An 80,931-nucleotide genomic window follows, 5' to 3' on the forward strand; every position below is an offset into this window, starting at 1 on the left:
GACCGCCGGCGGCGGCGCGTTCGTCCGCCAGCCCAACCGGTTCACCGGTCGGGTCACCCCCCACTCCACCTCCCCGGAGGGCGGCGGCCCCGACGACCAGGGCCGCTGGCCGCTGGAGGCGGGCCGTTACCGGCTGGTCTGGTGCCGCGCCTGCCCGTGGGCGCACCGGGCCCGGATCGTGCGCGGCCTGCTCGGGCTGGACGAGGTGATCTCGCTGGGCACGGTCGACCCGATCCGGGACGAGCGGGGCTGGCGGTTCAGCCTCGACCAGGACGGCTTCGACCCGGTGCTCGGCATCGGGTTCCTCAGCGACGCGTACCTGGCCACCGACCCCGACTACACCGGCCGGGTGACCGTGCCGGCGCTGGTCGACACGCTGACCGGGCGGGTGGTCACCAACGACTACCCGCAGCTCACCCTCGACTTCTCGACCGAGTGGCGGCGGTTCCACAAGCCGGGCGCGCCGGACCTCTACCCGGTCGAGCTGCGGCCGGAGCTGGACGCGCTGATGGCGGAGATCCACCGCGACGTCAACAACGGCGTCTACCGGTGCGGCTTCGCCGCCTCCCAGGAGGCCTACGACGAGGCGTACACGGCGCTGTTCGCCCGGCTGGACGCGCTGTCGGAACGGCTGTCCGGGCGGCGCTACCTCGTGGGCGAGCAGATCACCGAGGCCGACGTGCGGCTGTTCACCACGCTGGTCCGCTTCGACGTGGCGTACCACGGGCACTTCAAGTGCAACCGGCAGAAGCTCACCGAGATGCCGGTGCTCTGGGCGTACGCGCGGGACCTGTTCCAGACGCCGGGCTTCGGCGAGACGGTGGACTTCGACCACATCAAGCGGCACTACTACGCCACCCACGAGATGATCAACCCGACCCGGATCGTGCCGCTGGGTCCGGACCTGTCCGGCTGGACCACGCCGCACGGGCGTGGTTGAGCCCGGCGTCCTCCGGGCCGCCGCCGCGTCCGCGGCCGCCGGCTGCGTCGTGGCCGGGGTGGTCGCCGTCACGGTCGCCGTGGTCGCCGGTCCGGGCCCGGGGCTGACCGGGTACGTCAGCGAGGCCGGCGTCACCGACAGCGCGTACGCCGGGGCGTACCGGATCGGGGTCTTCGCCCTGGCGGCGGCGCTGCTGCTGCTCGCGGCGGCGCTGCCCCCGGCGCTGCGCACGGCGGCGGCGCTGCTCGTGGCCGCCGCGGCCGGGACGGCGCTCTCCGGTGCGGTGACCTGCTCCACCGGCTGCCCGCTGCCGCCGTTCGAGGCCGCCACGGTGGCCGATCTGGTGCACGGCGGCGCGAGCATCGCGGCCACCGCCGCGGTGGTCTTCGCGATGCTGGTGCTGCTGCTCTCCCCCGCAGCGGGCCGGTCGCTGCGCCGGGTGGCCGGGATCGGCGCGGCCCTGGCGCTGCCGCTGTCCGCGGCGATCGGGCTGGCCATGCTGACCGTCGGGCGCGGCGGCCTGGTCGGCGTGCTGGAACGGCTAATGCTGACGGTGGCCGCCGCCTGGGGCCTGGCCACCTGCGCCGTGCTCGGGCTGGGCCGGCGACAGCCACCGTCCACCGCCAGGCCGGCCCCGACGGTCAGGGCTTGACGGCGAGCACGGGCCGGTCGGCGTCGAGCAGGATGCGCTGCGCGGCACTGCCCATGATCAGCTTGCCGACCGGCGAGCGGCGGCGCAGGCCGATCACGATCACCGAGGCGTCGACCGCCTCGGCGACGCGCACGACCTCGTCGGCGAGGTCCCCGGCGTGCGCGTCCTGGCGGAGCTCGACGGCGACGCCGGCCGCCGCGCCCCGCTCGACCAGGGCGCGGACCGCGTCCGCGGCGGCCATCTCCGCGCTGACCGGCGCACCCTCCCTCGGCGTGTTGAGGACCACCAGCCGCTCCCGGCGGCGTGTGGCCTCCGCGAGGCCCGCGGCGAAGGCGGCGTCCCCTTCGGGCGTGGGGACGTACGCGACGAGAACGGTCACACGAGCTCCTTGGTGTCGTGGGGTGCGGAGTCGGGGCGGGACGTGGACCGCCGGCGGCCGAGGGCGGCCCGGACCGGCGGGAGCAGGGCGACGAGCAGGAACAGGGCGAGCAGGGTGCCCGAGATCGGCCGGGTGACGAAGCCGGTCGCATCCCCGTCGAAGATCAGCAGTGAGCGGCGCAGCGAGTCCTCCAGCAGCGAGCCCAGCACGAAGGCCAGCACCAGCGGGCCCGGGTCGAAGCCGAACTTCTTCATCAGGTACCCGAGGGCGCCGAAGACGATCACCAGCCCGATGTCGAAGACGTCGTTGTTGACCGTGTAGACGCCGACCAGTGTGATCAGGACCGTGATGGGCGCGAGGATCGTGGCCCGAACCCGCAGGATCTTCACGAACAGGCCGACCAGCGGGATGCTCATGATCAGCAACAGGATGTTGCCGATGTACATCGAGTTGACCACGCCCCAGAACAGCTCGGGCTCCTGGCTGACCAGCTGGGGGCCGGGGCTGACCCCCTGGATCAGCAGCGCCCCGAAGATGACCGCCATGGTCGCGTTGGCGGGGATGCCGAGGGTGAGCAGCGGGATGAAGGAGGACGTCGCGGCCGCGTTGTTCGCCGTCTCCGGGGCGGCGACCCCCTCGACGGCGCCCTTGCCGAACCGCTCCGGGTTCCTGGACCGCCGCTTCTCGAGCGCGTAGGCGGCCAGCGAGGCCAGGGTCGCACCGCCGCCGGGCAGGATGCCCAGGAGGAAGCCCAGGACGGAACCGCGTCCGATGGCCCCCGACGACTCGCGGAGGTCCGCGCGCGACGGCCACACGTTGGCGACCTTCGTCGGCGCGTGCACCGCCCGGTGGCGCTCCTCCAGGTTGTAGAGGATCTCGCCGAGGCCGAAGAGACCCATCGCGATCGGCACGAAGTCCAGGCCGTCGGCCAGCGACAGGTTCTCGAAGGTGAACCGCTCCGCGCCGGTGAAGCTGTCCCGGCCGACCGTGGCCAGCAGCAGGCCGACGCAGGCGGCGATCACGGCCTTGAGCCGTCCGCCGCTGCTCACGGTGGCCACCAGCAGGATGCCGAGCAGGGCCAGGGCCGTGTACTCGGGTGGACCGAAGTCCAGCGCGAAGCCGGCCACCACGGGCGCGACCAGCGTCAAGGCGATGATCGAGACGGTGCCGCCGATGAAGGAACCGACGGCGGCGACGCCGAGGGCGGTACCGGCCCGGCCCTGCCGGGCCAGCGCGTGGCCGTCGAAGACGGTCACCACCGAGGACGCCTCGCCGGGCAGCCGGAGGAGGACCGAGGTGATGGTGCCGCCGTACTGGGCGCCGTAGAAGATGCCGGCGAGCATGATGATCGCGGTCACCGGCTCGATGCCGAAGGTGACCGGCAGCAGGATCGCGATGGTGGCCGCGGGACCGAGGCCGGGCAGGACGCCGACCAGCATGCCGATGACGACGCCGATCAGGCAGTACAGCAGGTTCGTCGGTTCGAGTACGACGCCGAAGCCGTCGAGCACGGGCGCGAAGTCCACGGGCCCTCCTAGAAGAGGTGCGGGATGGGAACGGAGAGGGCCGCGACGAAGACGAGGTAGAACCCGACCACCACGCCGAGGCTCGCCAGGACGGACGTCCGCCAGCCCTCCCGGCCGAGGAACCGCAGCCAGACGAAGGCGAGCAGGGCGGCGGGGATCTCGAAACCGATGGTCCCGATGACCGCGACGAACACGACCATGGTGGCCAGGCCGCCGAGGACCAGCCAGCTCGCCCTGGAGAAGCGTTCCGCGTCCGTCGTCCGCCGGCCGGCGGCGAGGAGGCCGAGGCCGAGCACGACCAGCGCGGCGCTCACCAGCAGCGGCCAGGTGCCGGAGTCGGGGCTGTGCGCCGTCCCGAGTCCGAGGCGGGCGGAGCCGACCAACGCGGCGACACCGAGTGCGACGACGGCGGCAGCGACGAGGACGTTGCTCAGCGGCCCGGCCGCGGGCGGCCGGCCCTCATGCTCGGCCTCCTCGACCCGGTGGATCGCCTCGTCGAGGCTGAGCTCTTCGAGGGGACGTTCCTCGTCCGTCTCCGCCCGGGCGGCCCCGGCGGCCGGGTGGCCACCGGGGCTTCCCTGGGTCGGCACGCCGCCGTGGGCAGCGGTCACTTCGCTCCGCCGAGGTTGATGGAGTACTTCTCGATCACCCCGCGGTACTTGTCCAGGTTTCCGGTCCACTGCTTGCGCAGTTCCTCGCCGTCGGCCTCGTTCGGGGTGAGCTGGTTGTCCTCGTTGAACTTCTTGTACGCGTCGGCCTGGAACGCCTTCTGGAAGGCCTGACGGAGTCGGTCGACGACCTCCTTCGGCGTGCCCTTCGGCGCGAAGATCGCCCGCGACTGCTGCACCGGCACGTCGTGGCCCGCCTCCACGGCGGTCGGGGTGTCGGGCAGGTACGACGGCCGCTTCTCGGCGAAGGTGACGATCGGGGTCAGCTTGCCGGCCTGGATCTGCTCGATCGCCTCGCCCAGCTGGATCGAGCCGACGTCCACCTGGCCACCGAGGACCGCGGTCAGCGTGGGCGACCCGCCGTCGAACGGAACGGCCTTGGCGTTGATGTTGGCCTGCCTGAACAACAGCTCCTGCGAGAGCTGGCTGCCCGTGCCGACACCCGTGGTGCCGAAGGTGATCTGCCGCCCGGCCTTGGCCAGGTCGTCGACGGTCTTGAAGCCGGACTTCGGCGCTGTCACGAGTACGTAGTCGTCCTGGCTGATGCCGGTGACGATCTCGTAGTCCGCGATGTCCGGCGCCTGGCCCTTGGCGACGGCCAGCGGCGTGATGTACGCCAGGCTGCCGTTGTAGACCATCAGGGTGTGCCCGTCGGCCTTCTTGCCGGCCAGCTCCTTGGCGGCGAGGGCGCCGTTCGCGCCGGGCTTGTTCTCCACCGTGACGGGCACACCGAGGTCGGTCTTGACCTGGTCGGCCAGCGCCCGGGCGATGAGGTCGGTGCTGCCGCCCGGGTCCTGCCCGACGAGAATCGTGATCGGGGAGTCACCCGGGAACCTCGCCTCGTCGCTGGATCCGCCGCCGACGTTGCCGCCGCAGGCGGCGAGCGAGAGGGCCAGGGCCATCCCGGCACCCGCCGTCGCCCACTGGCGCACGCGGTTGATGCTCATGTTGTTCTCCTCTTAGCAGAGCCATGTTTCAGCCGTGGGCGCTGTGAGTGGGGTCACGGACGCCTGGATGACGGCAGCGTAAGAACCTCGGCTCATGCCTGTCCAAATCCAATGGAGCATCAATTGATACCTTCTTGACATGGCGTTCACGCTGGAGCAACTTCGCGGTTTCGTGGCCGTCGCCGACGAGCTGCACTTCGGCCGCGCCGCCGCCCGGCTGCAGATGACGCAGCCTCCCCTGAGCCGGCAGATCCAGAAGCTGGAACGGGTGGTGGGTGCCCAACTCCTGGAGCGGGACAACCGCCGGGTCACCCTCACGGCAGCGGGCGCGGCGTTCCTGGTCGAGGCCCGCCGCCTGCTCATTCTCGCCGACTCGGCACCTGAGCTGGCCCGGCGGGTGTCGTCCGGGGCCAGCGGTGTGGTCCGGATCGGGTTCACGGCCGCGTCGGCGTACGGGGTCCTCGGAGAGCTGCTGAACGGCCTGAGCCGAGAGCTGCCCGACGTCGCCGTCGACCTGACCGAGATGGTGACCCGCGAGCAGGTGGCCGGCCTACTCAAGGAGGAGGTCGACCTCGGGCTGGCCCGACCGCCCTTCGACGAGGAGGCCTTCGGCTCGCGGCTGCTGCACCGGGAGGCGCTGCTCGTCGCCGCGCCCGCGGGTCACCGGCTGCTCGAACTGGGCCGGCCGGCGGTGGCTGCGGACCTGGCGGGCGAGCCCGTCGTCATGCACTCGCCGACCAAGGCCAAGTACTTCTACGACCTGGTCGCGGGCGTCGTACCGATCGCCGCCGAGAACACCGTGCACACCGTGAGCCAGGTGCTCACCATGCTCTGGCTCGTGGCAGCAGGTCGTGGTGTCGCGTTCGTCCCCGCGTCCGCCGCACGCCTGCCCATCGACGGGGTGGGGTTCGTCCGGCTGGAGACGCCCACACCCGAGCCGGTCGAGCTTCACCTGTTGTGGGCCAGGAGTTCGAAGAACCCGGCCCTGTGGCGGGCGCTGGCCGCGCTGGAACGGCGGGCCGCCTCCTGATACCTGGCGGGCATCGTTCGATGCGGAACTGCTCTTGGACATGCATCGTGGCCGGTTCTTACCGTGATCGTGACCACCGTCCGCACCGCCGGCTGACTCCGGCGCGGACCCGGACCCCAAGGACACGATCACCGTGACGCTGCTGCCCCCGGACGTTCTCGCTGACCGGCTGAAGTCGGGCCTGCTCTCCTTCCCGGTCACCCACTTCGACGCCGACCTGCAGTTCGACGAGGCCCGGTACCGGGAGCACCTCGCGTGGCAGGCGAGCTTCGACGTGGCCGGCCTGTTCGCCGCAGGCGGCACCGGCGAGGGGTTCTCGCTGACCTCGGCCGAGATGGACCGCGTCGTCCGGGCCGCCGTCGACGAGGTGGCCGGGAAGGTTCCCGTCATCGCGCCGGCCACCGGCGGCACCGCCGTCGCCGTCGCCCAGGCCCAGGCCGCCCAGGCCGCCGGCGCCGACGGTCTGCTGCTGTTCCCGCCGTACCTCACCGAGGCCAGCCAGCAGGGCCTGGTCGAGCACGTCAGCGCCGTGTGCCGCGCGACCGAACTCGGCGTCATCGTCTACAGCCGCGCAAACGCGGTGCTCACCGACGCCACCGTGGCCGAGATCGCCGACCGCAACCCCAACCTGATCGGGCTCAAGGACGGGATCGGCGACATCGAGCAGATGACCCGGACCTACGCCCGGGTCGGCGACCGGCTGATCTACGTGGGTGGGCTGCCGACCGCCGAGACGTTCGCGCTGCCGCTGCTCCAGCTCGGGGTGAGCACGTACTCCTCCGCGCTGTACAACTTCCTGCCCGAGTTCGCGCTCCGGTTCTACGCCGCCGTACGCGCTCAGGACCGCCCGGCGGTCTACCAGATGCTCACCGACTTCGTGATCCCGTACCTGGACATCCGGGACCGGGCCAAGGGGTACGCGGTCTCCATCGTCAAGGCCGGCCTGACCGCGGCCGGCCGCGACGGCGGGCGGGTCCGGCCCCCGCTGGTGGACCTGACCGAGACCGAGCTCGCCGAGCTGACCACCCTGGTCGAGAAGGTCTCCCTCACCCAGCTCCCGGCTCCGAGAGGACGGCGATGACCGGCCGCACCCCGACCGTTGCCCGCGTCGAGGCGGTGCCCGTCGCCGGGTACGACAGCATGCTGCTCAACCTCAGCGGCGCGCACGGGCCCTTCTTCACCCGCAACATCGCCGTCGTCACCGACAGTGAGGGACGGGTCGGCGTCGGCGAGGTGCCGGGCGGCGAGGCGATCCGCCGGACCATCTCCGACGCCGGCGAGCTGCTCGTCGGGCAGCCGGTCGCCCGGTTCGGCCGGCTGCTGCACGCCGTGGCCGAGCGGTTCGCCGACCGCGACGCCGGCGGGCGCGGGCTGCAGACCTTCGACCTGCGCACGACGGTCCACGCGGTGACCGCGCTGGAGTCGGCGCTGCTGGACCTGTTGGGTCAGCACCTGGGCGTGCCGGTGGCGGAGCTCCTCGGCGACGGGCAGCAGCGCGACACCGTGCCGATGCTCGGTTACCTCTTCTACATCGGTGACCGCCGCCGCACCGACCTGCCCTACGTGGCGGAGGCCGCACCGGCCGACGACTGGGAACGGCTGCGCCGTGAACCGGCACTGACCCCCGACGCGATCGTGGCGCTCGCCGAGGCGGCACAGGCGCGCTACGGGTTCACCGACTTCAAGCTCAAGGGCGGTGTGCTGGCCGGCGAGCAGGAGATCGCCGCGGTCCGCGCCCTGGCCGAGCGGTTCCCGCAGGCCCGCATCACGCTCGACCCGAACGGCGGCTGGCTGCTGGCCGAGGCCGTCGAGCTCTGCCGCGACCTGCACGGGGTGCTCGCCTACGCGGAGGACCCGGTGGGCGCCGAGGGCGGGTTCTCCGGACGCGAGGTCATGGCGGAGTTCCGGCGGGCCACGGGGCTGCCGACCGCCACCAACATGATCGCGACGGACTGGCGGCAGATGGCCCACGCGGTCCGGTCGAACGCGGTCGACATCCCCCTCGCCGATCCGCACTTCTGGACGATGCGCGGCTCGGTCCGGGTCGCCCAGCTGTGCCACGACTTCGGCCTCACCTGGGGTTCGCACTCCAACAACCACTTCGACATCTCGCTGGCGATGTTCACCCATGTGGGCGCGGCCGCGCCCGGCGAGATCACCGCCCTCGACACGCACTGGATCTGGCAGGACGGGCAGGCGCTCACCCGTGCGCCGCTGTCGATCCGGGACGGGCGGATCGCCGTCCCCACCGCGCCCGGACTGGGCGTCGAGCTGGACCACGACGCCCTGGCCGCGGCGCACGAGCTGTACCTGGAGCACGGCCTCGGCGCCCGGGACGACGCCGTGGCGATGCGGTACCTCGTGCCCGGCTGGGCGTTCGACCCCAAGCGACCCTGCCTGGTCCGCTGACCCGCCGTTCTCTGACGAAGGAGAGACATGACCACCGCCCCCGCAGTCCTCGACCGGATCGAGTCGGTGACCCTGTCGTCCATCACCCTCCCGCTGCCCACCGGGATCAGCGACGCGAAGGTGCTCACCGGCCGACAGCGGCCGATGACGGAGGTCGCGTTCCTCTTCGCCGAGATCCGTACCGAGGCCGGTCTCGAGGGCGTCGGCTTCAGCTACTCCAAGCGGGCCGGCGGGCCGGCGCAGTTCGCGCACGCCCGGGAGGTCGCCCCGGACCTGATCGGCGAGGACCCGAGCGACATCGGCCGGCTGTGGACGAAGCTCGTCTGGTCCGGCGCGTCGGTGGGGCGCAGCGGCGCGTCCACCCAGGCGCTCGCCGCGATCGACGTCGCGCTCTGGGACCTCAAGGCCAAGCGCGCCGGGCTGCCGCTGGCGAAGCTACTGGGCGCGCACCGCGACTCGGTCCGTTGCTACAACACCTCGGGCGGCTTCCTGCACGAGTCGATCGGACAGGTGCTGGAGAACGCCACCCGCACCCTCGAATCGGGCGTCGGCGGCATCAAGATCAAGGTCGGTCAGCCGGACTCGGCGGAGGACCTGCGCCGGGTGCGCAAGGTGCGGGAGCACCTCGGTGACGGCGTCCCGTTCATGGTGGACGCCAACCAGCAGTGGGACCGGCCGACCGCCATGCGGGTGGGCCGGGCGCTGGAGGAGTTCGGCCTGGTCTGGATCGAGGAGCCGCTGGACGCGTACGACGCGGAGGGGCACGCCCAGCTCGCCCGGTCGCTGGACACCGCGGTCGCGACGGGAGAGATGCTGACCAGCGTCGCGGAGCACTACGAGCTGATCCGGGCCGGCGCGGTGGACATCCTGCAGCCGGACGCCCCCCGGATCGGCGGCATCACCCAGTTCCTCAAGCTCGCCACCCTGGCCGACCACAGCAACCTGCAACTGGCGCCGCACTTCGCGATGGAGATCCACGTGCACCTGGCGGCCGCCTACCCGCACGAGCCGTGGGTGGAGCACTTCGACTGGCTGTACCCGCTGTTCAACGAGCGCCTGGAGACCCGCGGCGGGCGCATGTACATCTCGGACCGCCCCGGTCTCGGCATCACCCTGAGCGATCAGGCCCGCGCCTGGACCGTCGACCGCGTCCACGTCGACGCGTCCCGCTGAACGACAACATGGAGGTACCCCGCATGTCCGACGTCGTGAGCATCGACCCCCGGACCGGCCAGGCGGTCGAGGTCGTCGCCCGGGAGACGACCACCGAGGAGGTGGACCGGCTCTGCTCGGCGGCGAAGGCCGCCGCCGCCGGACTGGAGGCGCTGGGCCGCGACGGGCGGGCGGCACTGCTGCGCGCCCTGGCCGACGCGCTGGAGGACCGACGGGAGGACGTCGTCGCCGTCGCCGACCGGGAGACGGCGCTCGGACCGGTGCGGCTGAACGGTGAGCTGACCCGCACCTGCTATCAGCTGCGCCTGTTCGCCGAGGTCCTGGACGAGGGCAGCTACGTCGAGGCGGCGATCGACCACGCCGGGGACACTCCGATGGGTCCCCGCCCCGACCTGCGCCGGATGCTCGTCCCGATCGGCCCGGTCGCGGTATTCGGCGCCAGCAACTTCCCGCTGGCCTTCTCCGTGCCCGGCGGCGACACCGCCTCGGCGCTCGCGGCCGGCTGCCCGGTCGTCGTCAAGGCGCACGGGTCCCACCCCGCGACGTCGCAGCTCGTGTTCGACATCCTGGCGGCGGCGGCGGAGAAGGCCGGCGCCCCGGCCGGCACGCTGGGCGTCGTCCACGGCGTCCAGGCCGGCGCCGACCTCGTCGCCCAGCCGGCGATCCGCGCCGTCGGTTTCACCGGCTCGATCACCGGCGGACGGGCGCTGCTGCAGATCATCGAACAGCGTCCGGACCCCGTGCCGTTCTTCGGTGAGCTCAGCAGCCTCAATCCGGTCGTCGTGACGCCGCAGGCCGCCGCCGAGCGCGGCGCGACGATCGGGACCGAGCTCGTCGGCTCCTTCACCCTCGGCGGCGGACAGTTCTGCACCAAGCCCGGGCTGGTGTTCGTGCCGGCCGGCGCCGACGGCGACGGGGTGGTCGAGGCGATGGCCGCGGCGGTCCGGGAGGCCGGAGCGCCGGTGCTGCTCAACGAGGGCATCGCCACCGCATACGGGCGCACCGCCGGTGGGCTCGCCGACGCCGACGGCGTCGACGTGCTGGCCCGCGGCACGCAGCCAGCGGGAGCCGGCTTCCAGGCCGCGCCGCTGCTCCTCACCACGGCGGCCGCCGACCTGCCCCACGAGGTCACCGAGGAGTGCTTCGGGCCCGTGTCGGTCGTGGCCCGCTACGAGGGCACGGCCGAGCTGTTCGGGGCGCTGGCGGAGATGCCCTCGTCGCTGACCGCGACCGTGCTGCGCGGGCAGGGCGAGACGGAGCTGCCGCTGGCGGTCTCCGCGAAGCTGCGTCCGCGGGCCGGTCGGATGATCTACGACGCCTACCCCACGGGCGTGGCCGTCTCCTGGGCCCAGCACCACGGTGGGCCGTGGCCGTCGACCAACTCCCAGCACACCTCGGTGGGCACCACCGCGATCCGGCGCTTCCTGCGTCCGGTCACCTGGCAGGGGGCACCCGCCGACCTGCTCCCGCCCGAGCTGACCGACGACTACCGCGGCATCCCGCGGCGCATCGACGGCGTCCTGGAGCTGCCGCGATGACCATGCGGTGCACGCCACCGCGGCGGCCCGCGGACACCGCGCCCGCCGCCGTGGCGTGAACCGCGCGGCGGCAGGCACGGCCCGGTGAACGGGGTCATCGGCGGCTTCGCCGCCCTGGTCGCGGTGATCGCCGTCGGCTGGATCGTCGGCAGGACGGGCGCGCTGGGCGCCGACGCCAGTGGCGTGCTGTCGCGGCTGTCCTACTTCGTGGCGACGCCGGCCCTGCTGCTGCTCACGCTCGCGAGGGCGGATCCGGCGGCGCTCCTGTCGGCGGCCCTCGTGGCGACCGCCGGCAGCGCGGTGCTCAGCGCGCTGCTGTACGTGGCGCTGGCCCGGTGGCGCTGGCGCCTGCCGCCGGCCGAGCTGACGGTCGGCGGCCTCACCTCGTCGTACGTCAACGCGGGCAACCTGGGCGTCCCCATCGCGGTGTACGCCCTCGGCGACGCGTCCTTCGTGGCCCCGGTGCTGCTGTTCCAGGTGCTGGTCATGGCACCGGTCGGGCTGGCCGTGCTGGCCGGCTCGCGCACCGCGGGCGACGCCCCGCCCCGCTGGCGGCTGCTCACCCAGCCGCTCCGCACGCCGGTCGTGGTGGGCTGCGGTCTGGGCGTGCTCGTCGCGGCCACCGGCGTGGACCTGCCACCGCTGGTACGGGAGCCGGTCGAGCTCACCGCCGCGCTCGCGGTACCCGCGGCGTTGCTGGCGTACGGCATGAGCCTGCACGGCGCACCACGCCCGGCGTCCGGCGACGGCGCCCGCCGAGTGTGGCTGGCCGTGGCCCTCAAGACCCTCGTCCAGCCGGCGCTGGCCTACGTACTCGGTCGCTGGGTCGCCGGGCTCTCGGGGGTGGCGCTGCTCGCGGTCACCGTCACCTCGGCCCTGCCGACCGCGCAGAACGTGTTCGTCTACGCCGCGTCCTACGACCGGAGCACCCTGCTGGCGCGGGACGTCATCCTGCTCACCACCGTCCTGTCCGCTCCCGTGCTCATCGGCATCGCCGTGCTGCTCGGCTGACGCGATGTCGCGGGGGTATCCACCCATGCCCGGGCGGACTTGGACAGGCATCGTCGTGGCTCCTAGCGTGACACCGTGATCATGTCGAGAAGCGGCAGGACCGGGACACCGCGTCGACGACGCGCGACGGCAGTGACTGCCCGGTGACCGCGGACCTCGTCGGCCGGCTGCGGCAGATCGTCGGGCCCGCCGGCCTGATCAGCGACCCGGGCGGGATGGCCGGCCACCTCACCGACTGGCGCAACGCGTACTCGGGAACCGCCGCGGCCGTCGTGCGGCCGGGCGACACCGGGGAGGTGGCCGCGGTCGTGGCCCTGTGCCGCGACGCGGGCGTCGCGGTGGTCCCGCAGGGCGGCAACACGGGGCTCTGTGGCGGCGCCGTCCCGGACTCCTCGGGCCGTCAGGTGGTGCTCTCCCTCACCCGCATGCGGCGCATCCGGGACCTGGACGTCGCCAACCAGACCATCACCGTAGAGGCCGGCGCGGTCCTGCAGTCGGTGCAGGAAGCCGCGGCGGCCGCCGGCCGGCTCTTTCCGCTCTCCCTCGGCGCGGAGGGAAGCTGCACGATCGGCGGCAACCTCGCGACCAACGCCGGCGGCACCGGGGTGCTCCGCTACGGGACGATGCGCGACCTGACCCTCGGGCTGGAGGTCGTGCTTCCCGACGGACGGATCTGGAACGGGCTCCGCGGGCTGCGGAAGGACAACACCGGCTACGACCTCAAGCAGCTGTTCATCGGCGCGGAGGGCACCCTCGGCGTCATCACCGCCGCCGTGCTGAAGCTCTTTCCCGCCGTCCGCAGCCGCGCGACGGCGTGGGTGGCCCTGCCGGGTCCGCAGGGCGCGGTGGACCTGATCGGGGTCCTCCGGGAGATCGCGGGCGACCGGCTGACCGGCTTGGAGATCATGTCCCGGCAGAGCGTGGAGTTCGTGCTGCGCCACTCGTCGGGCGCGCGGGACCCGTTCGGCGACCAGCACCCCTGGTACGCGCTCGTGGAGCTGAGCGACACGCTCCCCCGCGCCGGCCTCGACGAGGTGATCGAGGCGGCGCTGGGCGAGGCGTTCGACCGGGGTGCGGTGCGGGACGCCGTGATCGCCTCCGGCTCGGCGCAGGCCACCGCCCTGTGGGCGCTGCGCGAAGGGATCTCCGAGGCGCAGAACCACGAGGGCCCCAGCCTCAAGCACGACGTCACGGTGCCGGTGAGTCGCATCCCGGCGTTCGTGGAACGCACCGACCGGGCCCTGCGGGAGGCCGTCCCGGGCATCCGGATCGTGACGTACGGACACGTCGGCGACGGCAATCTCCACTACAACCTCAGCAAGCCGGTGGGCAGCGATGACGAGGAGTTCCTGGCGCGGGCCGAAACGCTCGCCCGGCTTGTCTACGACTCGACACACGCGTTCCGCGGCAGCATCAGCGCCGAGCACGGACTCGGGCAGTCGAAGCGGGAGATCATCGCCGACTACACGGACAGCCACGGGCTGGACCTGATGCGAGGGCTCAAGCAGCTGTTCGATCCGCGGGGGCTGATGAATCCCGGCAAGGTGCTGCCGGGCTTGTAAGGAGCGTCACCTCGCTCGGTCCTTCCGCCACCGGCCGGCCGGGAGTAGCTTCGGCAGGCGATGACCAACGTCTGGCACCTCACCGTGCGCCTGTATGTCGACCTCCGACTGCAGGCCAGCGGCGTCTGTCCGGCGCAGCCCCGTTCCTGACGCTGCCCTGACCGACCCTCTCCAGACCTTGGACACATCCCCATGGCTTCCGCCCTGCGCAAGATCCCCTTTTCCGTGCAGATCCTGCTCGGCCTCGTCCTCGGCGTGGCGCTCGGCTTCCTCGCCCGCGCCAACGACCTCGCCTGGCTGACCAGCACCCTCGACACCGTCGGCGGCCTCTTCGTCCAGCTGCTCAAGCTGGCCGTGCCGCCGCTGGTCTTCACCGCCATCGTGGTCAGCGTGGTCAGCCTGCGCGGCGTGGCCAACGCCGCCCGGCTGGCGCTCAAGACGCTGCTCTGGTTCGGCATCACCGCCCTGATCTCGGTCGGCATCGGCATCGGCCTCGGCCTGCTCACCGACCCGGGCAAGGGCGTCACCCTCGACCTGGCCGGCGCCGCCGCCCCGAAGAGGACCGGCTCCTGGACCGACTTCCTCACCGGGATCGTGCCCACCAACCCGGTCGGCGCGTTCGTCGAGGGCAACGTCCTCCAGATCGTCTTCCTCGCCCTGGTGATCGGCGCTGCCGCGCTGCTCATCGGCGAGGCCGCCGAGCCGTTCGTGAACCTCAACCGCTCGGTGCTGGCCATCGTGCAGAAGGCGCTCTGGTGGGTCATCCGGCTCGCCCCGATCGGCACCCTCGGCCTCATCGGCAACGCCGTCGCCTCGTACGGCTGGGACCTGCTGGCCCCGCTCGCGAAGTTCACCACCGCCGTCTACGTCGGCTGCGCCCTCGTGCTGTTCGTGGTCTACCCGGTGGTGCTGATCGCCGCCGGCCGGCTCAACCCGCTGCGCTTCTTCGCCGGCGCCTGGCCCGCCATCGAGCTGGCCTTCGTGTCCCGCTCGTCGGTGGGCACCATGCCGGTGACCCAGCGCTCGGTCGAGCGCCTCGGCGTCCCCCGCGAGTACGCCTCCTTCGCCGTGCCGTTCGGCGCCACCACGAAGATGGACGGCTGCGCCGCCATCTACCCGGCCCTCGCCGCGATCTTCGTGGCGCAGGTCTTCGGGGTGCACCTGGGCGTCACCGACTACCTGCTGATCGCCTTCGTCTCGGTGGTCGGCTCGGCCGCCACCGCCGGCCTGACCGGCGCGATCGTCATGCTCACCCTGACCCTCAGCACGCTGGGCCTGCCGCTGGCCGGCGCCGGCCTGCTGCTGGCCATCGACCCGATCCTCGACATGATCCGCACCGCCACCAACGTGGCCGGCCAGGCCCTGGTGCCGACCGTCGTGGCCGCGCGCGAGGGCACCCTGGACCGGACCGCGTACGACTCGGCCGGCAAGCGCGAGCTGGTCGACGCCCCGGAGAGTGAGCAGCTCACCCCGGTAGCCGCCTGAGCACACCGTTTCCGGGGGGAGGGCTTCGGCCCTCCCCCCGCCGCGTTGAAGGATGACCCTATGAGTGCCCTGTTCACCCCGCTCACCCTGCGCGGCGTCACCCTGCCCAACCGGGTGGCGCTCGCCCCAATGTGCCAGTACAGCGCCGGGCCGGACGGCCTGCCCACCGACTGGCACCGCGTCCACCTCGGCTCCCGCGCGGTCGGCGGCGCCGGACTGATCCTCACCGAGGCGACCGCCGTGGTCCCCGAGGGGCGGATCAGCCCGCAGGACACCGGGCTCTGGTCCGAGGCGCACGTCGAGGCGTGGCGGCCCATCACCGCGTTCATCAGCGCCCAGGGTTCGGTGCCCGCCGTGCAGCTCGCGCACGCCGGGTTCAAGGCGTCCACCTACCGGCCGTGGGCCGAGCACAAGGGCGGCGTGCCGGACGCCGAGGGCGGCTGGACCCCGGTCAGCCCCGGCGCCGAGCCGTTCCTGCCGGACTACCGCACCCCCACGGCGCTCGACGAGGCCGGCATCGCCGGGGTGGTCGAGGCGTTCGCCACCGCCGCCCGCCGGGCCCTCGACGCCGGTTTCGCCGCCGTGGAGGTCCACGCCGCGCACGGCTACCTGCTGCACGAGTTCCTCTCCCCGCTCACCAACCACCGCACCGACGGCTACGGTGGCGACCGCGCCGGCCGGATGCGCCTGACCCTGGAGGTGGCCCGGGCGGTCCGCGCGGCGGTCGGCGAGGCCGTGCCGGTGCTCACCCGGATCTCCGCCACCGACTGGGTGGACGGCGGCTGGACCGTCGAGGACAGCGTGGTGCTCGCGGGCGAGCTGGCCGCCGCCGGCGTGGACCTGGTGGACGCCTCCTCCGGCGGCGCCGCCACCCGGGCGAGCATCCCGATCGGCCCCGGCTACCAGGTGCCCCTCGCCGCCCGGATCCGCCGCGACGCGGGCGTGCCGACCGGCGCCGTCGGCCTGATCGTCGAGCCCGAGCAGGCCGAGCAGATCGTCGCCGCCGGGGAGGCCGACCTGGTCCTCCTGGGCCGCGAACTCCTCCGCGACCCGTACTGGCCCCACCGCGCGGCCGCGAAGCTGACCCAGACCCCCACCTGGCCGAACCAGTACACCCGCGCCTTCTGACGCGAGCGCCGAGATCTTGGCGACTTTCCGTTCCCCACGAACGGAAGGTCGCCAAGATCCGCGCTGCGGGGGCGAGGTCGTGCCGGCCCCGCGTTCAGCCTGCCAGGTGGCCCCAGCGGGATTCCAGGTCCTGCCACGGCCCCTGGGCCGCCACCGTGCCGTCGACCAGCACCACCACGTGGTCCGCGCGCACCAGCGCCGCCCGCTTCGCGGTCGAGCCGACCACGGTCACCCCGTGCTCGCGCAGCGCCGCCCAGAGGGCCAGCTCCGTCGTCACGTCCAGCGCGGACGAGACGTCGTCGGCGACCAGCAGTTCGGTACGCGGCGCGAGCGCCCGGGCCAGCGCCAGCCGCTGGAGCTGCCCGCCGGAGAGCCGGGTGCCCTTGTGCCCGATGAGCAGCCCGAGCCCCCCGCCGGCGACCGCCAGGTCATGGTCCAGCTGGGCGGTCGACACCGCGCCGGCCGCGTCCACCTGGTGCCCGAGCGCGATGTTGTCGGCCACCGTGCCGGAGAGCACCCGGGGCAACTGCCCCACGTAGCCGACCTGGTTGGGGCGGAGGAACAGCTCCGGCTCGGTGACCGGCTCGCCGTTCCAGCTCAGCGTGCCGGTGTGGTGCACGATCCCGGCGAGGGCCCGCAGCAGCGAGGACTTTCCCGCGCCGACCGGCCCGACCACCAGCACCAACTGCCCACGGTCGACGGTCAGGTCGACGTCGCGGACGGCGAGGGTGCCGTCGGAGTGCAGCGCGCCGAAGCTGGTCAGCTCCAGCCGGCGCAGCGGGTGCCGGGGCGGCGGTTCCGGCGCCGGGGCGGTGCCGGCGGCCAGGTCCAGCCCCGGCACGGTCGCCGAGTAGGTGGCCACCCCGCTCATCGACACGGTGCGCCTGGTCCACACGCGGGCCGACGGGTAGTGCGAGACCAGCGACGCGGTGGTCCAGGCGAACCAGCGGGCGGCGCCGAGGGTGGAGACCGCGACCAGGGTCGCCCCGGCGGAGAGCCCGCCGGCCAGGTAGAGCGCCCACGCCCCGATCGGCAGCAGGCCGCTGGCGATCGACGGGGTGGAGCGGGCCCACACCTGCATGGCGATCTCCCGCCGCTGCCGGTCGCTGCGCACGGTGTCCAGCTTCGCGAGGTGGTGCAGCACCGGGCGGGTGGCGCCGGCGAGCTTCACCGTGCGGGCCGCGGAGAGCGAGGAGACCAGGGCGGTGGCGAAGGCGGCGCGGGCCTTGACCGTGCCGCCGGCCGTGCGTTCCAGCCGCGGCCCGAACAGGGTCGCCGCCAGCCCGGAGACCACCATGGTCCCGACGAAGAACAGCGCCGGTACGACGCTGCCGGTCACCAGGGTCATGGTGATCACGATGGCCAGCGAGATGAACTGGTCCATCAGGTTGTCGGCGAGCTGCACCACCCGGTCGGTGTCGCCGCCCTGGGCCACCACCTCGGCGGGGGTGTGCCCGCTGACCCGGCGCGCCCCGGTCTGCCCGTGCACGAGCCGTGCGCTGATCCGCAGCAGCTGCCGGATCCACCACTGCGGGAACCAGAGGTTCGTCAGGTACGGCAGCGGCAGCACCAGCAGCAGCGCGGCGACGATGCCCAGCGCCGGCAGCCACGGGTCGCCCCCGCCGACCACCTCGGCCCAGAGCCACGGCAGCACCGAGCCGTCCAGCCCGAGCAGGGTCATCACGATGAACAGGCTGACGGAGACCAGCCCGTACCGCGGGTCGTTGGTGCCGAGCCGCAGGATCTCCCGCAGGGTCCGCGCGGGCGGTGGGGCGGGCAGCGGTGGTGGCTCGGCGCGCGGCACCGCGACCGGGCGCGGCGCGGTGGCCGGGACCGTCGTCTCCGCCGGCTCGTCGGGCCACCCGTCGGGGCCGTCCAGCAGTTCCACCCCGCCCCGGCGGGCGCCCGCGCCCGCATAGGCGCTGGCGTGGCTGGTGGCCAGCAGCTCGGCGAAGCGGGCCGACTCGCGCATCGGGCCGGCCTCCAGCACCGCGCCGTCGGCCATCACCACGACCTCGTCGCAGCGGCGCACCGAGGAGAGCCGGTGCGCGATGACGATGCCGATCCGGTCGGTGAGCAGCCGCTCGGTGGCCTGGCGTACCCGGTTCTCGGTGACCGGGTCGAGCCGCGCGGTGGCCTCGTCGAGGATCACCACGTGCGGGTCGCGGACCAGGATGCGGGCGAACGCGACGAGCTGCTCCTGCCCGGCGGAGAGCACGTGCCCGCCTTCGCCGAGCCGGGTGTGCACCCCGTCGGGGAGTTCGGCGATCCAGCCGGTCAGCCCGAGTTCCGCGAGCGCCCGGGTGGCGTCGTCGAGCAGGTCCGGGTCGAAGAGCGCGACGTTCTCGGCGAGGGTGCCGGCCAGGATCTCGGTGCGCTGCGGCACCACGGCGATCCACCGGCGCAGCGCCTCGATGTCCAGGTCGACCACGTCGGTGTCGCCCAGGAAGACGGTGCCGGCCGGCACGTCCACGGCCCGGGTGAGCACCTTGGCCAGCGTCGACTTGCCGGATCCGGTCCGGCCCACCAGGGCGTAGGACCGGCCGCGGGCGAAGGTGAGCGTCACGTCGCGCAGCGCCGGGCCGCGGTCCTCGCCCGTGGCGGGGTAGCGGAAGGTGAGCCCGCGCACGGTCAGGTCCCCGTCGACGGGGGCGGCGCCGCCGGTCGGCTCCTGCCGGGAGTCGGCGAGCAGTTGCACTCGCGCCCATGCGCCGAGCGCCTGTTGCAGGTGCGGCACCCAGCGGGCGATGTGCTCGACCGTCGCGCCGAAGGCCAGGGCCAGCAGCCAGATCGCGGTGAGCCGGGCGGCGTCCACCCGGCCGGTGGCCAGCGCCCACGCCCCGGCCAGGACCACGGCGGCGATGCCGACCCGGACGCCGCCGGCGGCCAGCGCGGTGACCCGGGCGGACAGCCGGAAGACCCGGCCGCCCCGGGCGATCACCTCGGCGGCCCGCCGGGCGTAGAGGCGCAGCACGTACGGCCGGGCCAGGCTGGTGCGCACGTCGTCCTGGCCGTGCACCGCCTCCTCCATGACGGCGGCCAGGTCGGACCAGGCCTCCTCCTCGACCATCCGGGCCGGCGCGATCCGGGCGGTGGGGCGGCGCAGCGCCACGCCGAGCAGGGCGGTCAGCAGGATCATGCCGACGCCGGCCGGCCACCAGACGATCAGGGCGCTGACCGTGGCGAGCAGGCAGACGGCGACGCCCTGCACGAGCCGTACGCCGGTGTTCCGCATCTCGGCGGCGACCTGGTAGACGTCGTTGTCGATCCGGTCGAGCAGCTCGCCGACCGGGGTGGTCTCCAGGGTGGGCAGGTCCTGCCCGAGCGCGACCCGGCAGAGGCGGCGGCGGACGTCGGCGGACCAGTCGGCGGTGAGGCCGGCCATCAGCAGGCCGATGAGCAGGTCGGTGACGACGGCGGCGACCAGCGCCACGGCCAGCACGGTGAACCAGCCGGGCGAGCGGTGCACCAGCACCGGCCCGGCCAGCGCCGAGGCGGCGGCCTGGCCGCCGGCGCCGAGCAGGATGAGCAGCAGGACGACCGTCATCCGGCGTGGCGCGGTGGCCCACAGGTCGCGGAGCAGGCGCATGGACGGTCCTCCGGACTCGGGTCGGTGGGGGCGGTGCCCCCAGCCTCACCCGGCCGGCCTGGCCGTTCAAACGATTTACGGGCGCGGTGTCACGTCTGGGCGACCCGGCGGACGATGCCGAGCAGCGCCTCCTGCACGTCCTCGATGGGCCGCTCGGGCTGGAAGACCAGCCAGTCCACGGCCACCACCAGCCCGACGCCGAACAGCGCCGAGCTGGCCGTGCGCACGTCCAGGTCGGCGGGGAGATCGCCGCTGGCCACGCCGGCGCGCACGGTCTCCGCGATCACCTCGATGGCCTCGCCGCGCAGCAGCCGCAGGGTCTGCTGCCACTCCCGGTTGGTCCGCCACATCTCGGAGAGCAGGAGCTGGGCGAAGGCCCGATAGCGGCGGATGTAGTCCAGCTCGGCGCGGACCAGCGCGGCGAGCGCCTCGCGCGGCGGCAGCCCGGCGACGGCGGCCCGGAACTCGGCGGTGAGCAGGCCGATGCCGTGGCGCAGCAACTCCTCGAAGAGGACGGTCTTGGACTCGAAGTTGTAGTAGACGGTCCCCTTCGCCACCCCGGCCCGAGTCGCGATGTCGTCGACCGTGGTGGCCGAGAAGCCCTGCTCGGCGATGAGTTCCACCGCCGCCACGAAGAGTCGTTGGCGGGTGTCCTCCCGCCGGCGGGTCCGTCCGTCCGTCACCCGCCCATCCTCACATGGTCAGCTCGGGGTGCAGTTTGGCCGGGGTGAGCCGGCGGGACCGGCGGGCCGCGCCGACGGTGAGCGCCAGGGCGCCCGCACCGAACGCGAGCAGCACCAGCGCCCCGGTGACCACCGGCCCGGCCGGCCCGCCGTTGATCGTGTGCCGCAGGCCGCCCACCACGTACGTCATGGGGAGCCACGGGTGGATGACCTGGAAGAAGCCGGGCGAGGTCTGCACCGGGTAGGTGCCGCCGGAGGAGGTGAGCTGGAGCATGAGCAGGGCCAGCGCGGCGAGCCGGCCGGCCGGGCCGAGCGCGACGCCGAGCAGTTGCATGATCGCGGTGAACGCCAGCGAGGTGAGCGCGAGCAGCCCGAAGGTCGCCGCCCCGTGCCGCGGGTCGAGGCCCAGCGCCAGGGTGACCACCGTGTAGAGCACCGCGACCTGGGCCAGCCCGATCGCCGCGGCGGGCAGCCAGCCGGCGAGCACGACCCGCCAGCCGGGCGCGCCGGACATCACGTGCCGCCGGTTCACCGGCCGCAGCAGCATGTACGTGATCATCGCGCCGACCCAGAGCGCCAGCGCCAGGAAGTACGGGGCGAAGCCCACCCCGTACGAACCGGCCGGGTTGTGCGAGTGGCGGATCAGCCCCACCGGGTCGCCGAGGATGTCGGCGCGGCTGCCCGCGTCGTCGTACCCGGGCAGCTTCTTCTCCCCGGCGGCGAGCCCGTCGGCGAGGTCGCCGGCGCCGCCCTCCAGCTTGGTCAGCCCGTCGGCGAGCCGGTTGCTGCCGGTGCTGAGCTGGGCGAGACCGCCGTCGAGCTGCCGGGCGCCGGTGGCGAGCCGGTAGAGCCCGCCGCGGAGCTGGTCGGCGCCGTCGGCGGCGTCGCCGAGCCCGTCGCGCAGCTGGGCGCTGCCCTGGGCCAGGGTGGTGAGCCCGCCGGCGAGCTGGTCCACCTTGGCGCGGGCCGAGGCCACGTCGTCCGCCAGGTGCGGCGCGGCGGCGGCCACCTCCCGGGCGGTCTGCGCGACCTCCGTCATCTGCTTCCGCAGCGCGGCGAGGTCGGTCCTGTCGAGCGCGGCGACCATGGCCCGGGCGGCCTTGACCGCCTGGTCGGCGGCGTTGCGCGCGGCGACCAGGTTCGGGTCCTCGGCCAGTTCCGGGTGCTCCTTCACCAGCGCGTCGAGCCGGTCGCGCACCTTCTCCGCCTGGCCGACCACCTCGTCGGCCCTGGCCGGCAGCGCGTCGAGGCCGTCGGCGAGCGCCTGCGCGCCCTCGGCGACCAGGGTGGCGGCCCGCTGGATGTCGCCGGCGTTCCTACGGAGCAGCGGCTCATATCTGTCCGCGGCGGCGTCGACCTGTTTCGCGGCGGCCCGGGTCTCGGTGGCCGCGCGGTTCGCGCCGTCGGCGATCTGCGCCGCCCCGGTGTAGAGCTGGTCCAGGCCGGTGGCGAGCTTGGCCGCGCCCTGCGCGGAGGTGTTCAGCCCGCCGGCGAGCTGCCCGGCGCCGTCCTCGGCGGTGCCCAGCCCGTCGACGATCCGGCCGGCGCCCTGCTGCGAGGTGTCGAGCCCGTCGTGGATCTTCCCGGCGCCGTCGGCGGCCCGGCCGGTCTCGGCCTTGGCGTCGGTGAAGCCGATGAGCATCTTGTCGAAGTACGACGCGGCGGTGCCCTCGGCGGCGGCGGCCCGGATCTCGCTGAACGCGGAGCGCGCGAGCAGCCCGGAGAGGTAGTTGGTGGCGTCGTCGTTGACCACCTTCAGCTCGCCGCGGCGGGCCGGCCGGTCCGGCTCGGGGCTGGCCGCCAGGGTGCTGGAGAAGTCCGCCGGGATGGAGAAGACCAGGTGGTAGCGGCCGTCGCGGAGCCCCTCGGTGGCGTCGGCCTGGTCGGTCACCGTCCAGCCGAAGACCTTCCGGTCGAGCAGCTCGTCGGTGAGGTCGCGGCCGGCGTGCACCTCGCTGCCGTCGCTCGCCTTCGCGGGCCGGTCGGCGTTGACCAGCGCGACCGGGATCCGGTCGAGGTTCCCGTACGGGTCCCAGAAGGCGTAGAGGTAGAGGGCCCCGTAGAGCAGCGGGATGACGGTGAGGACGGCGAGCGCGGCGCGCGGCAGCCGGCCCCGGGTCATCCGGCGCAGCTCGAACAACGCGAGTCGTACGACACTCATGCGGTCACCTCGGGGGTCAGGGCCGGGCTGGGCAGGGTCGGGTCGCCGATCCGGTGGACGACCGCGGTCACGCCGGGCTCGACGGCGCGGGCGCTGGCGACCACGGCGTACCCCTGGTCGGCGAGGCGGGCCAGCGCGGCCCAGATCCACGCCCGCTCGGGCGCGTCGGCGCCGGCGTCCACGTCGTCGGCCACGATCAGGCTCGGGCCGCTCAGGCTGGCCAGCACCAGCCCGAGCACCTGCCGCTCCAGGGGGGTGAGGTCGCGGCCGTACCGGTCGGGGTCGAGCGGGGCGTCGGTGAGGCCGGCGCCGGCGATCGCGGCGGCGAGGGCGTCGCGGCGGTAGGCCCGCCGGGCGCGGACGGCGGCGACCGGGACGAGCTGCCGGCGGCGGCGCGGCACCGGCCCGAGCAGCAGCAGCCGTTCCTGGATGTGCTCGGCGACGGTCAGCGTCGGGTCGGGCTCGTGCACCCCGGCGACCTGCCCGAGCGCGGCCGGGCCCCGGCGCCGCAGCTCGCCGTGGGTGTGCGGGAAGCGCCCGGCCAGGGCGAGCAGCAGCGAGGTACGCCCGCTGCCCCGCGGGCCGGTGACGGCGTGCAGCTCGCCGGCCTCGGCTGTGAGGTCGACCTCGCGGTAGACCCAGCCGCGGCGGGTGCGCAGCCCCAGCCCGCTGGCTTCCACGATCTTCATCGCACCGTTCCCGACATCTAGACTGACTGGTCAGTACAAAAACATGCTCAGCATAGCGCCGACTGTCCGGTTCGGCGCAAGGTGGAGCGGCGTGATCCGGGCCATGGCCCGGGTGGTCCGCTAGAACAGCACGGTGGCGAGCGTGCCGACCGGGCGGAAGCCGCAGCGCTCGTAGACCCGGCGGGCGGGCAGGTTGAAGTCGTTGACGTAGAGGCTCACCGAGGGGGCGACGCGCTCCAGCGCGTCCCGCACCACGGCCGCCATGGCCGCGGTCGCGATGCCCCGGCCCCGCCACTCCGGCGCGACCCACACCCCCTGCACCTGCGCGGTGCGCCGGGTGACCACGGCCAACTCGGCCTTGAAGACCACCGTGCCGTCCACGAACCGGGCGTAGGCCCGGCCCGCGCGGACCAGGTCGCTCACCCGCCGCCGGTAGCCGCGCCCGCCGTCCTCGGCGAGCGGCGACACCCCGACCTCCTCGGTGTACATGGCCACCGCCGCCGGGAAGAGCCGGTCGACCTCACCGCCGCGCACCGGGCGCACCTCCGGGTCGGGCGCCACGGCGGGCAGCGCGTCCGTGGCCAGCAGGGGCTGGTTGGGGCGTACGTCCCGGGCCGGCCCCCAGTGGGCGGAGAGGCGGTCCCACAGCCCGAGCACGGCGTCGGCCCGGCCCACGATCGAGGAGCAGAGCCGCTCCTCGGTGCTCAACTGGTCGGCGAAGGCAGCCACCGCCGACTCCGAGGCGAGCACCGGGGTGAGGTTGCCGCCGAGCCAGCAGATGGACTCCAGGTTGCGGCGCGGACCGTAGCCCAGGATGCGCCCCTCGGCCCGCCACCAGGCCAGCCCGCGCGCCGCCACCCGCTCGGCGACCTGGGCGCCCGCGTACGGGTCGAGGTCGAGCAACCGCTCGACGGCACGGCGCTCCGACTCCCCGAGTTGGCGTACCGGCACCGTGAGCACGAATACCAGCCTGCCAGATGCACCCGGGCCCGCGCGGGTCGACCTGAGGACGCCGGACGATCGGCGGTGAGTGGCGGCTCAGCCGACCGGAACGGCGGCCGGCTCCGGCACGGCGGGCCGGGTCCGGGCGGCCCAGCGCACCACCGGCGGCACCAGCGCGCCGAGCACCAGGAACAGCCCGCCGAGCAGCAGCCACCCCGGTACGCCCCAGCCGACCGCCAGGGTGGTCACCACCACCGGGGCGACCATCGAGCCGAGCTGCATGCCCATCCCGTAGGCGCCCTGGTACTGGCCCTGCGCGTGGGCGGGGGCGAGCCCGAAGGAGATGCCCCAGCCGGCCGCCGCGTGCCACAGCTCCCCCACCACGTGCACCAGCGCGCCGCCCAGCAGCAGCGGCACCGCCACCCCGACCGGCACGCCCCCGCCGGCCGCGAAGAGCGCGCAGGCGACCGCGATCACCGCGCCGGCCCGGCGGGCCGCCCGACCGGCCCCGGCGAGGTCCTCGGTGCCCCGCGAGGCGCGGACCTGGAAGAGCACCACCACCACGGTGTTGACCAGCAGGCAGGCGGAGATCAGCCAGCGCGGCGCGGTGGTGTGCCCGGCGATCCAGAGCGGCAGGGCGATGTTGATCAGGCTGAAGTGCATCGACATGAGCCCGTCGAGCACCGTGAAGGCGAGGAACGGCCGGTCCCGCAGGGCGATCAGCCGCGGCCCGTGGGTCGGCGCCGGCACCGGCGGCACGGGTGGCAGCCGGAGCAGCACGGCGGCGGCCACCAGGTAGGTCGCGCAGTCGAGCAGGATCAGTGACACGTACGCGGTCCGGGTGTCGGCGGCCAGGCCGAAGCCGGCCAGCACGGTGCCGACCGAGATCCCGACGTTGGTGACCGCGCGCAGGTAGGCCCGGGTGCGTACCCGCTGGTCCGGTGGCACCGCGCCGGCGATCAGCGCGCCCCGGGCGCCCCGGGTCGCCGAGTCGGCGACCGCCATGAGCACCCCGACCACCAGGAACCCCGCGAAGGAGCGGACGGCCACCAGAGCGGCCGTGAACCCGGCGGAGGCGAGCAGCGCCGTGATCTGGAGACCGCGCGGGCCGAGCCGGTCGGCCAGGTAGCCCATCGGCGTGCTGGTCACGAGGCTCACGAGCGCCGTGAGGGTGAGGCCGATGCCGACCTGGCCCACGGTCAGCCCGACCGAGCGGGTGAGGAAGAGCGCGCTGACGGTGAGCCAGGTGCCCCGACCGACGGTGTTGATCAGGCTGGACAGGGCGAGGGTCCGGGACGGACCCGGTTCGGGAAGCAGGCGCACACCGGAGACCATAGCAAGACGTACGTACGGTTTGTGGACCCGTCCCAGATTTTGGCTTGTCGACGATGCATTGCCGATATATCGTCGATGCATCAGTGATAGGACGACGGAAGGAGAGCCCGATGGGTTTCCACCGACGGATGCACGCCGTGCACGACGAGATGCGGATGCGGGGCTTCGGCTTCCCGCCCGTACCCCCGGGACCGCCGCCGTTCCCGCCCGGGCCGCACGGCCACGGGCACGGCCGGGGCGGACGGGGCCGCGGGCGCGGGCGCCGGCCCAACGTGCGCGGCGCCGTGCTGGCCCTGCTCACCGAGCGGCCGATGCACGGCTACGAGATGATCCAGGAGATCGACTCCCGGACCGGCGGGGCCTGGCGGCCCAGCCCCGGCTCGATCTACCCGACCCTGCAACTGCTGGAGGACGAGGGCGTCATCGCGGCTGCCGCCGACTCCGACGGCGGGCGGAAGCGGTTCGCCCTCACCGAGCAGGGGCAGGCCGAGGCCGCCGAGGCGGCGCAGACCCCGCCCTGGGGCGAGTTCGCCGAGCAGACCGTGAACAGCTGGCACGACATCCGCGACGCCGGCGCGCAGGCCATGAACGCCCTGCGGCAGGTGATGATGACCGGCACCGACGACCAGCGGGCGCGCGCCGCCCAGGTGCTCGACGAGACCCGGCGCAAGCTGTACGCGATCCTCGCCGAATCCGAGTGAGCCGCCGCACACGGTTCGCCGGCCGGGGTGGTCACCGGACCGCCACCCCGGCCGGCGCCGCCGTCAGCCGCGCCGGCGGGCCGTGACCAGCAGGTACTCCCACCGCATCACCCCGGCCTCGGTGTGCCGCCGGGCCAGGTCCGCGAGGTCGCCGTCGAGCGCCGCGACCCGCTCGGGATCCGCGGCGTTCGCCCGGTACACCGCGATCGTCGGCCCGTAGTGCGCCTTGAAGTAGTCGCGGAAGTCCTCGGGAGCGGCGAACCGGTCCACGGTGACCACCGCACGGTGCAGCACGAGATCGGTCACCCGGTCACCGAGCAGGGCCCGGACGTGCTCCTCGTCGCCCCAGAGCGGCGGCGGCTGCGCGCCGGGCGGCGGCGGGGGCGCGTACGGCTTCATGGTGGCGAACAACTGCCCGATGAAGCCCTCGGGAGTCCAGTTGACCAGGCCGATCGTGCCGCCCGGCCGGCAGACCCGGACCAGTTCGTCGGCGGCCGCCCGGTGCCGGGGCGCGAACATCACTCCCACACAGGACAGCACCCGGTCGAACTCCCCGTCGGCGTACGGGAGCGCCTCGGCGTCGGCCTCCTGCCACTCCAGTCGCGCGCCACGCTCCGCGGCCAGCGCCCGCCCGATCTCCAGCAGCTCGGGGGTCAGGTCGCTGGCCACCACCTCGGCCCCGGCCAGCGCCGCCGGAAGGGCCGCGTTGCCCGTGCCGGCGGCCACATCCAGCACCCGGTCCCCCGGCCCCACCCCGGCCGCCTCGACCAGGGCCACCCCCAGCTCCGGGATGACCTCCGCGGCGACCGTGGCGTAGCTGCCGAGGGCCCACATCCGCCGGTGCCCGGCCTTCACGGCCCGGTCCTGCTCCATCTCGTCGATCATTTTCCGCTCCTCGTCTCGTCCTGAGGGGGACGGTAGGCAGCGGAGGAGCGGCCACCCAGTACGAGATGTGTACCGCTCCCGACAGGTTCCTGGTCCCGCGGTCGGCCCCGGCGTAGCGTCCCGGCCATGGGGGCCTCCTACCACCAGTTCTGCCCCGTCGCGAAGGCCATGGAGCTGCTCGACGAGCGCTGGACGCTGCTCGTCGTCCGGGAACTGGTGAGCGGGTCGGAGCGCTTCAACGACCTGCGCCGGGGCCTGCCGCGGATGTCGCCCACCCTGCTGTCCCGGCGGCTGCACCAGCTCGTCCGCGCCGGAGTGGTCGAGCGGCACGTCGACGGCGCCGACGTGCGCTACGTCCCGACCCAGGCCGGGCGCGAGCTGCGGCCGGTGCTCGAGGCGCTCGGCGCGTGGGGGGTGCGCTGGATCGGTGAGCTGGGCGACGCCGACCTGGACCCGAAGCTCCTGCTGTGGGACATGCACCGGCACGTCGACCACGACGCCGTCCCGGCGGGGCGTACCGTCGTGCACTTCCGCTTCCGGGACGTGCCCGCGACGCTGCGCGACTGGTGGCTGGTCATCGCCACCGGGGAGGCCGACGTCTGCGACGTGGACCCCGGGCACGAGGTGGCCGTGCGGGTGGACGCGAGCCTGCGCGCCCTGGTCCAGGTGTGGCTGGGCGACCTGGACTGGCCGGCGGCCCTGCGCGGCGGCGCCGTGGAGGTGGTCGGGCCGGAGGCGCTCCGCCGCGCCCTGCCCCGGTGGTTCACCCTCTCCGAGTTCGCCGCCGTGCCCCGGCCGGTCGCACGGGCCTGAAACGGCGCGTGCGACCGCCCCCGGACGGGGACGGCCGCACGTCGCCGGTGGATCGGCGGGTCAGTGCACGGTGACCGTGGCGCCGCCCGGTACCAGGCCGCGCAGCTCCTCGGGGATCTCGGCGCCCATCTCGTCGGCGATTCGCAGCGCCTCCTCGATCAGGGTCTCCACGATCTGGCCCTCGGGCACGGTCTTGACCACCTGGCCCTTGACGAAGATCTGGCCCTTGCCGTTGCCGGAGGCGACACCGAGGTCGGCCTCGCGGGCCTCACCCGGGCCGTTCACCACGCAGCCCATGACGGCCACGCGCAGCGGCACCGGCAGCCCCTCCAGGCCGGCGGTGACCTCCTCGGCCAGCTTGTAGACGTCGACCTGGGCGCGGCCGCAGGACGGGCAGGAGACGATCTCCAGGCCCCGCTCGCGCAGGCCCAGCGACTCCAGGATCTGGTTGCCGACCTTGATCTCCTCGACCGGCGGGGCGGAGAGCGAGACCCGGATCGTGTCGCCGATCCCCTCGGCCAGCAGCGCGCCGAACGCCACCGCCGACTTGATGGTGCCCTGGAACGCCGGGCCGGCCTCGGTCACACCCAGGTGCAGCGGGTAGTCGCACTGCTCGGCGAGCTGCCGGTACGCCCGGATCATCACCACCGGGTCGTTGTGCTTGACCGAGATCTTGATGTCCCGGAAGCCGTGCTCCTCGAACAGCGAGCACTCCCAGAGCGCCGACTCGACCAGCGCCTCGGCGGTGGCCTTGCCGTACTTGGCCAGGAGGCGCTTGTCCAGCGAGCCGGCGTTCACGCCGATGCGGATCGGCACACCCGCGTCGCCGGCCGCCCGCGCGATCTCCTTGACCTTGTCGTCGAACTGCCGGATGTTGCCCGGGTTCACCCGGACCGCGGCGCAGCCGGCGTCGATCGCCGCGAAGACGTACTTCGGCTGGAAGTGGATGTCGGCGATCACCGGGATCTGCGACTTCCGGGCGATCGCGGGCAGCGCCTCGACGTCGTCCTGGGAGGGCACCGCCACCCGGACGATCTGGCAGCCGGACGCGGTCAGCTCGGCGATCTGCTGGAGGGTGGCGTTCACGTCGGCGGTCAGGGTGGTGGTCATGGACTGCACCGAGACCGGCGCGCCCCCACCGACCGGCACCGAACCGACCATGATCTGGCGGCTGGCCCGGCGCGGGGCGAGCGGCGGCGGCGGTACGGGCGGCATACCGAGACTGACAGCGGTCACTTCAGGCACTCACCTTGAGAAGAGCGTGATCGGGTTGACGACGTCCGCGGTGACGGTCAGCAGCGTGAACGCGCCACCGATGAGGATCACCGCGTACGTGAGGGGCATGAGTTTGAGGTAGTCGACGCGGCCCGGGTCGGCCCGGCCGATCCGCGCGTAGAGCCAGGAGCGGGCCCGCTCGAACCAGGCGATGGCGATGTGGCCGCCGTCCAGCGGCAGCAGCGGCAGCAGGTTGAACACGCCGATGAAGAAGTTCAGCGAGACGAAGAGCATGAAGAACACCAGCCAGGCGTTGTTCTCCACGGCCTCGCCGCCGAGCCGGCTGGCGCCGACCACGCTGATCGGGGTGTCCACGTCCCGCTCGCCGCCGGTGACCGCGGTCCACAGGGCGGGGACCTTCTGCGGGATCCGCTGCATGGCGTGCAGGGTCTGCACCGCCATGTTGCCGGTGAAGTCGGCGGTCGCGCCGAACGCGGCGACCGGACCGTACTCGACGCGGGTGGGGGTGGTCGGCCGGAGCGCGACGCCGAGGGCGGACACCGCCGACGTGGCGCCCTTCGGGTCGCCCAGCGGCGGGCGCTGCACGGCGGCCAGGTCGACCGTGGCGGTGGCCGGCTTGCCGTCGCGGACGTACGCGACGGCGGCCGCGCCGGGCTTCGTGGCCCGGACCACGTCCAGCATGTCGCCCCAGGTGGAGACCGGCCGGCCGTTCACAGCCGTGATGCGGTCGCCGTCCTGGAGCTGGGCCTTCTCGGCCGGGCTGGCCGGGTCACCGGTCTGGCAGGCGCGGGCGGCGTTCTCCACCACCACGCACGGGGCCAGGGCGATCACGGCCGGCTCGGCCTTGAAGCCCTCTTCGGTGTTGGGGAACTCCGGGTTGGGCAGGCCGGCGGAGACCGCGAGGATCCAGAGGGTGACGAGGGCCAGGGCGAAATGGGTGATGGAGCCGGCGGACATCACGATCGTCCGCTTCCACACCGGGTAGCGCCACATGGCGCGCTTCTCGTCCCCCGGCTCGACGTCGTCGTCCTGCGGGGTCATCCCGACGATCTTGCAGAAGCCGCCGAGCGGGATGCCCTTGACGCCGTACTCGGTCTCGCCCCGCTTGAACGACCAGAGCGTCGGCCCGAAGCCGACGAAGTAGCGGGTGACCTTCATCCCGAACGCCTTGGCGGTGAGCATGTGCCCCGCCTCGTGCAGGCTCACCGAGATGAGGATCGCCAGGGCGAACAGCGCCACCCCGAGCAGGTAACTCATCAGGCTCCTTCCAGCGACCCGGCGATGATCGCCTGGGCGTGCCCCCGTGCCCACGACTCGGCGGCGAGCACGTCCTCGACGGTACCTGGTTCGTCGAAGTCCGGAGCGTCCTCCAACACCCGTTCGAGGGTGTCGACGATGCCGAGGAAGGGCAGCCGGCCGGCCACGAAGGCCGCCACGCACTCCTCGTTCGCCGCGTTGTAGATCGCCGGCCGGCAGCGCCCCGCCGTGCCGGCCGCCTTGGCGAGCGCGACCGCCGGGAACGCGGCGTCGTCGAGCGGGAAGAACTCCCAGCTGTGGGCCTTCGTCCAGTCGACCGCGGCGGCGGCGCCGGGCACCCGGTCCGGCCAGCCGAGGCCGAGCGCGATGGGCAGCCGCATGTCCGGCGGGCTGGCCTGGGCCAGGGTGGAGCCGTCGGTGAACTCGACCATCGAGTGGATCACCGACTGCGGGTGGACCATCACCTCGATGTCGGCGTAGGGCACGTCGAACAGCTCATGCGCCTCGATCACCTCCAGGGCCTTGTTGACCATGGTGGCGGAGTTGATCGTCACCACCGGCCCCATGTTCCAGGTCGGGTGTGCCAGCGCCTGCTCCGGTGTGACCTCGGTCAGCTCGTCGCGCCGGCGGCCCCGGAACGGCCCGCCGCTGGCGGTCACCACGAGCCGGCACACCTCGCCGCGGGTGCCGCCGCGCAGGCACTGCGCCAGCGCCGAGTGCTCCGAGTCGACCGGGACGATCTGCCCCGGCCGCGCCACCGCGGCCTTGACCAGCGGGCCGCCGGCCACCAGCGACTCCTTGTTGGCCAGCGCGAGGGTACGCCCGGCGCGCAGCGCGGCCAGGGTCGGCGCGAGCCCGAGCGAGCCGACCACCCCGTTGAGCACCACGTCGCAGGGCCACCCGGCCAGCTCGGTCATCGCGTCCGGCCCGGCCACGATCTTGGGCAGCTTGAAGTCGCCGGTGGCCCAGCCGCGCCGGCTCGCCTCGGCGTAGAACGCGAGCTGGAGATCCTGGGCGGCGGACGCCCGGGCCACCCCGACCGCGTCCACGCCCAACTCCAGGGCCTGCGCGGCGAGCAGCTCCACGTTGCCGCCGCCGGCCCCGAGGGCCACCACCCGGAACCGGTCCGGGTTGCGCCGGACGATGTCGATGGCCTGGGTGCCGATCGAACCGGTCGAGCCGAGCAGGACGAGGGCACGGGGAGACGTCACCCGCCCATTCTCCCCCAGCCCTCCTGAGCGCCCGCTGGGAGCCTCACTCCCCCGCGCCCGGCCCCTCCTCGTCCAGCAGATCCGCCGGGTCGACGCTGAACTCGAACGGCTGCCGCATCACGAAGGTGGCCGGCCGCGGACCGGCCACCGCCGGAGGTCCGCAGCACCCGAACGGCAACGCGAGGTGTCGTCGGCGCAGTGAATCTTGGCGCGCTCGGTCGAGGTGATCACACGCCGGATCGTCATGCGTGCCGGGGCGTCCCACGGGGAACGAGGTGGCGATGGGTGCGGGATGGCAGCGGGCGAAGCGGATCACCGGCGTGGCGTTCCGGCCGGTACGCGGGCGGGACCTCTCGCTGCACGCCGCCGCGATCACGTTCTACGGGGCGATCGCCGTGGTGCCCGTGGCGCTGCTGGCGATCTGGCTGACCGGGCTGCTGGCCGGGGACGACCGGGTGCGCCGGCTCACCTCGTACGCCATCGACACGCTGCCCACGCACATCGGCGCCGACCGCGCGGTGGCCGCGCTCGTCGAGGCCGGGTTGGGGCTGACCCCGCTGCTGGCGCTGGCGTCGCTGCTGCCGGCGTCGCTCTACGGTGAGGGCCTGCGCCGGGCGTTCGTGTCGGTCGCCACCCCGCCCGGCCAGGCCGGGACCCTGGTCGGCTGGCGGGGGCGGCTGCTGCTGCTCCCGCTGCTCGCCCCGGCCCCGGCGCTGCTGCTGTCGGTGCTGCTGGCGCTGCCGCTCACCACCCACCTGGTGAAGCAGGGCGGCTGGGTGGGTGCGCTGGGTGTGGTGCTCTCCTTCCTGGCCACCTGGCTGGTGCTCACCCCGGTCCTGGTCTGGGTGTTCCGGGTGGTCGGGCCGGCCGCCCCGGACTGGCTCGCCACGCTGGGCCTGGGCTCGTTCACCGCGGCGAACCTGTCCGGGTTTCTGCACGGCTTCGTGCTGTTCTGCTCGCTGCCGCTGGACCTGGGAGCGCCGTTCGGGGGGTTCGACGAGATCGGTGGCGGGGTCGCCGTGCTGCTCTGGCTCTACCTGTTCCACGTGATCGTGCTGGCCGGCTACTCGGCCACCCTGGCGCTCTCCCGCTGGCGGGCGACCCGGGCGGCCGCCCGCGCGTGACCGCGGACCCCCGGTTTCGCGCACGCTCCGCCGACCCCTCCCGGACCGGGTCCCGCGCCGCTAGGCTGCCCGGGCATGAGCGAAGCGAGTGAACTGCCGTCCCGCGCCGACGTCGTCGTGGTCGGCTCCGGGCACAACGGTCTGGTCTCGGCGATCCTGCTGGCCCGCGCCGGCCTGGACGTGCTGGTGCTGGAGGCCGCCGACGTGATCGGCGGGGCCACCCGCACCGAGAACCCGTTCCCCAAGGTGCCCGAGCTGCGACACTCCACCGGGTCGTACCTGCTCGGGCTGATGCCGCCGGAGCTGCTCGCCACCCTCGACGTGACGATCCCGGTGCTGCGCCGCGACCCGCACTACTTCCTGCCCACCCCGGGCGGGCTCGGCTCGCCGTACCTGCTCTTCGGCAGCGACACGGCGAGCACCCGGCGGCAGCTCGCCGAGTTCTTCTCGCCCGCCGACGTGGCCGCCGACGACGCGCTCCAGGCCGAGCTGGCCCAGCTCCGCGAGGACCTGGCGCCGGCCTGGCTGGCCGAGCCGCTGCCGGTGGAGGAGACCGCCGAACGGTACGTCCGGCCCGCCCTCCGGCAGGCCTTCGTCGACCTCGTCCGCGGCTCGGTGGCCGACTACCTGGCGCGCTTCGACTTCCGCTCCGAACTGCTGGTCAGCATGTACGCGGTCACCGACGGCCTCTCCGGGCTCAACGCCGGGCCGGACGACCCGGGCACCGGGCACAACTTCCTGGTGCACAACATGTGCCGGCTGCCCGGCTCGGACGGCACCTGGATGATCGCCCAGGGCGGGATGGGCACCGTCTCCCGGACCTTCGCGGACGCCGCCCGGGCGGCCGGCGCCCGCATCGTCACCGGCGCGCCGGTCACCGCCGTCACCCTCGACGGTGGCGCGGCGGGCGGGGTGGTGCTGGCCGACGGGCGGGAGGTGGCCGCCTCCGTGGTGCTCGGCGCCTGCGACCCGTACCGGTTGATGGAGCTGCTGCCCGACGGCGCGCTCCCGGCCGAGCTGGGCGCGCGGATGGCGGCGGTCCGCCGGCCCGGCACCACGCTCAAGCTCAACCTGGCGCTCACCGGCCTGCCCCGCTTCTCCTGCCTGCCGGCGGACGCGCCGAGCCCGTTCGGGTCCACCATCCACCTGCTCCCCGGCTCGGCCTCACTGGTCGGCGGCGGCGGCGAGGCCCCGATGGCCGCGCTGCGCGGCATGTGGGCGGACGTGCAGGCCGGGCGGCTGCCCGAGGAGCCGACCATCGAGTGGTACCTGCACACCACGGTCGACCCGTCGCTCTCCGACGGCGCCGGGCACCACTCGTCGGCGCTCTTCGTCCAGTCGGTCCCCTACGAGCTGGCCGGCACCACCTGGGACGCCGCGCTGCCCGGCTACGTCGACCGGCTCATCGACATCTGCGAGCGGTACGCGCCGGGCACCCGCGACCTGATCGCCGACGCCGTGCCGCTGCCCCCGCCGGGCATCGAGGCCCACTTCGGCATCACCGGTGGGCACATCCACCACGTCGACAACACCGTCTCGTTCACCGACCGGATGCCCTACGCCACCGGGGTCGACGGCGTCTACGCGGGCAGCGCCGGCTGCCACCCGGCCGGCAGCGTCATCGGCGCGGCCGGGCACAACGCCGCCCAGCGGATCCTCAGCGACCTCGGCCGCTGACCTCGCCGCCGGCCCCGACGGCGCGGGGCAGGTCGCCGGGGCGGCGGACGAGCGAGAGGCCGACAAGCAGCAGCAGGTAGAGGAGCAGGCTGAGGATCGGGTCGACGAAGACGAAGGCGAAGGCGATCGTGTAGAGCAGCGGGCGCACCACCAGCCGCCGCGAGACCGCGCGGGCCAGTTGCGGGTCCAGGTCGGGGTGAAGCAGCCGGTGCCGCCGCGCCCACCACCAGCTCAGGTTGAAGAAGAGCGACTCGCCCAGCACGGTGCCGAGGTAGAGGGCGGCGGTCAGCCGCTGCTCGGTCTCACTGCCGCGCAGGTTGTCCGACAGCAGGTCGGCGGTGAACGGGATCGCGGCCACGAAGAGCAGCACGAGCAGGTTGAACATGAGCAGCACCTGGTCGACCCGGACCACGTACCGCCACATGTTGTGATGGCCGAGCCAGATCTGGCCGGCGATCCCGAAGGTGATCACGTAGGCCAGGTAGGTCGGCCAGGCCTGGACGAGGGCGTCGGGGAGCTCCTGCCCCGGCTCCCGGGCCGGGCCGTTCTGGAGCAGTTCGACGGCCATCACCGTCAGCACGACCGCGAAGACACCGTCGCTGAACGTCTCCACCCGAGAGGCGTCCCGGGTCATCTCCCGGTCACGCCGGTAGCGGTAGTCCCTGTCCCTCGCGTCCGCGTCCGTCACGCCGCCCCCTTCCCGACCTGATGGTCACCCGGCGGGGGCGGCGCGCGGGGGGAAACTCAGCTGACGGCCTCGCCCGCGGGGGCCGGGGTGTCGGCGTCCGCCCGGTGGGCGCGGATCTTGTGCCCGACGCTGGTGAGGCAGCGGCCGCTCGCCATGTCGAACTTCCACCCGTGCAGCTGACAGGTGAGCTGGTCGCCCTCCACGATGCCGAACCGGCTGAGGTCCGCCTTCAGGTGCGGGCAGCGGCGCTGCACCACCCAGCCGTCGAGGGTGATGTCCTCGGCGTCGACAGCCCGCTCGTGCTCGTCGTACCAGCCCTCGGCGTACTGGAGGCGCTCCTCCGAGAGGCACTTGAAGAACGCGTAGACGAACTCGTTGTACTGGCCGATCCGGGCCGCCGAGAACCGGCAGGACAGGAAGAGCGAGTTGACCCAGTCCACCTCGCCGATGTGCAGCAGGTGCTCGACCAACGCCCGCTCGGTGCGGAACCGGTAGCGGACCTTCTCGTCCGCGTACGGCCGCACCTCCTTGCCCGGGAAGTCCACCACGATCGACTCAATCGACTCCCCGTCGTAGCCCACGAGGTCGAAGCGGACCGGACCGCCGACACCCTTGGCCAGGTAGATCGACTCGTCCAGCAGCGGCTCGATGCGGCGCTTCATCTCGCCGAGCACGTCCACCTCGGGGTGCCGCCAGGACGCCTTCTCGGCCTCGATGATCGGGCGCTTGCGCTCCCGCATCTCCTCCAGGTGGGCGCGCTTGTTCGCGAAGAACTCCTCGACCGGCACGGGGTGGGTGGTGGTCGCGCCCTCCGTGGTGACCTCCGCGACGCTGCCCGGCAACAGGACGATGCCGTTGGTCCCGCCGACCTTCGCGTACTCGGACAGGAACACCGACTGGTCGGGGAAGATGTTCCCCTCGTCGCCGAAGATGTCGTTGAACTGGAACAGCTCGTCGTCGAGGAAGCAGGGCGGGCCGGCGATCGGGAAGACGTGGTCGGCCTTCAGGTCGTCGATGTAGCGCCAGGTGCGGTCGAACTGCCGCTCGCGCTTCTGCTTGCCGAACGCCGTCTTCGCCGCCTGGGGCAGCTCGTAGACCATCGGGTACCAGATCGCGCCGGAGAACTGGAGCAGGTGGGCGTGCACGTGGCCCAGCTCGGCGAAGACCGTCAGGTCGGTGGGGCGGGCGTCGTTCTGGTTGAGCAGCCGGACCCCGTCGTACTCGACCCAGAGCGAGGAGTCGCCGATCGGGCCGTCGGTCGGGCTGGTCAACGCCTGGATCATGATCTTCAGGCCGCCGGGCAGCTCCACGACCTGCTCGTTCGGGGCCTTGAGGAACTTGGTGAAGCCCAGCTCCCGCAGCTCGTCCTCCATCTCCGAGGTGGGGAACTCGGGGAGCAGGACGGTGGCGTCCTTCGAGATGTGGTCGCGCAGGTGCTTCGCGTCGAAGTGGTCCCGGTGCAGGTGCGACACGTAGAGGTAGTCGCACTGGCCGAGGGCCGCCCAGTCGAGCTGGGAGTTGTCCGGGAAGGGGAACCAGGAGGCGAAGTAGGCGGGGTTGACCCACGGGTCGCACAGGATGCTGCCCGCGGCCGTGTCGATCCGCATGCTGGCATGGCCCGTACCGGTCACTCGCACCGCAGTCCCCCTCAAAAAGGCATCAGGCGTACGTCAAGACGCTACCGGAGGCAGTGTGGTCGCCGTCCCGCGACGCCGGTAGTGGCCTTCCGCCCCGCCGGGGGCAGGTCCGACGGCCCGGGAGACCTCAGCCCTCGATGGCTCCGGTCCAGCTCCGCCGCCGGGGCGCCGCCGCGCACCAGGCGTTCAGCAGCCCGGCGATGCGGTCCACCGGCGCCGCGACGTGCACCCGCTGCCCGCCGCCGACCTCGTGGTCGCGGTCCTGGTGCACGGATCCCTCACTGCAGCAGGCACACAGGGTCCGTACGCCACTGGCCGGCTCCGCCGCGTACCCGTGCTGGTCGAAGGACGCGGCCAGCGCGCGGACGTCCTCCGGCGTGCCGGCGACCACCTCGACGGTGGTGGTCGGCAGCTCCGAGGCCCGGAACAGCAGCAGCTCGTCGAAGACGGGGTACGCCCGGCCGTCGACCGTCCGCTCGCCGTTGGGCGCCCCGTCGTGCACCACGACCTCGCCGAACCGCCGGCCGGACCCTGGCGTCGGCACGTTCAGGACGCGGGCCCGGGTGGGGCAGAGCCGCCGGGCCCACACCACCTCGCCACCGCTCAGGCGGATCGGGGTGGTGCCGAAGTCGGCCTCGATCTCGCCCTCGCCGTCCGGGACGTTCAGCCCGTACCCCGACCAGGCGTCCCGGGCCGTCGCCCAGTCCTCCATGATCGTGGCCGCGATGCCCAGGTTCCAGAACGCCGGGTCCTCGCTGCCGCGCGCCGACCGGGCGGCCGCCTCCCGCCCCAGGTCGTACGCCTTCGCCCAGTTCCGCAGGAACTTGTACGCGAGCGCGGCGTTGTACCACCACGACTCGGCCGCCGGGATGTCCGGGTACCGGCGGGCCAGGCGCTCCCACAGCTCCCCGGCGACCGGCCAGTCCTCGGCGTCCCACGCCTGCTTGGCCCGCTTGTACAGCTCGCGGTCGTCCTCGCGGGTCATGTGTCCCCCATCAGGTCGGACCCCGCACCGGGGCCGCCACGGGGCGTGCCAGACTAGCCGGAGATCCGATCGCGAGGGAAGGACCGACAGTGGCTGGAAGTGAGCCGGTAACCGCACCCGATCAGCACCGGCCGGGGCACCGCAAGTCCGGGCGGATCGGCGCGGTGCTCTCGGCCGTGGCCTTGGTACTGATGGCGTTCTGCGGCAACGAACAGGGCCGGGTCGAGGACATCTGGCTGTACGGGATCGCCGCGCTGCTGCTGGCCATCGTCATCGGCGACGCGGTGCTGCGCCGCAACGGCCTACGGTCCTGACCCGCACGCGCTCGACCGGTACGCGCAAGGGCCCGCCCCCGATCGGGGACGGGCCCTTGGTCGTCGTGCGGTGGCTCAGCGGCCGAGCAGGATGTCCTGCACGTCCTTGAGCGCGGCGTCGACCTCGGCCTCGAAGTAGCCGCCGGGCACCAGCCCGAAGCGCAGGGTGTCCAGGTCCTTCGGGTTCACCGGCATCGGGTTGCGGCCCTGCATGCCGCCGAGCAGCGTCTCGAAGAACCGGTCGACCTGGTCCGGGTCGTACCCGCTGCCGAACCGGCGCACCTGGAAGCTGCGGCGGATCTGGTCCACCCGGTAGAGGTCGCTGCCGGGCGGGCCGGCCATCGGCGGGCCCACCATCGGCGGGCCACCGACCGGCGGACCGGCCATCGGCGGGCCGGGCATCCCGGGGCCGCCACCGTAGCCTTGCTCCGGGCCGCCGCCGTAGCCCTGCTCCGGGCCACCGTAGCCCTGGTCCGGGCCGTAGCCCTGCTGCGGCAGCTGCGGCGGGCCGGCCGGGCCACGGCCGCGCGGGTCACGCAGATCCCGCTCGGGCATCCGGAACTCGGCGGTCATGTCGGCCTGGCCGTGCCGGCCGGCCTCGAAGCCGTCGAAGCGCTCGTCCTGGCCGTAGCCGCCCGGGCCGGGGGGCAGGCCGCGCGACGGCGGGCCGCCGTGCCCCATCGGGGCGCCCGGACCCATCGGGCCGGGACCACCCGGGCCGCGGGGCGCGTCGTAGCCGCCGCGCGGGCCGTCATAGCCGCCGGCGAAGGCGCCGGTCGGCTCGTCGTAGCGGTTGCCGTAGCGGTCCGCGGGCGGGCCGGCCTGCGCGGGCATCGACCGGGGCGGCATCGGGGGCTGCGGCACCGGAGAGAGGCCACGGTCGTCGCGCATCGGCGGGCCCAGGCGGTCGGCCATCCGGGGATCGCCACCCCGCCCGCCGGGAGCGCCACCGCGCTCCTCCAGCTCGGCGAGCTGCCGCTCGACCCGGTCCAGATGCAGGTCGACCTGCCACTCGTCGTAGCCGTTGAAGCGGACCCGGAAGACGACGTCGTGGACCTCCTGGGAGGCCACGGGCGCACCGACCGGCTGGCCGGCGAGTGTCGCCTCCACCCGGTCCAGGAAGGCGTCCACCTCGTCGACCTTGTATCCCCGGCGGAGCGCCTTACGCCGGAAACGCTGACCCTGACTCGCCACTATGTCTCCTGGTCTCTACCGCTACGCCGTCACGCCGTTGCGGCGCGTGGGTCGCTGTCCCTGTCCTCGGCGGCGGCGAGCTGCCCACACGCCCCGTCGATCTCGCGACCCCGGGTGTCCCGCACCGTGGTGGACACCCCGGCGTCGCGCAACCGCCGGACGAACTCCCGCTCGACCGGCTTCGGGCTGGCGTCCCAGCGGCTGCCCGGAGTCGGGTTGAGCGGGATCAGGTTCACGTGGGCCAGCTTGCCGGCCAGCAGCCGCCCGAGCAGATCGGCTCTCCACGGCTGGTCGTTCACGTCCTTGATCATCGCGTATTCGATGGACACGCGACGCCCCGTCGTGTCCGCGTAGTCCCACGCCGCGTCCAGCACCTCGGACACCTTCCAGCGCTGGTTGACCGGCACGAGTTCGTCGCGCAGCTCATCATCGGGGGCGTGCAGCGACAACGCAAGGGTCACTGAGAGGTCTTCGCTGGCCAGTCGGCGGATGGCCGGAACCAGGCCGACCGTGGAAACGGTGATGTGCCGCTGGGACAGGCCGAGGCCCTCCGGGGCCGGGGCGACGAGCCGGCGGATCGCCGCCACCACCCGCGCGTAGTTGGCCAGCGGCTCGCCCATGCCCATGAACACCACGTGCGACAGGCGCGGCGGGGAGCCGGCCACCGCCCCCGAGGCGGCCACGCCGGCGAGGTAGACGGCCTGGTCGACGATCTCGGCGGTGGAGAGGTTGCGGGTCAGCCCGGCCTGGCCGGTGGCGCAGAACGGGCAGGCCATGCCGCAGCCCGCCTGGCTGGAGATGCAGACGGTGACCCGGTCCGGGTAGCCCATCAGCACGCTCTCCACCAGCGAGCCGTCGTGCAGCCGCCAGAGCGCCTTACGCGTGGCGCCGTCGTCGCAGGCCATCTCGCGCACCGGGGTGAGCAGGGTGGGCAGCAGGGTGCCCGCCAGCCGCTCGCGGGTCGCCGCCGGCAGGTCGGTCATCCGGGCCGGGTCCCGGACCAGACGGCCGAAGTAGTGGTTCGAGACCTGCTTGGCGCGGAACGCCGGCTCACCCAGCTCGGTGACGAGCGCCTGCCGGCCCGGCAGGTCCAGGTCGGCGAGGTGACGGGGTGGCATCGCGGGCCGGCGGCCGCGGGCGTCGGGGTCTACGGAGATCAGCGGGAGGCTCGTCATGGCGCGTCCAGTCTGACACGCCGAACGGGGGACGCACCTGTCCGTGGGTGCCGAATCGGCCCCGGCCGGCCGGCCGAGGCGACGTCACCCGCGTGATTCACGCCTCAGCCCGCCATCGGAACGAAGATCGCCAGCAGCAGGTAGGCGGTCGGCACCGCGAACAGGATCGAGTCGAGCCGGTCCATGAGGCCGCCGTGCCCGGGGAGCAGGTTGCTCATGTCCTTGACCCCGAGATCCCGCTTGATCATGGACTCGGCGAGGTCGCCGAGGACCGCCGCGCCGGAGATCGCCACCCCGAACAGCGCACCCCACCAGGGGGCCACATCGAGCAGCAGCCAGAGCAGCAGGGCGCTGCCCGCGGCCGCCGCGGTCACCGAGCCCGCGAAGCCCTCCCAGGACTTCTTCGGGCTGATCGTGGGAGCCATCGGATGCTTGCCGAAGGCGACGCCGGCCGCGTAGCCGCCGGTGTCGGAGAGCACGACGGCGACCAGGGTGACCAGCACCCGCAGGTGACCGTCGTCGGGTGCGGCCGCCAGCATCGCCGCGAAACCGCCGAGGAAGGGCACGTAGACCGCGATCAGGGTCGCCGCGGTGAGATCGCGCTGGTAGTTGCCCGGGCCGTCGCCCAGCCGCCAGATCATCGTGCCCAGCACGGTGACCAGCAGGCCGAGACAGAGCGCGTCCGGACCGGCGAACCAGGCCAACCCGACGGTGATCACGCCACCGGCGACCAGCGGCACCAGCGGCGGGTGGGCGCCGCTGCGGCGGACCGCGCCGGCCATCTCCCACGAGCCGATCGCCACCGCGGCGGCGATCACGGCGAGGAACGCCGGCAGGTAGAAGAAGAGCGGCACCACGATGGCCGCGCCCAGGGCCAGCCCGACACCGATCGCGGCCGGCAGGTTACGGCCCGCCTTGGAGGTCTTCGGCTGGGCGGTCGGCGGACGGTCCGCGCTGGCCCGCCGTCGGCCCCGCGACCGGCGCGCCGCCGACGGCTCCGGATCCGGTCCGGGCTCGTCGCGCACCGCCGGGAGCTGGGTGGTCGGCTCGTCGCGTACCGGAGCGATCTGGGCCGTCGGGTACTCGTCGTCGGGCCGGTCGTAGCCCCGGCCCCGCGGGGACGCGTCGTAGCGTTCCCTCGGGTCGGCGCCCCGACCCGGATCGCTCGGCTCGTGGTCCCACAGGTCCCGGTCCGCCGTGCCGAAACCGCCGGGACCGGCGTCCCGGTGGCCCGCGTCCACGTGACCCGGCCCGCGGGGGGCCGGCTCGTCGCGCCAGCCCCGCTCGGGGGCCGGCGGTCCGTCGTACGGCCGGCGGCCGCGCGGCGCGTCGTAGCCGTCAGCCGGTCGGGCGTGCGGGTCGGCGGCGGGCGGCCGGGCGTACGCCTCCGGGCCGGCAGCCGGCCGGTGCCAGGGCCCGGGCTCCAGGTCGGTCTCCGGCCAGGGCAGCGGGGCCGGGCGGTCCCAGCCGCGCGGCTCGGCGTTGCCGTAGGGGTCGGGGTGGGACATCACGCACCGGCAGGCGGTACGGGAGCCACCACATGACGCAAGACCAAGACCATCCCCTACAGCCGCGAGCAGTTCCGGTTGACCGGCCCGACGGCCGGCCGATCCCCGCCGTTCACCCGGTGGTGGGCGGGAATCGTGCCGAGCCTACTGCACCCGGGAAGCCCGCACGGCGGACGTGGGCCGGCACGACGACGGCACCGGGCCGCCACCCGGGGCGGGGCGGCGGCACACCGGTGCCGTGGCGGTACGCGGGCGCTCAGACCTCGAGCAGCTCGTTCTCCTTGTGCTTGACCAGCTCGTCGACGGTGGCGACGAAGCGCTGGGTCAGGTCGTCCAGCTCCTTCTCCGCACGCCGGCCCTCGTCCTCGCCGACCTCGCCGTCCTTGACCAGACGGTCCAGCTCTTCCTTGCCCTTGCGGCGGATGTTGCGGACGGCCACCTTGGCCTCCTCGCCCTTGTGCCGGGCGACCTTGATCATCTCGCGGCGCCGCTCCTCGGTCATCTGCGGGAGCACGATGCGCAGCTGGTTGCCCTCGTTGTTCGGGTTGACCCCGAGGTCCGAGTCGCGGATCGCCTTTTCCATGGCGTTCAACTGCGAGTTGTCGTACGGCTTGATGATCACCATGCGCGGCTCCGGCACGGCGATGGACGCCATCTGCGGCAGCGGGGTCGGGCTGCCGTAGTAGTCGATGACGATCCGGGAGAACATGGCGGCGTTGGCGCGACCGGTGCGGATCCCGCCGAACTCCTCCTTGGCGTGCTCGATGGCACGCTCCATCTTCTCCTCTGCCTCGAGGAGGGTGTCGTCGATCACCGGTCTCCTCGCCTCCTTCTGTCGCTCGTCGTGGGCTGTGCGGGTGCTGCTGTTGTCGGAGGACCGCTGCCGGCTCGGCGGAACCGGTCAGGCGGTGATCAGCGTGCCGATCTTCTCACCGCCGACGGCACGGACGATCGTGTCGTCGCCCTGGGCGCCGAAGACCAGCATCGGCAGGCCGTTCTCCATGCAGAGGCTGAACGCCGCGGCGTCGGCCACCCGCAGGTTGCGGCGCAGCACCTCGGAGAAGGTGATCGAGTCGAGCTTGCTCGCCGTCGGGTCGATCCGGGGGTCGGCCGTGTAGACAGCGTCCACGCCGTTCTTGCTCATCAGCACCACGTCGGCGCGGATCTCCAGCGCCCGCTGGGCGGCCACCGTGTCGGTGGAGAAGTAGGGCATTCCGGCGCCCGCACCGAAGATGACCACGCGGCCCTTCTCCAGGTGCCGGATCGCCCGCAGCGGGATGTACGGCTCGGCGACCTGGGCCATGGTGATGGCGCTCTGCACCCGGGTCTCGATGCCCTCCTTCTCCAGGAAGTCCTGGAGCGCCAGGCAGTTCATGACCGTGCCCAGCATGCCCATGTAGTCGGCGCGGGCCCGGTCCATGCCGCGCTTCTGCAGCTCGGCGCCGCGGAAGAAGTTGCCGCCGCCGACCACCACGGAAACCTGCACGCCGCGGCGCACCACGGTGGCGATCTGCCGGGCGATGGCCTGCACGACGTCCGGGTCGACGCCGATCGCACCGCCACCGAAGACCTCGCCGGAGAGCTTCAGCACCACCCGGCGGGCCCGACCGGGCGGCGGGGCCGTCGGGTCATCCGCCGCCAGGCTCCGGTCACTCACAACCTGCGTCATCCGACCCGCCCCTTCCGTCGCGCACCTCGTGGGCGCCGCGTACCGCGTACCTACCGCTGCCGACCCTATGTGACGAGGAGGCCGCGGTGCCTGTCACGTACACCGGCGGCCTCCTCGTCGAAGAATTCCCTGTGCCCGGGCGCGTCAAGCGCCCGGAGCGGCGGCTCAGGCCTGGCCGACCTCGAACCGCACGAAGCGCGTCACCTCGATGCCGGCCTCGGCCAGCAGCTGCTTCACCGTCTTCTTGTTGTCGGCGACCGACGACTGCTCCAGCAGGACGAAGTCCTTGAAGAAGGCGTTGACCCGGCCCTCGACGATCTTCGGCAGCGCCGCCTCGGGCTTGTTCTCCTCGCGGGCGGTCTGCTCGGCGATGCGCCGCTCGGACTCGACGGTCTCGGCCGGGACCTCGTCGCGGGTCAGGTACTTCGGCCGCATGGCGGCGATCTGCATGGCCACGCCGCGGGCGTCCGCGTCGCCGGCCTCGTCCGCCTTCCCGCTGTACTGCACGAGCACGCCGACCGCCGGGGGCAGGTCCTGGCTCTTGCGGTGCAGGTAGACCGCGGTGGTGCCGTCGAGCTTGGCGAAGCGGTTGAGCACCAGCTTCTCGCCGATCTTGGCGGACTGCTCCTGGATCAGGTCGGCCACGCTCTTGCCGTCGATGGTGCTGGCGAGCAGCTCCTCGGCGTTGGTCGCGCCGCTGGCCACACCGTGCTCGACCAGCTGCTGGGCCAGCGCGATGAAGGCGTCGTTCTTGGCGACGAAGTCGGTCTCGCAGTTGAGCTCGAGCAGCGCCTGGCCGGCGTGGGCGATGAGGCCGTTGGCGGCCGTGCGACCGGCCCGCTTGCCGACGTCCTTGGCACCCTTGACGCGCAGGATCTCGATGGCCTTGTCGAAGTCGCCCTCGGCCTCGGTCAGCGCCTTCTTGGAGTCCATCATGCCGGCGCCGGTGAGGTCGCGGAGCTTCTTGACGTCCGCGGCGGTGAAGTTGGACATGACTCTCTCTTCGGTGTCTGAGACTGCGTTCGAATGTCTGGCTGCCGGTTACCCGGATTTCTGGCCGCCGGTCTGCCCGGCTCCGGGCCGGTTCTGCCCGGCGTACCCGTCGCGCCCCACCGACCGTGAAAACGGACGGTGGGGACGCGACGGCGAGATCACTCCGCGGCGGCGGTCGCCGGCTGCTCGGCGGTCGCCGGCTGCTCGGCGGTCGCCGGCTGCTCGGCGGTCGCCGGCTGCTCGGCAGCGGTCGCCGGCTGCTCGGCAGCGGTCGCCGGCTGCTCGTCGGCCTTCTTCGGCTCCTCGAGCAGCTCGCGCTCCCACTCGGCCAGCGGCTCGTCGGCGCCGACCTGGCCCGGCTCCGGCTTCTCGTCGCCGCCACGGCCACGGCCGGAGCGGGCGATCAGACCGTCGGCCACGGCGGCAGCGACGACCTTGGTCAGCAGCTCGGCCGAGCGGATCGCGTCGTCGTTGCCCGGGATCGGGAAGTCGACCTCGTCCGGGTCGCAGTTGGTGTCGAGCACGGCGATCACCGGGATGCCCAGCTTGCGGGCCTCGTCGACGGCGATGTGCTCCTTCTTGGTGTCGACGATCCAGACCGCGGCCGGGAGCTTCTGCATGTCGCGCAGGCCACCGAGGGTCTTGCTCAGCTTCACCTTCTCGCGGGAGAGCTGCAGGGTCTCCTTCTTGGTGTAACCGGCGGCGGTGCCGCTCAGGTCACCCAGGGCCTCCAGCTCCTTCATCCGCTGCAGCCGCTTGTACACCGTCTGGAAGTTGGTCAGCATGCCGCCGAGCCAGCGGTGGTTCACGTACGGCTGGCCGACCCGGGTCGCCTGCTCGGCGATGGCCTCCTGGGCCTGCTTCTTGGTGCCGACGAAGAGGATGCTGCCGCCCCCGGCCACCGTGGTGCGCACGAACTCGTACGCCTTCTCGATGTAGTCGAGGGTCTGGCGCAGGTCGATGATGTAGATACCGTTGCGCTCGGTGAAGATGAAGCGCTTCATCTTCGGGTTCCAGCGCCGGGTCTGGTGCCCGAAGTGGACACCGCTCTCCAGCAGCTGACGCATGGTCACGACGGCCATGGTGGGGTACTCCCTGTTTGTCCCTGGTTGTCCCGTCCGGCCGGCGGCCGGACGCCTGGCGCCCGGTCGTCGGCCATGGTGGGCCCGATCAGAGATCGGGACCAGGGAGGCCGCCGCCCCACGAGATCCGTGGAGAGGGCGCGCGAGGTCGACCGCGCAAGGCGGTCGCCAGTCGACCAGTGTACGCCCCTTCCCCGCCCCCCGGTCCCGGGGTTCGGGAACGCCCATCCGGCCCTGTTCCGGACGCTCCACGCGGAGCGCCGAGCCCGGGCGGCCGACGTGGTCAGCGGGCGGCGAGGGCGGCGGCGAGGAAGAGCACCAGTCCGACGGTCAGGTAGGCGGTCGGCGGGCGGAGCCAGCCGCGGCTGCCGTCGGCGAGCGCGAGCCCTCCGGTGCGCAGCCCGTACAGGCCGGTGCCGAAGATCGGCAACCCGATGACCAGGAACGTGCCCACCACGACGTGCGAGGTGGAGACCGGGTCGCCGACCAGGCCCCGCAGCAGCACCCGCAGGGCGGGTACCTCCAGGACCAGCACCATCACCGCGAGCAGCACCGCGAGGGCCGGGCGGCGGGTGCGGTAGACCCCGTCGCCGGGCGGCGGGCCGTCCGGCCGGGGCGCGACCGACGGCATGGGGCCGGTGGGCATCTCCAGCGGATGCGGCGCCGGCCCGGCCGTCGCCTCCGGCGCGGGGCCGCCCGGGCGTTCCCCGACGATCAGCGGGCTCGCCCCGCCGGGGCTGGGCCGGTCCCCCACGCCGATCGGCGTCGCACCAGTCTGGGCCGGCCCGACCGGACGGGCCGGCTCGACGACCGGGTAGCCGCCGGCCGGGCCGGAACGCAACGGGTCGGCGGCGCGGTCCGTGGCGAGGGAACCGGCGGACTCGCGAGCCGGGTAGCCGGCCGCGGAACCGGGACGCAGCGGGTCCGCGGCGAGCGGATCGGCGGACTCGCGGGCCGGGTAGCCGGCCGTGGAACCGGGACGCAGCGGATCGGCGGGCTCCCGGGCCGGGTAGCCGCCCGCCGAGCCGGAACGCAGCGGGTCGACGCCGTGGTCCGCGCCGAACGGGTCGGCGGACTCGCGGGCCGACCGTCGGCCGCCGCGCTCCCCCGGTAGCTCGCCCGAGGTTTCCACCGGGTCGTCCAGCCGGTGCGGCCGCCAGCCGTCCGTGTCGTCGCTCAGCGGGTCGGCGGTCCCGAACCGGCCCGGGTCGCCGTACCGGTTCTCCCCCGTGCGCTGCTCCGGGGCCCGGAGGTCGTCGTCGCGGTAGCGCGGTTCGCCGCCGGCACGCCAGTCCGGCTCGTACCCGCGGTCGCCCCAGTGCGAGTCCTGCTGATCGTCGGGAAAGCTCCGTCGTCCGTCCACGACCGGCACGGTATGCGACCGGCACCACGCGCGCCATTCGGACCGCTCGGAGCATCGCCGCTGGTCACGGACGACATAGGCGGTCATCACAGGCACCCGGCCCAGCAGCGGCCCGGCCGGGCCCAGCACAGCGGCACCATGATCGTGCGTCCGTCCACAGGGGCCTCCGTCGTCCACAGGCCGCCCCGCTCCAGACCCACCGCCGGCACCGCCCACCACACGCTGACGGCATGACGAAGCGGAACCAGGCCGTCGGGGCGTACGGCGAGCGGTGCGCGGTCCGACACCTGATCGAGGCGGGGCTGCGCCCGGTCGCCCGGAACTGGCGATGCCCCGAGGGGGAGATCGACATCATCGCCTGGGAGGGGCCGGTACTCGCCTTCTGCGAGGTGAAGACCCGACGCACGGAGGACCTCGGCAGTCCGGCCGAGGCGGTGGTGCGGGCCAAGGCGCACCGGCTGCGCGGGCTGGCGGCGCGCTGGCTCGCCCCCACGGGCACCACCGCCGAGGAGGTCCGCTTCGACGTCCTGGCGGTCCGGCTCCCGGTCGCCGGACCGTCCGGGTCGAGCACCTGAGGGCGCGTTCTGACCATGAGCTACGCCAAGGTGCTCTGCGTCGGCCTGGTCGGGATGGCCGGGCACGTGGTCGAGGTGGAGTCCGACCTGGCCCCCGGGCTGCCCGGCATGGCGATCTCGGGCCTGCCCGACACCGCGCTGCACGAGGCCCGGGACCGGGCCCGCGGCCATCGTCAACTCGGGCCAGAAGTGGGCGAACCGCCGGATCACCCTCAACCTGCTGCCGGCCACGCTGCCGAAATACGGCTCCGCCTTCGACCTCGCGAACGTCAAGTTATGCCATACTCAGCGCCATGACGCGAGCCGCCATCTATGTCCGGATCAGTCGGGATCGCGAAGGAGGCGGGCTCGGCGTGGCCCGTCAAGAGGCCGACTGCCGGGAGCTGGCCGGGCGGCACGGGCTGACCGTAGCGCAGGTCTACAGCGACAACGACCTATCCGCCTACAGCGGCAAGCCGCGCCCGTCCTACCGGCGGATGCTCGACGACATCGCCGCTGCCCGCGTCGACGCCGTCCTGGCTTGGCACACCGACCGCCTCCACCGCTCCCCCACCGAGCTGGAGGAATACATCACCGCCTGCGAGCCGCGCGGCGTGCCCACCTTCACCGTCAAGGCCGGCCCGCTCGACCTGAGCACCCCGAGCGGCCGCATGGTGGCGCGGCAGCTCGGCGCGGTCGCCCGGTACGAGGTTGAACACCAGGTCGAGCGGCAGCAACGCGCCAAGCTCCAAGCCGCCGCCGACGGCCGGTGGGCCGGCGGCCGTCGGCCGTACGGGTACGAGCCCGACGGGGTGACGCTGCGGCCCGAGGAGGCTCGGACGGTCGCCGAGGCCACCGACGCGATCCTGTCCGGCGCGAGCCTACGCGGGCAGGCCGCCGATATGAACGCGCGTGGGCTGCTCACCTCCACCGGCCGGCCGTGGACCGCGACCGAGCTGCGGAAGGTGCTGCTGCGCGCCCGGAACGCCGGCCTACGGGAGCACCGCGGCGAGATCGTGGGGCCGGCCGCGTGGCCGCCGCTAGTCGACGAGGACCGGTGGCGGGCGCTGGTGTCCGCGCTGACCCATCCCGGCCGCCGTACGCAGTGGTCGTCGGCCCGCCGGTGGCTGCTCTCCGGGCTGGCGGTGTGCGGGGTGTGCGGCGAGCCGATCCGGGCCACTCTGCAGAACAGCGCCCGCCGTGGCGTCCCGTCGTACACCTGCAAGGCGCAGCGGTGCGTGAGCCGAAACGCCGAAGAGCTGGACGCGTACGTCGGCGCAGTGGTCGTCGAACGGCTCTCCCGGCCGGACGTCGCCCAACTGCTCACCGCGACCGGCGGCCGCACCGCCGGCGCGCTCCAGCTCGACGCGGCCGGTCTGCGAAAGCGGCTCGACGGCCTGGCCGCCGCGTACGCAGACGGGGCGATCGACGTCCGGCAGCTGCGCGAGGGGTCGGAGCGGCTGCGTCGCCGGCTCGCCGAGGTGGAGGACCAGTTGGCCACCGCCGGTGGCGGTGACGCGCTGGCTGGCCTGGTCGGCGTGGCGGAGCCGGGCAAGGCGTGGGACGCGCTGGACCTGCACCGGCGCCGGGCGGTCGTCGACAAGCTGATGACGGTGACCGTGCACCGGACACGGAAGGGGCGGCCGCGCGGTTGGACGCCGGGCAGTTCCTACTTTGACCCGTCCACGGTCGACATCGCCTGGAAGGCGTGAGTCTCCGGGGCTGTCGGTGAGTGAGAGCTCTAACGCCGCGTAAAGGATCATGGCTGCTAGGCTTTTTAGCTGACGTCGACGGAGGCGGCCCGGGGAGGCCCGTAGAGCTGATGACCGACGTCCTGATCTCGAAGCGCGCCAGGTATGCCGCGCTGAAGCGCTGTCACGGCGCGGACCACCCTGCCACGCAAGCCGCATCCCGTGAGCTGCGCGAGGAATCGCTTGCCCGGCATAGCCGCCGTGTGCGGCGGGAAGACCAACTCGCCGAGCGGCTGCCGTCGGTCCTGCCGGAGCTCGACGACGCCGCCACCCTGGAGGTCACTGCCCTGCACTCGATCGCCGGCCTCCTGCCGCCCGGCGGCCGGCTGCTCCGCCGGCCCCCGTTCCAGGCCCCGCACCACACCGCCACGGTGCCGGCCGTGTCGTGATGGGCGGTGCCCTGAGGGTGGCGACCTCGCAAGCTCTCCATGTTGGAGGAACTGGCCATGGTGGTGCGCCGCGACGACGGCTACGCCCTCGCGCCGCCGCCGGAGTGCGGGACCGGGGCCGGCCGGGCGCCGACGGGCATTAGCTCCGGTCCGTCCGCCGCTTCGCCGGGCTGACCTGCCCGGGCCTGTCTGTGCGCTCAGTCGCCCTCGAACCGGATTTCGGCGTCGCGGCTGTCCAGGCAGCGCCGGGCCAGAAGGGCCAGCCGGCGGACCTGGTCGACCTCCGACGGCGCCCGGGCCACCTCCGCCAGGCAGCGCAGCTCGGCCAGCAGTTGCGGCACCCCCTCGACGTCCACCACCAGCTCACCGATCGGGTCGACCCGGTCCAGCAGCGGCGTACGACCGCCGCCCCGCACCCGCTTGAGCAGGTCCAGCAGGACATCGTGCGGGTCCGCCACCACGTCGGTCGAGACGTACGACGGTCGGCGGCGAACGGGCCCGGCCCGCACCTGCCGATAGAGGACGGCATCCACCCCCACGCTCGGTCCCTCCTCCCACCGGCGTCGCCGCCCCCGGGGACGCCCGTTCCGATCCGTCTCGCGTATCACCCTTCCGCGCCGTCACCACGCCGGTACGCCCCCAGCGCCCGGCCGCCCGCCGTGACGGGGTGTCGGCACCTGTCGGCAACGCCGGCCGTTCGCCCGTCGGCGACCCGGAACGATGCCACTGTCCTGTTCGTAGGAACAGTTTCTCCTGTCCAGGGCCAGGTCAGCCACCCCGAACGGCGTGCCGCGCCGCATCAGGTTCGGTTTCGTCGCGCTGCCGATGCGACCGCCCGCCGGATCCGAACGGTGCCCGGCGCGGCGCCGTCGGACCCCGAACGGTGCCCGCGGCGTAGACGGCGGCGGCCAGGTCGGCGTCGCCCCGACGGTCAGCGGGCTCCGGCCCGGAGCGGCGGCCGGCCGCCACCTGCCCACGCACGTAGGGTGAATCGGTGTCTCCCGACCGCCCATTTACCGCGCCGGAGCGCGCCGGGCGTCCTCGGCGCCGACGAGTCAGCCGGAATCCCCGATGACGGACCAGCGGCGCGGCACGCGGGCGGCCCACGAGGCGCTGCCGGCGCCCATGCGGGAGGCGGTGGACGACTTCGCCGACCACCTGGCCCGGGTGCGCAACCGGTCCACCCACACCGTGCGGGCGTACGTGACGGACCTCGTCTCGCTGCTCGACCACGCGGTGCGGATGGGTTGCACCGACCTGTCGGAGCTGGACCTGACCGTGCTGCGGAGCTGGCTGGCGAAGCAGCGCACCATGGGTACGGCCCGGACGTCCCTGGCCCGGCGGGCCGCCGCCGCCCGCACGTTCAGCGCCTGGGCGCACCGGGCCGGCCTGCTGGCCGCCGACGTGGCCGCTCCACTGGCCAGTCCCAGGGCGCACCGCGAGCTGCCCACCGTCCTGCGGGCCGACCAGGCCGCCGCGCTGATGGATGCCCCGGACCGAAGCCGCACCCGGACGACGACCGACGCCGGCGCCCAGACCCGGGACGAGGACGACACCCTGCCCGGGAGCGGGAACGCCGAGCCGACACGGGATCCGGACGACGCGCGGTCCCGCAGCGGAAACGGCAAGCCGGCCGGGGACGAGCACGACACCCGGCCCCGGGGGGACGACTCCGAACGGGTTGGAGGCGGGAACGTCGCGACGGCGGGCCGCGCCACCGCGCCGACCGGGAGCGGGAACGACGAGCCCGACGCGGTGCTGCTGCGTGACCGGCTGCTGCTCGAACTGCTCTACGGCACCGGGGTGCGGATCAGCGAGGCCTGCGGCCTCGACGTCACCGACGTCGACGAGGCCCGCCGGGTGGTACGCGTGCTCGGCAAGGGCGGGCGCGAACGGGCCGTGCCCTACGGGGTGCCCGCGCAGCGGGCCCTCGACGCCTGGCTCGCCCATGGCCGGCCGGCCCTGGCGGCGCCCCGCTCGGACCGCGCGCTGCTGCTCGGGGCCCGGGGCGGCCGGCTCAACCCCACCACGGCCCGCCGGATCGTCGCCGGGTACGCCGAGGCCGCCGGCCTGCCGCGGGTGACCCCGCACGGGCTCCGGCACTCGGCCGCCACCCATCTGCTGGAGGGCGGCGCGGACCTGCGCGCCGTACAGGAGCTGCTGGGGCACTCCTCGCTCGCCAGCACCCAGATCTACACGCACGTGTCGGTGGAGCGGCTGCGCGCGGCGTACCGGCAGGCACACCCGCGAGCCTGACCGCGCCCAACGTGCGCTTCCTGGAGATGCTCGACTTCGGGCTGGTCCCTGCGGCGGCGTGGTGGCCTGGTCGGGAGCCGGAGCTGTGTCGGCGGCCGGTCAGGCACCGCCACCGGCCGACCGCAAAGCGGCGACACACAGCGCATTCGGCGGCCGGCCGGAAGGTGGCCCGTGCCAGCCTGAAGCGGCGGGCTGATGATCCACGGCGGGCTACGATCACCCGATGACGGTTCCGCAGCCGCCCGAGCCGATCCCCGGGGCTCGGCTGCTCTTCTCCCTCGACCCGTCGGTCAGCCATCTCAACCACGGATCGTTCGGCGCCGTCCCGATCGCCGTGCAGCGCGCCCAGCAGCGCCTGCGTGACGAGATGGAGGCCAACCCGCTCCGCTTCTTCACCCAGGGTCTGGTGGACCGGATCGCGCACACCCGGCGGCACCTGGCCACCTTCCTCGGCGCGGATCCGGAGGGCACGGCCCTGGTCGGCAACGCCACCGCCGGCGCCGCCATCGTGCTCCAGTCGCTCGGGCTGGGTCCCGGCGACGAGGTGGTGACCACCGACCACGGGTACGGGGCGGTCGGCTTCTCGGTGGACCGGGAGTGCGCCCGGACCGGCGCGGTGTCGCGGATGCTGCCCGTGCCGCTGACCGCCACCGACGAGGAGGTGGTGGAGATCGTCCGGGCCGGGCTGCGTCCCGGGCGGACGAGGCTGCTGATCGTCGACGAGATCGCCTCGCCCACGGCCCGGCTGTTCCCGACGGCGGCGATCGTCGGGGTGGCCCGGGAGCACGGGGTGCCGGTGCTGGTCGACGCCGCGCACGCCCCGGGCATGCTGCCGACCACGGTGGCCTCGGTCGGCGCCGACTTCTGGGTGGGCAACCTGCACAAGTGGGCGTACGCGCCGCGCGGCACCGCCGCGTTGGTGGTGGCCGAGCGGTGGCGGGAGCGGATCCAACCGCTGGTCGTCTCCTGGGAGCAGGGCAGCGGGTTCCCCACCCGGGTGGAGTGGCAGGCGACCCTCGACTACACCGGCTGGCTGGCCGCCCCGGTCGGCCTGTTCACCCTGCGCAGCCTCGGCCTGGACCGGGTGCGGTCGCACAACGCGGCGCTGGCCGCGTACGGGCAACGGGTGGTCGGGGACGCGCTCGGGGTGGCGCCGGCCGACCTGCCGGAGCCCGGCGGACCGACGGTCGCCATGCGGCTGATCCCGCTGCCGCCGGGCCTCGCCACGACGATGGACGCGGCCCGGGACCTGCGGGCCCGGATCGCGGACCGGCTCTCGGTCGAGGTGTCGACGGCCGCCTGGAACGGTCGTGGCTACCTGCGCCTGTGCGGCCAGGTCTACAACACCCCCGACGAGTACGACCGGCTGGCCGTCCGGCTGCCCGCGCTGCTAGCCCAGGGCTGAGCGGCGGGCGCGGCGGGCGGCGGGCGGCGGGTCGAGCGGGAGTAGCCGGACGGGGCCGAGCCCGAGCAGGGCGAGCGGGTCCAGATACTCCTCGCCCCGCCGCAGCCCCCAGTGCAGGCATGCCGCCGCGACGCAGCCGGGGTGCCCGGCGCTCAGCAGGCCGATCGGTGTGCCGGCGGCGACGCGGGCACCGGCCGCCGGGCCGGGGAGGACCGGCTCGTAGGTGGTGCGCAGCCCGTCGGCGTGCCCGACGGTGACCACCGGCCGCCCGGCCACAGTGCCGGCGAAGAGGACCACCCCGGCGCCCGCCGAGCGGACCTGGGCGCCCGGGGTGGCGGCCAGGTCCACGCCCCGGTGCCCGGGCAGCCAGGGCTCGGGCGGCGGGGCGAATCGGCGCGTGACGCGCGGCGTGCCGGCCAGCGGCCAGCGGAACCGCCCCACGGGCGCGCCGGCCACGGACGCGCCGGGCGATCCCGGTGGCGGCACGGCCACGGCCGGCGAAGACGACGGCGCCCGCGGCGGCGGGGCGATGGGCGCCACCCCGGCACCGGCCGGCGCCGGACGCGCAACCGGCAGGGTCGGGGCGACGAGCAGCACGCTCACGAGGGCCGCGCCGGCCCGGCTCGACAGGATCCACACGCCACCGCAATCTGCCGGCCGCAGCACCCCCGCGACCACCCGGGGGCCGCCACTGTGGACAGCCGCCGACCTGTGGACACACCCCCACACACGGGACCGATCTGCTACCGGCGCGCCGCCTATGCTGGCCGCGTGACGAAGGACTGGTACGCCTGGCACACCGACTACGACCAGCCCGATTCCTCCCTGTCCCGACGGCTCGCCGAGGTGCGGGACCGCATCGCGGAGGCGCTGGACGGCGCGCCGCCCGGGCCGCTGCGGGCGATCAGCCTCTGCGCCGGGCAGGGGCGGGACCTCATCCCGGTGCTCGCCGGCCATCCGCGCGGCCGGGACGTGACGGCCCGCCTCGTGGAGCTGGACCCGCGCAACGCCGAGGTCGCCCGGCGGGCCGCCACCGAGGCGGGGCTGACCGGCGTGGAGGTGGTCGTCGGGGACGCGGCGTCGACCGACCGGTACGCCGACCTCGTGCCGGCGGAGCTCGTCCTGGTGTGCGGCATCTTCGGCAACATCACCGACGCCGACATCCGGGCCACCGTGCGGCACTGCGCCTCGCTCTGCGCCACCGGCGGCACGGTGTTCTGGACCCGGCACCGCGGCGAACCGGACCTGGTGCCCACCATCTGCGACTGGTTCGCCGAGGAGGGCTTCAGGCCGGTCGCGGTGAGCAGCCCGGCCGAGAGGGTCGGCGTCGGCGTGCACCGCTTCGGCGGCCGGCCCCGCCCGCTGGAGCCGGGCGCGACGATGTTCGAGTTCATCGGCTACGGCCGTCTCACCCACCCCTGAACAGGCCGAGGAGCAGCGAGATGACCACCGTGGACGATGTGAGCCGGCCCTCCCGGGTCGCCGGACCGGACGAGGCGATCAGCGCCGAGGAACTCCAGTTGGCGGCGCGCAACCACGGCATACCGCTGGAGGCGCTGCGCTACGACGTGACCCCGGCCGGGCTGCACTACCTGCTCATCCACTACGACATCCCGGACGTCGACCCGGCGGCGCACGCGCTGACCGTGGGTGGCGCGGTGGCGAGTCCGCTGCGCCTGGACCTGGCGGCCCTGCGGGAGCGGCCCCGGGTCACCCGCCGGGTGACGATGGAGTGCGCGGGGAACGGCCGGGCGCTGCTGCAGCCCCGCCCGGTGAGCCAGCCGTGGCTGGTGGAGGCGGTGGGCAACGCCGAGTGGACGGGCACCCCGCTGGCGCCGCTGCTGCGGGAGGCCGGGGTGGCGGCCGACGCGGTGGACGTGGTCTTCACCGGCGCGGACCACGGGGTGGAGCGCGGCGTCGAGCAGGACTACCAGCGGGCGCTGCCGGTGGCGGACGCGCTGCGCGAGGAGGTGCTGCTGGCGTACGAGATGAACGGCGCTCCCCTGCTGCCGCAGCACGGTGCGCCGCTGCGGCTGATCGTGCCCGGCTGGTACGGCATGGCGCACGTCAAGTGGCTGCGCGACATCCGGGTGCTGACCGAGCCGTTCGACGGCTACCAGAACGCGGTGGCGTACCGGCTGCGGCAGGACGCCGACGACCCCGGCGTGCCGGTGACCCGGATCGAGCCCCGCGCGCTGGTCCGCCCGCCGGGCTTCCCGGACTTCATGTCGCGCACCCGGGTGCTGCGGCCGGGCCCGTGCACGGTGGACGGTCGGGCCTGGTCGGGGCACGCGCCTGTGACGGCCGTCGAGGTGACCTTCGACGGCGGTACGACGTGGGTGCCGGCGACGCTGGACGAGCCCACCGGGGGCGAGTGGGCGTGGCGGCGGTGGCAGGTGTCGTGGCGGGCCACGCCGGGGCGGCACGTGCTGGGCGCCCGGGCGGTCGACGCCTCGGGGCGGACCCAGCCGGTCGAGCAGCCGTGGAACCGGGGCGGGTTCGCGAACAACCTGGTGCAGCGGGTCGAGGTGGTCGTGCTGGCGGAGTGATCCGCCTCGGGCGGTCGGTCGGGCCTTCGGGCCCGCCGGCCGCTGGGGTCAGCCCCCGAATCCGGAATCTGCGGGAAGCGAGATGTCGGGCTTTTCGAGCTCTTCCACATTGACGTCCTTGAACGTCATCACGCGGACATTCTTGACGAAACGGGCGGGGCGGTACATGTCCCACACCCAGGCGTCGTGCATCTCGACCTCGAAGTAGACCTCGCCGTCCGAGTTACGCACGTGCAGGTCGACCTGGTTCGCCAGGTAGAAGCGGCGCTCGGTCTCCACCACGTAGGAGAATTGGCGGACAATGTCGCGGTACTCCCGGTAGAGCTGCAGCTCCATCTCGGTTTCGTACTTCTCGAGATCTTCCGCGCTCATCGCACTCCGCCTTCCATGACCACATCTTCCCCCACCGACGCCGGAGGTCGCGGCTGCTCGCCCAACGCCACGCCGACGGTACCCCCTGCCGCGTCGGAGCGCTCCATCGGCTCGTCCGGGCCGTCGTCGAACGCACCATCCGGGGCGCCGAAGAGCACCTCGTCCGGCCTGCCGGCGGCCGGCCGGCGGGAGCGGGGCGGCCGCCCGTCCCGTCCCGAGACGGTGGCCACGTTCACATACGAGAAGCGGTGTTCCCGGCAGGGCCCCCGCTCGCGCAGCGCGGCGCTGTGCTCGGGGGTGATGTAGCCCTTGTGCTCGGCGAAGCCGTAGCCCGGGTGCCGCTCGTCCAGGTCCACCATGATCCGGTCCCGGGTGACCTTGGCGAGCACGCTCGCCGCCGCCACGCAGGCGGCCACCCGGTCCCCCTTCCACACCGCCAGCCCGGGCACGTCCAGCCCGTCCACGCCGAAGCCGTCGGTGAGCACGTATTCCGGGCGGGTGGTCAGCGAGGCGAGCGCCCGGCGCATGGCGGCCAGGTTGCACACGTGCAGCCCGCGCGCGTCGACCTCCTCGGCGGGGATGATCACCACCGCGTACGCCAGGGCCCGCGCCACGACCTCCTCGTAGACCCGCTCTCGGGCCGCCGGGGTCAGCAGCTTCGAGTCGGCCAGCTCGTCGATCTCGCCGCGCCGCCCCTCGGGCAGGATCGCCGCGGCGGCCACCAGCGGTCCGGCACAGGCGCCCCGGCCGGCCTCGTCGGCGCCGGCCACGTGCCGGAAGCCGCGCCGTTGCAGCGCCCGCTCCAGCGCGTAGAGGCCGCCGTCGCGGCGTACCACGGTGCGCGGCGGGGTCAGCACGGCACACCCCCGGCGAGCGCCCGGGTGAGCCGGTCCGCCAGGTCCGGCGGGTAGTAGCGCTCGGTCGTGGCGGCCAGCTCGCCGGCCGACCACCAGCGGTGGCCGTGCACGCTGGCCCGCTCGACCTCGTCGAAGCCGGCCGTGTCGACCTCCCAGGTCGGCACCCGGACCAGGAAGAACTCCTGTTCCTGCCGGTACCAGACCCCGTCGAACGGGAACTCGACCGTCTCCGCCCAGACCGGGGCGCCCAGCTCGGCCGGGGTGAGCCGCAGCCCGGTCTCCTCGGCCAGCTCGCGTGCCGCGCCCGCGGCCGGGGTCTCCCCCGGGTCGAGGCCGCCGCCCGGGGTGAACCAGTAGCGGTGGCCCGGCCGGGCCGGATCACTGCCCTCGAAGAGCAGCACCCGGTCGGACGCGTCGACGAGCAGCACGCGGGCCGCGCGACGAGGGGTGTAGACGGTCACCGCACAAGCCTGCCAGACGCCTCCGACGAACGGCCACGCCCTCCGGCTCCCCGGGGCGGGCGTCGTTCACGGAAGTGGGCCGACAGGTCAGGGATTGGGGATGCCGTCGAACTGGTCCGGCACGCTGAGCCAGGTCGCCCGGCCGACCGGCCAGAAGATCGTGAAGGCCCGCCCGATCACCTGGTCCTCCGGAATGGTGGCCTCGGTGATGTCCTCGCCGGACTGCTGCCAGTGCTCCAGCGAATCCCCGGACGCCTCCCGGTGGTCGCCCATCACCCAGAGCCGACCCTTCGGCACGGTGATGTCGAAATCCTGGTCGGCAGGCTTGTTGCCGGGGAAGATGAACGGCTCGTCGATCGGCTTGCCGTTGATGACCAGCCGCTCCTGCGGGCCGGTGCGGTCGCAGCAGATCACGTGGTCCCCGCCGACCCCGATCACCCGCTTGATGAAGTCCTCGCCCTGCGGGTTGCCGCTCCACTCCGTGGGCGCTTTGAAGACGATCACCTCGCCGCGGTGCGGCGAGCGGAAGTCGTACACCAGCTTGTTGACCAGCACCCGATCGTCGATCTTGAGGGTGTTCTCCATCGACGGCGAGGGGATGAAGAAGGTCTGCAGCACGAAGGCACGAACCAGCACTGCGACCAGGATCGCCACGCCCAGGAGGATGGGCAGCTCCTTCCAGAAGGAACTGCGCGGCTTCTCGGTCTGCTCGTCAATCACGGGTGGAGCCTACGTCCCCGCCCCTGGCGCAGTCGCCCCGAACGCGCGAGAACGGAGAGCGCGGCCGTGACCGGGAGGATCAGCACGACGCCGCCCACCGGGTCGGGGTCCACCGGGGCCGGCCCGGCCGGCGCGGCGTTCGGTGGCGGCAGGTCGTCGAAGGTCTCCGGGACCGGCAGGGTGGTCCACCGCTGGGACGGCCAGACGATCATGAAGGCGCGGCCGACCACGTTGTCGATCGGCACCGGGCCCTGGCACCGGGCGTCCTGCGAGACCAGCCGGTGGTCGCCCATCACGAAGATCTGCCCCGGCGGCACGACGATCTCGGTGAACTGCCGGGAGCGGCACTCCTTCGGGTTCGGCGGAAGCTCGACCGGCGAGTCCTCGAAGACGTAGCCCTGCTCTTCCAGCGGCACGCCGTTGACCACGACCCGGCCCTTGTCGCAGCACCAGACCTTGTCGCCGGGCACACCGATGACCCGCTTGATGAAGTCCTTCTCGCCGGGGCGGCTGATCCCGACGAGGTCACCGAGGGTGCGGCCGACCTTGCCGGCGAAGTTGGTCGGCGGCGCGGGGGCCTCCTGGGCGACCCACCGGTCGGTGCCCCGGAACACGACCACCTCGCCGCGGACCGGGTCGCGGACGTCGTAGACGACCTTGTTGACCAGCACGCGGTCGCCGATGAGCAGGGTGTTCTCCATCGACCCGGACGGGATGAAGAACGCCTGGAGCAGGAAGGTGCGGATCAGCACCGCGAGGCAGAAGGCGACGACGAGGAGCAGGGGCAGTTCCTGCCACAGCGGCATCTGCCGGCGGGTGCGCCGCCGCCGGCGCCACGGGTCGACGGTGCCGTCCTCGTCAAGCATCTGCACCATGCCACTCTCCGGTCCGCGGAAACGACACTACCGCCCGGGAGTCTCCTGGAGAGACCCCACGGGCGGTAGTGGACCGCTGTGACACCGCGCCGAGTGGACGCGGCGCGCCGTCCCCCGGCGCCCGTACGACCAGGGTAATGCGCTCCGGTCGATACGACATCCGCACAGGTCAGGCGGCGTGGCGAGGGGAAATTCAGCTCGCCGGCTGCTTCTCGCGCAGCTCCTTGATCTTGGCCTTCTTGCCCCGCAGCTCACGCAGGTAGTAGAGCTTGGCGCGCCGCACGTCACCGCGGGTCACGACCTCGATCCGGTCGAGGGCCGGGCTGTTCAGCGGGTAGGTGCGCTCCACACCCACACCGAAGCTGACCTTGCGGACCGAGAAGGTCTCGCGCAGACCGTCACCCTGGCGGCGGATGACGACGCCCTGGAAGATCTGGACCCGGGACCGGTTGCCCTCGACGACCCGCGCGTGCACCTTCACGGTGTCACCGGCGCGGAAGTCGGGCAGGTCAACGCGCTTCGACTGGGCGTCAAGGGCGTCCAGGATGTTCATCGCTGCGTCCTCGTGAGGCTCACGGCGCACCGTCAATCGATGCGCGGATGGGTGATTCTGACCCCCGGGTGGTGGCCGGCACGCCGGCCCCGGTCGAGGGTCCTCGCAGCCACCCACGGCGTGGGCGGATGCGGCAACCCCTCTACTTTGCCACATCACCCGCCCGGGGCTGAAATCCGCCCCGGTCCAACGCCGCCCGGTCCCGCTTGTCCAGGCTCTCCGGCGGCAGCGCGGAGATCATGTCGGGCCGGCGGGCCGCCGTCCGCAGCAGCGCCTCGTCGCGCCGCCAGCGGGCGATCTTCCCGTGGTCGCCGGAGCGGAGCACCTCGGGCACCTCGTGCCCGCGCCACTCCGCCGGCTTGGTGTACATCGGGGCTTCCAGCAGCCCGTGCGCGTGCGACTCCTCGTCGAGCGAGCCGGCGTTGCCGAGCACCCCCGGCAGCAGCCGGGTGACCGCCTCCAGGATGACCAGCACGGCCACCTCGCCGCCGAAGAGCACGTAGTCGCCCAGCGAGACCTCGGTCACCCGCATCCGGGCCGCCGCGTGGTCGAGCACCCGCTGGTCGATGCCCTCGTAGCGGCCGCAGGCGAACAGCAGGTGCGACTCGGCGGCCAGCTCGTGGGCCATGGCCTGGGTGAACGGGACGCCGGCCGGTGACGGGACGAGCAGCCGGGGCAGGGTGTGCCCGTCCGGACTCAGCTCGTCGGGGGCCAGGGCGTCGAGGGCCTCGCCCCACGGCTCCGGCCGCATCACCATGCCGGGACCGCCGCCGTAGGGGGTGTCGTCGACCGTGCGGTGCACGTCGTGGGTCCAGGTCCGCAGATCGTGTACGGCCAGCCGCAGCATGCCGCCAGCCCGGGCCTTGCCGATCAGCGACAGGTCCAGCGGGGCGAAGTACTCGGGGAAGATCGACACGATGTCGACGCGCATGAGGGGTGACTCCAGTCAGAGGTCGAGCAGCCCGGCCGGCAGCTCCACCACCACACGTCCGCCCGGCAGGTCGACCTCGGGCACCATCGCCTTGATGAACGGGATGAGCGCGCTCCGCCCGTCGGGGCGCCGCAGCACCAGCAGGTCGGAGGCGGGGGCGTGGTCGATGCGGGCCACCTCGCCCAGCCGCTCGCCGGCCGGGGTCACCACGGCCAGGCCGACCAGCTGGTGGTCGAGGAACTCCTCCGGGTCCTCCGGCGGAGCGACGTCGGCGCTGTCCACGCCGAGCAGGGTGCCGCGCAGCGCCTCGGCGACGTCGCGGTCCAGCACGCCCTCGAAGCTGACCAGCAACCGCCCCTGGTGCCAACGGGCGGCCTCGATGGTCAACCCCTCCGGCACCCGGTAGGCGCCGGGCTCCGCGGACGCGACCGCCCCGGGTTCGGTGCGCAGCACCGAACCCGGGGCGAATCGTGCTTCGGGCTCATCGGTCCGCACCTCCACGGTGACCTCACCGCGGATGCCGTGCGGCTTGCCGATCCGGCCGACGATGAGAAGCATCAGTACGAGTCGACGATGTCGACGCGCACCCCGCGCCCACCGATGGAGCCGATCACCTGGCGCAGCGCCTTGGCGGTCCGGCCGGACCGCCCGATCACCGTGCCGAGGTCCTCCGGGTGCACGCGGACCTCGAGCCGCTTGCCCCGACGGGAGTCGACCATGCGCACCCGGACGTCGTCCGGGTGGTCGACGATCCCCTTGACCAGGTGCTCCAGGGCCGGACGCAGCGCCATGTCAGGCCTGCTCGCCGGACTCGGCACCGGTCTGCTCCTCGGCCTTCGGCGCCTCGGCCTCGGCGGCCGGAGCGGCAGCCTTGGCCTCGGCGGCCGGAGCCGCAGCCTTGGCGGCCTTCTTGGCCGGGGCCGGGGTGTCCGCCACGCCGGCGGCGGCCTTCGCCTCGGCCTCGTACGCCGCCTTGCGGTCGGCCCGCTCCGCGGCGACCTTCAGCGGCGGCGGGGCCGGCAGGCCCTTGAACTTCTGCCAGTCACCGGTCAGCTCCAGCAGGCGCTGCACGGCCTCGCTCGGCTGCGCGCCGACCGACAGCCAGTACTGGACCCGCTCCGACTTGACCTCGATCACCGAAGGGTCTTCCTTCGGCTGGTACACACCGACGAACTCGATCGCGCGACCGTCACGCTTGGTGCGCGAGTCGGCGACGACGATGCGGTACTGCGGGTTGCGGATCTTGCCCATCCGCAGGAGCCGGATCTTTACGGCCACAGTTGTTTCGCTCCTGTTGCGATCTCACCGGCCCGGTGCGGGCGGTGTGGCGGGTGAGCGCCGACCGGCACAGTGGGGTTTGGGCCGGAGACTGCTCGGTGAACTGGCGACGCGCCCGGGTTAGAGGGCGCCGGACGCGCGCCGGATACCAGCGACCCATTCTGCCATGTCCGTCCCCGATCTCTCACACCGGACCCGGACAGCTCACCCGGGTCGCCCGCCTCGGTGACGAACGACACGGGATCAGCGGACCGGGGGGCGGTCCCAGCCGAGTGGCAGTTCGTCCGGTACGTCCCAGTCGGCGGGCGGGGTGAAGTCGCACCAGGTGCCGTCGAAGGGGAACTCGCCGGCCTCGGCGATCCGGATCACCCGCTCCCCCTCGGCCCGGACCGCCTTCTCGTCCGGCACCCAGTAGTGCTCCGGGAAGGCGAGGCGCTCGGCGAACTCGTCCTCGTCCTTCCATTCCCAGCTCAGGTCCGGGTGGACCACCACGTCCAGGTCCTGGTCGACCATGTCGACCCCCGCCACCGCGCCGTCGTCCCAGCGGACGCCGGGCTCCTCCAGGTTCACGTACCAGTTCTGGAAGCGGCCCCGTTCGTCCCGGAACCACCAGACCGAATGTGCCGCGCCCGTGGGCAGGAACTTCAGCACGGGCGGCCCGTTCCAGCGGGTCTGGGCGAGCCGGTAGGAGGAGGTGATCCACTCGGCGAACGGCATGGCCCGCATGCCCAGGCCCGCCTCGGTCACCTCGTGCGCCACCGGATTCTCCCGGGCCACCCAGAGCAGCAGCCCCCGGTCGTCGTCAAGGACCACGCGGGCCGACCGGACCCAACCGATCCGGCCGTGCCGCACGTTGCGGTGCAGGATCAGCCGACCCGGTGCGAACCGGTCGACCGGATCACCCGGACGCACCTCAGTAGGCGCGGGCCAGGACGGCCACCAGGTCGGGCTCGTCCTCCGAGTCCGGCACCGAGCCGTCGGCCCGCAGCAGGCACCGGACGGTGACGCCCTGGCCGTTCGCCGCGGTCTCGCCCTCGACGCCGACCGCCGACCACGGCACCTTGGCCCAGCCGGTGGCGGCCGCCTCGATCGCCTCGGCCAGCGTGCCGACCTCGACGGTGTGGGACCGCCGGAACTCCAGCGCCTGGTCGTGCAGCGCCTGCTGGTCCGCGTCCAGCGCGGCGAGCACCGCACCCACCACGTCGGCGACCGGGACCGGCGCCTTCGAGCCGTCCGTACGCCGGACCACCACCGCGTTGCCGGCGGCCAGGTCGCGGGGGCCGACCTCGACGCGCACCGGGTAGCCGCGCAGCTCGGCGTCGACCGCGCGGCGGCCGAACGCCGTGTCGGTCCGGTCGTCCAGCGCGACCCGGACCCCGGCGTCACGCAGCGCGTCGCACAGCTTGTTCGCCGCCTCCGCCACGCCCTCGCCGTCCTTGACGATCATCACGTACGCCTGGACCGGCGCCAGCTTCGGCGGCACCCGCAGGCCGTTGTCGTCGCCGTGGCACATGATCAGGCCGCCGAGCATGCGGGTCGAGGTGCCCCACGAGGTGGTCCAGGCGTGCTCCCGGCCGCCCTCCGCGGAGGAGTAGCTGATGTCGAACGCCTTGGCGAAGTTCTGACCCAGCTCGTGGCTGGTGCCCAGCTGGAGCGCCTTGCCGTCGCCCATCATGCCTTCGCACGTGTAGGTGGCGGTCGCGCCGGCGAAGCGCTCGCGGGCGGTCTTCAGGCCGACCACCACGGGGATGCCGAGCACGTTGACCATCAGGTCCTCGTACGCCTCGTGCAGGATGCGGCGGGCGTAGGCCCGGGCGTCCTCGCGGGTCGCGTGCGCCGTGTGCCCCTCCTGCCAGAGGAACTCGCTGGTGCGCAGGAAGATACGGGGGCGCAGCTCCCAGCGGACCACGTTCGCCCACTGGTTGAGCAGCAGCGGCAGGTCCCGGTAGGAGTCGATCCACTTGGCCATGAACTCGCCGATCACCGTCTCGCTGGTGGGGCGGACCACCACCGGCTCGGCGAGCTGCTTGCCACCACCGTGGGTGACGACGGCCAGCTCCGGCGAGAAGCCCTCGACGTGCTCGGCCTCGCGCTTGAGGTAGCTCTCCGGGATGAAGAGCGGGAAGTACGCGTTCTCCGCGCCGGCCGCCTTGATCCGGGCGTCCATCTCGGCCTGCATCCGCTCCCAGATGGCGTAGCCCGCCGGTCGGATGACCATGGTGCCCCGCACCGGGCCGTTGTCGGCCAGCTTCGCCTTGGCGATCAGGTCCTGGTACCAGCGGGGGAAGTCCTCCGCACGGGGAGTGAGCACGCGTGCCATGACCGCACATCCTATGCGCCGGGCGGGCCACCGCTGCGCCCGGGAGGCGGCGCGCGCCGTGTCGCGCCGCGCGACCGTAGACTTCGACGACGATGGGTGAGCTTCCAGCCGACGGCTCCGGGTCACGGCGCGACGCCGGACGCGCCGAGCCGGAGGTGTCGAACGACGGCTCCGGGTCGCCGCGCGGCGCCGGACGCGCCGAGCCGGAGGTGCCGGCGCAACGGCTGCGGGACGCGATCGTCGACGCCGCCCGCGCGCAGACGATCGCCGCGGGCTGGGACGGCGTCCGGATGGGCGGGGTGGCACAGGCCGCCGGGGTCAGCCGGCAGACCGTCTACAACGAGTTCGGCAGCAAGGCCGGCCTGGCCGAGGCGCTCGCCCGGCGGGAGGTGGACCGCTTCGTCGGGGAGGTCCGCGCCGCCCTCGACGCGCACGGCGCCGACGTGCGGGCCGCGGCGTACGCGGCCATCCGCCACACCCTCGCCGCCGCCGCGGACAACCCGCTGGTCAAGGCGATCCTGACCAGCGCCCGGGGCGGCTCCGACGAGCTGCTGCCCTACCTGACCACCCGGTCCGAGCTGGTGCTCGCCGAGTCGTCCGCGGCCCTGCTGGAGTGGGCCGACCGGCACCTTCCGGAGGGCGACCGAGCGGCCCAGGCCTTCGCCGCCGACACCATCGTCCGCCTGGTGGTCAGCCACATCGTGCTCCCCCGGTCCCCGGTGGACGACACCGCGGACCAACTGGCCACCCTGGCCCTCCACCTGTTCCACAGCGCCGCCACCCACCCGGCGGGTTGATCAAGGAGTTTGCGTCAGGAACAGCCCGTCCCCTGACGCAAACTTCTTCATCAACGAGAAGTGGGGAGGACCCGGCCGCGGAGGATGATGCGGGACGGGGTGCGGACCACGCGCAGGTCGCGGCGGGGGTCCTCGGGGTAGACGGTCAGGTCGGCCAGGCCGCCCTCCACCAGGCCGGGGAAGCCGAGCCACTCGCGCGCCCGCCAGGAGGCGGCGGCCAGCACGTCCTCGGCGGACATGCCGGCCTGCTCGTGCAGGAGCAGCATCTCCTCGGCGGCCAGCCCGTGGTCGATGCCGCCGCCCGCGTCGGTGCCCACGTAGATCGGCACCCCCGCCTCGTGCGCGGCACGGACCACCTCGGGGAACCGGTCGCGCAGCGCGAGCATGTGGTCGGCGTACCCGGGGAACTTCGCGCGGGCCTGCTCGGCGATGTGGCCGAAGGTACGGATGTTGATCATCGTGGGGACCAGCGCGGTGCCCTGCCGGGCCATCAGGTCGACGAGGTCGAGGCTCAACCCGGTGCCGTGCTCCACCGAATCCACCCCGGCCCGCACCATGATCTCCACGGCCGACTCGGAGAAGGTGTGCACGGCCGCGCGTACGCCGGCGGCGTGCGCGGCGGCGACCGCGGCGGTCATCGTGTCCGCGTCCCAGGCCGGCGCCAGGTCACCGACCCCCCGGTCGATCCAGTCGCCGACCAGCTTGACCCAGCCGTTGCCGGCGGCGGCCTGCGCGGCCACCGTCGCGGCCACCTCGGCCGCGCCGACCTCCACCCCGATGTCGCGCAGGTAGCGCTTCGGCGGCGCGACGTGCCGGCCGGCGCGGGCCAGTCGCGGCAGGTCCGGCTCGTCGTCGAGTTCCGGGTACGGGTACGGCGAGCCGGCGTCGCGGATGGCCAGCACGCCGGCGTCCCGGTCGGTGCGGGCCAGCTCGCGGGCCTGGTCGAGGGAGGTGATCGGGGCGCCGCCACGGGCGATGCCGATGTGGCAGTGGGCGTCGGTCAGGCCGGGCAGCACGAAACCGCCGTCCACGACCGTCTCGGCGCCGGGCACCGGTTCGAAGGTGACCCGGTCGCCGACCAGCCAGACGTCCCGGACCTCGTCGTCCGGCAGGAGCACACCGCGCACATGCAGAGCCATGTGCACAGTCCTACCCGATCACGTCCGCGAGCGTGTTACGAGCCCGCCACCGCACGGCGACGGCCCCGCCCCGGAGTTGGGGACGGGGCCGTCGGCGCGCGGTCAGCGGGGGCGGTTGTCGCCCTTGCCGAGCTTGTTGAAGTCGATCTTCGGCAGCTTGAAGCCCGGCGGCAGGCCCTGACCGCCGGCCAGGTCGCCCGGGTCGAGGCCCGGGGGGAGCTGCGGCATGCCGCCCGGGAAGCCGCCCGGCACCCCGGCGCCGGTGCGCGGCCGCCCACCGCCCTTGGTGCCCTTGCGCTTGTTCTTCGGCGACTTGGTCGCCTTGCGCCGGCCCCCGCCGGGCAGGCCCATCATGCCGCCCATCTGCTTCATCATCTTCTGCGCCTCGGCGAAGCGGTTGAGCAGCTGGTTGACGTCCATCACGGTGACCCCGGAGCCGCTGGCGATGCGGGCCCGGCGGGAGCCGTTGATGATCTTCGGGGTGGTGCGCTCGGCCGGGGTCATCGACCGGATGATCGCGGTGACCCGGTCGAAGTGCTTGTCGTCCAGCTCGGCGAGCTGGTCCTTCATCTGCCCCATGCCGGGCATCATGGCCAGCACGTTGGCGATCGGGCCCATCCGCCGCACGGCGATGAGCTGGTCGAGGAAGTCCTCCAGGGTGAACTGCTCGCCGCCCATCAGCTTGGCGGTCATCTTCTCCTTCTGATCGGCGTCGAAGGCCTGCTCGGCCTGCTCGATCAGAGTGAGGACGTCGCCCATGCCGAGGATCCGGCTGGCCATCCGGTCGGGGTGGAAGACGTCGAAGTCCTCCAGCTTCTCGCCCGTGGAGGCGAACAGGATCGGCTGACCGGTGACCTCCCGGACCGACAGGGCGGCGCCACCGCGGGCGTCGCCGTCGAGCTTGGAGAGGACCACGCCGGTGATGCCGACGCCGTCGCGGAACGCCTCGGCGGTGCGGACCGCGTCCTGACCGACCATCGCGTCGATGACGAAGATGACCTCGTCGGGCTGGACCGCGTCGCGGATGTCGGCGGCCTGCTGCATCATCTCGGCGTCGATGCCGAGCCGGCCGGCGGTGTCGACGATGACGATGTCCCGGGCGGCCCGCTTGGCGTGCTCGATCGAGTCGCGCGCGACCTGCACCGGGTTGCCGACGCCGTTGCCGGGCTCCGGGGCGTACACCTCGACGCCGGCCCGGCCACCGAGCACCTGGAGCTGCCCGACGGCGTTGGGGCGCTGGAGGTCGGCGGCGACCAGCAGCGGCTGGTGGCCCTGGGCCTTGAGCCAGCGGGCCAGCTTGCCGGCGAGGGTGGTCTTGCCGGAGCCCTGCAGACCGGCCAGCATGATCACGGTCGGCGGGTGCTTGGCGAACTGGAGCCGCCGCCCCTCGCCGCCGAGGACGTTGATCAGCTCCTCGTTGACGATCTTGATGATCTGCTGGGCCGGGTTGAGCGCCTGGGAGACCTCGGCGCTGCGTGCCCGCTCCTTGACGTTCGCGATGAAGCCCTTGACGACCGGCAGGGCGACGTCGGCCTCCAGCAGCGCCATGCGGATCTCGCGCGCGGTGGCGTCGATGTCGGCGTCGGTGAGCCGACCCTTGCCGCGGAGCTTGGTGAAGATCCCGGACAGGCGGTCACTCAAGGTGTCAAACACACGAACATCCCGTTTGTCAGTGTTACGGCGGGCACAACGCGGCCGACGTACACCAGCCGGCCACAGCTAGCCTAGCCCGCCACCCGCACCCGCACCCCACGCCGTGGCAGCCACCGACCCACCCCTGGCCCCGTCGGCGCCCACCTTTCGACATCGTGACGCCACTCCCGCATGCGGCAGGGATGATATCTGCGCGACTCCGGCTCAATGCTCCCCGGAGGCCGCGGCCCGCACGGTAGGTATCCTTTTCCCTGGTGGCGTGGCGATGGGGGAAGGTCTGCGATGGGGGGCATCATTCATGTGTGCACCGGGAACCAGGCCCGGTCACCAATTGCCCTACGGCTGATGGAGGCCGGCCTCCGGGACCGATACGGTCGGGCAGCCGACTCGATCTTTGTGACGAGCGGCGGTACCCAGGGGCCGCCCGGCCGGCCGATGCAGCCCTTCGCCATTGCCGAGCTGGAACGCCGCGGTGTGCCCGCGGACCATTTCGTCTCACAATTGCTCGACCTGGACGCGGTGGCACGTGCGCACCTGGTCCTCACCGCCACTCGCAAGCATCGTGACGAGCTTGTCGCCCAGGTACCCAAGGCTCTCCCTTACACGTTCACCTGGCGAGAACTGGCGTGGCTGGTGCGCGGGCTCAAACCCGACGAGGTGCCCGGGAATTACGCGGTCGAACGGGCGGCCAACCTGGCTCGGGTGGTCAAGCAACGGCGCGGTTACCTGCAGCCGCTGCCGCCCAAGAGCTTCGACATCACCGACCCCATGGGTGGCACCAGACAGAACTACCGCGTCGCGGCGGACCAGATCGAAGAGGCGATCGAGACGATCCTGGGCGTGGTGTAACTCTGAGCCCTTTTCATCGAGATCATGCTGTTCGATGAAAGGGCTCATGGGGCGACGATGCGGCATCGGTCACGGGAAGCAGCGGCGGCGGCGGCGGCGGCGGCGGCGGCGGCTGCGAGTCAACCGCGCCAATCATGCCGACTGCTCGAGCGACTCATGCAAGGCGACCGGGTCGTCCATCCGGAAGGCCCACCGTCATAACCCGCCCAAGGCGGACAATCGGCTGCGGGACAGGTACTGGCCTGGGGGGCCGAGGCTCTTCGATCACCAAGGTCCATCCTCGCGGTTCTCTGACCGGTCAAGTCCGTTGCGCCTGCCGACCGCCGGGCGTTGCTGGTGCCGGGCCGGCGGTGGGGGCGTCGCTCGACCCTGTAGGGGCGCGGTCGCGGCCGCCGGCGCACGATCGGTATTGGGCGGCGCCATCACGGCCTGGGCAGCCTTGGCCGCCGCAGCCCCCGTCCAGCCGCTGGCCTGGTCGCCGTAGTAGCCGTCCTTTTTCTTCCGCTTGACCCGGTTTGCCACTACGCCGAGGATGCGGGCATCGACGTTCCGAAGGGCCTCGATCGAGGTCTCGAGCTCGTCGGTCTTGGTCGAGCCGACCCGGGTCACCACGAGTGCACCGTCGGTCGCCCGCGCCAGCACGGCGGCATCGGTAACCGGCAGCAGCGGAGGCGAATCGAAGATCACGGTCATGCCGCTCGCTACCAGGCCCGCGACCAGGTCGGCGAGGCGGCGTGTGCCGAGAAGTTCGCTGGGGTTTGGCGGGGTCGGACCGGAGGTCACCACATAGAGCGGCAGCTCGCGCCGCCAGTGGTGCATCGCGGCCTCGATCGGCACGTCGCCGATGAGCACGCTGGTGAGGCCGACGCCACCCGGCAGCCCGAACAGTGTGGCAATCATCGGCTTGCGGAGGTCTCCGTCGATGAGGACGACCCTCTCGCCGGATTGGGCGAGCGCGATAGCCATGTTCGCGGCAACGGTAGACTTGCCCTCGCTGGGGACCGAGCCCGTAACCACAAGGCTACCGATCCGCCCGTCGATCGAGAGAAAGCGGATGTTGGTCCGCAGCCGGCGGAACTCCTCGGCCCGCAGTCCCGTCGGGTCGTCGGCGATCAGCGCTTGCACCTTCATCTTCGGGTCGTCCCCGATCTCGCCCACGACGGCCGCGTCCGCTACCAGGGCGGCCTCTCGCCGGCCGCGAATGGTCTTGTCCAGCGTATGACGCAGGACCGCGAGCCCCACGCCGCTAGCGAGGCCGACAAGGAGCCCGAGCGCGAGGTTGAGTTTGGTCCTCGGCGAGACGGGTTCGGCCGGCAACGAGGCGCTCTTGGTGATGGTCGCCTTGACCAGCGACGCTTTGCCACCCGTCGGGGTCTCGAGGTCGACGATGAACTTGGACACCTGACTCGCGACGGCATTGGCGATGTCCCGGGCCAGCTGGGGCGACGGGTCAATCACGGAGATGTCCAGCAGAACAGTATTCGGCGGAGATTGCGCGGTGATCTCTTCGGCAAGTTCGTCGGCGGTGTAGGGAAGCTGGAGGGATTGGATGACTTCGTTCGTCACGGTCGGGCTGTCCACGATGTCGACGTATGACTTCACCCGTTGCTGAGCGAACGTGCCGCCCTGGTTGAGGTCCGCCGCACCTGCGTCGGTGCTGCTGATCGAGACGAACAGTTGCACATCCGCCTGGTACACCGGGGTTTGAACCGATGAATATACACCAGCGGCCGCGCCGCCCACTGCGGTCACGAGCACCACAAGAAACCAGTGCGCCCGCAGCGCACGCAGGTACTGCGTGATGTCCATAATGCTCCGAACGTCTCGTTTGGCCGCTGCGGTCGTCGCCAGTTTAGCAACGTCGTCGGATTCGGCAGGCATACCGATGACGATGATCAAAATCGCCGCAGGCACGCCGGGCGCTCCCATCTCGCGACAAGATCCCGCAGAGCGGCGAAACTCGGGGCAATCGGGCAGAATCCGGTCTTGACAGATCGCCTCCCGAATGCTTTGGTGGCGTGTCAGCTTGGGTGCGGCCACGCGATCAGATCCTGTGTCTGGAAGGGCGATGAGAGCAATCGTGAACGATCGCGGGCCGACGGCAGGAGCTCTGATCGCCGAAAGCCAGGAGTTGGACGCGCGATGAGAGTGACGATCCTGGGCGGTCATTACGCGCCTGAGCCGACCGGGAATGGCCCCTATACGGCGGGACTGGCGAACGGGCTCGTGGCACGGCGGCACGATGTGCGCGTGATCACCACCCACCCGGACTATCCCGAGTGGCGAGTGACGGAGGGCTCCGGCGGCTGGTCCGTATCTGATGAGGTCGACGGAGTCCGAGTCCAGCGGTTGGCGCACTATGTGCCGGCGAGACCGATCGGTGGGCGCAGGTTGCTCTCTGAGCTCAGTCTCGGGATCCGCTTTCTAACCGCCCGGTGGCATCGTCCCGATGTTGTGTTGCTCGTGTCGCCGAACCTGATAGCCAGTGCGCTCGCCGCGCTCCGCGCTCGCCGGTCACGTGGTCACGCGACCGGCATCTGGATCCAGAATCTCTACAGTCTGGGCATAACCGAGACGGGCCAGGGCGGCAGGTCTGCGGCAACCGCGCTAAAGGCATTGGAGTCCCGCACGCTCCGCTCCGCGACCGGCGTCGTCGTAATTCACGACAGATTCCACTCTTTCGTCACAGAGACCCTGGGCGTGCCAACGGGACGCGTCGAGGTAATTCGCAACTGGTCCCACGTTGACCCGCCGATGGAGGTCGATCGGGCGGCCGTCCGGAACCGACGTGGCTGGGACCCCGACGTTACCGTGATCCTTCACGCCGGCAACATGGGCGCAAAGCAGGGCCTTGAGAACGTCGTTGAGGCGGCTCGACTCGCTGACCGACAGCGCGCGCCTGTACGGTTCGTGCTCCTCGGCGACGGCAACGAATGCGCTCGCCTGCATTCTCTCGCCAGGAATGTGACCTCCATCGAATTCGTAGCACCCCTTCCGGACGATGAATTCAGGCAGACGCTGGGAAGCGCCGACATCCTTCTCGTCAACGAGCGTGCGGGGATGAAGGAGATGTCGGTGCCGAGTAAGCTCAAGACGTACTTCTCCACATCGCTCCCAGTGCTGGCGGCTACGGATGAGGCGAGCGTAACCGCCAGCGAGATCGATGCTGCCGGAGGAGGAACGAGAGTCGCAGCGGCCATCCTCAGGCCCTGCTGGATGCCGCCCTCTCGCTCTCGGCAGATCCAGCGCGGGCGCGCGCCCTTGGGGCGGCAGGACGCCGCGACGCCGTCTTGGCGAAGGATGCGACGCTCGACCACGTTGAACAGTGGTTGGTGGCTTTGGCCGAGGGGCGTCACAGCATGACTCGACGGCAGCGTATCAATTCGATGGAGGTCTTGGCTCAGTGAAGCGAGCACTTATCACCGGCATAACCGGTCAGGACGGCTCCTATTTGGCGGAGCTATTGCTTGCCAAGGGGTACGAGGTCCACGGCCTCATCCGGCGTGCCTCCACATTCAACACGAGTCGGATAGACCACCTCTACGTCGACCCGCACGAACCGGGCGCGCGACTGTTCCTGCATTACGGTGACCTGAGCGACGGGGCACGGCTCGTGACGTTGCTGCAACGGATCGGCCCGGATGAGGTATACAACCTCGCCGCTCAATCGCATGTGCGGGTGTCGTTCGACGAGCCGGAACACACGGCGGACACGACCGGAACGGGGTCGGTCCGGCTGCTGGAGGCAGTGCGGCTGGCGGGCATGGAAACCCGCTTTTACCAGGCGTCCTCGTCCGAGCTGTACGGCGCGACGCCGCCGCCGCAGAGCGAGACCTCACCCTTCTATCCGCGGTCGCCCTACGCGGCTGCGAAGCTCTACAGCTACTGGATCACTAAGAACTATCGTGAGGCCTACGGGCTGTTCGCGGTCAACGGCATCCTTTTCAACCACGAGTCCCCACGCCGCGGCGAGACGTTCGTCACGCGCAAGATCACTCGGGCTGTCGCCGCGATCAAGGCCGGCAAGCAGCGTCACCTGTATCTGGGGAATCTCGAGGCAGTTCGCGACTGGGGCTATGCGCCCGAATATGTCGAGGGTATGTGGCGCATGCTGCAGGCCGACCAGCCCGATGACTACGTGCTCGCCACTGGCGTCGGCGTCACCGTCCAGGAATTCGTGGAAATCGCCTTCAGTTGCGTCGGGCTGGATTGGCGCGAGCACGTCCGGTTCGACGAGCGCTACCTACGCCCCACCGAGGTCGATGCATTGATCGGGGACGCGACCAAAGCGCGAGAGCACCTCGGGTGGAAGGCGACGATCGACGGCCGGGCGCTGGCCAAGCTCATGGTCGACGCCGACGTTGAGGCTTTGGCGCATGCCGGCAATCCGTGGAGCGACAAGGTTGATCTCGCATCCTGGAGGAGCGCGTGAGCGACGACGGCCTCAGCTACACGCCGGGAAAGCTGGACCGTGACGCACCCTTCTACGTCGCAGGTCACCGTGGGCTCGTGGGCAGCGCCATCTGGCGCAAACTCAAGGCCAGCGGGTTCACCAAGCTGGTGGGCAAGACCTCGGCCGAGCTGGATCTGCGCGACCGGGACGCCACGTTCGCGTTCATGGCCGAGACCAAGCCGCGGTACCTACTTTTGGCTGCAGCCAAGGTCGGCGGGATCCTGGCCAACAGCACCTACCCGGTGGACTTCCTCAGCGAGAACCTGCGCATCCAGACCAACGTGCTCGACGCGGCGCTCGCCAACAATGTGGAACGTGTGCTGTTCCTCGGTTCGTCATGCATCTACCCCAAGTACGCCGAGCAGCCCATCCGCGAGGAATCCCTGCTGACCGGGCATCTCGAGCCGACCAACGACGCCTACGCCATAGCCAAGATCGCTGGGATCCTCCACGTGCAAGCCGTCCGCCGTCAGTACGGTCTGCCATGGATCTCCGCGATGCCAACGAACCTCTATGGCCCCAACGACAACTTCTCGATTACCGGGTCGCATGTGCTGCCGGCACTGATTCGGCGCTACGACGAGGCCGTCCGCACTGGCGCGAGCGCAGTGACGAACTGGGGCTCCGGCACGCCTCGGCGGGAGTTCCTGCATTCGGACGACATGGCCGACGCCTGCCTCTTCCTGTTGGAGCACTACGACGGACCGAGCCAGGTTAATGTCGGCACCGGCAAAGACGCCACCATCCGCGAGGTCGCTGAGCTGGTGGCCGAGGCAGTCGGCTACACCGGCCGTACCGAGTGGGACACGTCTAAGCCAGACGGAACGCCGCAGAAACTCCTCGATGTCTCCACGCTTCGTGATGCTGGCTGGACGGCCAGGACCGGGCTCCGCGAAGGCATCGCCTCGGTGGTCGAGGCCTATCGAATGACCGCGTGGGACAAGGCCGATGTCCACTGAGCAGAATGCGTCCACGATCCCAGCGTGTTCAGGATTTCCGGGAGAAGCGATGCCGCTGCAGAGACATGCCCCTGCGATTGGGATCTGTCCGTGCTCCATCACTTATCTAGGGCGATCGGAACAACGATGAGGCTGACCGGCACGCGTGGCACCGGCAGAATTTTGGTCGTTGAGCCAAATCCCAGCGGCCATCGACTGCACTATGTGCGACTAATAGTAGAGCGTGCGATTGAACTCGAGCGTGAATTCAGCGTCGCGCTCCGACCTGGTGTCGAGGACACGGATGAGTTCAAGGCACACCTCTCCGATGTCAATCTCGGAACCATCCTCAGAACTTCCTCGAACACTATCAGCGAGTTGCTGTCACTAGCACGCCAGTCCTCCGCTGAACTCATAGTTGTTCCAGACGGGGACGAAATTGCAATCAGGCTTGGAGCCGGCGCGCGATGGGCAAGCGATGCACAATTGTCGCTCCTCGTAATGCGGCCCACCGCTCAGGGACATCGGCGCACGTTGTTCAATCCCGCTCGAAGGATAGTTCGTCGAGCGCTGCTCGCGGCAGCATCGGCGCGGCCCAGAGTGCGCGTTACGACCTTGAGAAGCAGCTGGATCGCACCAAGCCGGTTGGGTAGGACCGTTGGCGACCCGATCTCTATCACCGTGGCGCCGCCCGATCGCTCCGCAATTCGTTCGAAGCGGGGGCTTGACCCAGATCGGTTCTGGTTCACGGTTCTTGGAGCCGTGACTGAACGGAAGAACGCGGACATCGTGGCCCAAGCGTTGCTGGCGCAGCCATCCCGGGCGGTGGGACTAGTGGTGGCTGGGAAGATCCAGCCCTCCGTGCTCGCGAGGCTCCAAGACCTTCTTCCCCAGTTCTCGGAAATGGGCGTCGGATTGGTGATAGTCAACCGCGTCCTGACCGATGGTGAACTCGACGAGTACGTGGTGGCGAGCGACTGCTTGGTGCTCGCTCATTCAAACGAAGGACCAAGCGCGCTATTCGGCAAGGCACTGATCGCCGGAGCGCCTGTCCTGGCGGCCGGTGCTCGGTCTCTACGCACTGACGCAAGGACGATGCCCAGTCACGCGAACTGGGTGCCACTCTCCGTCGAGTCGCTGGCACAGGGCATGACACAAGTGCTATCGAGCGAAAGACCAAAGCCAGCTGATCTTCCGGATCCTCGACAATTCGCGGAGGCGCTCCTGTGAACAGCGCGTTCGTCTACGCGGACCTCGCTCGCTATGATGCGAGCCTCGGCGGTAAATATGGGACGCAGATTGGATAACAGCGGCAACGCGCGCGTTCACGAGCGTAGTTCGGGCCGTGTCGCCACGGCGCAATATCCTCCCCGGCACCAGCGCCTGCGCTCAGTTGGCGCCCAAGCTGTGATGCTGGCATTCGCGTCGGGCTCGGCGCAACTCTTGGTGGCGGGTGTCTACATCCTTGCGGCGCGGGACGCCGCACCGGCTTACTTCGGCGTCGTCGTTACGTCGGTGGCCATTGGAACTGCCGGCGCTGGTCTACTGGACCTCGGCACCAACGCGCTATGGATGAGGGAACTATCACGGAACACGATAGCCCCTTCTGATCTGGATGCGCGAGTCCGTACGAAGCTCGCGATCGGCGCTCTCGCGGCTGCATCGTGGGCCATAACCGTCGCTTGGTTCCAGCCCGCGTTGAGTGTCGCTGGAGTGATCCTGTTCTCGGTGACCGCAAGCCAGACAATGCTTGTGCCCCTGCGAGCGAAGAAGCGAGGCGGTACAGTGGCTCTTCTGCTGGTCTTAGAGAGACTGGTAGCGGTCGCCGTATTTGCGCTGCTAACGCTCTCGGGCGCGTCGGGGCGGTTGTCGCTATGGATCTCTTTGGCAGTAGGAAGTATTAGCATGGCCGTGGTGGCATACTCTGTCCAGGCCGGCCATTCGAGACTTCGCCTAACGGGCTGCGGCTTTGCAAATCCATGGCGGGGAACACGCCACTATGCGCTCGGCTCCCTTGCCCTAAGCGCTCAGCAGTTTGATCTGCCCATACTGGGCGGCGTCGCGGGAGCCACCGCGGCGGGCATCTATGGCGGCGTCAATAGGTGGACCCAGCCCATGGGACTACTCGCTACAGCCTTCTCATCCGCCGCCGCGCCTTTTGTCGCAGGGGCGACGGATTGGAAATCCGCGCGGCAACATGTGACGAAAGCCGCTTGGGTGCTGGCCCTCGGAATTGCGGCATGCTGCGCCGTAATATTGGTCGCACCAAGGGCCGTTGAAATGTTGCTTGGCCAAGAATATGCTGGATCCGCCCCTGTTTTGCGGTGGCTTGCCGCAGGCGCAATACTCGTAACTATTAACCAACCACTTGCGTCCTTCCTTCAGTCCAGGGCGTATGAAAAGATGGTTGCGTATGCATTAGTAGGATCGGTAGCCGTGCAGCTCTGCCTGGTGGTCGCACTTGGCTCGACCATGGGGGCCAAGGGTGCGGCGATTGCGTATTGCGTACTACAACTCACCGTGTTTGCATCGCTCGCCATCTGCATGAGGGCGGCATATCGAAGAGAGAATGGTCGAGCCATTAAATGAACCCGGAGAGGATCGCTCAGACCTTGCTCTCTGCTCGCATTGGTTGGGCGCAGACGCTGGCGCATCCGCTGGAAGAGGAGTGGACTCTGCGCGGAGTGGAGAGCCGGATCCTCTACCCTCGGCCCAACATGGAATGGTAAAGGCCGTCTCGCCCGGTCGCTAGGCCTTCGGCGCGGCTGCTCAGAAGCTTCGCACCAGACGCTGTGCTTGCTCGCAGCTTCCTGCCAGCCCGCGTTCGGCAGCAAGGCTTGGCGGCAGAACCAGGTTGGAGGCACAAATGCGATTCGCGAGGCACGATGCCGTTGCCCTCCTTCAACGTCTCGTAGATCTGTGGGATAAGGCATATGGGGAGGCAGAAGTCCACGCACCTTCTTGCCCGGCAGCTTCGCAGCATGCCGCGGGTAGCGGGCGGTTGCCTTCGATGGCTTTCCCAACCTCAAGCAGCGGGGCGAGCGACTTGTGCGCTCCGACCTGGCCAGTAAATGAGTTTGCAAGGTTGGTGCAGAACGTTGAAATCTGAGCGCGCGGAGCCACCATGTGATCGGTTGTCGCGACCTACTGACTTACGCCTTCGGAACTCGCGACGTATAGTCATTGGCGTATATTGCATAGCCTCCGGGATCCTCGGCGCCGTATTGGCTGTACTTACCGGTGACCCGCTATGGGGTTTAGTGACTATGCTCCTTGTCATTGGCATTATGCTTGTGCAGGGCATGGTCGGTGCGCGGGGAATTCTAGCAGGGTTGTTGTTCTTCCTAATCCCCCCTGGAGTGCTCGGAGAGAGTTCCTTATTGCGAACACTCGTCGCGCTGGCCGGCCTTGCCGCAATCGCACTCACATATCGGCCCTCGTCGAAGACCCGAGCGACAGTTGCGATCCTGTTTAGTGTTAGCTTCATTGCGCTAGCAGTCAGCGTCAGCCTTGTCGGCGGAACGTATTTGGCCTTGGCCTATGTTATTGCCGGGGTCGTTGCCGTGCTAGCCATTTCGCGAGTAGAGTTTGTTACAGCCACAGTCTGCGGGATTGCATGCGTTATCGCTCCACTTGCATGTTCATACGGTCTTACTCTAGCGTCTGGATTTGCCGGGAACGAAATCGGTTCATCAACTTTCGGTAGTAGGCAGGTCGAATTTTACATGCCGTTCACGTTGGCGACCAGTGGGCCCCCATTCATTGAAGGGTCGCGGCGGTTCGCTCCGCTCGTTGGTGAGCCGGGCCTTGCAGTGTTCTACTTTATTCCGATCATCACTCTGATCGCCGTGACGCGCCTTGACAATCGCCTAAGGGCTCTCGCCGTCAGCGCCGTCATTGTCGCGGCCACTTTCACGCAGTCGCTAGGGACACTAATTGCGATTGGAGCAGGTCTACTCGGCTTCATTCTGGCGCACCTTGCGTTCAGGAAGCGACGGCCAGCTGCTGCGACCATATTTGCTTTGGTGGTCGCATTGATTGCGTTCCCCCTGGTCACCTATGTGCTCATGTATAAGGCTGGCATCGCGGCCGAATCCACCAGTGACCGCGGTATCATCGATTCGGGCAGCAGATCCTCAGCATCATTGGGAAACATAAACCTGATAGTTGCATATTCGCACGATGTTCGTCTCGCGATAGCCTTGACGTGCGCGCTTATCGCGATCGGTCTCCCCGCCGTCCGCCACCTCGGAGGGCTCCTTGCATTCGTCATGTTCGCCACCACGGCCGTGTTCGCTCAGCCCACCCAATGGCAAATCGGTGGATGGATGCTGCTGGCCATGGCGGTCGTCGTCGCGAGTTCTCCAGCAGGCTCTGCGCTGCCATCTGGCCAGAGCAGGACCAGCAAGGGCTGGCAAAGCAGGAGCCATTTTCATCCTGCGTAGCGGTCGGTTTCGACGTGGTGCAGGACGAGGATGGCCTGCACATCGCGGTGGCGCGGCGGGGACAGCAGCCCAGCTTGGCCAGGATCTTCCAGGTCTTGAGGGTGGCGATAGCTCGTTCGCCGCGCCGGAACTTGTCAAGGTCGGTGGGACCAGTGGGTGTTACGCCGCTTGGGGTAGTGGTTGATCGGTTGCCGGTGCGGGCGGGTTGATCCAGACGGCGTCGGGCAGGTGCAGGGCTTTCGGTCTGGGCCGGCGGGTGAAGCGTTCGGGGTGGGCGGTCCAGGCGGTGTCGAGGGCCTGTTCGCGTTGTTTCTGTTGAGTGGCGGCGTGGCCGTAGTGGACGTCGGCGGGGGTGTGCAGCCCGATGCCGGCGTGGTGGTGTTCGTGGTTGTACCAGGTGAAGAACGTGTCGCAGAACGCGCGGGCGTGGGCCAGTGACCCGAAGCGTTCGGGGAACGTGGGGTGGTACTTCACGGTCTTGAACGCGGCTTCGGAGAACGGGTTGTCGTTGCTGACCCGGGGTCGGGAGTGCGTGCGGGTGATGTGCAGGTCGGCCAGGAGTGTGGCGACGCGTGTGGAGGTCATGGAAGTGCCGCGGTCGGCGTGCACGACCTGCGGGACGCCGTGGGTGGTGATGATCTCGGTGATGAAGTCGTGGGCGATCTCGGCGCTTTCTCTGGCGGCGACATGGTGCCCGACGATGTATCGCGACCAGATGTCGATCATGACGTAGGCGTCGTAGTAGACGCCCTTGGCCGGGCCGGGGAGCTTGGTGATGTCCCAGGTGAACACCTGCCCCGGCCCGGTCGCGGTCAGCTCCGGACGGGCCCGGGTGGGGTGTCGGGCCTGGCGGCGCCGGTCGACGACCTGATCGTTGGTGCGCAGGATGCGGTAGAGGGTGGAGATCGAGGCCAGGTAGACGCCCTCGTCGAGCAGCGTCGCGAATGCCTCGGTCGGGGTGGTGTCGACGAACCGGTCGCTGTCGAGCACCGCCAAAACGTGAGCGCGTTCAGCGTCGGACAGTCGGTTCACCGGCGCCGGCCGCGACGCCGGCGCACGCCCATCAGGGGTCCGGGCGCGTCGGTGGGCGGTGCTGCGGGCGATCCCGGTCAACCGGGCCGCACTGCGGGTCGACGTCGCTGCGGCGAGCAACTGGGTGTGGGCGTCGGTCAGGGCTCGGTCGGCTTGGTGTCGGTGTCCGCGCTCTCGGAGATCTCGGCCAAGAGCGCGTGTGCTTTTCCCATGATGTCCAACGCCGCCTCGGTCCGGGCGATCTTGCGGTTGGCCAGCTCCAACTGGCGGCGCAGCCGAGCGATCTCGGCCTGTTCCCCACTCGGGCGTCCGACGCTCTGACCGGGCTTCTTCCCCTCCAGCAGACCGGCATCACGGGCGCGGCGCCACTCACTCATCAACGACGAGTACAAGCCGTTACGGCGCAGATACCCGTTGCCGTCGCCGTCGGCAACGGCTTGTTCGTACTCGGCGAGCAGCCGCAGCTTCTCCGCCGGAGGAAACGACCGCCGCCGTGGCCGGTCTGATCGAGGTCCTTCCGTGGCCATGACCCCATCGTGCCTGACGGACATATCTGTGCTGGGAATCGTCATCGAAGGAAGATCCATCCTCGCCCCGGGAGGGCTACTTGCTCTGAACCACTGGACTCACCCAACCCTGACACCCAGGGCGCGCGCGGATTCTCGCGTGCGTGCGGTTGACCGCCTTCTGCCGGTGTGACAGCTTCGGCCGGAAGCGGCGCCGCTTGAACGGGGTGCGCACGCTGTGCCCCGGGCGCCCTGGTAGCCCTAATGGGTTCAGAGCGGGTCGGGCTCTTGCCGCGACTCCTTTGGTATCCCCGGCACTCGATGCCTCGTCACAAGGCGGGAGCTTCGGCAGGGCCCGACCCGTTCGGTGAAGCCGGATCCGCTTGGATTCGTTCGTGGTTCGAGCCCGCCAGCACGGAACATCCCTCGGTCATCCGGGGCCAGCAGCCCTCGACGTAAGACGGGGAGCCGTGCCGGTCGCTGGGATCA

73 protein-coding genes and 4 pseudogenes (1 of these 77 cut by a window edge) are annotated in these 80,931 nt (G+C 72.0%); 32 read left to right on the plus strand and 45 right to left on the minus strand.

Annotated features, from left to right (window positions below):
- Window positions 1-940, plus strand: the 3' portion of a protein-coding gene (locus tag ABZS80_RS25165; protein ID WP_355059548.1) for a glutathione S-transferase C-terminal domain-containing protein. Its footprint begins 26 nt before the window's first position; the window shows 940 of its 966 coding nt (coding positions 27-966); its start codon lies off the left edge, out of view; the stop codon is at window positions 938-940.
- The gene (locus tag ABZS80_RS25170; protein ID WP_355059550.1) at window positions 933-1,592 is read left to right on the plus strand and encodes a DUF998 domain-containing protein; all 660 of its coding nucleotides are present in this window, start codon (window positions 933-935) and stop codon (window positions 1,590-1,592) included. The genes ABZS80_RS25165 and ABZS80_RS25170 overlap by 8 nt, the downstream gene beginning before the upstream one ends.
- On the opposite strand, the gene ABZS80_RS25175 is transcribed toward ABZS80_RS25170, so the two are convergent.
- The 4 genes from ABZS80_RS25175 to ABZS80_RS25190 are packed head-to-tail and all read right to left on the minus strand — an operon-like array spanning window position 1,582 to window position 5,112.
- On the minus strand, window positions 1,582-1,971 hold the full coding sequence (locus ABZS80_RS25175) for a universal stress protein (protein ID WP_355059552.1): 390 nt from the start codon (window positions 1,969-1,971) through the stop codon (window positions 1,582-1,584). The two genes, ABZS80_RS25170 and ABZS80_RS25175, sit on opposite strands and share 11 nt — an antisense overlap.
- On the minus strand, window positions 1,968-3,497 hold the full coding sequence (locus ABZS80_RS25180; protein WP_355059554.1) for a tripartite tricarboxylate transporter permease: 1,530 nt from the start codon (window positions 3,495-3,497) through the stop codon (window positions 1,968-1,970). The genes ABZS80_RS25175 and ABZS80_RS25180 overlap by 4 nt, the downstream gene beginning before the upstream one ends.
- Window positions 3,498-3,505: 8 nt before the next feature.
- Window positions 3,506-4,108, minus strand: coding sequence for a tripartite tricarboxylate transporter TctB family protein (locus ABZS80_RS25185; RefSeq protein WP_355059556.1), 603 nt, complete (start codon window positions 4,106-4,108; stop codon window positions 3,506-3,508).
- Window positions 4,105-5,112, minus strand: a complete 1,008-nt coding sequence (locus ABZS80_RS25190; protein ID WP_355059558.1) for a tripartite tricarboxylate transporter substrate binding protein — start codon at window positions 5,110-5,112, stop codon at window positions 4,105-4,107. Before ABZS80_RS25190 ends, ABZS80_RS25185 begins: the two co-directional genes overlap by 4 nt.
- 139 nt (window positions 5,113-5,251) lie before the next feature.
- On the opposite strand from ABZS80_RS25190, the gene ABZS80_RS25195 reads away from it, so the two are divergent.
- The 9 genes from ABZS80_RS25195 to ABZS80_RS25235 all read left to right on the plus strand — a co-directional run bounded on the left by ABZS80_RS25195 (window position 5,252) and on the right by ABZS80_RS25235 (window position 16,448).
- Window positions 5,252-6,142 (plus strand): LysR family transcriptional regulator, encoded by an 891-nt coding sequence (locus tag ABZS80_RS25195; RefSeq protein ID WP_355059560.1) that lies wholly within the window; start codon window positions 5,252-5,254, stop codon window positions 6,140-6,142.
- A 133-nt stretch (window positions 6,143-6,275) separates the two neighbouring features.
- Window positions 6,276-7,223 carry a 5-dehydro-4-deoxyglucarate dehydratase gene (gene kdgD, locus ABZS80_RS25200; protein ID WP_355059562.1) on the plus strand — a complete coding sequence of 316 codons (948 nt, stop codon included), beginning with the start codon at window positions 6,276-6,278 and terminating at the stop codon, window positions 7,221-7,223.
- The gene (locus tag ABZS80_RS25205; protein ID WP_355059564.1) at window positions 7,220-8,551 is read left to right on the plus strand and encodes an enolase C-terminal domain-like protein; all 1,332 of its coding nucleotides are present in this window, start codon (window positions 7,220-7,222) and stop codon (window positions 8,549-8,551) included. Before kdgD ends, ABZS80_RS25205 begins: the two co-directional genes overlap by 4 nt.
- 27 nt (window positions 8,552-8,578) lie before the next feature.
- Window positions 8,579-9,724 carry a mandelate racemase/muconate lactonizing enzyme family protein gene (locus tag ABZS80_RS25210; protein WP_355059566.1) on the plus strand — a complete coding sequence of 382 codons (1,146 nt, stop codon included), beginning with the start codon at window positions 8,579-8,581 and terminating at the stop codon, window positions 9,722-9,724.
- Window positions 9,725-9,747: 23 nt separating this feature from the next.
- Complete coding sequence (locus ABZS80_RS25215) at window positions 9,748-11,262, plus strand: aldehyde dehydrogenase (NADP(+)) (RefSeq protein WP_355059568.1); 1,515 nt, start codon at window positions 9,748-9,750, stop codon at window positions 11,260-11,262.
- An 84-nt stretch (window positions 11,263-11,346) separates the two neighbouring features.
- Complete coding sequence (locus tag ABZS80_RS25220; protein WP_355059570.1) at window positions 11,347-12,273, plus strand: AEC family transporter; 927 nt, start codon at window positions 11,347-11,349, stop codon at window positions 12,271-12,273.
- Window positions 12,274-12,416: 143 nt separating this feature from the next.
- A complete protein-coding gene (locus tag ABZS80_RS25225) occupies window positions 12,417-13,835 on the plus strand; it encodes an FAD-binding oxidoreductase (RefSeq protein WP_355059572.1) in 1,419 nt (472 codons plus the stop codon).
- 204 nt (window positions 13,836-14,039) lie between these two features.
- Complete coding sequence (locus tag ABZS80_RS25230) at window positions 14,040-15,320, plus strand: dicarboxylate/amino acid:cation symporter (protein ID WP_355059664.1); 1,281 nt, start codon at window positions 14,040-14,042, stop codon at window positions 15,318-15,320.
- Between the two features lie 60 nt (window positions 15,321-15,380).
- On the plus strand, window positions 15,381-16,448 hold the full coding sequence (locus ABZS80_RS25235; protein WP_355059574.1) for an NADH:flavin oxidoreductase/NADH oxidase: 1,068 nt from the start codon (window positions 15,381-15,383) through the stop codon (window positions 16,446-16,448).
- 94 nt (window positions 16,449-16,542) lie between these two features.
- Here the strand turns inward: ABZS80_RS25235 and ABZS80_RS25240 are convergent, their stop codons facing one another.
- The 6 genes from ABZS80_RS25240 to ABZS80_RS25265 all read right to left on the minus strand — a co-directional run bounded on the left by ABZS80_RS25240 (window position 16,543) and on the right by ABZS80_RS25265 (window position 25,835).
- A complete protein-coding gene (locus tag ABZS80_RS25240) occupies window positions 16,543-20,037 on the minus strand; it encodes an ABC transporter ATP-binding protein (RefSeq protein ID WP_355059576.1) in 3,495 nt (1,164 codons plus the stop codon).
- An 89-nt stretch (window positions 20,038-20,126) separates the two neighbouring features.
- Window positions 20,127-20,720 (minus strand): TetR family transcriptional regulator, encoded by a 594-nt coding sequence (locus ABZS80_RS25245; RefSeq protein ID WP_151464701.1) that lies wholly within the window; start codon window positions 20,718-20,720, stop codon window positions 20,127-20,129.
- Window positions 20,721-20,730: 10 nt separating this feature from the next.
- On the minus strand, window positions 20,731-22,881 hold the full coding sequence (locus ABZS80_RS25250) for a YhgE/Pip domain-containing protein (protein ID WP_355059578.1): 2,151 nt from the start codon (window positions 22,879-22,881) through the stop codon (window positions 20,731-20,733).
- Window positions 22,878-23,570 carry an ATP-binding cassette domain-containing protein gene (locus ABZS80_RS25255; protein ID WP_355059580.1) on the minus strand — a complete coding sequence of 231 codons (693 nt, stop codon included), beginning with the start codon at window positions 23,568-23,570 and terminating at the stop codon, window positions 22,878-22,880. Before ABZS80_RS25255 ends, ABZS80_RS25250 begins: the two co-directional genes overlap by 4 nt.
- Window positions 23,571-23,690: 120 nt before the next feature.
- Complete coding sequence (locus tag ABZS80_RS25260) at window positions 23,691-24,530, minus strand: GNAT family N-acetyltransferase (RefSeq protein WP_355059582.1); 840 nt, start codon at window positions 24,528-24,530, stop codon at window positions 23,691-23,693.
- Window positions 24,531-24,608: 78 nt separating this feature from the next.
- Window positions 24,609-25,835, minus strand: a complete 1,227-nt coding sequence (locus ABZS80_RS25265) for an MFS transporter (protein WP_355059584.1) — start codon at window positions 25,833-25,835, stop codon at window positions 24,609-24,611.
- Between the two features lie 122 nt (window positions 25,836-25,957).
- On the opposite strand from ABZS80_RS25265, the gene ABZS80_RS25270 reads away from it, so the two are divergent.
- Entirely contained in the window at window positions 25,958-26,548 is a 591-nt protein-coding gene (locus ABZS80_RS25270; RefSeq protein ID WP_151464696.1) for a PadR family transcriptional regulator, read from the plus strand.
- Between the two features lie 63 nt (window positions 26,549-26,611).
- Here ABZS80_RS25270 and ABZS80_RS25275 read toward each other — a convergent pair whose 3' ends face one another.
- On the minus strand, window positions 26,612-27,433 hold the full coding sequence (locus tag ABZS80_RS25275) for a class I SAM-dependent methyltransferase (protein ID WP_355059587.1): 822 nt from the start codon (window positions 27,431-27,433) through the stop codon (window positions 26,612-26,614).
- Between the two features lie 126 nt (window positions 27,434-27,559).
- On the opposite strand from ABZS80_RS25275, the gene ABZS80_RS25280 reads away from it, so the two are divergent.
- Window positions 27,560-28,246 (plus strand): helix-turn-helix domain-containing protein, encoded by a 687-nt coding sequence (locus ABZS80_RS25280; protein WP_355059589.1) that lies wholly within the window; start codon window positions 27,560-27,562, stop codon window positions 28,244-28,246.
- A 60-nt stretch (window positions 28,247-28,306) separates the two neighbouring features.
- Here ABZS80_RS25280 and ispG read toward each other — a convergent pair whose 3' ends face one another.
- Genes ispG through dxr form a run of 3 tightly spaced genes read right to left on the minus strand, consistent with a single transcriptional unit; the run spans window position 28,307 to window position 31,950 of the window.
- Entirely contained in the window at window positions 28,307-29,482 is a 1,176-nt protein-coding gene (ispG, locus tag ABZS80_RS25285; RefSeq protein WP_355059591.1) for a flavodoxin-dependent (E)-4-hydroxy-3-methylbut-2-enyl-diphosphate synthase, read from the minus strand.
- Window positions 29,483-29,491: 9 nt separating this feature from the next.
- Window positions 29,492-30,739, minus strand: coding sequence for a site-2 protease family protein (locus tag ABZS80_RS25290; protein WP_151464910.1), 1,248 nt, complete (start codon window positions 30,737-30,739; stop codon window positions 29,492-29,494).
- Window positions 30,739-31,950, minus strand: a complete 1,212-nt coding sequence (dxr, locus tag ABZS80_RS25295) for a 1-deoxy-D-xylulose-5-phosphate reductoisomerase (RefSeq protein WP_355059593.1) — start codon at window positions 31,948-31,950, stop codon at window positions 30,739-30,741. The genes ABZS80_RS25290 and dxr overlap by 1 nt, the downstream gene beginning before the upstream one ends.
- A gap of 281 nt (window positions 31,951-32,231) precedes the next feature.
- Between dxr and ABZS80_RS25300 the strand changes: the two genes are divergently transcribed.
- Both ABZS80_RS25300 and ABZS80_RS25305 read left to right on the plus strand, forming a co-directional pair.
- A complete protein-coding gene (locus tag ABZS80_RS25300; protein WP_355059595.1) occupies window positions 32,232-33,074 on the plus strand; it encodes a YhjD/YihY/BrkB family envelope integrity protein in 843 nt (280 codons plus the stop codon).
- A gap of 75 nt (window positions 33,075-33,149) precedes the next feature.
- Entirely contained in the window at window positions 33,150-34,751 is a 1,602-nt protein-coding gene (locus ABZS80_RS25305; protein WP_355059597.1) for an NAD(P)/FAD-dependent oxidoreductase, read from the plus strand.
- Here ABZS80_RS25305 and ABZS80_RS25310 read toward each other — a convergent pair.
- From ABZS80_RS25310 to ABZS80_RS25320, 3 genes are all read right to left on the minus strand, one after another.
- On the minus strand, window positions 34,732-35,385 hold the full coding sequence (locus ABZS80_RS25310; RefSeq protein ID WP_355059666.1) for a TMEM175 family protein: 654 nt from the start codon (window positions 35,383-35,385) through the stop codon (window positions 34,732-34,734). The two genes, ABZS80_RS25305 and ABZS80_RS25310, sit on opposite strands and share 20 nt — an antisense overlap.
- A gap of 110 nt (window positions 35,386-35,495) precedes the next feature.
- Window positions 35,496-37,076, minus strand: a complete 1,581-nt coding sequence (locus ABZS80_RS25315) for a Rieske 2Fe-2S domain-containing protein (protein ID WP_355059599.1) — start codon at window positions 37,074-37,076, stop codon at window positions 35,496-35,498.
- Window positions 37,077-37,203: 127 nt separating this feature from the next.
- Complete coding sequence (locus ABZS80_RS25320; protein ID WP_355059601.1) at window positions 37,204-38,061, minus strand: hypothetical protein; 858 nt, start codon at window positions 38,059-38,061, stop codon at window positions 37,204-37,206.
- 89 nt (window positions 38,062-38,150) lie between these two features.
- Here ABZS80_RS25320 and ABZS80_RS25325 point away from each other — a divergent pair, with 89 nt between their 5' ends.
- Window positions 38,151-38,375, plus strand: a complete 225-nt coding sequence (locus ABZS80_RS25325; RefSeq protein WP_151464901.1) for a DUF2631 domain-containing protein — start codon at window positions 38,151-38,153, stop codon at window positions 38,373-38,375.
- A 75-nt stretch (window positions 38,376-38,450) separates the two neighbouring features.
- Here the strand turns inward: ABZS80_RS25325 and ABZS80_RS25330 are convergent, their stop codons facing one another.
- The 8 genes from ABZS80_RS25330 to ABZS80_RS25365 all read right to left on the minus strand — a co-directional run bounded on the left by ABZS80_RS25330 (window position 38,451) and on the right by ABZS80_RS25365 (window position 47,359).
- On the minus strand, window positions 38,451-39,569 hold the full coding sequence (locus ABZS80_RS25330; RefSeq protein WP_355059603.1) for a DivIVA domain-containing protein: 1,119 nt from the start codon (window positions 39,567-39,569) through the stop codon (window positions 38,451-38,453).
- Window positions 39,570-39,598: 29 nt separating this feature from the next.
- Window positions 39,599-40,744, minus strand: a complete 1,146-nt coding sequence (rlmN, locus tag ABZS80_RS25335; RefSeq protein ID WP_313722551.1) for a 23S rRNA (adenine(2503)-C(2))-methyltransferase RlmN — start codon at window positions 40,742-40,744, stop codon at window positions 39,599-39,601.
- A gap of 104 nt (window positions 40,745-40,848) precedes the next feature.
- Entirely contained in the window at window positions 40,849-42,252 is a 1,404-nt protein-coding gene (locus ABZS80_RS25340) for a phosphatidate cytidylyltransferase (protein WP_355059605.1), read from the minus strand.
- Between the two features lie 256 nt (window positions 42,253-42,508).
- The gene (gene frr, locus ABZS80_RS25345; RefSeq protein ID WP_151463141.1) at window positions 42,509-43,066 is read right to left on the minus strand and encodes a ribosome recycling factor; all 558 of its coding nucleotides are present in this window, start codon (window positions 43,064-43,066) and stop codon (window positions 42,509-42,511) included.
- An 87-nt stretch (window positions 43,067-43,153) separates the two neighbouring features.
- Window positions 43,154-43,921, minus strand: coding sequence for a UMP kinase (gene pyrH, locus ABZS80_RS25350; protein ID WP_091268664.1), 768 nt, complete (start codon window positions 43,919-43,921; stop codon window positions 43,154-43,156).
- A 165-nt stretch (window positions 43,922-44,086) separates the two neighbouring features.
- Window positions 44,087-44,914, minus strand: a complete 828-nt coding sequence (gene tsf, locus ABZS80_RS25355; protein ID WP_355059608.1) for a translation elongation factor Ts — start codon at window positions 44,912-44,914, stop codon at window positions 44,087-44,089.
- A gap of 158 nt (window positions 44,915-45,072) precedes the next feature.
- Entirely contained in the window at window positions 45,073-45,996 is a 924-nt protein-coding gene (gene rpsB / locus ABZS80_RS25360; RefSeq protein WP_355059610.1) for a 30S ribosomal protein S2, read from the minus strand.
- Window positions 45,997-46,279: 283 nt separating this feature from the next.
- Entirely contained in the window at window positions 46,280-47,359 is a 1,080-nt protein-coding gene (locus tag ABZS80_RS25365) for a hypothetical protein (RefSeq protein WP_355059612.1), read from the minus strand.
- A 230-nt stretch (window positions 47,360-47,589) separates the two neighbouring features.
- Between ABZS80_RS25365 and ABZS80_RS25370 the strand changes: the two genes are divergently transcribed.
- From ABZS80_RS25370 to ABZS80_RS25385, 4 genes and pseudogenes are all read left to right on the plus strand, one after another.
- On the plus strand, window positions 47,590-47,934 hold the full coding sequence (locus ABZS80_RS25370; protein WP_355059614.1) for a YraN family protein: 345 nt from the start codon (window positions 47,590-47,592) through the stop codon (window positions 47,932-47,934).
- Window positions 47,935-47,949: 15 nt separating this feature from the next.
- Window positions 47,950-48,199: pseudogene (locus ABZS80_RS25375) on the plus strand (magnesium chelatase domain-containing protein); the annotation flags it as partial.
- A gap of 28 nt (window positions 48,200-48,227) precedes the next feature.
- A complete protein-coding gene (locus ABZS80_RS25380; protein ID WP_355059616.1) occupies window positions 48,228-49,625 on the plus strand; it encodes a recombinase family protein in 1,398 nt (465 codons plus the stop codon).
- A gap of 260 nt (window positions 49,626-49,885) precedes the next feature.
- Window positions 49,886-50,061: pseudogene (locus ABZS80_RS25385) on the plus strand (ATP-binding protein); the annotation flags it as partial.
- A gap of 189 nt (window positions 50,062-50,250) precedes the next feature.
- Here the strand turns inward: ABZS80_RS25385 and ABZS80_RS25390 are convergent.
- Window positions 50,251-50,592: a hypothetical protein gene (locus ABZS80_RS25390; RefSeq protein WP_355059618.1), complete on the minus strand. Its 342-nt coding sequence runs from the start codon at window positions 50,590-50,592 to the stop codon at window positions 50,251-50,253.
- 532 nt (window positions 50,593-51,124) lie between these two features.
- Between ABZS80_RS25390 and ABZS80_RS25395 the strand changes: the two genes are divergently transcribed.
- Together ABZS80_RS25395 and ABZS80_RS25400 are read left to right on the plus strand one after the other, a co-directional pair.
- On the plus strand, window positions 51,125-52,309 hold the full coding sequence (locus tag ABZS80_RS25395; RefSeq protein ID WP_355059619.1) for a tyrosine-type recombinase/integrase: 1,185 nt from the start codon (window positions 51,125-51,127) through the stop codon (window positions 52,307-52,309).
- Window positions 52,310-52,532: 223 nt separating this feature from the next.
- Complete coding sequence (locus tag ABZS80_RS25400; RefSeq protein ID WP_355059621.1) at window positions 52,533-53,714, plus strand: aminotransferase class V-fold PLP-dependent enzyme; 1,182 nt, start codon at window positions 52,533-52,535, stop codon at window positions 53,712-53,714.
- On the opposite strand, the gene ABZS80_RS25405 is transcribed toward ABZS80_RS25400, so the two are convergent.
- Entirely contained in the window at window positions 53,700-54,353 is a 654-nt protein-coding gene (locus ABZS80_RS25405; protein ID WP_355059622.1) for a M23 family metallopeptidase, read from the minus strand. The genes ABZS80_RS25400 and ABZS80_RS25405 overlap by 15 nt on opposite strands.
- Before the next feature lie 132 nt (window positions 54,354-54,485).
- Between ABZS80_RS25405 and ABZS80_RS25410 the strand changes: the two genes are divergently transcribed.
- Both ABZS80_RS25410 and ABZS80_RS25415 read left to right on the plus strand, forming a co-directional pair.
- Window positions 54,486-55,136: a class I SAM-dependent methyltransferase gene (locus tag ABZS80_RS25410; RefSeq protein ID WP_355059624.1), complete on the plus strand. Its 651-nt coding sequence runs from the start codon at window positions 54,486-54,488 to the stop codon at window positions 55,134-55,136.
- Between the two features lie 20 nt (window positions 55,137-55,156).
- Complete coding sequence (locus tag ABZS80_RS25415) at window positions 55,157-56,263, plus strand: sulfite oxidase (protein ID WP_355059626.1); 1,107 nt, start codon at window positions 55,157-55,159, stop codon at window positions 56,261-56,263.
- Window positions 56,264-56,311: 48 nt separating this feature from the next.
- Here the strand turns inward: ABZS80_RS25415 and ABZS80_RS25420 are convergent, their stop codons facing one another.
- The 12 genes from ABZS80_RS25420 to proS form a co-directional block, all read right to left on the minus strand.
- Window positions 56,312-56,635 (minus strand): DUF2469 domain-containing protein, encoded by a 324-nt coding sequence (locus ABZS80_RS25420; RefSeq protein WP_007075222.1) that lies wholly within the window; start codon window positions 56,633-56,635, stop codon window positions 56,312-56,314.
- Window positions 56,632-57,492 carry a ribonuclease HII gene (locus ABZS80_RS25425; RefSeq protein WP_355059627.1) on the minus strand — a complete coding sequence of 287 codons (861 nt, stop codon included), beginning with the start codon at window positions 57,490-57,492 and terminating at the stop codon, window positions 56,632-56,634. The genes ABZS80_RS25420 and ABZS80_RS25425 overlap by 4 nt, the downstream gene beginning before the upstream one ends.
- Complete coding sequence (locus ABZS80_RS25430) at window positions 57,486-57,953, minus strand: NUDIX hydrolase (RefSeq protein ID WP_151463128.1); 468 nt, start codon at window positions 57,951-57,953, stop codon at window positions 57,486-57,488. The genes ABZS80_RS25425 and ABZS80_RS25430 overlap by 7 nt, the downstream gene beginning before the upstream one ends.
- 87 nt (window positions 57,954-58,040) lie before the next feature.
- On the minus strand, window positions 58,041-58,673 hold the full coding sequence (gene lepB, locus ABZS80_RS25435) for a signal peptidase I (protein WP_151463127.1): 633 nt from the start codon (window positions 58,671-58,673) through the stop codon (window positions 58,041-58,043).
- Window positions 58,670-59,548 (minus strand): signal peptidase I, encoded by an 879-nt coding sequence (gene lepB / locus ABZS80_RS25440; protein WP_355059629.1) that lies wholly within the window; start codon window positions 59,546-59,548, stop codon window positions 58,670-58,672. The genes lepB (ABZS80_RS25435) and lepB (ABZS80_RS25440) overlap by 4 nt, the downstream gene beginning before the upstream one ends.
- 193 nt (window positions 59,549-59,741) lie before the next feature.
- A complete protein-coding gene (rplS, locus tag ABZS80_RS25445) occupies window positions 59,742-60,101 on the minus strand; it encodes a 50S ribosomal protein L19 (protein WP_107077631.1) in 360 nt (119 codons plus the stop codon).
- Window positions 60,102-60,243: 142 nt separating this feature from the next.
- Window positions 60,244-61,032, minus strand: coding sequence for a tRNA (guanosine(37)-N1)-methyltransferase TrmD (trmD, locus tag ABZS80_RS25450; protein WP_355059631.1), 789 nt, complete (start codon window positions 61,030-61,032; stop codon window positions 60,244-60,246).
- Between the two features lie 15 nt (window positions 61,033-61,047).
- Window positions 61,048-61,590, minus strand: coding sequence for a ribosome maturation factor RimM (gene rimM, locus ABZS80_RS25455; protein ID WP_355059633.1), 543 nt, complete (start codon window positions 61,588-61,590; stop codon window positions 61,048-61,050).
- The gene (locus tag ABZS80_RS25460; RefSeq protein WP_030500803.1) at window positions 61,590-61,850 is read right to left on the minus strand and encodes an RNA-binding protein; all 261 of its coding nucleotides are present in this window, start codon (window positions 61,848-61,850) and stop codon (window positions 61,590-61,592) included. The genes rimM and ABZS80_RS25460 overlap by 1 nt, the downstream gene beginning before the upstream one ends.
- Window positions 61,825-62,310 (minus strand): 30S ribosomal protein S16, encoded by a 486-nt coding sequence (gene rpsP, locus ABZS80_RS25465; RefSeq protein WP_355059635.1) that lies wholly within the window; start codon window positions 62,308-62,310, stop codon window positions 61,825-61,827. The genes ABZS80_RS25460 and rpsP overlap by 26 nt, the downstream gene beginning before the upstream one ends.
- A gap of 243 nt (window positions 62,311-62,553) precedes the next feature.
- Window positions 62,554-63,222, minus strand: a complete 669-nt coding sequence (locus tag ABZS80_RS25470) for a DUF402 domain-containing protein (RefSeq protein ID WP_355059636.1) — start codon at window positions 63,220-63,222, stop codon at window positions 62,554-62,556.
- A gap of 1 nt (window position 63,223) precedes the next feature.
- Complete coding sequence (gene proS, locus ABZS80_RS25475) at window positions 63,224-64,630, minus strand: proline--tRNA ligase (RefSeq protein ID WP_355059638.1); 1,407 nt, start codon at window positions 64,628-64,630, stop codon at window positions 63,224-63,226.
- A 224-nt stretch (window positions 64,631-64,854) separates the two neighbouring features.
- Between proS and ABZS80_RS25480 the strand changes: the two genes are divergently transcribed.
- Window positions 64,855-65,427 carry a TetR family transcriptional regulator gene (locus ABZS80_RS25480; RefSeq protein ID WP_355059668.1) on the plus strand — a complete coding sequence of 191 codons (573 nt, stop codon included), beginning with the start codon at window positions 64,855-64,857 and terminating at the stop codon, window positions 65,425-65,427.
- 50 nt (window positions 65,428-65,477) lie between these two features.
- On the opposite strand, the gene ABZS80_RS25485 is transcribed toward ABZS80_RS25480, so the two are convergent.
- Together ABZS80_RS25485 and ffh are read right to left on the minus strand one after the other, a co-directional pair.
- A complete protein-coding gene (locus ABZS80_RS25485) occupies window positions 65,478-66,566 on the minus strand; it encodes an amidohydrolase family protein (RefSeq protein ID WP_355059640.1) in 1,089 nt (362 codons plus the stop codon).
- A 102-nt stretch (window positions 66,567-66,668) separates the two neighbouring features.
- Window positions 66,669-68,219, minus strand: a complete 1,551-nt coding sequence (ffh, locus tag ABZS80_RS25490; RefSeq protein ID WP_355059642.1) for a signal recognition particle protein — start codon at window positions 68,217-68,219, stop codon at window positions 66,669-66,671.
- Between the two features lie 282 nt (window positions 68,220-68,501).
- Here ffh and ABZS80_RS25495 point away from each other — a divergent pair, with 282 nt between their 5' ends.
- Window positions 68,502-69,068, plus strand: coding sequence for a hypothetical protein (locus ABZS80_RS25495; protein ID WP_355059644.1), 567 nt, complete (start codon window positions 68,502-68,504; stop codon window positions 69,066-69,068).
- Window positions 69,069-69,332: 264 nt separating this feature from the next.
- Here the strand turns inward: ABZS80_RS25495 and ABZS80_RS25500 are convergent, their stop codons facing one another.
- The gene (locus ABZS80_RS25500; RefSeq protein WP_355059646.1) at window positions 69,333-71,108 is read right to left on the minus strand and encodes a polysaccharide biosynthesis tyrosine autokinase; all 1,776 of its coding nucleotides are present in this window, start codon (window positions 71,106-71,108) and stop codon (window positions 69,333-69,335) included.
- 102 nt (window positions 71,109-71,210) lie between these two features.
- Between ABZS80_RS25500 and ABZS80_RS25505 the strand changes: the two genes are divergently transcribed.
- The 6 genes from ABZS80_RS25505 to ABZS80_RS25530 all read left to right on the plus strand — a co-directional run bounded on the left by ABZS80_RS25505 (window position 71,211) and on the right by ABZS80_RS25530 (window position 78,904).
- A complete protein-coding gene (locus ABZS80_RS25505; RefSeq protein ID WP_355059648.1) occupies window positions 71,211-72,431 on the plus strand; it encodes a glycosyltransferase family 4 protein in 1,221 nt (406 codons plus the stop codon).
- Between the two features lie 40 nt (window positions 72,432-72,471).
- Window positions 72,472-73,500: a GDP-mannose 4,6-dehydratase gene (gene gmd, locus ABZS80_RS25510; RefSeq protein ID WP_355059650.1), complete on the plus strand. Its 1,029-nt coding sequence runs from the start codon at window positions 72,472-72,474 to the stop codon at window positions 73,498-73,500.
- On the plus strand, window positions 73,497-74,480 hold the full coding sequence (locus ABZS80_RS25515) for a GDP-L-fucose synthase (protein ID WP_355059652.1): 984 nt from the start codon (window positions 73,497-73,499) through the stop codon (window positions 74,478-74,480). The genes gmd and ABZS80_RS25515 overlap by 4 nt, the downstream gene beginning before the upstream one ends.
- Window positions 74,481-74,504: 24 nt before the next feature.
- Window positions 74,505-75,689: a hypothetical protein gene (locus tag ABZS80_RS25520; protein ID WP_355059654.1), complete on the plus strand. Its 1,185-nt coding sequence runs from the start codon at window positions 74,505-74,507 to the stop codon at window positions 75,687-75,689.
- A gap of 684 nt (window positions 75,690-76,373) precedes the next feature.
- Complete coding sequence (locus ABZS80_RS25525) at window positions 76,374-77,048, plus strand: polysaccharide biosynthesis C-terminal domain-containing protein (RefSeq protein ID WP_355059656.1); 675 nt, start codon at window positions 76,374-76,376, stop codon at window positions 77,046-77,048.
- A gap of 677 nt (window positions 77,049-77,725) precedes the next feature.
- The gene (locus tag ABZS80_RS25530; RefSeq protein WP_355059658.1) at window positions 77,726-78,904 is read left to right on the plus strand and encodes a hypothetical protein; all 1,179 of its coding nucleotides are present in this window, start codon (window positions 77,726-77,728) and stop codon (window positions 78,902-78,904) included.
- On the opposite strand, the pseudogene ABZS80_RS25535 reads toward ABZS80_RS25530, so the two are convergent.
- The 3 genes and pseudogenes from ABZS80_RS25535 to ABZS80_RS25545 form a co-directional block, all read right to left on the minus strand.
- Window positions 78,892-79,025: pseudogene (locus ABZS80_RS25535) on the minus strand (IS5/IS1182 family transposase); the annotation flags it as partial. The gene ABZS80_RS25530 and the pseudogene ABZS80_RS25535 sit on opposite strands and share 13 nt — an antisense overlap.
- A gap of 38 nt (window positions 79,026-79,063) precedes the next feature.
- Window positions 79,064-80,508 (minus strand): IS3 family transposase gene (locus tag ABZS80_RS25540; protein WP_355059660.1). Its coding sequence is split into 2 segments (ribosomal slippage): window positions 79,064-80,139 and window positions 80,139-80,508, totalling 1,446 coding nucleotides; the frame shifts between segments, so codons are not numbered across the junction.
- A 76-nt stretch (window positions 80,509-80,584) separates the two neighbouring features.
- A pseudogene (locus ABZS80_RS25545) lies at window positions 80,585-80,703 on the minus strand (IS5/IS1182 family transposase); the annotation flags it as partial.
- Window positions 80,704-80,931 lie beyond the last annotated feature (228 nt).

This window comes from Micromonospora sp. NPDC005305, assembly GCF_040607315.1.
Taxonomy (GTDB): domain Bacteria; phylum Actinomycetota; class Actinomycetes; order Mycobacteriales; family Micromonosporaceae; genus Micromonospora.

Excerpts from the sequence above, each read along its gene's own strand:
- ABZS80_RS25215 (WP_355059568.1), top strand. The coding sequence starts at position 9,748 with ATGTCCGACGTCGTGAGCATCGACCCCCGGACCGGCCAGGCGGTCGAG.
- ABZS80_RS25320 (WP_355059601.1), bottom strand. The coding sequence starts at position 38,061 with ATGACCCGCGAGGACGACCGCGAGCTGTACAAGCGGGCCAAGCAGGCG.
- ABZS80_RS25505 (WP_355059648.1), top strand. The coding sequence starts at position 71,211 with ATGAGAGTGACGATCCTGGGCGGTCATTACGCGCCTGAGCCGACCGGG.
- ABZS80_RS25205 (WP_355059564.1), top strand. The coding sequence starts at position 7,220 with ATGACCGGCCGCACCCCGACCGTTGCCCGCGTCGAGGCGGTGCCCGTC.
- ABZS80_RS25400 (WP_355059621.1), top strand. The coding sequence starts at position 52,533 with ATGACGGTTCCGCAGCCGCCCGAGCCGATCCCCGGGGCTCGGCTGCTC.
- ABZS80_RS25530 (WP_355059658.1), top strand. The coding sequence starts at position 77,726 with ATGCTCCTTGTCATTGGCATTATGCTTGTGCAGGGCATGGTCGGTGCG.
- ABZS80_RS25255 (WP_355059580.1), bottom strand. The coding sequence starts at position 23,570 with ATGAAGATCGTGGAAGCCAGCGGGCTGGGGCTGCGCACCCGCCGCGGC.
- pyrH (WP_091268664.1), bottom strand. The coding sequence starts at position 43,921 with ATGACGCAGGTTGTGAGTGACCGGAGCCTGGCGGCGGATGACCCGACG.
- ABZS80_RS25210 (WP_355059566.1), top strand. The coding sequence starts at position 8,579 with ATGACCACCGCCCCCGCAGTCCTCGACCGGATCGAGTCGGTGACCCTG.
- tsf (WP_355059608.1), bottom strand. The coding sequence starts at position 44,914 with ATGTCCAACTTCACCGCCGCGGACGTCAAGAAGCTCCGCGACCTCACC.
- ABZS80_RS25305 (WP_355059597.1), top strand. The coding sequence starts at position 33,150 with ATGAGCGAAGCGAGTGAACTGCCGTCCCGCGCCGACGTCGTCGTGGTC.
- trmD (WP_355059631.1), bottom strand. The coding sequence starts at position 61,032 with ATGCGCGTCGACATCGTGTCGATCTTCCCCGAGTACTTCGCCCCGCTG.
- ABZS80_RS25420 (WP_007075222.1), bottom strand. The coding sequence starts at position 56,635 with ATGAGCGCGGAAGATCTCGAGAAGTACGAAACCGAGATGGAGCTGCAG.
- ABZS80_RS25340 (WP_355059605.1), bottom strand. The coding sequence starts at position 42,252 with ATGTCCCACCCCGACCCCTACGGCAACGCCGAGCCGCGCGGCTGGGAC.
- rimM (WP_355059633.1), bottom strand. The coding sequence starts at position 61,590 with ATGCTTCTCATCGTCGGCCGGATCGGCAAGCCGCACGGCATCCGCGGT.
- ABZS80_RS25290 (WP_151464910.1), bottom strand. The coding sequence starts at position 30,739 with ATGAGTTACCTGCTCGGGGTGGCGCTGTTCGCCCTGGCGATCCTCATC.
- rplS (WP_107077631.1), bottom strand. The coding sequence starts at position 60,101 with ATGAACATCCTGGACGCCCTTGACGCCCAGTCGAAGCGCGTTGACCTG.
- ABZS80_RS25370 (WP_355059614.1), top strand. The coding sequence starts at position 47,590 with ATGACGAAGCGGAACCAGGCCGTCGGGGCGTACGGCGAGCGGTGCGCG.
- ABZS80_RS25485 (WP_355059640.1), bottom strand. The coding sequence starts at position 66,566 with ATGGCTCTGCATGTGCGCGGTGTGCTCCTGCCGGACGACGAGGTCCGG.
- ABZS80_RS25235 (WP_355059574.1), top strand. The coding sequence starts at position 15,381 with ATGAGTGCCCTGTTCACCCCGCTCACCCTGCGCGGCGTCACCCTGCCC.
- ABZS80_RS25415 (WP_355059626.1), top strand. The coding sequence starts at position 55,157 with ATGACCACCGTGGACGATGTGAGCCGGCCCTCCCGGGTCGCCGGACCG.
- rlmN (WP_313722551.1), bottom strand. The coding sequence starts at position 40,744 with ATGACGAGCCTCCCGCTGATCTCCGTAGACCCCGACGCCCGCGGCCGC.
- ABZS80_RS25240 (WP_355059576.1), bottom strand. The coding sequence starts at position 20,037 with ATGCGCCTGCTCCGCGACCTGTGGGCCACCGCGCCACGCCGGATGACG.
- ABZS80_RS25395 (WP_355059619.1), top strand. The coding sequence starts at position 51,125 with ATGACGGACCAGCGGCGCGGCACGCGGGCGGCCCACGAGGCGCTGCCG.
- ABZS80_RS25250 (WP_355059578.1), bottom strand. The coding sequence starts at position 22,881 with ATGAGTGTCGTACGACTCGCGTTGTTCGAGCTGCGCCGGATGACCCGG.
- ABZS80_RS25195 (WP_355059560.1), top strand. The coding sequence starts at position 5,252 with ATGGCGTTCACGCTGGAGCAACTTCGCGGTTTCGTGGCCGTCGCCGAC.
- ABZS80_RS25300 (WP_355059595.1), top strand. The coding sequence starts at position 32,232 with ATGGGTGCGGGATGGCAGCGGGCGAAGCGGATCACCGGCGTGGCGTTC.
- ABZS80_RS25495 (WP_355059644.1), top strand. The coding sequence starts at position 68,502 with ATGGGGGGCATCATTCATGTGTGCACCGGGAACCAGGCCCGGTCACCA.
- proS (WP_355059638.1), bottom strand. The coding sequence starts at position 64,630 with ATGGCACGCGTGCTCACTCCCCGTGCGGAGGACTTCCCCCGCTGGTAC.
- ABZS80_RS25310 (WP_355059666.1), bottom strand. The coding sequence starts at position 35,385 with ATGACCCGGGACGCCTCTCGGGTGGAGACGTTCAGCGACGGTGTCTTC.
- ABZS80_RS25190 (WP_355059558.1), bottom strand. The coding sequence starts at position 5,112 with ATGAGCATCAACCGCGTGCGCCAGTGGGCGACGGCGGGTGCCGGGATG.
- lepB (WP_355059629.1), bottom strand. The coding sequence starts at position 59,548 with ATGGTGCAGATGCTTGACGAGGACGGCACCGTCGACCCGTGGCGCCGG.
- rpsB (WP_355059610.1), bottom strand. The coding sequence starts at position 45,996 with ATGGCCGTCGTGACCATGCGTCAGCTGCTGGAGAGCGGTGTCCACTTC.
- ABZS80_RS25280 (WP_355059589.1), top strand. The coding sequence starts at position 27,560 with ATGGGGGCCTCCTACCACCAGTTCTGCCCCGTCGCGAAGGCCATGGAG.
- ABZS80_RS25270 (WP_151464696.1), top strand. The coding sequence starts at position 25,958 with ATGGGTTTCCACCGACGGATGCACGCCGTGCACGACGAGATGCGGATG.
- ABZS80_RS25275 (WP_355059587.1), bottom strand. The coding sequence starts at position 27,433 with ATGATCGACGAGATGGAGCAGGACCGGGCCGTGAAGGCCGGGCACCGG.
- ABZS80_RS25380 (WP_355059616.1), top strand. The coding sequence starts at position 48,228 with ATGACGCGAGCCGCCATCTATGTCCGGATCAGTCGGGATCGCGAAGGA.